The 115,343-nt window shown below is 63.0% G+C and carries 88 protein-coding genes, 8 tRNA genes, 1 rRNA gene, 1 pseudogene and 1 CRISPR repeat array (1 of these 99 running past the window's edge); of the genes and pseudogenes, 34 read left to right on the top strand and 64 right to left on the bottom strand.

Annotation, left to right across the window (positions count from 1 at the left end; genetic code table 11):
* From JDV76_RS10860 to JDV76_RS10845, 4 genes are all read right to left on the bottom strand, one after another.
* On the bottom strand, window positions 1-275 hold the 5' portion of the coding sequence (locus JDV76_RS10860) for a DUF4233 domain-containing protein (protein ID WP_198736912.1). It extends 163 nt beyond the left edge of the window; only the first 275 of its 438 coding nucleotides appear in the window; its start codon is at window positions 273-275; the stop codon falls past the left edge of the window.
* Window positions 272-1,846, bottom strand: coding sequence for a bifunctional tetrahydrofolate synthase/dihydrofolate synthase (folC, locus tag JDV76_RS10855; RefSeq protein WP_198736911.1), 1,575 nt, complete (start codon window positions 1,844-1,846; stop codon window positions 272-274). Before folC ends, JDV76_RS10860 begins: the two co-directional genes overlap by 4 nt.
* 2 nt (window positions 1,847-1,848) lie before the next feature.
* Window positions 1,849-4,572, bottom strand: coding sequence for a valine--tRNA ligase (locus tag JDV76_RS10850; RefSeq protein ID WP_198736910.1), 2,724 nt, complete (start codon window positions 4,570-4,572; stop codon window positions 1,849-1,851).
* A gap of 101 nt (window positions 4,573-4,673) precedes the next feature.
* Entirely contained in the window at window positions 4,674-5,648 is a 975-nt protein-coding gene (locus JDV76_RS10845; protein WP_198736909.1) for a malate dehydrogenase, read from the bottom strand.
* A 549-nt stretch (window positions 5,649-6,197) separates the two neighbouring features.
* Here JDV76_RS10845 and JDV76_RS10840 point away from each other — a divergent pair.
* Window positions 6,198-6,935, top strand: a complete 738-nt coding sequence (locus JDV76_RS10840; protein WP_198736908.1) for a TetR/AcrR family transcriptional regulator — start codon at window positions 6,198-6,200, stop codon at window positions 6,933-6,935.
* Between the two features lie 79 nt (window positions 6,936-7,014).
* Here JDV76_RS10840 and clpX read toward each other — a convergent pair whose 3' ends face one another.
* The 6 genes from clpX to JDV76_RS10810 all read right to left on the bottom strand — a co-directional run bounded on the left by clpX (window position 7,015) and on the right by JDV76_RS10810 (window position 12,055).
* A complete protein-coding gene (clpX, locus tag JDV76_RS10835) occupies window positions 7,015-8,289 on the bottom strand; it encodes an ATP-dependent Clp protease ATP-binding subunit ClpX (RefSeq protein WP_198736907.1) in 1,275 nt (424 codons plus the stop codon).
* Between the two features lie 142 nt (window positions 8,290-8,431).
* Entirely contained in the window at window positions 8,432-9,064 is a 633-nt protein-coding gene (locus JDV76_RS10830) for an ATP-dependent Clp protease proteolytic subunit (RefSeq protein ID WP_198736906.1), read from the bottom strand.
* 37 nt (window positions 9,065-9,101) lie between these two features.
* Window positions 9,102-9,701 carry an ATP-dependent Clp protease proteolytic subunit gene (locus tag JDV76_RS10825; RefSeq protein WP_198736905.1) on the bottom strand — a complete coding sequence of 200 codons (600 nt, stop codon included), beginning with the start codon at window positions 9,699-9,701 and terminating at the stop codon, window positions 9,102-9,104.
* 263 nt (window positions 9,702-9,964) lie between these two features.
* On the bottom strand, window positions 9,965-11,329 hold the full coding sequence (tig, locus tag JDV76_RS10820; RefSeq protein WP_198736904.1) for a trigger factor: 1,365 nt from the start codon (window positions 11,327-11,329) through the stop codon (window positions 9,965-9,967).
* A gap of 104 nt (window positions 11,330-11,433) precedes the next feature.
* Window positions 11,434-11,507 (bottom strand) — tRNA-Pro (locus JDV76_RS10815).
* A gap of 473 nt (window positions 11,508-11,980) precedes the next feature.
* Window positions 11,981-12,055 (bottom strand) — tRNA-Gly (locus JDV76_RS10810).
* Between the two features lie 686 nt (window positions 12,056-12,741).
* Between JDV76_RS10810 and JDV76_RS10805 the strand changes: the two genes are divergently transcribed.
* Window positions 12,742-12,984, top strand: coding sequence for a helix-turn-helix transcriptional regulator (locus JDV76_RS10805; protein WP_198736903.1), 243 nt, complete (start codon window positions 12,742-12,744; stop codon window positions 12,982-12,984).
* Window positions 12,985-13,233: 249 nt separating this feature from the next.
* Window positions 13,234-14,025, top strand: coding sequence for a DUF1542 domain-containing protein (locus JDV76_RS10800; protein WP_198736902.1), 792 nt, complete (start codon window positions 13,234-13,236; stop codon window positions 14,023-14,025).
* A 96-nt stretch (window positions 14,026-14,121) separates the two neighbouring features.
* Here JDV76_RS10800 and JDV76_RS10795 read toward each other — a convergent pair whose 3' ends face one another.
* Window positions 14,122-14,595 carry a ribose-5-phosphate isomerase gene (locus tag JDV76_RS10795; protein ID WP_198736901.1) on the bottom strand — a complete coding sequence of 158 codons (474 nt, stop codon included), beginning with the start codon at window positions 14,593-14,595 and terminating at the stop codon, window positions 14,122-14,124.
* 192 nt (window positions 14,596-14,787) lie between these two features.
* Here JDV76_RS10795 and JDV76_RS10790 point away from each other — a divergent pair, with 192 nt between their 5' ends.
* Window positions 14,788-15,924, top strand: a complete 1,137-nt coding sequence (locus JDV76_RS10790) for a TIGR04053 family radical SAM/SPASM domain-containing protein (protein WP_198737022.1) — start codon at window positions 14,788-14,790, stop codon at window positions 15,922-15,924.
* Window positions 15,925-15,962: 38 nt separating this feature from the next.
* On the opposite strand, the gene JDV76_RS10785 is transcribed toward JDV76_RS10790, so the two are convergent.
* Window positions 15,963-16,607, bottom strand: coding sequence for a mycothiol-dependent nitroreductase Rv2466c family protein (locus tag JDV76_RS10785; protein WP_198736900.1), 645 nt, complete (start codon window positions 16,605-16,607; stop codon window positions 15,963-15,965).
* A gap of 323 nt (window positions 16,608-16,930) precedes the next feature.
* Here JDV76_RS10785 and pepN point away from each other — a divergent pair, with 323 nt between their 5' ends.
* Entirely contained in the window at window positions 16,931-19,552 is a 2,622-nt protein-coding gene (gene pepN / locus JDV76_RS10780) for an aminopeptidase N (protein WP_198736899.1), read from the top strand.
* 26 nt (window positions 19,553-19,578) lie between these two features.
* Window positions 19,579-21,516, top strand: a complete 1,938-nt coding sequence (locus JDV76_RS10775; RefSeq protein ID WP_198736898.1) for an FAD/NAD(P)-binding protein — start codon at window positions 19,579-19,581, stop codon at window positions 21,514-21,516.
* On the opposite strand, the gene JDV76_RS10770 is transcribed toward JDV76_RS10775, so the two are convergent.
* Window positions 21,513-22,229: an SDR family oxidoreductase gene (locus tag JDV76_RS10770; protein ID WP_198736897.1), complete on the bottom strand. Its 717-nt coding sequence runs from the start codon at window positions 22,227-22,229 to the stop codon at window positions 21,513-21,515. The two genes, JDV76_RS10775 and JDV76_RS10770, sit on opposite strands and share 4 nt — an antisense overlap.
* 47 nt (window positions 22,230-22,276) lie before the next feature.
* Here JDV76_RS10770 and JDV76_RS10765 point away from each other — a divergent pair, with 47 nt between their 5' ends.
* The gene (locus tag JDV76_RS10765; RefSeq protein ID WP_248140969.1) at window positions 22,277-23,242 is read left to right on the top strand and encodes a mechanosensitive ion channel family protein; all 966 of its coding nucleotides are present in this window, start codon (window positions 22,277-22,279) and stop codon (window positions 23,240-23,242) included.
* 1 nt (window position 23,243) lies between these two features.
* Window positions 23,244-23,642: a globin gene (locus JDV76_RS10760; protein ID WP_198736896.1), complete on the top strand. Its 399-nt coding sequence runs from the start codon at window positions 23,244-23,246 to the stop codon at window positions 23,640-23,642.
* Window positions 23,643-23,673: 31 nt separating this feature from the next.
* Here JDV76_RS10760 and JDV76_RS10755 read toward each other — a convergent pair whose 3' ends face one another.
* The 5 genes from JDV76_RS10755 to JDV76_RS10735 form a co-directional block, all read right to left on the bottom strand.
* Window positions 23,674-24,333 (bottom strand): DUF8185 domain-containing protein, encoded by a 660-nt coding sequence (locus JDV76_RS10755; RefSeq protein ID WP_198736895.1) that lies wholly within the window; start codon window positions 24,331-24,333, stop codon window positions 23,674-23,676.
* On the bottom strand, window positions 24,330-24,815 hold the full coding sequence (locus JDV76_RS10750; RefSeq protein WP_198736894.1) for an acyl-CoA thioesterase: 486 nt from the start codon (window positions 24,813-24,815) through the stop codon (window positions 24,330-24,332). The genes JDV76_RS10755 and JDV76_RS10750 overlap by 4 nt, the downstream gene beginning before the upstream one ends.
* 232 nt (window positions 24,816-25,047) lie before the next feature.
* Window positions 25,048-26,718, bottom strand: coding sequence for an energy-dependent translational throttle protein EttA (gene ettA, locus JDV76_RS10745; RefSeq protein ID WP_198736893.1), 1,671 nt, complete (start codon window positions 26,716-26,718; stop codon window positions 25,048-25,050).
* Window positions 26,719-26,844: 126 nt separating this feature from the next.
* The gene (locus JDV76_RS10740) at window positions 26,845-27,402 is read right to left on the bottom strand and encodes a single-stranded DNA-binding protein (protein ID WP_198736892.1); all 558 of its coding nucleotides are present in this window, start codon (window positions 27,400-27,402) and stop codon (window positions 26,845-26,847) included.
* Between the two features lie 144 nt (window positions 27,403-27,546).
* On the bottom strand, window positions 27,547-29,895 hold the full coding sequence (locus JDV76_RS10735) for a bifunctional copper resistance protein CopD/cytochrome c oxidase assembly protein (protein ID WP_198736891.1): 2,349 nt from the start codon (window positions 29,893-29,895) through the stop codon (window positions 27,547-27,549).
* Window positions 29,896-30,031: 136 nt separating this feature from the next.
* On the opposite strand from JDV76_RS10735, the gene JDV76_RS10730 reads away from it, so the two are divergent.
* The 5 genes from JDV76_RS10730 to JDV76_RS10710 all read left to right on the top strand — a co-directional run bounded on the left by JDV76_RS10730 (window position 30,032) and on the right by JDV76_RS10710 (window position 34,062).
* Window positions 30,032-30,105 (top strand) — tRNA-Arg (locus JDV76_RS10730).
* Window positions 30,106-31,138: 1,033 nt separating this feature from the next.
* Window positions 31,139-31,939, top strand: coding sequence for a mycolate reductase (cmrA, locus tag JDV76_RS10725; RefSeq protein ID WP_198736890.1), 801 nt, complete (start codon window positions 31,139-31,141; stop codon window positions 31,937-31,939).
* A gap of 3 nt (window positions 31,940-31,942) precedes the next feature.
* Complete coding sequence (gene orn, locus JDV76_RS10720) at window positions 31,943-32,599, top strand: oligoribonuclease (protein WP_336244259.1); 657 nt, start codon at window positions 31,943-31,945, stop codon at window positions 32,597-32,599.
* Window positions 32,600-32,669: 70 nt separating this feature from the next.
* A tRNA-His gene (locus JDV76_RS10715) sits at window positions 32,670-32,742 on the top strand.
* 141 nt (window positions 32,743-32,883) lie between these two features.
* Window positions 32,884-34,062 (top strand): FAD-dependent monooxygenase, encoded by a 1,179-nt coding sequence (locus JDV76_RS10710; RefSeq protein ID WP_198736889.1) that lies wholly within the window; start codon window positions 32,884-32,886, stop codon window positions 34,060-34,062.
* Window positions 34,063-34,843: 781 nt separating this feature from the next.
* Here the strand turns inward: JDV76_RS10710 and JDV76_RS10705 are convergent.
* The 6 genes from JDV76_RS10705 to JDV76_RS10680 form a co-directional block, all read right to left on the bottom strand.
* Window positions 34,844-35,404, bottom strand: coding sequence for a nicotinamidase (locus JDV76_RS10705; RefSeq protein ID WP_198736888.1), 561 nt, complete (start codon window positions 35,402-35,404; stop codon window positions 34,844-34,846).
* Between the two features lie 139 nt (window positions 35,405-35,543).
* On the bottom strand, window positions 35,544-36,008 hold the full coding sequence (ribH, locus tag JDV76_RS10700; RefSeq protein ID WP_198736887.1) for a 6,7-dimethyl-8-ribityllumazine synthase: 465 nt from the start codon (window positions 36,006-36,008) through the stop codon (window positions 35,544-35,546).
* Window positions 36,005-37,267, bottom strand: a complete 1,263-nt coding sequence (locus JDV76_RS10695; protein WP_198736886.1) for a bifunctional 3,4-dihydroxy-2-butanone-4-phosphate synthase/GTP cyclohydrolase II — start codon at window positions 37,265-37,267, stop codon at window positions 36,005-36,007. The genes ribH and JDV76_RS10695 overlap by 4 nt, the downstream gene beginning before the upstream one ends.
* Window positions 37,264-37,866 (bottom strand): riboflavin synthase, encoded by a 603-nt coding sequence (locus tag JDV76_RS10690; protein WP_198736885.1) that lies wholly within the window; start codon window positions 37,864-37,866, stop codon window positions 37,264-37,266. The genes JDV76_RS10695 and JDV76_RS10690 overlap by 4 nt, the downstream gene beginning before the upstream one ends.
* A 30-nt stretch (window positions 37,867-37,896) precedes the next feature.
* Window positions 37,897-38,949, bottom strand: a complete 1,053-nt coding sequence (gene ribD, locus JDV76_RS10685; RefSeq protein ID WP_198736884.1) for a bifunctional diaminohydroxyphosphoribosylaminopyrimidine deaminase/5-amino-6-(5-phosphoribosylamino)uracil reductase RibD — start codon at window positions 38,947-38,949, stop codon at window positions 37,897-37,899.
* A 171-nt stretch (window positions 38,950-39,120) separates the two neighbouring features.
* Window positions 39,121-39,196: transfer RNA gene (locus tag JDV76_RS10680), tRNA-Lys, on the bottom strand.
* 350 nt (window positions 39,197-39,546) lie between these two features.
* On the opposite strand from JDV76_RS10680, the gene JDV76_RS10675 reads away from it, so the two are divergent.
* Entirely contained in the window at window positions 39,547-40,758 is a 1,212-nt protein-coding gene (locus tag JDV76_RS10675) for a L,D-transpeptidase (protein ID WP_198736883.1), read from the top strand.
* A gap of 78 nt (window positions 40,759-40,836) precedes the next feature.
* Here JDV76_RS10675 and JDV76_RS10670 read toward each other — a convergent pair whose 3' ends face one another.
* Window positions 40,837-41,118 carry a DUF3618 domain-containing protein gene (locus JDV76_RS10670; RefSeq protein WP_198736882.1) on the bottom strand — a complete coding sequence of 94 codons (282 nt, stop codon included), beginning with the start codon at window positions 41,116-41,118 and terminating at the stop codon, window positions 40,837-40,839.
* Between the two features lie 110 nt (window positions 41,119-41,228).
* The gene (locus JDV76_RS12695; RefSeq protein ID WP_232959386.1) at window positions 41,229-41,408 is read right to left on the bottom strand and encodes a hypothetical protein; all 180 of its coding nucleotides are present in this window, start codon (window positions 41,406-41,408) and stop codon (window positions 41,229-41,231) included.
* Between JDV76_RS12695 and bcp the strand changes: the two genes are divergently transcribed.
* Both bcp and JDV76_RS10660 read left to right on the top strand, forming a co-directional pair.
* Window positions 41,341-41,790, top strand: coding sequence for a thioredoxin-dependent thiol peroxidase (gene bcp, locus JDV76_RS10665; protein ID WP_232959340.1), 450 nt, complete (start codon window positions 41,341-41,343; stop codon window positions 41,788-41,790). The two genes, JDV76_RS12695 and bcp, sit on opposite strands and share 68 nt — an antisense overlap.
* Before the next feature lie 13 nt (window positions 41,791-41,803).
* Window positions 41,804-42,469 (top strand): TetR/AcrR family transcriptional regulator, encoded by a 666-nt coding sequence (locus tag JDV76_RS10660; protein ID WP_198736880.1) that lies wholly within the window; start codon window positions 41,804-41,806, stop codon window positions 42,467-42,469.
* Window positions 42,470-45,303: 2,834 nt separating this feature from the next.
* Window positions 45,304-50,204: direct repeats of the CRISPR family, unit length 36 nt; unit sequence GCTGGGGTTCATTTCTCATTACCCCTGATATACTTC.
* A gap of 50 nt (window positions 50,205-50,254) precedes the next feature.
* On the opposite strand, the gene cas2 is transcribed toward JDV76_RS10660, so the two are convergent.
* From cas2 to JDV76_RS10630, 6 genes are all read right to left on the bottom strand, one after another.
* Window positions 50,255-50,584, bottom strand: coding sequence for a CRISPR-associated endonuclease Cas2 (gene cas2, locus JDV76_RS10655; RefSeq protein WP_198736879.1), 330 nt, complete (start codon window positions 50,582-50,584; stop codon window positions 50,255-50,257).
* On the bottom strand, window positions 50,565-51,494 hold the full coding sequence (gene cas1 / locus JDV76_RS10650) for a type II CRISPR-associated endonuclease Cas1 (protein WP_198736878.1): 930 nt from the start codon (window positions 51,492-51,494) through the stop codon (window positions 50,565-50,567). Before cas1 ends, cas2 begins: the two co-directional genes overlap by 20 nt.
* Window positions 51,495-51,497: 3 nt before the next feature.
* Window positions 51,498-54,779 carry a type II CRISPR RNA-guided endonuclease Cas9 gene (cas9, locus tag JDV76_RS10645; RefSeq protein WP_198737019.1) on the bottom strand — a complete coding sequence of 1,094 codons (3,282 nt, stop codon included), beginning with the start codon at window positions 54,777-54,779 and terminating at the stop codon, window positions 51,498-51,500.
* A gap of 215 nt (window positions 54,780-54,994) precedes the next feature.
* Entirely contained in the window at window positions 54,995-55,396 is a 402-nt protein-coding gene (gene acpS, locus JDV76_RS10640; RefSeq protein WP_198737018.1) for a holo-ACP synthase AcpS, read from the bottom strand.
* Between the two features lie 137 nt (window positions 55,397-55,533).
* Window positions 55,534-64,647, bottom strand: coding sequence for a type I polyketide synthase (locus JDV76_RS10635; protein WP_248140972.1), 9,114 nt, complete (start codon window positions 64,645-64,647; stop codon window positions 55,534-55,536).
* Between the two features lie 508 nt (window positions 64,648-65,155).
* Window positions 65,156-65,240, bottom strand: a tRNA-Leu gene (locus tag JDV76_RS10630).
* Between the two features lie 124 nt (window positions 65,241-65,364).
* On the opposite strand from JDV76_RS10630, the gene JDV76_RS10625 reads away from it, so the two are divergent.
* A complete protein-coding gene (locus JDV76_RS10625) occupies window positions 65,365-65,754 on the top strand; it encodes a hypothetical protein (protein WP_198736876.1) in 390 nt (129 codons plus the stop codon).
* A gap of 11 nt (window positions 65,755-65,765) precedes the next feature.
* Window positions 65,766-66,125 carry a DUF3817 domain-containing protein gene (locus JDV76_RS10620; protein WP_198736875.1) on the top strand — a complete coding sequence of 120 codons (360 nt, stop codon included), beginning with the start codon at window positions 65,766-65,768 and terminating at the stop codon, window positions 66,123-66,125.
* A 120-nt stretch (window positions 66,126-66,245) separates the two neighbouring features.
* Here JDV76_RS10620 and JDV76_RS10615 read toward each other — a convergent pair.
* Window positions 66,246-66,881, bottom strand: a pseudogene (locus JDV76_RS10615) (non-canonical purine NTP pyrophosphatase); the annotation flags it as partial.
* 6 nt (window positions 66,882-66,887) lie between these two features.
* Window positions 66,888-67,631: a ribonuclease PH gene (rph, locus tag JDV76_RS10610; protein ID WP_232959311.1), complete on the bottom strand. Its 744-nt coding sequence runs from the start codon at window positions 67,629-67,631 to the stop codon at window positions 66,888-66,890.
* A 353-nt stretch (window positions 67,632-67,984) separates the two neighbouring features.
* Between rph and JDV76_RS10605 the strand changes: the two genes are divergently transcribed.
* The 3 genes from JDV76_RS10605 to JDV76_RS12825 all read left to right on the top strand — a co-directional run bounded on the left by JDV76_RS10605 (window position 67,985) and on the right by JDV76_RS12825 (window position 70,258).
* Window positions 67,985-69,034, top strand: coding sequence for a zinc-dependent alcohol dehydrogenase family protein (locus JDV76_RS10605; RefSeq protein WP_198736873.1), 1,050 nt, complete (start codon window positions 67,985-67,987; stop codon window positions 69,032-69,034).
* A gap of 360 nt (window positions 69,035-69,394) precedes the next feature.
* Entirely contained in the window at window positions 69,395-70,039 is a 645-nt protein-coding gene (locus tag JDV76_RS10600) for a hypothetical protein (protein WP_198736872.1), read from the top strand.
* Window positions 70,040-70,132: 93 nt separating this feature from the next.
* On the top strand, window positions 70,133-70,258 hold the full coding sequence (locus JDV76_RS12825; protein ID WP_255520451.1) for a hypothetical protein: 126 nt from the start codon (window positions 70,133-70,135) through the stop codon (window positions 70,256-70,258).
* 351 nt (window positions 70,259-70,609) lie between these two features.
* Here the strand turns inward: JDV76_RS12825 and JDV76_RS10595 are convergent, their stop codons facing one another.
* The 6 genes from JDV76_RS10595 to clpS all read right to left on the bottom strand — a co-directional run bounded on the left by JDV76_RS10595 (window position 70,610) and on the right by clpS (window position 75,007).
* Window positions 70,610-71,377 carry an MBL fold metallo-hydrolase gene (locus JDV76_RS10595; protein ID WP_198736871.1) on the bottom strand — a complete coding sequence of 256 codons (768 nt, stop codon included), beginning with the start codon at window positions 71,375-71,377 and terminating at the stop codon, window positions 70,610-70,612.
* Window positions 71,378-71,450: 73 nt separating this feature from the next.
* Window positions 71,451-72,299: a glutamate racemase gene (murI, locus tag JDV76_RS10590; protein WP_248140974.1), complete on the bottom strand. Its 849-nt coding sequence runs from the start codon at window positions 72,297-72,299 to the stop codon at window positions 71,451-71,453.
* A gap of 213 nt (window positions 72,300-72,512) precedes the next feature.
* Window positions 72,513-73,424 (bottom strand): serine hydrolase, encoded by a 912-nt coding sequence (locus JDV76_RS10585; RefSeq protein ID WP_198736870.1) that lies wholly within the window; start codon window positions 73,422-73,424, stop codon window positions 72,513-72,515.
* Window positions 73,421-74,116, bottom strand: a complete 696-nt coding sequence (locus JDV76_RS12690) for a rhomboid family intramembrane serine protease (protein ID WP_198736869.1) — start codon at window positions 74,114-74,116, stop codon at window positions 73,421-73,423. Before JDV76_RS12690 ends, JDV76_RS10585 begins: the two co-directional genes overlap by 4 nt.
* A 43-nt stretch (window positions 74,117-74,159) precedes the next feature.
* A complete protein-coding gene (locus tag JDV76_RS10575; protein WP_198736868.1) occupies window positions 74,160-74,699 on the bottom strand; it encodes a DUF2017 domain-containing protein in 540 nt (179 codons plus the stop codon).
* A 14-nt stretch (window positions 74,700-74,713) separates the two neighbouring features.
* Entirely contained in the window at window positions 74,714-75,007 is a 294-nt protein-coding gene (gene clpS, locus JDV76_RS10570; RefSeq protein WP_198736867.1) for an ATP-dependent Clp protease adapter ClpS, read from the bottom strand.
* A 134-nt stretch (window positions 75,008-75,141) separates the two neighbouring features.
* Between clpS and JDV76_RS10565 the strand changes: the two genes are divergently transcribed.
* The 4 genes from JDV76_RS10565 to JDV76_RS10550 all read left to right on the top strand — a co-directional run bounded on the left by JDV76_RS10565 (window position 75,142) and on the right by JDV76_RS10550 (window position 80,727).
* Entirely contained in the window at window positions 75,142-76,464 is a 1,323-nt protein-coding gene (locus JDV76_RS10565; RefSeq protein ID WP_376993023.1) for a nicotinate phosphoribosyltransferase, read from the top strand.
* Window positions 76,465-76,732: 268 nt separating this feature from the next.
* Window positions 76,733-78,697: an ATP-dependent DNA helicase gene (locus JDV76_RS10560; protein WP_198736865.1), complete on the top strand. Its 1,965-nt coding sequence runs from the start codon at window positions 76,733-76,735 to the stop codon at window positions 78,695-78,697.
* Window positions 78,694-80,124, top strand: a complete 1,431-nt coding sequence (locus tag JDV76_RS10555) for an AMP-binding protein (protein ID WP_198736864.1) — start codon at window positions 78,694-78,696, stop codon at window positions 80,122-80,124. The genes JDV76_RS10560 and JDV76_RS10555 overlap by 4 nt, the downstream gene beginning before the upstream one ends.
* Before the next feature lie 48 nt (window positions 80,125-80,172).
* Window positions 80,173-80,727 (top strand): GNAT family N-acetyltransferase, encoded by a 555-nt coding sequence (locus JDV76_RS10550; RefSeq protein ID WP_198736863.1) that lies wholly within the window; start codon window positions 80,173-80,175, stop codon window positions 80,725-80,727.
* A gap of 44 nt (window positions 80,728-80,771) precedes the next feature.
* Here JDV76_RS10550 and JDV76_RS10545 read toward each other — a convergent pair whose 3' ends face one another.
* The 7 genes from JDV76_RS10545 to nrdF all read right to left on the bottom strand — a co-directional run bounded on the left by JDV76_RS10545 (window position 80,772) and on the right by nrdF (window position 89,241).
* Complete coding sequence (locus JDV76_RS10545) at window positions 80,772-81,014, bottom strand: helix-turn-helix transcriptional regulator (protein WP_198736862.1); 243 nt, start codon at window positions 81,012-81,014, stop codon at window positions 80,772-80,774.
* Window positions 81,015-81,016: 2 nt separating this feature from the next.
* Window positions 81,017-81,472, bottom strand: a complete 456-nt coding sequence (locus JDV76_RS10540) for a hypothetical protein (protein ID WP_198736861.1) — start codon at window positions 81,470-81,472, stop codon at window positions 81,017-81,019.
* 152 nt (window positions 81,473-81,624) lie between these two features.
* On the bottom strand, window positions 81,625-83,229 hold the full coding sequence (locus JDV76_RS10535) for a VWA domain-containing protein (RefSeq protein ID WP_198736860.1): 1,605 nt from the start codon (window positions 83,227-83,229) through the stop codon (window positions 81,625-81,627).
* A gap of 340 nt (window positions 83,230-83,569) precedes the next feature.
* Window positions 83,570-84,388, bottom strand: a complete 819-nt coding sequence (locus JDV76_RS10530; RefSeq protein WP_198736859.1) for a YwiC-like family protein — start codon at window positions 84,386-84,388, stop codon at window positions 83,570-83,572.
* A 252-nt stretch (window positions 84,389-84,640) separates the two neighbouring features.
* Window positions 84,641-85,936, bottom strand: a complete 1,296-nt coding sequence (serB, locus tag JDV76_RS10525) for a phosphoserine phosphatase SerB (protein ID WP_376993013.1) — start codon at window positions 85,934-85,936, stop codon at window positions 84,641-84,643.
* A 145-nt stretch (window positions 85,937-86,081) separates the two neighbouring features.
* A complete protein-coding gene (gene ctaD / locus JDV76_RS10520) occupies window positions 86,082-87,809 on the bottom strand; it encodes an aa3-type cytochrome oxidase subunit I (protein ID WP_198736857.1) in 1,728 nt (575 codons plus the stop codon).
* Between the two features lie 418 nt (window positions 87,810-88,227).
* A complete protein-coding gene (nrdF, locus tag JDV76_RS10515; RefSeq protein ID WP_198736856.1) occupies window positions 88,228-89,241 on the bottom strand; it encodes a class 1b ribonucleoside-diphosphate reductase subunit beta in 1,014 nt (337 codons plus the stop codon).
* Window positions 89,242-89,862: 621 nt separating this feature from the next.
* On the opposite strand from nrdF, the gene JDV76_RS10510 reads away from it, so the two are divergent.
* Window positions 89,863-90,366, top strand: coding sequence for a ferritin (locus JDV76_RS10510; protein ID WP_198737015.1), 504 nt, complete (start codon window positions 89,863-89,865; stop codon window positions 90,364-90,366).
* A gap of 86 nt (window positions 90,367-90,452) precedes the next feature.
* On the opposite strand, the gene JDV76_RS10505 is transcribed toward JDV76_RS10510, so the two are convergent.
* Together JDV76_RS10505 and JDV76_RS10500 are read right to left on the bottom strand one after the other, a co-directional pair.
* Complete coding sequence (locus JDV76_RS10505; protein ID WP_198737014.1) at window positions 90,453-90,950, bottom strand: gluconokinase; 498 nt, start codon at window positions 90,948-90,950, stop codon at window positions 90,453-90,455.
* 73 nt (window positions 90,951-91,023) lie between these two features.
* Window positions 91,024-92,424, bottom strand: coding sequence for a GntP family permease (locus JDV76_RS10500; protein WP_198736855.1), 1,401 nt, complete (start codon window positions 92,422-92,424; stop codon window positions 91,024-91,026).
* Window positions 92,425-92,775: 351 nt separating this feature from the next.
* Between JDV76_RS10500 and JDV76_RS10495 the strand changes: the two genes are divergently transcribed.
* Window positions 92,776-93,498 carry a FadR/GntR family transcriptional regulator gene (locus tag JDV76_RS10495; protein WP_198736854.1) on the top strand — a complete coding sequence of 241 codons (723 nt, stop codon included), beginning with the start codon at window positions 92,776-92,778 and terminating at the stop codon, window positions 93,496-93,498.
* A gap of 79 nt (window positions 93,499-93,577) precedes the next feature.
* Here the strand turns inward: JDV76_RS10495 and nrdE are convergent, their stop codons facing one another.
* The 4 genes from nrdE to ykgO form a co-directional block, all read right to left on the bottom strand.
* Complete coding sequence (gene nrdE / locus JDV76_RS10490; protein ID WP_198736853.1) at window positions 93,578-95,734, bottom strand: class 1b ribonucleoside-diphosphate reductase subunit alpha; 2,157 nt, start codon at window positions 95,732-95,734, stop codon at window positions 93,578-93,580.
* 68 nt (window positions 95,735-95,802) lie between these two features.
* Window positions 95,803-96,261 (bottom strand): class Ib ribonucleoside-diphosphate reductase assembly flavoprotein NrdI, encoded by a 459-nt coding sequence (gene nrdI / locus JDV76_RS10485; protein ID WP_198736852.1) that lies wholly within the window; start codon window positions 96,259-96,261, stop codon window positions 95,803-95,805.
* A 208-nt stretch (window positions 96,262-96,469) separates the two neighbouring features.
* Complete coding sequence (gene nrdH / locus JDV76_RS10480) at window positions 96,470-96,703, bottom strand: glutaredoxin-like protein NrdH (protein WP_198736851.1); 234 nt, start codon at window positions 96,701-96,703, stop codon at window positions 96,470-96,472.
* A gap of 456 nt (window positions 96,704-97,159) precedes the next feature.
* On the bottom strand, window positions 97,160-97,282 hold the full coding sequence (gene ykgO / locus JDV76_RS10475) for a type B 50S ribosomal protein L36 (RefSeq protein ID WP_012732041.1): 123 nt from the start codon (window positions 97,280-97,282) through the stop codon (window positions 97,160-97,162).
* A 256-nt stretch (window positions 97,283-97,538) separates the two neighbouring features.
* Here ykgO and nadE point away from each other — a divergent pair, with 256 nt between their 5' ends.
* Window positions 97,539-98,387, top strand: coding sequence for an ammonia-dependent NAD(+) synthetase (nadE, locus tag JDV76_RS10470; RefSeq protein ID WP_198736850.1), 849 nt, complete (start codon window positions 97,539-97,541; stop codon window positions 98,385-98,387).
* Between the two features lie 25 nt (window positions 98,388-98,412).
* Here nadE and JDV76_RS10465 read toward each other — a convergent pair whose 3' ends face one another.
* The 4 genes from JDV76_RS10465 to JDV76_RS10450 form a co-directional block, all read right to left on the bottom strand.
* Window positions 98,413-99,216: a fructosamine kinase family protein gene (locus tag JDV76_RS10465; protein ID WP_376993012.1), complete on the bottom strand. Its 804-nt coding sequence runs from the start codon at window positions 99,214-99,216 to the stop codon at window positions 98,413-98,415.
* Entirely contained in the window at window positions 99,179-99,601 is a 423-nt protein-coding gene (locus JDV76_RS10460; protein ID WP_198736849.1) for a pyridoxamine 5'-phosphate oxidase family protein, read from the bottom strand. Before JDV76_RS10460 ends, JDV76_RS10465 begins: the two co-directional genes overlap by 38 nt.
* 153 nt (window positions 99,602-99,754) lie before the next feature.
* Entirely contained in the window at window positions 99,755-100,762 is a 1,008-nt protein-coding gene (locus JDV76_RS10455; RefSeq protein ID WP_198736848.1) for an MDR family oxidoreductase, read from the bottom strand.
* A gap of 63 nt (window positions 100,763-100,825) precedes the next feature.
* Entirely contained in the window at window positions 100,826-102,238 is a 1,413-nt protein-coding gene (locus tag JDV76_RS10450) for an MFS transporter (RefSeq protein ID WP_198736847.1), read from the bottom strand.
* Window positions 102,239-102,397: 159 nt separating this feature from the next.
* Here JDV76_RS10450 and JDV76_RS10445 point away from each other — a divergent pair, with 159 nt between their 5' ends.
* Window positions 102,398-103,039, top strand: coding sequence for a TetR/AcrR family transcriptional regulator (locus JDV76_RS10445; RefSeq protein WP_198736846.1), 642 nt, complete (start codon window positions 102,398-102,400; stop codon window positions 103,037-103,039).
* A gap of 434 nt (window positions 103,040-103,473) precedes the next feature.
* Window positions 103,474-104,709, top strand: coding sequence for a hypothetical protein (locus JDV76_RS10440; protein ID WP_198736845.1), 1,236 nt, complete (start codon window positions 103,474-103,476; stop codon window positions 104,707-104,709).
* An 852-nt stretch (window positions 104,710-105,561) separates the two neighbouring features.
* Here the strand turns inward: JDV76_RS10440 and JDV76_RS10435 are convergent.
* From JDV76_RS10435 to pgm, 6 genes are all read right to left on the bottom strand, one after another.
* The gene (locus JDV76_RS10435) at window positions 105,562-105,714 is read right to left on the bottom strand and encodes a hypothetical protein (protein ID WP_198736844.1); all 153 of its coding nucleotides are present in this window, start codon (window positions 105,712-105,714) and stop codon (window positions 105,562-105,564) included.
* A gap of 288 nt (window positions 105,715-106,002) precedes the next feature.
* A tRNA-Ala gene (locus JDV76_RS10430) sits at window positions 106,003-106,075 on the bottom strand.
* 78 nt (window positions 106,076-106,153) lie between these two features.
* Window positions 106,154-106,226 (bottom strand) — tRNA-Ala (locus JDV76_RS10425).
* A gap of 126 nt (window positions 106,227-106,352) precedes the next feature.
* Window positions 106,353-107,114, bottom strand: coding sequence for a DsbA family protein (locus tag JDV76_RS10420; RefSeq protein ID WP_198736843.1), 762 nt, complete (start codon window positions 107,112-107,114; stop codon window positions 106,353-106,355).
* Between the two features lie 144 nt (window positions 107,115-107,258).
* A complete protein-coding gene (locus JDV76_RS10415; RefSeq protein WP_248140992.1) occupies window positions 107,259-107,702 on the bottom strand; it encodes a DoxX family protein in 444 nt (147 codons plus the stop codon).
* Between the two features lie 251 nt (window positions 107,703-107,953).
* A complete protein-coding gene (gene pgm, locus JDV76_RS10410) occupies window positions 107,954-109,612 on the bottom strand; it encodes a phosphoglucomutase (alpha-D-glucose-1,6-bisphosphate-dependent) (protein ID WP_198736842.1) in 1,659 nt (552 codons plus the stop codon).
* Between the two features lie 260 nt (window positions 109,613-109,872).
* Here pgm and JDV76_RS10405 point away from each other — a divergent pair, with 260 nt between their 5' ends.
* The 4 genes from JDV76_RS10405 (at window position 109,873) to JDV76_RS10390 (ending at window position 113,719) form a co-directional block, all read left to right on the top strand.
* Window positions 109,873-111,291, top strand: coding sequence for an alanine/glycine:cation symporter family protein (locus JDV76_RS10405; RefSeq protein ID WP_198736841.1), 1,419 nt, complete (start codon window positions 109,873-109,875; stop codon window positions 111,289-111,291).
* Window positions 111,292-111,554: 263 nt separating this feature from the next.
* Window positions 111,555-112,973 carry an alanine/glycine:cation symporter family protein gene (locus tag JDV76_RS10400; RefSeq protein ID WP_198736840.1) on the top strand — a complete coding sequence of 473 codons (1,419 nt, stop codon included), beginning with the start codon at window positions 111,555-111,557 and terminating at the stop codon, window positions 112,971-112,973.
* Between the two features lie 48 nt (window positions 112,974-113,021).
* Window positions 113,022-113,375, top strand: a complete 354-nt coding sequence (locus tag JDV76_RS10395; protein ID WP_198736839.1) for a fluoride efflux transporter family protein — start codon at window positions 113,022-113,024, stop codon at window positions 113,373-113,375.
* Window positions 113,372-113,719, top strand: coding sequence for a fluoride efflux transporter FluC (locus JDV76_RS10390; protein WP_198736838.1), 348 nt, complete (start codon window positions 113,372-113,374; stop codon window positions 113,717-113,719). Before JDV76_RS10395 ends, JDV76_RS10390 begins: the two co-directional genes overlap by 4 nt.
* 1,351 nt (window positions 113,720-115,070) lie before the next feature.
* Here the strand turns inward: JDV76_RS10390 and rrf are convergent.
* Window positions 115,071-115,187: ribosomal RNA gene (gene rrf / locus JDV76_RS10385) — 5S ribosomal RNA — on the bottom strand.
* Between the last annotated feature and the right edge of the window lie 156 nt (window positions 115,188-115,343).

The raw sequence follows: 115,343 nt of genomic DNA, 5'->3' as shown, positions 1-115,343 counted from the left end.
ACCGCCATCGCCCACGATCTCTTCTGCATGAACGCGACGAGGAACATGGCGACGCCGATGACCGTCACGTACACCCAGTTGACCGTGGTCCAGTGAGATCCGTTGTCCACCCGGGCGATGACTGTCAGGACGAGGAGCAGCGAGATCGACTCCATGACCAGCGTCCCCGCCATGACACCCCGCAGGCCCTTCATCGGGTCCTTAGCGGGGGCGTGCCCGGGGCCGAGGGGACCGTACTCGATCTCCTCCCCGTCCCGTTTCCTCTTATCCGTCATGACGGCTCCTTTCCGAACAGCGTGCGGGCCTCGCCGGCCGTGACGACGGATCCAGTGATCAGGACGCCGGAACCGGAGACCGCCTCGCCGGGGGCGTCGGTCTCCTCCGCGAGCGCCACGGCGGTCTCCACCGCGGCGGGCAGGGTCTCGTCGACGTGGACGCGCTCCTCGCCGAAGATCTCCCGCGCGTACTCCGCGAGTTCGTAGGCGTCGAGCGCACGGGGCGAGGTGGACTGTGTGCAGACGACCTCGCTCACATGTGGTTCCAGTTCGGTGAGAATACCCCGGGCGTCCTTGTCCCCGAAGCATCCGACAACCGCGATGAGCCGACGAAAGTCGAAGTCACGGTTCAGAGCCTCTCCGAGTGCCTTCGCCCCGTGCGGATTGTGGGTTGCGTCGATGAAGACCGTCGGTGTGGACCGGACCCGTTCCAGACGCCCGGGGGAGGAAACGGTGCCGAAACCCTCCCGGACCGTATCCCGGTCGAGTTGTCTCCCCGCCCTGGCCCCGAAAAAGGCCTCGACTGCGGCAAGGGCGCAGGCGGCGTTGCGTGCCTGGTGCGCCCCCGAGAGCGGCAGGAAGATGTCATCGTAGTCACCACCGAGTCCACGGAGAACGAGCTGTTGCCCACCGACGGCGACGGTGGATTCAACGACTCCGAATTCGATGCCCTCGCGGGCGACGGCCGCGTCGGTCTCCACGGCCCGCTCAAGTACGACCTTCAGCGCCTCGGGGTGCTGTTCCGCGACGATGGCGATGTTCTCCCGCGGGGAGAGAACGTCGTCCTCGTCGACAGTGCGGGGTTTGATGATGCCGGCCTTCTCACCGGCGATCTCGGTGAGGGTCTCTCCCAGGTAGTCGGTGTGGTCGAGGCCGATCGGGGTAATCACTGCAACCTCTGATTCGACGACGTTCGTGGCGTCCCAGGTGCCGCCCATGCCGGTCTCCACGACGGCGACGTCGACGGGTGCGTCGGCGAAGGCGGCGTAGGCCATCGCCGTGAGCACCTCGAACTTGCTCATCTGCGGGCCACCGTCACGTTTCGAGGCGGCGTCGACGATCTCGACGTACGGTTTGATCTCCCGCCACAGTTCGCAGTACTTCCGCGGGTGGATGGGTGCTCCGTCGACGGCGATGCGTTCGGTGACGAGCTGCAGGTGTGGGCTGGTGGTGCGCCCGGTCCGACGGTGGAAGGCGCGCAGCAGGGATTCGATCATCCGGACGACGGAGGTCTTGCCGTTCGTTCCGGCGACCTGGATCGAGGTGAAACTCCGCTCGGGGTTTCCGAGCAGGTCCATCAGTCGGGTCACCCGGTCGAGGGTCGGGTCGATCTTCGTCTCGGGCCACCGGAGATCCAGCTCCGCCTCGACCACAGCGAGATCCGCGAGGTCGTCGGGGGTGATGGTGGTGTCGGCCGGCGGGTTCGTCGGGGCGTGGACGTCGATGGGCAGGACGAGGCCCGCCTCGTCGACGCCGAGTGCTCCGGTCTGCGCCGCAGCGGCATCCGCCGGGGTGTCCCGGGGACTGGGTCCCTCGAAACCGGAGCCCGTGGGGTCGATGGTGTCCGACATGTCTAGCCGAGCTCCTTCAGTCGGAGGGTGATGCGTTCGACTTCCTCGGCGGCGATGCGCTGCCGCTCGCGGATCTTGTCCACGACGGCCTCGGGGGCCTTCGCCAGGAAGTTGTCGTTGCCGAGCTTCTTTCCGGTGGTCTCGAGTTCCTTCTGCGCGATCGCGAGATCCTTGTCGAGGCGCTTGCGCTCCGCTGCGACATCCACGGTCCCGGAGGTGTCGAGTTCCACGGTGATGGTGGCCTGTGACAGGCGGACCTCGAGGGATGCGGAGGGGGTGAACCCGGCTCCGGGTTCCTCGACCCGCACGAGGGAACGCACCGCGGGTGCCAGGGATTCGAGGTCGGCAGCCACGAAGTCGATGCGGGCCGGAACCTTCTGCGAGGGCTTGAGCCCCTGGTCGGAGCGGAAGCGGCGGATCTCGGTGATGAGCTTCTCGCCGTCCGCGATCCGACGTGCGGCGGTCTCGTCGACGGGCGCTCCGTCAGTCGTGTCGGCCGATGTCGGCCAGTCCGCGATGACGAGGGATTCGCCGTCGGTGAGGGCCTTCCAGAGAGTTTCCGTCACGAACGGGATCACGGGGTGCAGCAGGCGCAGGACGACGTCGAGGACGGTGCCGAGGACGAGCTGGGTGTGTCGTCCCCGGGCGACGTCCTCCGCGGAAGCCGCGTCGAAGTCACGGGGGATCTGGACCTTGGCGATCTCGAGGTACCAGTCGCACAGTTCACCCCAGGCGAACTGGTACAGGGCCTCGTTGGCCTTGGCGAACTGGTAGTCGTCCAGCTGCCGGTCCACGTCGGCGCGGACCTGCTCGAGGCGGTCGAGGATCCAGCGGTCGGCGTCGGTGAGTTCGGCTCGGGCTGGCAGCTCGCCGACCCGGGCACCGTTCATCAGAGCGAAGCGGGTGGCGTTGAACAGCTTGGTGGCGAAGTTCCTGGACGACTGGGCGGAGTCTTCGCCGATCGGCAGGTCGGTGCCCGGGTTCGCGCCCCGGGCGAGGGTGAACCGCAGGGCGTCGGCGCCAAAGCGCTCGACCCAGTCCATCGGGTCGATACCGTTGCCGAGGGACTTGCTCATCTTCCGGCCCCTCTCGTCGCGAACGAGGCCGTGAAGGAAGAGATCGGTGAACGGGATCTGGGGGCGTCCGCCGTCCGCGGTGCCGAGGTCACTGTCATCGAGGGTGGCGGCGAAGGTGGCGAACATCATCATCCGGGCAACCCAGAAGAAGAGGATGTCGTAGCCGGTGACCAGGACGGAAGTGGGATAGAACTTCTTCAGTTCCGGAGTGGCCTCCGGCCACCCCATCGTGGAGAACGGCCACAAGGCGGAGGAGAACCAGGTGTCGAGGACATCCGGGTCCTGGACGTAGCCCTCGGGCGCGGTCTCGTCAGGTCCGACGCAGACGACGTCACCGTCGGGGCCGTACCAGATCGGGATGCGGTGGCCCCACCACAGCTGGCGGGAGATGCACCAGTCGTGCATGTCGTCGACCCACGCAAAGTAGCGGGGCTCCTGGCTCGCCGGGTGGATTGTGGTGTCGTGCTCACGCACCGCGTCACCGGCCATCTCAGCGAGCTTGTCGACCTTGACGAACCACTGTTCGGACAGGCGTGGTTCAACCGGCTCGCCGGAGCGCTCCGAGTGTCCGACGGAGTGGACGTAGGGGCGTTTCTCAGCGACAATTCGGCCTTGCTCGGCGAGAGCCTCGCGGATCTTCACCCGCGCCTCGGCGCGGTCGAGTCCGTCGAACTCGGTGCCGGTCCCGGCGATGTGGCCGGTGTCGTCCATGACGTCGGGCATCGGCAGATCGTGGCGAAGGCCGAGCGCGTAGTCGTTCGGGTCGTGGGCCGGGGTGATCTTCACGGCGCCGGTACCGAACTCGGGGTCGACGTAGTCATCGGCGACGATGACAAGCTCCCGATCGGGGAGGAAGGGATGCGGCAGACGCTGCCCCACCAGATCCGCGTAACGCTCATCATCGGGGTGCACCGCGACCGCCACGTCACCGAGCATCGTCTCCACACGCGTGGTGGCGACGATGACGTGGGGTTCGGAATCATCGAGGGAACCGTAACGGATGGAGACCAGCTCACCCTCGACATCCTTGTAGACAACCTCGATGTCACTGACCGCGGTCTGCAGGACCGGCGACCAGTTGACGAGGCGGTGCGCCCGGTAGATCATGCCCCGGTCGTACAGGTTCTTGAAGATGGTCTGCACCGCGCGGGACAGCCCCTCGTCGAGGGTGAACCGCTCCTTGGACCAGTCGACCGAGTCACCGATGGCGCGCATCTGCGAACCGATGACCCCACCGTAGCGGGCCTTCCACTCCCAGACCTTGTCAACGAACTGCTCCCGGCCGTAGTCGTGGCGATCCTTGCCCTCGGCTTCCTTGAGATGGGCCTCCACCTTCGTCTGCGTCGCGATACCGGCGTGATCCATGCCGGGTAACCAGAGGACCTCGTAGCCCTGCATCCGCTTGCGGCGGGCGAGGGCATCCATCAACGTGTGGTCGAGGGCGTGACCCATGTGCAACTGCCCCGTGACATTCGGCGGTGGCAGAACGATGGAGAATCCCGGTTTCGGCGAATCGGCATCAGCGGTGAAGTAGCCGGCGTTCACCCAACCCCGGTACAGCTCAGCCTCGACCGTCTTCGGGTCCCAGCTCTTCGGCAGCTTGTCGGCGCGGTTGTCCTGGTTCTCATTCTGTGAAGTCACATCGCCCATCTTAGATGGTGCCTGTGACGACGCACCGAAGTAGGCCGAACGCCCCGCAGACCCGGCGAACCGGGTCCACGGGGCGTCGGTAAAACCGGCGGATCGGGAGATCAGAGCAGATCGGACACGGCGTCCCGCTCGCCGAGGAGTTCCTCGATGTTTGCGTCGATCCGGGCACGCTGGAAGTCGTTGATCTCGAGTCCGTCGATGATCTCCCAGGCGCCATTCCGGCTGACCGTCGGCAGACCGAAGAGCAGGCCCTCGGGTACACCGTAGGAGCCGTCCGACGGAACCGCTGCACTCGACCACTTGTCGGTGCCGTTGATCCAGTCGTGCATGTGGTCGACGGCGGCCGATGCCGCAGAGGCTGCGGAGGACTTGCCGCGGACCTCGATGATCTCGGCACCACGCTTGGCCACCCGCGGGATGAACTCGTCGACGTACCAGTCCCGGTCAACCAGGTCGGCGACCTTCTCGCCACCGACCGTGGCGTAGGTGATGTCCGGGAACTGGGTGGCGGAGTGATTACCCCAGATGACCACGTTCTCGAACTCGGTCGAGGACCGGTCGAGCTTGGTGGCCAGCTGACTCAGCGCGCGGTTGTGGTCCAGGCGCATCATCGCGTTGAACCGGTCCGCCGGGACATCCGGCGCGGCGGCCTTGGCGATCAGGGCGTTCGTGTTGGCGGGGTTGCCGACTACGAGGACGCGGACGTCATCGGCCGCGTGATCGTTAATGGCTTTGCCCTGGGGGCCGAAGATCTTGCCGTTCGCGGTAAGTAGGGCACTCCGCTCCTCCCCCTTGCCACGGGGCTTGGCGCCAACGAGGAAGGCCGCGGAGGCACCGTCGAAGGCCTCCGCTGCGTCATCCGTGATGCGAATGGTGCGCAGCAGCGGGAATGCGGAGTCCAGGAGCTCCATGGCAACACCCTCCGCGGCACCGAGAGCCGGAGTAATCTCCAGGAGGTTGAGTTCAACGGGGGTGTCCTTGCCGTAGACGTCGCCATTCGCGATCCTCCACAGCAGGGAGTAGGCGATCTGCCCGGCGGCGCCGGTGACGGTGATCTTCTTGGCATGAGTGGTCATAAGAGTAAATCATCCTCTTCTCGTCGTCGCTCCGTCACCGGGGTCTTCCGGAGGGAGCGCGGTTAAAGTCTGTGTAACGTCAGCCCACTGAAGGTCCACTCGGGCGCGCCGCCGGTAAGGACGGCGACACGGGCACACACGGCGGGAGGGCCATCGCACACCATCAAGGGTAACCCCGAAGCTGTTGTCGCGCCGTCGCTACACCGACCTCAATCCTGTGAAGGTGCCCACCCCGGATCCCTCCGGGAGGACACCTTCACATCCGGGCACCCCCACCCACCCGCGATCCCAACATCCGACCTGCGCTTTTAGGGGTCGCAGCAGAACACACCACCTTCGGAACGCGTTTTAAGGCACGATGAAATGTAGCAACCCCATTCGCCGCGTGCGCTTGCTCGGGTACGCCGGGTTCTCTCAGGACCGTGTCCGCATCCGGAAGTGGGGTGGAACCACGTCAACGGCGCGCTGACAACCGCGAACGTGACCGGCAGTCGGGCGCGCGTGCGCCGTGCCGTGGTGTACGCCACTTTTCTGGAAAGGACTACGGGAATGAACCGTCCCCCCGCTGACACCGAAACCTCCGGCACGACTGCGGAACAGGTCGTCGCCGTCGCGATGGAGAGCTTCGCCCGGAACGGATTCGAGGACACGCGGTTGGAGGCGATCGCACAGGAATCGGGAATGTCCAAGCGGATGATCCACTACCATTTTGGGGACAAGCGCAACCTTTACGTGCAAGCACTCCTCCGGGCGGTCACCCTCATCCGGCCCGATGCGAGCGAGATGGAGATGCCGTCGACCGTCCCCGTGGACGGCATCCGCAAAGTCGTCGAGGTCATCTGCCGGAGGATGTTCGCGGAGCCGTCCGCCGCCCGCCTGATTCTGCTGGAGAACCTGTTCGGCCACGCCGACGTGACCGCGACCTCACCCCTCGCCGACCAGTCAGCGGTGCTGCTCGCGCTGGACCGACTGCTCATGCTCGGCCAGGATGCGGGGGCCTTCCGCCCCGGCATCTCGGCCCTCGACATCTACACGATCATCTCTTCCCTGTGCGCGTTCCGCACCTCGAACCGAGATACCTACCTCAACCTTTACGACGTCGATCTCGCCGATGGCACGAATACTGCGGGGCTCGAGCGTCTCGCCGTCGATACCGTACTGTCTTTCCTCACCTCGAACATGTCCGGGGCGGGGACGATGAGTTACCTGGCCGTCGGCGCCCGGGAGTTCTCCGACGAACACGATTCCGGGACCGCCAGCATCTACGGCGAGACCGATACCGTCTAGACACGCACGCGGAGAGAGGGGCCGGGACCTACCCGATGGGTAAAAGTCCCGGTCCCTCTCTCCGTCCGTCCAGGTCAGCTCACGCGGTTTTTTCGCTGGGACCGGGGATGAGCTCGGGAGTGGCGGCACCCCGGGCGACATCCGCAGTGATGACGCACTCCGCAATGTCCTCGCGGTCCGGGAGTTCGTACATCACGGGGACTAGGATCTCCTCCATGATCGCCCGCAGGCCACGGGCCCCGGTCTTCCGCTCGAGCGCTAGTTCAGCGATAGCATCGAGGGCACCCTCGGTGAACGTCAACTGGACGCCGTCCATCTCGAACAGCCGCTCGTACTGGCGGACCAGTGAGTTCTTCGGCTCGGTGAGGACCTTGACTAGCGAGGCCCGGTCCAGATTCGTCACCGTGGCCACGACGGGGAGCCTGCCGATGAACTCCGGGATCAGACCGAACTTCACCAGGTCCTCGGGCCGGACCTCCCGGAAGATATCGACCGAATCATCCTCGTGGAGGGAGCGGACCTGCGCGCCGAAACCGAGGCTGCGTTTCCCGACCCGGTCCTGGATGACCTGTTCGAGTCCGGCGAACGCGCCGGCGACGATGAACAGGATGTTCGAGGTGTCGAGCTGGATGAACTCCTGGTTCGGGTGCTTGCGTCCGCCCTGCGGCGGGATGGACGCCGTGGTTCCCTCAAGGATCTTGAGCAGCGCCTGCTGCACGCCCTCCCCTGAGACGTCACGGGTGATGGAGGGGTTCTCCGACTTGCGGGAGATCTTGTCCACCTCGTCGATGTAAATAATGCCCCGCTGGGCCCGCTGGACATCGAAATCGGCTGCCTGCATCAGCTTCAGAAGAATGTTCTCCACATCCTCGCCGACGTAACCGGCTTCCGTGAGGGAGGTGGCATCCGCGATGGCGAAGGGCACATCGAGGAGCCGGGCGAGGGTTTGCGCAAGGTAGGTCTTGCCTGATCCGGTGGGTCCAAGCAGCAGGATGTTTGACTTGGCGAGTTCGATCTCGTCGTCCCGACCGGACGCGGTCCGGGATTCCTCTGCCCGGATCCGCTTGTAGTGGTTGTAGACCGCGACCGCGAGGATGCGCTTGGCGTCGTCCTGCCCCACGACGTAGGTGTCCAGGAACGCGGCGATCTCGGTGGGGCGGGGCAACCGACCGGCGGGGTCCTCGGTAGTTTCCGTGGCCTGCCCCATCTCCTCCTCAATGATCTCATTGCAGAGTTCGATGCACTCGTCACAGATGTAAACGCCGCCGCCTGCGATGAGCTTCTTCACCTGTTTCTGACTCTTCCCGCAGAAAGAACACTTGAGCAGGTCCGAGCTTTCTTGCATATGTGCCATGGTCTTCGGGTAGTCACTCGCATTCTTGAGCCGGGGTGCGCGGGGCGTCCGCGCACATTCAATCCGTCCGCCCCACTCTAGTACCCGGTCCCCGCCTTGTGGTCAGAGGCGCGGCCGGGCACCGTCACGAAAATGTGCGGTCCTAGAGCTGCCTCGACAACTTCCGATAGTCGAAGACCTGGTCAATCAGGCCGTACTCGACGGCCTCGGGGGCGGTCAGGATCTTGTCGCGGTCCGTGTCGATGCGGATCTGTTCCGCCGACCGGCCGGTGTGCTCGGCGAGGGTAGTCTCCATCAGGGTGCGCATCCGTTCGATCTCGCGGGCCTGGATCTCCAGATCGGAAACCTGGCCCTGGACACCACCGGTCGCGGGCTGGTGGATCAGGACACGGGCGTTCGGCAGCGCCGCGCGCTTGCCGGGTGAACCGGCCGCGAGCAGAACTGCCGCCGCGGAGGCCGCTTGTCCGAGGCAGACCGTCTGTACATCCGGTCGGACGTACTGCATGGTGTCGTAGATGGCCATCAGTGAGGTGAACGAACCACCCGGGGAGTTGATGTACATCGTGATGTCCCGGTCGGGGTCCTGCCCTTCGAGGACGAGAAGCTGCGCCATGATGTCGTTCGCCGAGGCGTCGTCCACCTGGGTACCGAGGAAGATGATGCGTTCCTCGAACAGCTTGTTGTAGGGATTGGATTCTTTCGCGCCGTAGGCCGAGTGCTCCACGAAGCTGGGCAGCACATAGCGGGCGGAGGGCATCTGCATTCCGTTGCTCATAACTCTGTTGTCTCCTGGATGTCCCGGTGGTGCCGGACTAGTTGGCGATGGAACCGTTGGCGGCGGTGATGACATGGTCGACGAAGCCGTATTCCTTCGCCTGCTCCGCGGTGAACCAGCGGTCACGATCCGAATCCTCGGTGATCTGCTCGACGGTCTGTCCCGTGTGCTCGGCGATGAGTTCAGCCATCTCGCGCTTCGTGTACGCGAACTGTTCGGCCTGGATCGCGATGTCGGCGGCGGTGCCCCCGACGCCTGCGGAGGGCTGGTGCATCATGATCCGTGCGTGCGGGAGGGCGTAGCGCTTCCCCTTCGTTCCCGCGGAGAGCAGGAACTGCCCCATCGACGCCGCGAGCCCCATACCGTAGGTGGCGATGTCACACGGTGCGTACTTCATCGTGTCGTAGATGGCCATGCCCGCGGTGACGGACCCGCCCGGGGAGTTGATGTAGAGCGAGATGTCGCGCGTCGGGTCCTCTGCGCTCAGGAGGAGGATCTGGGCACAGAGCTTGTTGGCGATCTCGTCATCCACCTGGCTCCCCAGGAAGATGATGCGCTCACGGAGCAGACGCTCGTAGACCGAGTCGCTCAGGTTGAGCCCGCTGGTGGGGGCCGCCATCCGGGTGGTGTCAGTCATGGGTTCCAAAACCTACCTTCTCGCCGCCCCGGAGGTGGCGTCGCGGTAAGTTCAGCGGCGCAACGGTCCGGGGTGGACATACTGTGTGGGGACGTTATCGGTTGTTTCCGTAATCGCAAGGGTACCGCCGCCTGGGAGGGTGGGCTGCTCTGTTCGCTGTCAGCTTTCCCGCGGCGGGATAGCGTGAATGCCCTCGGTTGGAAAAAGCCCGGCCACCGGATGTGGTCGGGCTCCTTCACCGGCAGCCTGCCGCCGGAACAGTGCTACTCGGCGGACGTATCGTCGGAATCCGTGGACTCCTCGACCTCTTCCTCACCGAAGTACACGGAGGGGTCGACCTTGTTGCCCTCGGAATCGGTGACCGAAACCTCGCAGATCGCGGCGGCGAGCGCCTTCCCGCGGCGGACGTCGCTGAAGAGGTTCCCGATCTGACCGGCCTGCTGCAGCTGCTGGATGAACTGGTTCGGGTCCATCCCGTAGCGCTGCGCGGTGAAGATGATGTGCTCGGTCATCTCCTCCTGGCTGACCTCCGGCTGGATCTTGTCGGCCAGCACATCGAGGAAGAGCTGGGTGCGGACGGCATTCTCGGCCTGTTCGCGGGCATCCTTGTCGAATTCCTCGCGTGAGCTGCCCTCGAGCTTCAGCCGCTCATTGAGCTTCTTCTCATCGCCACCGAACTGGCTGACGAGCTGCTGGACCTGGTTGTTTACCTGCTCGTCGACGATGGACTCCGGCAGAGGGAACTCGGCTTTCTCCAGAGCAGCCTTGAGCACCTCGTCGCGGATCTCGGCGGCCTGCTGCGCCTTGCCGCTCTCCTCGATGCTCTGGACGAGGGACTCGCGGAGTTCCTCGACGGTGTCGAACTCAGAGGCGAGCTGGGCAAACTCGTCGTCGACCTCGGGGAGCTCGCGCTCCTTGACGGAGCCCACGGTGACAGTGACGAGGGCTTCCTTGCCCTCATGCTCACCGGCGAGAAGCGTGGTGGTGAACTCGCGGGATTCACCAACCTCCATACCGACGAGGGTCTCGTCGAGCCCCTCGATGAGCTCACCGGATCCCACCTGGTGACTCAGGCCCTCGGTGGTGGCTTCCTCGATAGCCTCGCCATCAACGGTGGCGGAAAGATCGACGGTAACGAAGTCGTTCTCGGCGACCGCACGCTCAACGCTCTTCAGGGAACCGAAGCGCTCGCGCAGCTTCTGCAGCTCGGCGTCGACGGCCTCGTCATCCGTGGTCAGCGGAGCGACCTCGACCGAGATGTCGGAGAAGTCCGGGAGGGTGATCTCGGGACGGACATCGACCTCGGCGGTGAACTCGACGAGTTCCCCATCCTCGATACGGGTGACGTCGACGACCGGCTGACCGAGAACCTTGAGGTCGTTTTCCTCGACGGCAGCACCGTAACGGCTCGGCAGCATCTCGTTGACGACCTGCTCGAGCACGGGGCCGCGCCCAATACGGGCCTCGATCAGCTGACGCGGGGCCTTGCCCTTTCGGAAGCCCGGAATGGACACCTGCTGCGCCAGTGCCTTGTATGCCTGGTCAAACTCCGGCTTGAGGTCCTCGAAGGGAACCTCGACGGTGATCTTGACGCGGGTGTCATTCAGCTGCTCGACGGAACTCTTCACGAGTCACTCTCCTGGAATAATGTTTGTTTTGATTCGTCTAACGGGTCCTTCGCCACTACGGACCTCCGGCTACGATGCCGGAAGTCTCAAGGGGAAGATCCCTGTCGGGGCAACAGGATTTGAACCTGCGACCCCCTGCTCCCAAAGCAGGTGCGCTACCAAACTGCGCCATACCCCGTAGTCAATGAAGCGACACGACCCAGATCGGGCCGTTGCCAGTGCAGTCTACCGACTACCCCGCAACCGGGTTCAACAGGCCCCCATAACTCAGACCTTTTCCCCTCCTCAAGCCCACAAAAGCGATCCTCGTTGGGAGCGTTCCCCCGACTAGTCGAGTACATCGCGGACCCGCGAACGTCCCGTGGACCATCACCCCGATATTCCCGGCACTGCGCCGGTTGGCAGCACCCTGCGGCGCGGTGACCAGCGACACGAAACATCCTGGGATCCACCAGCGCCTGGGACGCCATGGGGGGCACACAGGCAGCCACTCTCTGGGCCAGGATTCAGAGCCCCTCCCCGGGCCCGGAATTCAGCAGACACCGTCCCCCGGGGTGAATCTCCGGACACCCGGCGGCGCATCCGGGCTCTACCTGTAGAAGAAAAAAGACGGTCCCACCGACTTCTTCGCCGGTGGGACCGTCTTATGTGTGGAGGGAACGACGGGAATCGAACCCGCGTCTTCAGCTTGGAAGGCTGAGGTATTAGCCACTATACGACGTTCCCAGCGCTGCTTTCCGAACACCTCTAAGCCAGTGTCCGAGCCGCAGTGAGACATAGTCTAACCCAAGTACCCGTGGATGAAAAATGCCCCGGTAGTGACCCGATGACCTCCCGCCGAACAGATTCAGACAGAACAGCTGCGGACAGATTCGGACAGACTCCACGCCATTAGACATTAGACTCCGTGGAAGCCGGAGATCCCTGACAGCGGCTGGGACACGTGGGAGATGGCAAGTCCACCGCGAACACCCTCTGAGGGCGCGAGTGAAGGATGCAGACCCCACACCCCCAGGGGGGGCGGGACAGCCGACAACGCTCAATCCGACCCACAAAAACCTTTGCCCGCATGTTTGAAGCCCTAATTTTCACCCCACACAGAAAAAGATACAAAGAAAAAGAGCTCTTGATCTTACACTTTTATTAGCAGCACATTTCCGACATATCGGGATAGCCTAACCTTCCATTTCTATAGATTTGCATTTGGAAACGGTTTCGGAGGTGTGCCCAACCCGCCATCTGCACTGATGGGACAGCGTGCCTCCGACGAAACCCGGCACCCACGTTTTGACGTGTATGAAATTTTGGTTTCACTGACGGGTTTTCCCCGCTAAAACAGCTACGACGACGAACATTCCCGAGGCCTCTTTTTTCTCAGGACTCCGTTAGTTACCTGCCGTATCGTGGCCGTCATGCAACCTAAGATTATTGACTCCGACTCCGGCAGAGAACTCTGGACGGCCATCGAGTGCGCCAAGTTCTCCGGCACCGCGCGCGGAACTTTCACCAGCTACGCGGGGCGCGGCCGCGCCCCGAAACCCGTCGCCAAGATGCACGGGTTAACCCTCTGGGACTCCCAGACCATTCACGAGTGGGTCGAGGAACGTAAGAACGGTCGCAAGTCGGCCAAGTCGCCCGAGAACTCCGAAGCTTAACCACCCGCACCGGTTCCGACCGATCTCGCATACGCCGGAACCGGTCCCCGTCCCCCGTAGTTCACACGCCGTGGCCTACGGGGTTTTCCTGTCTGAACCACCTAGACAGCGTCACGCAGCTCCGTCTCGGTTTGTCCCGGGAACCTCCGCCACCGGCCAGGCGTTATCTCTACAGAGCCAGATTCCGACCTGACCCGACGCACTCTGACTCCACCATTTTCCTCCCGCAGACGAAAGTTGCCGACGAACATGAACGCCCTGCTACTGATCGCCATCGTCATCGTCATCGCTGTGTTCCTGTTATCTAGGTACGGTTCCGGCGGACACCGCCGCTCGACCGCTTCCGAGCTGGATGACGCGGTGGCGGACGCCCGCCGGTGGATCGAACGACTCGGATCCCAGGTCCTCAGCTTGAGCGGCAGTGACACCGCATCGACACAGGCGCTGGCTGACGCCTCCGAGCGGTACAACGCCGCATCTGGCCAGATCAGCACCGCACAGACGATCCGGCAGGCTGAGCTCGCCCGCGAGTCCGCGCTCGAGGGGCTCCACTACGTGAATGCGGCCCGGGAGATCATGGGGATGCCCGCCGGTCCAGAGCTTCCCCTCCTCGAGGGACAGCGCCGCGCAGGCTCGGTGACCGAGCAGCGCACCATCGACCACGAGGGCAAGCAGATCACGGCGTCTCCCACGGCGTCACCAGAGACCCCGAACTACTATCCGGGCGGAATGGTCGCCGGTCGTCCCGTCCCCGCCGGCTGGTACTCCGAGCCGTGGTGGGCCGGCGCGCTACGCACTGGGATGTGGACCGCCGGCTCCGTGATGATGTTCTCCATGCTCTTCGGTGGCATGTCCGGGATCCACTACGGACCCCAAGAATTCGAGCAGGGCTACGGTGATACCGGGGCAGATGGAGTCGACGGATCCGCCGGTGACACCGGTCAGGGTCTCGGCGACGCAGATCCGGGTGCAGGCGGGGATGGCGGAGGCTTCTTCGGTGGCGACGGCGGCGGGATGGACTTCGGCGGCTTCGATTTCTGACACATAGAGATACGGCCAAGAATGGCGAGGACGCGGTCCCCGACCGGCGGAAGGTCGGGGACCGCTCCACTTCTGTGGGGGAGCTGATCAGGCGGATCAGGCCTCGGGCAGCGCTGGAGCGATGCCAGTCTTCTCGTAGTCGGCGAGAATGTCGATGCGGCGCTGGTGACGCTCGGCCTCGCTCCACTCCTGGTCGAGGAAGGCCTCGACGATCGCGAGGACCTCCTCCTTCGAGTGCATCCGACCACCGATCCCGATCAGCTGGGCGTTGTTGTGCTCACGGGCGAGTCGGGCGGTCTCTTCTGACCAGGCCAGGGCGCAGCGGGCACCCTTGACCTTGTTCGCGGCGATCTGCTCACCGTTGCCGGATCCCCCGAGGACGATGCCGAGTGAACCCGGATCGTTGACCGTACGGGAGGCTGCCTCGATGCAGAAAGCGGGGTAGTCGTCCTCGGCGTCGTAGGTGTGGGCGCCGCAGTCGATCACCTCGTGTCCGGCGTCGGTGAGATGTTGAACGATGACATTCTTCATTTCGAACCCTGCATGGTCCGCTCCAAGGTAAACGCGCATGGGGCCAGTGTAGCCCGGGAGAACGACGTAGAGGGACCACGCGGTGCGACGTCGGACCGGCGGACGTGAGATGTCACATAGCGCGCGTCAGGATGCTGCTTTTCGTTCCGACCGGGGCTAGCGTCATAGGAAGCGAACACCTGCCCGGAAGGAGCCCGCAGAACCGTGTCACACTCTCACCCCAGCGTCCGAATGATCCGCCACGATGTCGGTGCGAAGCCGTTCATCGTCATCTGGGAGGTGACCCGGGCTTGTCAGCTCGTATGCCGGCACTGCCGGGCGGACGCCCAGACCAGGGCTGATCCCCGGCAGCTCACCACGGAACAGGGCTTCGAGCTACTCGACCAGCTGGCGGCGTACGACCGCCCACACCCGCTCGTCGTCCTCACCGGTGGAGATCCCTTCGAGCGCGAGGACCTGGTCGACCTCGTCCGGTACGGCACCGAGCGTGGGCTGTCGATCTCCCTGTCACCGTCGGTCACCCCGAAGCTGACCCGGACCAGGTTGGCGGAATTGCGCGCGGCCGGCGGCAAAGCGATGTCGATGTCGCTTGACGGCGCGACAGCCGAAACCCACGACGCCTTCCGTGGGTTCCCGGGGACGTTCGACGCGACACTCGCGATGGCCCCGGAGATCCTGGACGTCGGTTTCCGGCTCCAGATCAACTCGACGCTCACGCGCTCAAACATCCACGAGGCACCGGCCCTGCTGAAGACCGTCATCGGGATGGGAGCGAAAATGTGGTACACATTCTTCCTGGTCCCGACCGGTCGAGGTGCTCGACTGAACTGCCTCGACCCGGATGAGCGGGAGGACGTACTCAACTGGTTGGCCGACGTATCGGACCGGATCGCGATCAAGACGACCGAGGCCCCGCAGTATCGCCGGGTGGTGCTACAGCGTAAGCGTGCCGACTCCCCCTACGCGGGCGGCGAGCTCTACCGCATGCTCACCGAGGAGACAACCCGGCTGCTCGGCGCCCATCCCGAGCATCCCCGCCGTCCGCGGCCACCGATGGCCGTGAACTCCGGCTCTGGGTTCGCTTTCGTCGACCACATCGGCGACGTCTATCCCTCGGGCTTCCTTCCCGTGCACTGCGGGAACGTCACCGAGATCCCCTTCTCCGAAATCTACTCACATTCGCCGGTATTCACCGCGCTCCGTGACCCGGACAACTGGCGTGGAAAGTGCAGCGTCTGTGAGTTCCACGGGGTGTGCGGCGGTTCCCGCTCCACGGCGTACGCGCTGACGCACGACTATCTAGCGTCGGATCCAACCTGCGCGTACATCCCGTCGGCGTGGGCACAGTCCCAGCGGGTGGGCGCCTGACGCCCACCATCCGCCGGCACCGTGCCCCCATCCCCGGATCAGTCGAACTCGGGGCGCTCCGTGCGAGACCGCTTGAGCTCGAAGAAGTGCGGGTAGCCGGCGAGTGCCACGGTACCGTCGAAGATCTTCCCGGCCTCCTCGCCACGAGGGATGCGGGTCAGCACGGGTCCGAAGAAGGCGGCTCCGGCGACTTCGAGGACCGGAGTACCGACATCGTTGCCGACGGCGTCCATGGCCTGTTGATGGAAGCCGCGCAGGGCGTCGTCCCAGTCCGTTCCCGTTCCACTGTCAGCCAGGGACTCATCAAGCCCGACCTCCGCGAGTGCCTCCCGCACGAGGGGCATCAACACGTCGGAGAGGTCCCCGTCGCCGGCGCGCTCCTTGAGCTCCGCTCCCCGCCCCTCGCTGTGGATCCTCGTCCCGAGTGCGGTGTAGAGCTCCCCGACCTTGTCGGGGTGCTCGGTGGCGATCCGGGCGAACACACGCGCCGGTGCCCACGTCGTCGTCATCATCCGCCGGTACTGCTCAGGAAGCTCGTCGCGCCCCTCGTTGAGGACGCCGAGGCTCATCGGGATCCAGGTGACGTCCACGTCGCGAACCTTCTCCACCTCGGTGATCCAACGGGACGTGATCCACGCGTACGGACAGGTGACATCAAACCAGAATTTCAGAGGCTGACTCATGGGTTTGTTTTCTTTCTCTGGGGTGCCTGTATACGGTCGCCCGGGGGGGCGCTGCACGGCGTGCAGGTCGTGCATCACCCAGGATATGTCCTTTTCCGGACCAGGCACTCCCTGCCTTCTCCCATGTCCGTATCCTGGGCACATAGTCGCCCGTATCCTGGGCATGTAGTACCGCTTCCCGGGTAGGGGGCACCCGAACAGGTGTCCTTCCTCCTCCCCCCGGTTCCAGCCGCGGTACGGGTGCACTTTTTTCGTTCCCACCTGATAGAGCGGTTCGTCGCAACGATTCCGCAGCAGTCCACACAGACAGGAGTTCGGGTTACGTGACCTCGACCAATCTCACCCACGCAGAAGCCCAGACGCGGTCATCGATGCTCTGCGTCGACAACTACGGGATCATCCTCGATCTGACCGGAGGAGAAACAGAGTTCTCCTCCGTCACCACCGTCGATTTCACCGTGTCCACCGCCGGCGACACCTTCATCGACTTGCGGGCAGCCCGGGTGTCCGAGGTCCTGCTGGACGGTGGGGACATCACAGCCGACGCCGTCACGCTCGGTGACAATGGCTACGACGAGGACGCCGGCATCACTCTGAAGGGGTTGAAGCCCGGCGCGCACTCCCTGCGGATCACGGCGGACTGTCGCTATTCGCGGACCGGGCAGGGCCTGCACCGCTTCGTTGATCCCGCGGACAACGAAGTGTACATGTACACCCAGTTCGAGACCGCAGACGCCAAGCGGATGTTCGCGTGCTTCGATCAGCCGGATCTCAAGGCCACCTACGATCTCACGATCACGACGCCGATCGGCTGGCGGGTCATCTCCAACGCGGACCAGACCGTGACGGAGAGCCCGGACGGGACGGCCACCCATGTCTCCCGCATCGACTACCGGCTGTCGACCTACCTCGTCGCGATCTGTGTCGGCCCGTACCACGAGGTGCGCAACGAGTGGACCGGTGAGCTCACCCACCACCCGGAGACCCCCGCGGACCAGCCGCACGAGCTGACCGTGCCGATGGGCATCTACTGCCGGAGGTCCGTCGCGGACAGCCTCGACGCGGAGCGCCTGTTCACCGAGACGAAGCAGGGCTTCGACTTTTACCACGCGAACTTCGGCATGGCCTACCCGTTCCACAAGTACGACCAGGTCTTCGTGCCCGAGTTCAACATGGGTGCGATGGAGAACGCCGGTTGCGTCACCCACCGCGACGAGTACGTGTTCACCTCGAAGGTGAACCGGTACCGCTACGAGCGCCGCTGCGACACCATCCTCCACGAGCTGGCGCACATGTGGTTCGGCGATCTGGTGACGATGCGCTGGTGGGATGATCTGTGGCTGAACGAGTCCTTCGCTACCTGGTCCGCCGCGATCAGCCAGGCCGAGGCCACGGAGTACGACTCCGCGTGGGTGACGTTCGCGAACATTGAGAAGTCCTGGGCCTACAGCCAGGACCAGCTGCCGTCGACGCACCCGATCACCACGGATGCGAGCGACATCGAGACGGTGGAACAGAACTTCGATGGCATCACCTACGCCAAGGGCGCGAGTGTGTTGAAGCAGCTCGCCGCCTACGTCGGCCGGGAGGAGTTTTTCGCCGGTGTCCGCCGGCACTTCGCCACGCACGCCTACGGCAACGCAACCTTCGACGATCTGCTCCGGGCCCTCGAGGAGGCCTCGGGCCGTGACCTGTCCGACTGGGCAAATCAGTGGCTCAAGACCACGGGCGTAAACACCCTCGCCGCCGAGTTCGAGGTGTCGGGCGACAGGTACATCTCCTTCGGGATCCGCCAGCACGGTGCGGAGCCGGGCGCTGGGGAGCTACGTGACCACCGCGTGGCCGTGGGCCTGTACTCACTCTCCGACGGGATGGTGCGTCGTGTGAAGCGTATCGAGCTGGACGTCTCGGGCGAATTCACGGAGATCCCTGATCTCGTCGGCACCGAGCGCGCCGATCTCGTCCTGGTCAACGACGACGATCTGACCTACTGCCTGACCCATCTCGACGCCGATTCCCTGGATTTCGTGCTGCACAACATCGACCGCATCAAGGATCCGATGCCGCGCACGTTGTGTTGGTCGGCGACGTGGGAGATGGTCCGCGACGGGCGGATGCGGGCCCGTGACTTCATCAATCTCGTGGCCCGGGGCTCTTCCGCGGAGACGGAGATCGCAGTCCTCGAGCGGATCCTCACCCAGGCGTCGAGTGCCCTGGCGAACTACGCCGACCCGACCTGGGCAGAGGAGACCGGAAAGACACTGCTCGCGGACGCCCTTCTCGACGGTGCCCGGAAGGCTGAGCCGGGTTCGGACGCCCAGCTGACGTTCTTGCAGGTGCTGTCCCGCCGGAAACTGGGCGCGGACACGGCCGAGCAGATCGATTTATTCACGCAGATCCGCGACGGGGTCTCCCCCATCGACGGCGTCGAGGTCGACAACGACCTACGGTGGCGGGCGCTGGCCGCGCTCATCGCCGCCGGGGAGATCGAGGATCCGGAGGCCGCGATCGAGGCGGAGCTCGCCCGCGACGGTTCCTCCGACAGCCGGAAGTGGGCATGGGCCGCGCACGCCGCGGTGAACACCCCGGAGCGGAAGAAGGAGATCTTTGCCGAAGTCACCGATCCCGGGTCCGAATTGTCGAACCTGGCGATCCGGCACAAGATCGAGGGACTGACCTGGTCCGGGTCCGCGCCGAACCTCCAGCAATTCAACGAAGCCTACTTTGAGCTGGCTCCCGGCTTCTGGCGCGATGCCACCCCTGAGATGGCGCTGGCCGCACTCAACGGGCTTTACCCGTCGTGGGACATCACCGAGGAGGGCGTCGCCCGTGCCGGCGTGTTCCTCGACGGTGAGCACCCCGCGGGCCTCAAGCGCGTCGTCGCCGAGGGCCGGGACCGTGTCGAGCGGGCATTGCGCAACCGGGCGGTCGACGCCGGCGAGTGACCGGACTGCTGGACTAGCCTGACTGTGTGACTTTCCCGAATCCCGGTACCACGCAGTCAATCGCGATCATCGGCGCCGGGCCGCGCGGCACGTCGGTGCTGGAGCGGCTCGGCGCCGCCGTCCAGGCCATTCCGGATCAGGGACCACTGACGGTGCACCTCATCGACGACTCCCAGCACGGCTCCGGAGAGATCTGGCGCACCGACCAACCCAGCGAGCTGTGTATGAATACCCTCGCCGGGGCGGTGACCATGTTCACCGAACCTGGTTCCACCGTTTCCGCCCCGGTGTTCCGGGGCCCGACGCTCTATGAGTGGATTCAGTTGCTGCGCGGGGAGAAACCTGACGAAGCCGGGATCGATGCCCCGGTGGCCGAGATGTTCCGTATGTACCGCCCGGCCCCGGCGGTGGCGATCGCCTTCTCCGATGAACTCCGGGCGACCCGGCCGGAGTCGAACCCGAGCCGTCGCCTCTACGGTGCGTACCTGCGGTGGTTCCTCGACGTGACCAGGCGCAGGCTACCGCCCTCCATCACGCTTCACCACCACCGCAGCCGCGCAGTGGCACTCGCCGCGGCAGCCGACGGAACCGACGAGATCACCCTCGCGGACGGCTCCGTGATCAGGGCGGGTGCGACGGTAATCGCCCCCGGCTGGCAGCTCTCACTACCGGAAAACGCCGAACAATTAGATGCCTCGGACGACCTGACGTGGATCAGGCCCGGGAATCCCGCTGACCAGCCGCTCGACCGGGTTGAACCGGGCGCCACTGTGCTGGTCCGGGGTCTGGGTATGGGGTTCTTCGATGCGATGATCCTCCTCACCGCGGGCCGCGGCGGACGATTCGTGGATGACCCCGCGGCGCGCTCCAGGCTGCGGTACCTCCCCTCCGGCCGCGAACCACGGATCGTCGCGGCATCGGGTCGTGGCTACCCGTTGTTCCCGAAATCCGAGTACCACACGCTGCCACCCCGGATGCCGCACCGCAGGCTGCGGGAGGTCGTCCGGGAGCTCTCCCCGGGTGACACACCGATCGATTTCGGGGAGCAGGTGTGGCCCGCCGTCGCCCGGGACGCCCACGAGGCGTACTACCGTGCGCTGCACCGGGTCCACCGTGACCTGGCCATGGATCCGGCGGAACTCGTCGGGCTCATTGACCACACCCCGGTAGCGGACATTCCCCGGGCACTGGTGGGCCGGATCCCGGCACACCCCGTCTTCGACCCCGTGGCCGAGGCCGACCCGCTGGCCGCCCGCGGAATCATCGGACCACTGTCCCCCGAGGAGTTCACCACCGCCGTCGCGGACGGCCTGACGGCGGACATCACCCACGCCGCAGCTGGCCGGGATAGCGCGCGGAAGGAGGGCCTGTGGTCGATCGCGTCGGCACGCAAGACCGTCTCAGTCCTCGGGGCTAACGGCCGCTACACGCCGGACTCCCGGCGCGGCCGCTACGCCTGGATGATGGCGCTGGGCAGGCTGGCGGGTTCCGGTCCCCCGGCCTTCCGCACGCGGGAACTCCTCGCCCTCATCGACGCCGGCGTCGTCTCCTTCCTCGGGGCGCACCCCACCGTCGGGGTAACCGACGGTGGGTACCGGATGCACTCCCCCACCACGGACCGCGCGGCCACCGCGCGGACGCTGCTCGATGCCCGCCTCCCGGCACCCGATGTGCGCACCACTGCCGAACCACTCATGCGGGATCTGCTGCAGCGGGGCCGGATCCGGGTGTTCCGCCTGTCCGACGGTTCGACGACACCCTCCCCCGAGGTCGATCCGGTGACGCAGCGGGTGATCACCGCCGACGGGGCCCCGGATCCGCGGCTCCACCTCATCGGGATCCCCACCCACGCGCAGATGCCAGACACCATGATCAGCCCGATGCCGGGCACCGATGCGACGCTACTGCAGACGACCGACGCCGCCGCCGTGCACGCCCTGGCTGCGGTGTCCGCGCGGGTCTAGCGGTCGGCCAGCTCGATGCGGGGCCGGACCGCGATATCGGTGAGCTGCGTGGTCGGCCCCGCGGTGACGGCGAGGCGGACCGCAGCGGCTACCTCCGCGGGCTCGATGTAGTGCTCGGGAGTGTAGGTTCCACCCGCAGACTCGACGATGCCCCGCAGCATTGGGGTGTCCGTCGGCCCCGGGGCGATGCTGCTGACGCGCACCCCGGCGCCCGCTTCCTCCTTGCGGAGGCTGTCCGCCAGACCGCGCAGCGCGTGCTTGGTGGCGGTGTACAACGTCGTTCCCGGGTGGGCACCGTGGCCCGCCCCAGAGTTGATGAACACCACGGTTCCCTCGGCCGCCCGCAGCGCCGGCAGCAGCCGGCGGGTGAGTTCCGCGGGCACCACGACGTTCAGGTCGAGCATGCTCCGCCACTGCTCCGGGGTGGCCTGCTCCACCGAGAACCGGTGCCCGACCGCCGCGGCGTGCACCACGACGTCGACGCGGGGCAGCTCCAGGATCTCCCGCAAGCCGGCGCCCGGTTCGATGTCGAGGAGTTCCGAGACGAGGTCGCAGCGCAGCGCGCGCACATGGTCGAGCGCATCGAGTTCCGTCAACGCGGCGGCATCGCGCCCGAGGGCGAGGATGTCGAAGTCGGGCGCGAGGCTGTCGACGACGGCGCGCCCGATGCCGCCGGTCGCGCCGGTGATGACTGCTACAGGTCGGTTTCTCATGGGCCCCACCCTAGTTCCCGGTGCTGCACGCGGTAGGTTCATTAGACGTGAAGGACACGTTGCGCGATATATTCCAGGACAGGCACGGGCTAAACACCGAGGGGCTGGTCGAGATGGCCGTCGCGGTGGGTGTGATCCTCGTCGTGGCCATCAGTATCCAGTGGGCATTGATCATCCTCATCAGGCGGGTCTCCCGGCACGCGATCGAACGCGGGCCCGGCCACTCGCTGTTCGGTGAGTCGGTGGACCTCGTTCCCGAGGGAACGCGTGACCGGGAACGCCGGGAGGCCAGGATCACGACACTGTCGGCCGTGGCGCGTTCCGCCGTCGCGATCTTCGTGTGGACCTGGGCGGGGCTCGCGATCCTCTCCGAACTGGGCGTGCAGGTCGGGCCCCTGGTCGCGTCCGCCGGCGTCGCGGGTGTCGCCCTGGGCTTCGGCGCGCAGTCGCTGGTGAAGGACTTCCTCTCCGGGATCTTCATGCTCATCGAGGACCAGTACGGCGTCGGGGACTCCATCGACGTCGGGGATGCGGTCGGCACGGTCGAGGGCGTCTCCCTGCGGCTGACCACCATCCGCGACGTTGACGGCACCCTGTGGTTCGTCCGCAACGGACTGATCCAGCGGGTCGGTAACTCCACCAAGGGACACGCCGTCGCACGGATTGACGTTCCGGTCGGACTATCGAACGACGTCGAAGAAGCGAAGAAGGCCATCGGGGACGCCGCCCGCGCTGCGGCCGCGGATGAGGGTCTGAAGGACTCCATCCTCAGCGAGCCCGAAGTCGACGGGGTGCACGCGCTGGCGGTGGATCACCTGCTCATCCGGGTCCGGGTAAAAGTCGTCGCCGGTACTCAGTGGGCCACGCGCCGAGAGCTTCTCGGCCGGATCATCACCGACCTGCAAAGACAGGGAATCTCGGTGCCCTACCCCAACGGCATTGGCATCAGCGCCGAGCCGTCTACCACCGCCGGAACCGCGGGCCCGACAGGCCCCACAGTGAAGGAGAACTGACATGGCGGAGAACCAGCCGACCAGCTTCTACGAGGCCGTCGGAGGCGAGGCGACTTTCTCGACGATCGTGCACCGTTTCTACATGCACGTGCGCGACGACGATCTCATCGGGCCGATGTATCCGCACGATGACTGGGAGGGGGCCGAGGCGCGCCTCAAGTGGTTTCTCGCCCAGTACTGGGGCGGCCCGCAGACCTTCAGCGAGAACCGGGGCCATCCCCGGCTCCGGATGCGACACCACCCGTTCTCGATCGGCGTCGCGGAGCGGGACCGCTGGCTGGAGATGATGGCCGCCGCCATCGACACCGTCGACGAGGAGACACTGCCCGCCCCGTACCGCGCGGCACTGTGGGAACACATGGTGCGCGTCGCGGACATGCTGGTCAACCGGTTCGACTGAGCCCCGGCCCGGCGGACACTGCGGTGCCGGATCAGAGCTGGAGTACCGACTGGCGGGTGTTTCGGTAGACGCTACCAAAGGGCGCGTCCACGCGGACCCAGGTTCCCGACGTGGAGACCCGCAGATGACGCGGGATGGACTCCGGGGCCGCGGCACCCGGGATCAGTCCCAGGGAGGTGCAGGTAAACACCATGCGCATCGTTATCTCCGCGGCACCGGCGTCTCCGGAGGAGTCCGCGCCCGCACTGTCGGATGCGGTGACGGTGAGCACCGTCTGGTCGAGCAGGGATTGCGGTGGTCCGAGCGGCCCGGAGAACTGGCGGGCGAGTGCCTGCCCCTGGTCCGCGAGCTGCCGCACGACCGTCACCGGGAGGGTGTCGAGAAGGGCGAAACCGATTGCCGGAGGAAGTGCCCCGGGCCACGCGACGTCACAGGCCGGACCGATCTCGGTGCGCCCCTCGGTGAGGGCGTCCCGGAGGTCCGCGGCCCTCACGACAGCTCCGTCCCGCCCAGCGGTGCCCTCGACCCGGCGGGCGGCGATCACGTCGAACGGGGTGGTGACGAACACGTCGACGGTGCCGTCTGTGTACTGCCGGAAGCGGGCGGAGGCGTCCGCGTCGATGCCGGTGGCCCGTGACAGCAGCGCCCGTAATCCCCCAGCACCGGCGGTGACGGTGAGCGTCTCGGTCACTCGGGTTCCGCCTCCTCCTGCGTCACACTGGCCTCGCCTGTGACGTCGGTGCCAGCCGCGCGGCTGAGCACCTTGAGTTCGTTGGCGGTGATGGCCCGCGGGGTGGAGGTTTTGAGGTCGACGGCGATCTGGACGCACTCGATGATGCAGGCCACGGTGCCGTGCCGGTCGATGATGGACTGGCTCGTGGTGAAGGACGTCCGTCCGACCCGGGTCACCCGGGTCTCAACGACGACGGTGGAGGTGTCCGGGAGGATCGGGCTCATGTAGCTGGCGTCCAACCTGCGGATGAACACGGCGGGAACCTCGTGGCCCCGGCCGATGAACTCCTCGAGCGCGAAAATGTTCCTGGCCTCCTGGGCCAGCTCGATGTAGGCGGCGTTGTTGAGGTGGCCGAAGCGGTCGAAGTCGGACCACCGGACGTGCACCTCTGCGGTATGGACGGGGGTATTGCCGGTGTTGCGGTCACTGCTGTTGGCCATGTGTTCGGGGATCCTTCCGTGCGGTTGGGGTCGCGGACCGTCGGGCTCCCGGCCCGACTAGCGGCCTCTGGGACACCAATCTATACCTGCCGAGGGATCGACACGACGATTTCATTTCAACATCAAAAGCATACTGAACGCCTCCGGCCCCGCACGGTCGGGGGTGTGCCCGATCGTGCGGGGCCGGAGGAGCGAAGCAACGCCGTCGGGCGGCGTCACTGCACCGTGTGCATCAACGGGTGAGCTTGCGGTGCGTCACGCGCGACGGGCGGGCAGCCTCGGCACCGAGGCGCTCAACCTTGTTCTTCTCATACTCCTCGAAGTTGCCCTCGAACCAGAACCACTGTCCCTCGGCGACGTTGCCCTCCCACGCGAGGATGTGGGTACAGGTGCGGTCCAGGAACCAGCGGTCGTGGGAAATGACCACGGCGCAGCCGGGGAACTGCACAAGCGCGTTCTCCAGGGAGGACAGCGTCTCGACATCGAGGTCGTTGGTCGGTTCGTCGAGCAGAATCAGGTTTCCGCCCTGCTTCAGGGTGAGCGCCAGATTCAGGCGGTTCCGCTCACCACCGGAGAGTACCTTCGCCGGCTTCTGCTGATCCGGTCCCTTGAAACCGAACGCCGACAGGTAGGCGCGGGAGGGCATTTCGTTCTGTCCGACGACGATGTGGTCCAGGCCGTCAGAGACGACCTCCCACACCGTCTTCTCACCGTCGATATTCTCGCGGTTCTGGTCAACGTAGGACAACTGCACGGTCTGTCCGACGATGACCTCGCCGGAGTCCGGTTCCTCCAACCCGACGATCGTCTTGAACAGCGTGGACTTACCGACACCGTTCGGACCGATGACACCGACGATGCCGTTGCGGGGCAGCGTGAACGAGAGATCCTTGATCAGGACACGCCCGTCGAAGCCCTTGGTCAGGTTCTTCGCCTCGACGACCTGACTACCCAGGCGCGGCGGGGTCGGGATCTGGATCTCCTCGAAGTCGAGCTTCTTGTACTTCTCCGCCTCGGTGGCCATCTCCTCGTAGCGCGCGAGACGGGCCTTGTTCTTGGCCTGCCGTGCTTTCGCACCGGAACGGACCCAGGCCAGCTCCTCCTTGAGGCGCTTCTGCAGCTTCTGGTCCTTCTTACCGGCGACCTCAAGGCGCTTGGCCTTGGTCTCCAGGTAGGTGGAATAGTTGCCCTCGTAGGGGTACAGCTTGCCGCGATCGACCTCACAGATCCACTGGGCGACATGATCCAGGAAATACCGGTCGTGGGTGACGGCGAGAACGGCGCCGGGGTACTTGGCCAGGTGCTGCTCCAGCCAGAGCACACTCTCAGCGTCGAGGTGGTTGGTGGGCTCGTCGAGGAGCAGCAAGTCCGGTTCAGACAACAGCAGCTTCGCCAGCGCGACACGACGTCGCTCACCCCCGGAGAGGTGGGTGACGGGTTCATCACCGGGCGGGCAGCGCAGGGCGTCGAGTGCCTGATCGATCTTGGAGTCGATCTCCCAGGCATCAGCGGCATCCAGATCCTCCTGTAGCTTGCCGAACTCCTCCATCAGCTCATCGGTGTAATCGGTGGCCATCTGCTCCGCAACCGCCTCATAGCGCTGCTTCTTCTCGAAGATCTCGCCGAGCCCTTCCTCGACGTTCTCCCGGACGGTCTTCTCCTCGTTCAGCGGCGGCTCCTGCAGCAGAATGCCGACGGTGGAGCCCGGATCGATAAATGCCTCACCGTTCGACGGCTGGTCGAGTCCCGCCATGATCTTCAGAATCGATGACTTGCCGGCACCGTTCGGGCCGACGACGCCGATCTTGGCGCCGGGGTAGAAGGCCATGGTGACGTTATCAAGAATGACTTTGTCCCCGTGTGCTTTACGCACGCTCTTCATCGTGTAGATGAACTCGCCCATGTTTGTCCCTTAGTGCTTTCTACTAGATTGCGGTCCTGCCCCACGAGGTTACCCCACGGGCCCCGGAGACCCCGAGGAACACGGGCTTCCACCGACGTCGTCGAACCCGGGTACGGAAGCCACCTGTCAGAACGGGGGATCCGCTTCGGCGTCCCCACCGGCGCCTGCCCCGACGAGCCGTCTGCCGGCCTTGGGATGTGAATCGCCTTCATCACCACCGCCGCGGGGAGTCGACCCACCTTCGGATGGCTCGACGCAGTGCGTGGGAACGCATCCCGAGGTCACCCATCCTCCAGCCAACGGCTCGGCGACGATCTCGCCCCCGGGCGCCGCCGCCGTGGTGAGGTAGCGATTCAGATCCGGGCCGATGTGGCTGGCCTTCACGACGATCCGGGACCGGTTCGTCTCCGTGTCCGCATCGGTCCACGTTTCCAGGATCACGGTCCCGACGACGAGGACGCTCATCCCCTTGCGGAGGCACCGACGCGCATGCTCAGCCAATCTGCCCCAGCACTGCACCTCGATCCAGAGCGTGTCGTAGTCGATCCAGGTCCCCTCCTTCTCGCCGGGACGCCGTCGGTTGGCGCAGAGCCGGAACTTGGTAACCCCATTGCGCTCATTCACGCCGTGGTAGGTGGGGTCCGCCCCGATGTTTCCGGTGAGGGTGAAACTGTGCTGGGCCATGTGGGTGGCTCCTTTCGGGAGTGTCTGCCGTGTCAGGTACACCGACACCCTCACACCGACCCCGCACGCTTCACCGGACCGAAACCCGGTCACTGTGTACAGAAACTGCCCGCACGCGGTTACCCACAGACCCAGGCACGCGCCCTAGCGGTCGTCACCCGACCGCTTCCGGCTGCCCGACGTACTGATGTCCCGTTCGTAGTACTCATCGAAGTAGTTCTCCCCGGCGTTCACCTTGGCGAGCATCTCGTTGTACGCGGTCATATCCTCATCATCGGTGGCATCCGCGCGGCGGTCGTAAATCCGCATCTCACGGCGATCATGCCGCCACCACTCCAAGAGGACCGCCCCGAAAATGATCAACAGCGGGAACTGGCCAGAGGCCCACGCGATACCGCCACCGACATTCTGGTCCTTCAACAGGTCAATCTCCCAGGGCAGGCCGAGTGTGGAATAGAAGTCGTACGCGAGCACGGTCTGCATCTGCATCAGCGTCACGCCGAAGAACATGTGGAACGGCAGGGAGAAGAACAACCACGCCCCCTTGCCCATCGGGCTGCGTTGCACCGGAACCGGGTCGACCCCGATCAGCTCCCAGTAGTACATGAAGCCTGACCACAGGAACACCACGTTCATCGTGAGGTGCCCGGCATGCTCGGTCACCGCGACGTCGTAAAGCGGGGTCAGGTAGAGAATGTAGAACAGGACGACGAACTGGATCGTATTCACCGCAGGATGGGTGAGGAACCGGACCGCCGGATTGTCGATGGCGACGAGCAGCCACTCCCGCGGCCCCGGCTCGTCCGGACCGCCGGGTTCGAGGGCCGCCAGGAACAGGGTGAACGGGCCCCCCAGCACCCAGAACACCGGAACCCCCATCGTGAGGATCATGTGCCCGATCATGTGCATCGAGAACGTCGCCGGCATGTTCAGCCCGATACCCGAGCACATCGTGAGCACCAACATCAGGTTTCCGAGTTGGAACCAGACGGTGCGGATGACGGGCCAGTCCATGCCCCGTTGGTGCAGGCGGTACACCGCCCAGGCGTATCCGACCGCGAGGATCACACCGAGCGAACCGAAGACGATGTCGAAACGCCACATCGTCCACACGTTCCACAGGGTCGGCTCCTCGAAGAGCTTGTAGCCGAGCTGGATGTCCATCGTATTCAAGTCCGCCGACCGCGGCGGTGGAGGCGGCGTCCGCCCGAGAGAGACGGCAACGCCGGTAATCGCCGCCATCACGAGAACCTCCACCGCGGCAACCCGACGGAACAGCGAATGGTTCGAGGGGTCCCGCCTGATCGCCGGAAGCGTGGCTTTCCGGTGGACATAGCCGAAGAGAGCAAGGACCACCACGCCGACGGTCTTCGCCGTAATGAGCCAGCCGTATCCGGTGGTCAACCAGTCCGACCACTGGATCCGGATCGCCGCGTTGATGAGCCCGGACACGGTCATCACTGCAACGGCGAGCAGAGCGATCACCGAGTAGCGCGCCACCGCGAGATCCATTCGGGTTCCCCGCCGACGACCGTGCGCGATGAGCGCCATCAGACCCCCGACCCACAGCGTCATGAACAGCAGATGCCACAGGTAGGAGTTGGTTCCGTAGTCATGATCACCACCGGTGGCGGAGTGGCCCTCAAGTCCGAGTGGAACCACCATGCAGATCGAGCCCAGTAGAAGGAACGGCTGCATCATCCAGCGGCTGGACAAGAACCCGACCACTGCAGTGGACAACGCGATCACAGCCACCGCCAGCCACGCCAGGGAGGTTGAAACCTGGCTGACCGCAATCGCCCAGTTCCCGGGTCGTAGTGCCGTGGACAGCGGCTCTCCCGACACATCCGAGAGATACATCGGGATCAGGAGCAGTGCGATCATCCCGACGCACGCCGCAGCGACCGTTCCGGTACGGGCGGCGATCGACCCGTCAACACCGAGCCGTGCCGCGTAGAGGTTGTCCCGGGTCACCCGGTCGGCATCCGACTCCGCAGCCATCTCCTCATCAACATCCGGGACATCATCGACGATGTTCCGGGTGGTATCCCCCACCCCATCGAGGCGCCGGAGGTGTCGTTGTCCGGAGGCATCCTCCGCCGCGCGGATCTCCCGGATCTCACCGGTGGACAGGGGGCGGGTGACGGGTGACGTGAGGAATGAACTGAACAGGAACGAACCGACCGACAGGGAGATAAGCATCACCGCCGCCGCCCGGAGCAACGGAAGACCTGCGGTCGTGGCGGGACCGGGATCAGGGATGCCCAGAGCGGCCAGAGACTCCCCCAGGAACCCCCACGAAATGACCGCGCCCACCACTCCGGCGGTCAGGAAGAAAAGAAGATATAGTCCGGCCGATCCGCGGACCCGCCGCCCAGATCCACGATGCTCCCGGGAAACACTGCTGTCCGAACCAGGGGAAACCGGGGCCACCGCGGTATCGGCTGCGGCGTCGGAGGCTCCGTTCGGGGAACTGTCGGGTTGTGCATCCATGGCTACAGCGTATCGCTGTCCAGGCACTCCCCCTAGCCGTGCACACAACCACGGGGGTTTGGTACCCCGGCCCCCCGGTGAGGTAAAGTCACGCAGCGGAAGCCCCCGGATAACACCCCGTTCCGATGGGCTCCACGCCTCCGTAGCTCAGTGGATTAGAGCATCCGGCTTCTATCCGGCTGGTCGCAGGTTCGAATCCTGCCGGGGGCACCGTTCGGGACAACCCAGGAACCACCGCATGCGGTTCCTGGGTTGTCTGTTTTCCACTCAGCGACACACCACACCTGATTGCGCCTGATGGCGCACCGTTTCGCGGACGAACACCACCCACCAAAGGGGGTTACTCCGTGGTTCACACGGCGCCACCCCCTTGTCGTGTATCGGCTACCCCCGCTCCGTCATCCCGACGGGCAAAGCCCGCAAACAGCGGATACTACTCGGCGGTGAAGATGATGATGCTCTTGGCACTGCCCAGGGGACACATGCGAAGAGGAACCCGAAGAAACCAACGGCGCCGACAGCTTCGCCGCCACCGTTGATGAAGTCTCCGGGCCTGTACCGCGGTCACCGGCGGCGCAGGCCCAAGGAACCACTCCGAGTGGCGCCGTCCGTGTCACCCCTACTGCTGGAACCGTGCTTGCCCTCCAAAGAATCGGTATCGCAGAACGAATCAGCATTCCCGGCGCCGTCACCGTTTCCCCAACTGTGCGCAGCTCCACGGGAACCCGCGGGACTCCGACAGTTAGAGACAACCTCGCGGACGTTGTCGTAGCTGCCGTCGTCCGTGGGCTCTACACCGAACCGCCGATCCTGAGGAGCCGAATGACGCTCCATCTTCCTGACCAATCGAACCCTCGATCTAGACACCTGTTCGTGCTTCGGTGGCACTGGCGGGAACGGTCATCACCACCGGCATCACCATGGCGGCGACGAGAACAAGGAACCTATTTCAGACACTCATGGAAGAAACCCCTAGCTGTTCCCCTCCGACTTGATCGCGTTTCAGCAACAACGTGGCCAAATCGACGAACAACAGACCTCCTATACAGCTCCACGGGTGCTCCGCCAGTGTTTCAGTCATTTCTTTCTTATCGCACACAAATGCAGGTTTTACCCCAGCCTGGCCGACGGCTGCAGGTTTGCCCCTGACCTTCCGCGGGATCACCACCACTGTGGTCTGTAGGTACGATAAACCGAGTCAACCCGTTTTCGTTTCGCGCAGTCCTCCCCCGAAGGAGCCCCCATGGCTTTACCCTCCCCCCGAAAAGACGCCCGAGCCCTCGTCACCGGGGCGAGTCAGGGTATCGGAATGGCGATGGCACGAGACCTGGCGAGACTCGGGCACAACCTCATTCTCGTCGCCAGACGGGAGGACGTGCTTCGTACATTCGCCGACGAACTCGAAACCACCCATCGGGTCACCGTCGATGTCCGCCCCTGCGATCTCGCAGACCCCGAAGCCCGCAAGACCTTAATCGACGAAATCACGGATCTCGAGATCGACATCATCATCAACTCAGCAGGCATCGCCAGTTTCGGCGCGTTCATGGATCAGGACTGGACGTACGAAACCACCCAGTTCCAGTTGAATGCGGCAGCGGTCTTTGAGCTGACCCGGGCTGTTCTACCGGGCATGCTCGAGCGCAAGAGCGGCGCCATCTGCAACGTCGGCTCAGCCGCCGGCAACATGCCAATCCCAAACAACGCAACCTATGTGTTCACCAAGGCCGGCGTCAACGCTTTCACCGAGGCACTCCACTACGAGCTGCGGGGCACCGGAGTCACCTGCACCCTCCTCGCCCCCGGCCCGGTCCGGGATGCGGTGATCGACGAAGCCGACAAGTCCATCGTCGACAAGGTCGTCCCCGATTTCCTCTGGACCACCTACGAGTCATGCTCTCGGGAAACCCTCCGGGCGATGTCCGGCAATAGGCGGCGGGTTGTCCCGGGCCCCTTGGGGAAGGCCATGGACCGCATCAGCGCCGTCATGCCGACGGCCATCAGCGCCCCTATCATGGGGTCGTTCTACAAGAAGATGGGTTAAACAGTGAACAACAGCGGCAACACAGATCTGGGCACCGTCCCGGCGAAGAACGATCGCCTCGTCTGGATCGACCTTGAGATGACCGGTCTGGATCCGGAAAAGCACGTGATTGTTGAGGTCGCTGCGGTCGTCACCGATGCGAACCTCAACATCATCGGCGAAGGAATCGACCTCGTGGTTCACGCCACGGAAGAGGAACTGTCACAAATGGACGGCTACGTGTCCGAAATGCACCGGGCGTCGGGCCTCACCGACGAGATTCGGGCGTCGACAGTCAGCCTCAAGGAATCCGAAAATGCAGTACTCGAACTGATCGCAACCCACTGCGATCCCGAACACCCCGCGCCCCTGGCCGGTAATTCCATCGCCACCGACCGCGCTTTCATCAGGGCACACATGCCGCTTCTCGACGCCGCACTGCACTACCGCATGGTCGATGTCTCATCAATCAAGGAACTAGCCCGCCGCTGGTACCCACGGGTCTACTACCGACAGCCAGAAAAGGGGATGTCCCACCGTGCCCTCGCGGACATCACCGAGTCAATCCGCGAGCTCGACTACTATCGGCGAGCTATCTTCGTAGCGCAACCAGGCCCGGACACGGACGATACCCACGCCGCTGCCGACGCATCCATCCGCGCCTTCGCCCCATTTTTGTAAAACGCCGACCCTGGGTTAAGATATCCCTCGCTGCTCACGGTTAGGGAAACCGACAGTGCGTTCAGCAATGGTGGCTGTAGTTCAGCTGGTAGAGCACCAGGTTGTGATCCTGGGTGTCGCGGGTTCGAGTCCCGTCAGCCACCCCCAAGTAGAAGAGGCCCCCGGCTTAGCCGGGGGCCTCTTCCGTGTTGTAGCACTGCTAAAAATCTGTACACTTCGGAACGTCCACACAATGGACCCGTCAGTCACGGATGGTTGGTCAAGCCCCCAGGAATGGAGCGGTAGTGAGAATTGGGATCGTCGGTGCCGGTATCGGGGGATTGTGCGCTGCGGTGGGGCTCCAGGCCAGCGGCCATGCGGTCACGGTCTGTGAACGGCGACTCACCTCCGCTTCCAGTGGGACTGGCCTAACCCTATTCACCAACTCATTGACTGCCCTAGACTCACTCGGAATCGGTGAACAGGTCCGGGCGATCAGTACCGCCAGTCGGCCTAAAACATCGAGCATCCGGATACCGGATGGGCGCTATCTCGTCTCAATGAACACAGCTACAACTCCTCGACTTGCAGCGCTTCACCGCGCCGACCTCCACCAACTGCTTGCTCAGGCGCTTCTCCCCGGAACCATACGGCACGGAGTGACCGCGGAGGTCGATACCGAAGGTCGTCCGACACTCACCGTAGATTCCGACCAGGAGACCTTCGATCTCGTCATCGCCGCAGACGGTATCCACAGCAACGCCAGGTGCCGGTGGCAGCTGGACCACGGGTTACGCCACGCCGGGTACAGTGCACTGCGTGCTGTGACACACCTTAAACGTTCCGCCGTAGACCATCTCAGTGAAACCCTGGGCCGTGGCGCCCGGTTCGGCATCATACCGCTCACTGGTGACCGGGTCTACTGGTACGCCACGGTCTCAACGGGTATCACCGCCGGTCACGATGGCTTTCTCGACCAGTTCAGGAACTGGCACGATCCCATTCCCGCCATCCTCTCGAACACCGACCCTGAAACGGTGCTACACCATGAGATTCACGATCTGACCGCACTCCCCCGGACATTCATGCGTGGACGGGGTGTTCTCCTGGGCGATGCGGCGCACGCCATGACACCCGACATCGGGCAGGGCGCTGGACAAGCCATTGAAGATGCTGCCACTCTCACGGCTCTCCTTCACCGACTCCCGGATCCCACGGACCCGCTTTTCCCCGCAGCCCTAGATCAGGCCCTCCGACATTACAGCGAGTGCAGAAGGCCCCGGGTACGTCACATATGGAAACAATCGCGGAGAACAGGATTCATAAACCAGAGTGCCAACCCGGTGACCGCCCGCCTCCGCAACGCCGCCTACGCCGTAGCGCCTTCAAAAGTCGTCCAGAAAACGATCAACGGTCTTACTCGATGGGAGTTACCGGCTACGGAGTCGCTGGCCAGGAACGGACGCAAGCCCTCCGGTAGGTAGGCTCCCGACTCTCGGACGGTTATCCACATCACTTCCGAGGACAGGTCTCAGGGGAATTACTCGGCGTTGTCTTAGATGCCCTACGGAAGTAGCCCCGAGGCAACTGGCGAATGCCACAATAGGGAACCACACAGCCAGGCAACGCGGAAAACCAATAGCTCGTGGGATTAGCCCTCACGATCCAGACACCATGCTGCGGGCAGATGCAGATTCCAGTCGGTGTTGAGGACTCGTCGGGGTTTTCCGCCGGCGTAATGGGGTGTGATGGGGTTTGTGGTGATTCTCTGGCCTGCCGTTGTTTCTCATTACCCCTGATAGTTTGAAAAGAACATCCCCGCGCAGGCGGGGACAACAGCTTGATCATCGTCAGCCGAGATCAACCTTCGGGACCATCCCCGCGCAGGCGGGGACAACCATTGTGTAACTTGGCGACAGTATCGAAGGCGAGGACCATCCCCGCGCAGGCGGGGACAACGCTTTTTTACCAGCGGAAACAGTGGTCCGGGTGCCAGTTTACCTTCACTTGGGTTTTCTCGTTCCCCGCATCCGGTTTCTCCGCCACCCTGATTGTGGGTGTCTCGTTGACATCGGCGCATGTAATCGCCCTGGAGAGATGAAGGCTCGGCGCAGGCTCTGGTTCGAGGACATCATGTTCCAGACCGGCCAGTTCCTCAGCACCATGTTCCAGGCCGCAAGAATGCGCGTGTGCCGTGGTCGTCCCGGTTTCTCGGGTTCCCCACTGATACGGGTCCGGTGTCGTCCCGTCTCAGGTGGTGCGGCACTACACGATCTCGGCTCCGGCGTTTTTCATGTCGGTGAGTGCTTGCGCTTCGGTGTCGGGGTGTACGGGTGAGCAGAGGTCGGTGAGTACCCGCACGGTAAAGCCCTCTTTGAGGGCGTCGAGGACGGTGGCTTTGACGCAGTAGTCGGTGGCTATACCGGTGATGTCGAGGTCTGTGATTCCTTTGTCGCGGAGCCACTCGGCCATGGTGGTGATGTCGTCGGTGGCGGCGTGTCCTTCGAAGCCGGAGTACGCGGCGGTGTATTCGCCTTTCCGGAAGATCTGGTGCAGGGTTTCTTCGTCGATGGCGGGGTGGAAGTCGGCTCCTCCGGTTCCGACGACGCAGTGCACGGGCCAGGAGTCGATGTAGTCGGGGTTGTCGGAGAAGTGTGTTCCGGGGTCGATGTGCCAGTCCTGCGTTGCGACGATCGCGTCGTATCCGTTGTCGGGGTCCCGTTGGAGGCGGGCGATCTGTTCGGCGACGATGTTTCCGCGCTCTGTTCCCAGGGCCCCTCCGGGGCAGAAGTCGTTTTGGACGTCGACGATGACGAGTGCGCGCATGCTGTTGTCTCGCTTTCGGGTGGGCCTGGTTGCCTGTGATTCCCAGTGTAGGTCGGTTGCGTCGGCATGCATGGTGCCGTTCCCGCGGGTGGGCGGCGGCGTGTCCCTATGCTTGTGTAACTGACATTTTGGGGTGTCGTCAGATTTTTCGTAGGAGGTCGGCGGTGTGGATCGCGGCGATCATTGCGTCGCGGCCTTTGTTTTCGGTTGCGCCTTCCACGCCTGAGCGGGCGATCGCTTGTGCGTGGGTGTCGCAGGTGAGGACGCCGTTGCCGATGGGTGTGCCGGTGTCGAGGGTGATGCGGGTGAGGCCTGCGGTGACGGCGTCGCAGACGTAGTCGAAGTGGGGTGTCCCGCCGCGGATGACGCATCCGAGGGCGACGACGGCGTCCACTTTGGTGGCGAGGGACTGGGCGACCACGGGTATTTCCAGGGCGCCGACGACGACGTATGCGCGGGCGGTCGCCCCGGTTTCAGCGGCGGCTGCCAGTGCTTCTTCCTGGAGTTTGCCCGTGATGTCTTCGTTCCAGCGGGAGGTGACGATGGCTACGGTGAGTCCTGTCCCGTCCGGGACGCCGATTTCGGGTAGTCCTGCTCCACTCATTGTTTCTCCTTGTCGGGTTGGGCTGTGCGGTTGATGTAGGTGTCGAGCCAGGGCAGTTCGTGGCCCATGCGGTCGCGTTTGGTCTGCAGGTATTTCGCGTTGTCGTCGGTGACGTCGACGGGTACGGGGATTCGGCGGGCGAGTCGGAGTCCGTAGCCGCCGAGTCCGCTGCGTTTGGTGGGGTTGTTGGTCAGCAGGGCCATCGAGCGGACGCCGAGGTCCCGCAGGATCTGGGCGCCGGTGCCGTAGTCGCGGGCGTCGGTGGGGAGGCCGAGGGCGAGGTTGGCGTCGACGGTGTCGGCTCCGGAGTCCTGGAGTTGGTAGGCCTCGAGTTTGTGCAGCAGTCCGATGCCGCGTCCTTCGTGTCCCCGCATGTAGAGCAGGATGCCGCGGCCGGCTTCCTGGATCATCCGCATGGAGGTGTGGAGTTGTTGTCCGCAGTCGCAGCGCCGGGAGCCGAAGACGTCTCCGGTGAGGCATTCGGAGTGGACGCGGATGAGGACGTCTTCTCCCCCGTTGTCGTCGATGTTCCCGGTGACCAGGGCGACGTGTTCGATTCCGTCGATGAGGCTGCGGTATCCGTGGGCCGTGAATTCGCCGAATTCGGTGGGCATCCGGGTGACGGCGACTTTCTCGACGAGGATTTCGTTGCGGCGCCGGTATTCGATCAACTGCTCGATGGAGATCAGTGCGAGGTCGTGGTTGTCGCAGAATTCCCGTAGTTCGGGGGTCCGTGCCATGCCGGTCGGGTCTTTTTCGGATACGACTTCGCAGAGCACACCGGCGGGGTGTAGCCCGGCGAGTCGGGCGAGGTCCACTGCGGCTTCGGTGTGTCCGGCGCGGGTGAGTACTCCCCCATCGCGTGCGCGGAGGGGGACGACGTGGCCGGGTCGGGTGAAGTCTGCTCTGGTGGTGTCGGGGTCCGCTAATCGACGGATGGTGCGTGCGCGGTCGGTGGCGGAGATCCCGGTGGTTCCGGTCGCGGCGTCCACGGTGACGGTGTAGGCGGTGCCGCGGGCGTCTTCGTTTCGGGCGACCATGGGTGGTAGTCCGAGGCGGTCACAGTCGGGTCCGGTGAGTGCGGCGCAGACGTAGCCGGAGGAGTAGCGGACCATGAAGGCCAGTAGTTCCGGGGTTGCGCGGTCGGCGGCGAAGATGATGTCGCCTTCGTTCTCCCGGTCTTCATCGTCCACAACGACGACTGCTTTACCCGCGCGAATATCCGAGATAGCGCGTTCAACGGTGTCGAATCCGGTCATTGTTTCGGTTCCTCACAGCGGATCAGCTTCTCGACGTATTTGGCCAGCACGTCGACCTCCAGGTTGACGATGGCACCGGGGGTGAGCCTGCCGAGGATGGTGCCGTCCAGGGTGGTGGGGATGAGGCTGACCTCGAAATAGTCTTCGCCGACGGCGGAGACGGTGAGGGAGGTGCCGTCGACGGCGATGGAGCCTTTCTCCACCACGTAGCGAGCGATCTGTGCAGGCAGGGAGATGCGGACAACCTCCCAGCGTTCGCCGGGTGTGCGGCTGAGGAGTTCGCCGGTGGCGTCGACGTGTCCCTGGACGATGTGCCCGCCGAGGCGGCCGGTGACGGCGAGCGCGCGTTCGAGATTGACGGTATCGCCGGGTTCGAGGGATCCGAGTGAGGAACGGCGGAGAGTTTCCGGCATGACGTCGGCGCTGAATCCGTTGCCGTTGAGTTGTGCGACGGTCAGGCACACTCCGTTGACGGCGATGGAGTCGCCTTCAGCAGCATCGTTGACAACGTCCGTGCATCTGACTGAGAGCCGGATGACATCGCCGTCGGGCGTAATTCCCGCGATGTGGCCGAGCTCCTCGATGATCCCTGTAAACATGGTCACCAGCGTAACCCCGCCGCGCTTGGATCAGTCGTCTGCCCCTCGTACGGCCCGGATCAGCACGTCATCGCCCAGACGGTCTACCCGGATGGTCCGGAAGCGGGTGATCTCCGCGATGGTGTTCTCCACGCCGGTGTCAACGGTCGTGGTTCCCGCCCCGAGCACGGCTGGTGCGATGTAGGACTCGATGGCGTCAACCAGGTCCGCACGGAGGAATGCACCGGCGAGTCGCGGCCCGCCCTCGATGAGCACGTCCATGATTCCGCGTTCCGTGAGAGCGGCGACAACCTCCGTGAGGTCTCTGGTCGGCAGGTGAAGAAAACGTTTTCCACCTGCGCGGATCGCGGCGTCCTGCGGTACGTCACTGCGCCCGACGACGACGCGGAGCGGCTGGTTTCCGAGCGGTGTGCCGTCGGCGCCGCGAGCGGTCAGGCGGGGATCATCGGTGTGGACGGTGCCGGTGCCGACGATGATCGCGTCGCGCCGCGAGCGATCAACGTGCACCCGCCGCCGGGCCGCTGGGCCGGTAATCCACTGCGAGGTACCGTCGGTGGCGGCCGCGCGGCCGTCGACGGTCGCCGCCGTCTTCAGCGTGATGTGGGGGCGCCCCGTGGCCTGTACATGCAGCCAGGGCCGGAGCGCCGCGTTCGCCGTAGCTTCGGCGAGAAGTCCACGGGTGACGTCCAGACCCCGCGACGCTAGCCAGTCCGCACCGCCCGCAGCGATGGGGTTCGGGTCGGCGACCGCGAAGGTCAGCGCTGTGACACCGGCCTGGACGAGGGCGCCGGTACACGGCGGTGTCCGTCCCTGATGGTGGCACGGTTCGAGGGTGACCACGGCGTGCCCACCGCTGGCCCAGTCGCCGGCGGCGGCGAGCGCCTGCGCCTCCGCATGGGGGCCGCCAGCGGGCTCGGTGGCTGCAACCGCACGGGGTACCCCCGCGGTGTCGAGGATCACGCAGCCCACGGGCGGGTTGGGCCGGGTGGTACCACGAGCCCGCTCGGCCGCGTCGCCCGCGATGCGCATCGCGTGCTCCACAGAGATGGGGTGGTCTGGCAGCAGGTCGGTGAAGAGTGGCATGATGAGACTGCCTTCCTGCGGTGATTTCTCACCGCACAGTGCCGTGTCAGTGAATGCGACGCCTGCGTCCCTGGGGACACTGCCAGGCACCCATCGACGACCCGTTCGGGTGACCACGGTCAGGGGTAAAAAGAAAGCAGGCCGGAGGTTTTATTCTCCAGCCTGCTTAAATGGTGCGCCATCAGGGACTCGAACCCCGAACCCGCTGATTAAGAGTCAGCTGCTCTGCCAATTGAGCTAATGGCGCTTGCCGTTCCTCGAGGGAGTAAGACCCCCTCGGCAACGAAAGGAATATTACAAGTGGTCGGTATGATTGTAAAATCGCCTGTTCAGGAACCACTTCTACATATCGGGCCCGGTTCCTGCTGTCGCTGATCCCCCAGGGAAATGACCATGCCCCCTCCGACCACAAATGGGGATAGTCTGCGAGGTCAAGACTTGGAAACAGTCGGCGCGGAAGTCCCCACTCATTACCCCGCCCGAACGTAAACTGGAAGCACGATAACCCTGCGGACATCACCACAGGTCGAACGATGCGCACACTCGCTTTGACCCGACCGATATGCCACGCAGAGACGTAAACTAATATGGAGAACAATGACCTTCGGACAGCACGCGCCACGGGCCGGGATACTTCCCAGCTTTCTAACTGCCGTCGCCGTCGCCGGACTTCTCGCCGGTTGCACGATTGACAGTGGAAACAACACCACCGGGAACAAATCCAGTAGTCCAACGGATGCGACAACCACACCTGCAGAACCCCTGAAACCCGCAGTGAGCATCCCCGACGGTTCCACAGACGTCAATCCGAGGGAACCGGTCACCGTCAAAGCGCTCGAGGGAACCCTGGAGAAGGTCGTGATGACCAACCAGGATGGCTACGAGGTCGAGGCGATACTCTCCGATGACGGCACAACCTGGGAGACCTCCGAGGTTCTGGGCTACTACCGCACGTACACGATCACCGCCACCGGATCCAACGGGACGGAGCGCACGACCACGTTCAGCACCCCACAACCTGCGCAGACCGCGTCGGTGGCTCTGGCACCGCTTGAGGGATCCACGGTCGGAATCGGGCAGACCATCGCGTTCCGCTTCGGCATGAACGTCCCGGACAGACAGGCCGCCGAAGACGCCATCGAGATCACGACCAATCCCCCGGTGGAGGGCGCCTTCTACTGGCTGAATAACCATGAGGTGCGGTGGCGGCCGGAGGAATTCTGGGGCCCAGGTACAGAGGTCACAGTCAAGGCCGACATCTACGGCAAAGACCTCGGCGGCGGAATCTGGGGAGACTCGGACAATGCCACGAATTTCACGATCGGTGATTCGGTTATCGCGTACGCCGACGACAACACGAAACAACTGAAGGTGACCAAGAACGGTGAGGTCCTCAGATCCATTCCGATCTCCATGGGATCACCCCGTTTCCCCACCCCGAACGGCACCTACATCATCGGCGATCAGTTCCCCGACCTCGTGATGGATTCCTCCACATACGGCACGCCGGTGGATCATCCCGACGGCTATCGCACGAACGTGAAGTACGCGACGCAGATGAGCTACTCCGGCATCTATGTTCACGCCGCCCCCTGGTCCGTATGGGCCCAGGGGAGCCAGAACGTGTCCCATGGGTGCTTGAACGTGTCGACGGACAATGCACAGTGGTTCCAGAACACCGTCAAGCGTGGCGATGTCGTGATCGTCAGCAACACGCAGGGCGCTCCCCTGTCCGGCTGGGACGGTCTTGGCGACTGGAACATCCCCTGGGAAACCTGGAAAGCCGGAAACACCGACGAGAATCAGTAGGCACTCCACCGTTGAATAAGGTGGGGCCACCCCGAGAACCGGGGTGGCCCCACCTTATTCACATATCCAGGCGAGATTCTAGGAGAGACGCTCGGAGAGCATGCGCTGAAGCTCCTTGAGGTCGCTGCTCCGCTTCCGGGAGCGGTAGACCCCGAAAGCCACAGCGAGGACAACGGCACCGGCGACGCCGGCGAGGATCTTCTGAACCTTCGGATCATTCAGCTTGTCGGTCGCGGAACGCTTAGCGTCACCCACGATGTTCTCCGGACGGCTGCGCTCGGCGAGCTGGTCCAGAGTGGATGCGAACTGCCGACGGGTGCGGTCCAGCTCGCGCTGGATGTCTTCGATGTCACGTGCCACGGATGAACTCCCGGTTTAAATTGTGGTGGTCAGACTTACGATGCCTCCAACGGTAGTTCATGGGAGGGGTGAAGCGCACCTGGGCCACCAGGAATCGCCAACTGACTGTGTCAGTGCACAAGGACGAATCCCGTCTCAACGCCCTCATCAGCGCCGGGTAAGGTGAGATTCATGCCTGTGCCCTCATCATCCCCCGCACGTACGTCATCCACTCCCCGACGGTTGAAACCCGGTGATCCGGCACCGGCGCTCACGCTTCCGGACCACAGCGGGACGATGGTCTCACTCAAGGATTTCCTCGGGCAACGAGTACTCGTCTATTTCTACCCGAAGGCGGGAACCCCGGGGTGTACGAAGGAGGCGTGTGATTTCCGGGATAATCTGTCCGATTTCTCCCACGCCGGGATCACCGTTCTTGGCGTCTCCCCCGACTCCCCCGACAGTCTCGCCGCGTTCCGGGAGGATGAGGGCCTGACGTTCACTCTCCTCTCCGACGAGTCGAAGGAGACGATGGCGGAGTGGGGCGCGTGGGGAGAAAAGAAGAACTACGGTCGTATCGTGCAGGGGGTCATCCGCTCCACGATCATCATTGACACTGACGGCACGGTAGAATCCGCGCAATACAACGTTCGCGCCACCGGCCACGTCGCCCGAGTCCTCCGGGATCTGTGATCGGACTATCCCGATGACACCTCGTGCCTCCACTCCGCCGAACGACCAGAACTCCACGGAGATACTCGTTCCTCGTCGACGCCCCGCACAGCAGCGTTCACGCGACAGGTTCGATCGCATCCTCACTGCGGCGCGGAGCGTTCTCGTGGATGTCGGGTTCGAGTCCTTTACCTTCGATGAGGTTGCGCGCCGCGCCGAGGTGCCCATCGGTACGCTCTACCAATTCTTCGCCAACAAGTATGTCCTCATCTGCGAACTAGACCGCCAGGACACTGCCGGAGTCGTCGCCGAGTTGGACACCTTCGCGCATCAGGTTCCCGCGCTCCAGTGGCCCGAGTTCCTTGATGAGTTCATCGAGCATGTGTCGAAACTCTGGCACGATGACCCCTCCCGCAGGGCGGTGTGGCACGCCATCCAGTCAACACCAGCGACCCGCGCCACTGCAGCGGCCACTGAGTCCGAGGTCCTCGACATCATCGCCGAAGCCATGCGCCCATTGGCGAGCCATGCAAGTGATGAACAGCGCCGCGAACTCGCCGCGATCCTCGTCCACACAGCCAGCTCACTACTGAACTTCGCCGTCCGCGACCCCGGTATCGAAGACAGTCGCTTCGACTACACCGTACGAGAAATCAAGCGGATGCTGGTGGCGTACCTGTTCTCGGTGGCGCAGGGTTAACACTAAGCACAGACCCACAAACCGACGACTTTCGGGAGGGCGAGCTCACCGCTGCCCAACAGGAGCTGGCTTATCCGCTTACATTGGGCGAAACCCGGATGAAACGTGATCCTTAAAGAAGCGCGGCAAGAATCAAACCTGCGGCAACCATCTCTACGATCGACACCAGGACTTCTCCAATCCTCAGTAGAGACCGTTTCATACCACGCTCACGCTCCTGTCTTTAGGTTTGGGCACGAACTACCCGATCGCACCCAGAAGCGAGCTTATAAAATTAACCCTTGTAACGCCATTTATTCGGATCTCTCGGGCAGATGCGGAGATCCACCATAGCTGGAAGGTTACCCGACAGAAAGGCATGGGAAACATCAACTGCCGTTACAGACACCGGCAAAGAACCGGACTGCTATGCGGGTAGCAGTCCCGCCGCCACTACGACGGCCCTGTTCATGACCATTTCGGACTCGATAGGCGACAAACAGCCCAGACAGGCCTGGTGGCATCGGAGGTGATAGGCCCACTCGACCCGACCCATCCCCCCGAACCACGCGATAACAGGTGAGAACACGCCAGAAACTCCCGGCTGAAGAAAATTGATACCTCTACACTGTAAACAACGTCGCCACAGATCACGACGGCGTTGTCGAGCATCTGGACGGCCAGCTGCGACTTCATCCTCGGGTCGATTGAGTACCCCACGATCCGCCACGAATGAACATCCCTTGATCACACAGAGACAGAACTTGCCCTCGACGGTCATGCACCTGGTGATGTCGGTCAACCACAGCTCGATCAGCTGTACCCACAGCGAACACACGCCCGGGGCCGGACCATACTCACCACCTACAACACAGAGAGCATCTGTGCACTGGCGGGGCCAGACCTGCAAGCCTTGTACTCCGTCTAGGCTACCCAGACACGCTGAACCAACCACTGCTCGACACAATCCGGCCACGCGATTCGGTCCGACATCGCCTCACCGTTGTCACAGGCCCCGTCGGCAGGCAAGGAGCCGGCGCCCGAACCCAGAGGTCGTCCCGGTGGGCATCGAACAACACATTCGTGCACTACGCCCCCACCACTTCGCTCAGGGGTAATGGAGCTTGGCCAGCCACCGGTAGCAGGGCTAGCCGGGGAGTTTGAGCACCCGAGACCTCCGCCGTCGCAGGGATCCCTGCAGTGGCGAGCCCACTCACGAGCCGGGAATCTATTCCCGGCGGGTTCGCCTGTGACAGACATCCCACCGCCCGACGTTAAACCTAGTTGTCCTGCTCGAGCAACAGGATACGCGGCCAGGCTTCACGCAGCTCGGCCGTGTCGGTCCGAGCCTGTCAGGGATTGGTGCGCTCGCCGATACCGATACGACACATCCACTTCTGCAGTGTCCTCGGGTAAACACCGAAGTCTCTAGTGTTTTACCCGATCATCACTCCGAGCTCGTGGTTCCTCGCCACGCACAAAACATCGTCACAGAAACTCACTCGAGCCAGGCTTAGACACAGCAACATCCTCCCGGCCCCACCCCCACGAGCAGGCCAGACCAGATGCCACCTACCCCTACAGCAGTCCCAACTAGCACCATGAACAGCCAACCCCATGAATGTACTGCCCACCGATGAGCTTTAACACGTCTCCACGGCAGTGGTGCACCGATCACACAAGCCTTCTCCCCGGACCATGCTGCACAAGTCGATCCACCACGTTGACATCAAAGACTTCAACCGACCCCGATTGGATCTTAGATAAGTCAAGCAAGCTGCTCCCCCACACACGTTACAATAGGAACCAGCTCGCCAAAGCAAGGAAACGAGGTCTAACGCAACGACCTTCCACTGAAAAACAGACCTGCCGCCACGCTTCTTAATCCCACCCGTAAAGAAGCTCGCCAAGAGCGAGATTACCACCAATAGCCACCCAGCAGCCCTTTACCGGGCAGCATGCCGCGCCCCTTCAGTAGTTAATTCATCAGGTCATATCATCTGAACGAGTACAGAGATACCACATAGGCACCCTCTTCGGGCGCTTTTGGAGCACCCCCAAGTTCGTATCAAACCCCTTTTCCATCCAAGGCGATACCAACGCAAAGACAATACCCCCTCCGTCAGCGATTCTGAAGCAATTAGCTGACAGCATTAAAACTTCACACGCGACAAACCGTCAGACCCCAGAGAGACTGATGTTCGATGAATTTTAACGAAACAAACACTCACCACTAGTCCATACCTAACCCAGACCGCCACACATCGGACCAGTGAACACAGCGCCCCACTACCACAAGACCGCGGACACACCATACGAGCAGATAATGGATCAGGGATCTTACAAATAGGGGGAACCGATTGAAAACCCACGAGTTTCAGGTATGACGCGATGACACGGTGACGTGAAGCATGGCACACGCAGACGTTAGGCGCTTGCCGACTCCAAAATCATAACCTTCACCGAATACATCCATGGTTCTTCCAGTAACTGCAGCCGCGACCATCACGTGAATCAAGTAAAGCCCTCCGGCGGACTATCCGGCTACATACACTTCAACTAACCAATGTCACAACTTTCACCACCCCAGACAACCGCCCATGCTTAACTTATGCAGTTAATCCCTATTATCCTTACACAGAAGACAGACCCTTGAAAAAGCACATAATAATGACACAACCCCCTTAACGATTTAACATGAATTACAACCATTAAAGGGATAATTTCCCACTAGATAAAGCAATAGGAACAACCAATCGAAAACTATAATTACGCCCATTTAGGACACCACGGACCAAAAGTTGACCCAATTTCAAACGTTCTTTATAATGGTAAACGAAGCGTAAAGCCTTGTAGCTGGGGTTCATTTCTCGCTAACCCTGATGCGCTTCACGAAATGAACCCCCGAGACCTATGCCTCCGGGGTTCATTTCTCATTACCCCTGATATACTTCACGCCGTAGTCTGCGGTGATGTCGTAGTGCTGGGGTTCATTTCTCATTACCCCTGATATACTTCCTATGGGGATGTGGGGTTTGCGGCGAACAGCTGGGGTTCATTTCTCATTACCCCTGATATACTTCACCCAGGCGGAACGGTGCGATTCTACCGGCTGGGGTTCATTTCTCATTACCCCTGATATACTTCCAACAGGGCACGGATGCTGACGATCCTCGCTGGGGTTCATTTCTCATTACCCCTGATATACTTCCCGACTCGCGGCGCTTCTGCTGCTCACGGCTGGGGTTCATTTCTCATTACCCCTGATATACTTCACCGGTGTGATGGAGGAAGGCACGAGCAGCTGGGGTTCATTTCTCATTACCCCTGATATACTTCACGTCACGGCGGAAATCACCGTGGATTTGCTGGGGTTCATTTCTCATTACCCCTGATATACTTCTACGACGAGGACACCGAGGACTACACCCGCTGGGGTTCATTTCTCATTACCCCTGATATACTTCACTGGCGTATCACCGTGAGCGATGGAAGGCTGGGGTTCATTTCTCATTACCCCTGATATACTTCTCGCCACCTATGTATCTAACGTGACGCTGCTGGGGTTCATTTCTCATTACCCCTGATATACTTCATGCCAGCTCGTGATCGTCCCCATCCCGGCTGGGGTTCATTTCTCATTACCCCTGATATACTTCCGGTGCCGTCGCCAAGTCTGCGTAGAGCGCTGGGGTTCATTTCTCATTACCCCTGATATACTTCGATCGAGAAGTGCTTCGTGTCACGACGTGCTGGGGTTCATTTCTCATTACCCCTGATATACTTCCGAATCAGGATGTAATCGCATCGGAATCGCTGGGGTTCATTTCTCATTACCCCTGATATACTTCCGGCGAACATGTGGTGTGAAATCATGTGGCTGGGGTTCATTTCTCATTACCCCTGATATACTTCACCGCTATCGCGGTCAGGCTGAGAGGGAGCTGGGGTTCATTTCTCATTACCCCTGATATACTTCCCGGTCGGGAGTGTGAGCCCTTCGTCCAGCTGGGGTTCATTTCTCATTACCCCTGATATACTTCCGGTCAGGTATCCGACCGCCTGCCATCCGCTGGGGTTCATTTCTCATTACCCCTGATATACTTCCAGGACGGCGGAAAGGAACCCAAGATGAGCTGGGGTTCATTTCTCATTACCCCTGATATACTTCGGAGAATGGGCAACTGACTGACGTGGATGCTGGGGTTCATTTCTCATTACCCCTGATATACTTCAGCTAGGAGAGTTCGCGCGCGTGCTTGGGCTGGGGTTCATTTCTCATTACCCCTGATATACTTCACGCACCACCTTGAAACCGGGGTAGGTTGCTGGGGTTCATTTCTCATTACCCCTGATATACTTCTCCGTGCTCGTCATGTTCGTGCACGTAGGCTGGGGTTCATTTCTCATTACCCCTGATATACTTCCCCTCAATCAGTCCGTGACTGGCTTTAGGCTGGGGTTCATTTCTCATTACCCCTGATATACTTCAAAACACATGACACACAGACTGAGGGTGGCTGGGGTTCATTTCTCATTACCCCTGATATACTTCGCGCACATCGCCGCACGCTCACCGTTAGGCTGGGGTTCATTTCTCATTACCCCTGATATACTTCCACGACGATTCGCAGGTCACGCTGGTATGCTGGGGTTCATTTCTCATTACCCCTGATATACTTCCGCCAGCTCATTGATTATGCACTGCTCCGCTGGGGTTCATTTCTCATTACCCCTGATATACTTCTCGACGTTCGTCAGGCCGGAGGCCGGTGGCTGGGGTTCATTTCTCATTACCCCTGATATACTTCCCAGATGGGGGTGTTCACCTACAACCACGCTGGGGTTCATTTCTCATTACCCCTGATATACTTCGTCAAACAGGACAGCGCATGGCTAACCGGCTGGGGTTCATTTCTCATTACCCCTGATATACTTCAAAGCCATGCTGGACGGCGAATCTCTGCGCTGGGGTTCATTTCTCATTACCCCTGATATACTTCTAAACGGAGAAGAAGGCGAAGCCCTCGGGCTGGGGTTCATTTCTCATTACCCCTGATATACTTCTCGCGGATGTGCACGCTCGGCGGCGTCGGCTGGGGTTCATTTCTCATTACCCCTGATATACTTCTAATCGTGCTCATCAACTGACACGTACGGCTGGGGTTCATTTCTCATTACCCCTGATATACTTCGCGCGGGCCCTCGTCACCCCGCGCACTAGCTGGGGTTCATTTCTCATTACCCCTGATATACTTCCCCGGCACTGGCCCGGCGTCCCGAACTAGCTGGGGTTCATTTCTCATTACCCCTGATATACTTCCAGTGGAAACAGCTACTTAACCGACCGCGCTGGGGTTCATTTCTCATTACCCCTGATATACTTCCCCAAACGCATCCTTTGCCGTTTGCCATGCTGGGGTTCATTTCTCATTACCCCTGATATACTTCATGGTACATACAGTCCCGCTAGTGGTACGCTGGGGTTCATTTCTCATTACCCCTGATATACTTCTCTGCCCACAACAAGGCGCAGCCGCCATGCTGGGGTTCATTTCTCATTACCCCTGATATACTTCACATCACGGCGGAAATCACCGTGGAGATGCTGGGGTTCATTTCTCATTACCCCTGATATACTTCAGCTAGGAGAGTTCGCGCGCGTGCTTGGGCTGGGGTTCATTTCTCATTACCCCTGATATACTTCCGCACCCCCCAGCGTCGTCGTTATCACAGCTGGGGTTCATTTCTCATTACCCCTGATATACTTCTGAAGCATGCGCGGAGTTCGTGCGCGACGCTGGGGTTCATTTCTCATTACCCCTGATATACTTCATCCCCGGGGCGAAAAATGCGCTAGTCAGCTGGGGTTCATTTCTCATTACCCCTGATATACTTCTCGACACCTACAACGGTGGCCGAATCATGCTGGGGTTCATTTCTCATTACCCCTGATATACTTCTGGCGCGTGAGCGCGCGACCACCGCGCGGCTGGGGTTCATTTCTCATTACCCCTGATATACTTCGACCCGCCTGTGGAGGCGGATCACATGGGCTGGGGTTCATTTCTCATTACCCCTGATATACTTCTCGCCGCTGAACTGGTCTGGCCTGTAGCGCTGGGGTTCATTTCTCATTACCCCTGATATACTTCACTGGCGTATCACCGTGAGCGATGGAAGGCTGGGGTTCATTTCTCATTACCCCTGATATACTTCAGGGGATGCTCCACCCGAAGCTCGCAGCGCTGGGGTTCATTTCTCATTACCCCTGATATACTTCCCACCCCTGTGGCCTTCAGCGACGACGGGCTGGGGTTCATTTCTCATTACCCCTGATATACTTCGTCCTGATCAACAATGATCGCTTTGGGAGCTGGGGTTCATTTCTCATTACCCCTGATATACTTCGATGACGCTGCCGTGGCCCGGTGACCCGGCTGGGGTTCATTTCTCATTACCCCTGATATACTTCATCGGCCGCTGGTACCCCACCCGGCGTGGCTGGGGTTCATTTCTCATTACCCCTGATATACTTCAGTCACGGTCGATCCGGTGAAACGCGGAGCTGGGGTTCATTTCTCATTACCCCTGATATACTTCTCGAACGAAACGGACTAGTCACCCCCGAGCTGGGGTTCATTTCTCATTACCCCTGATATACTTCCTACCCACGTCCACCGCTTACATTGGAGGCTGGGGTTCATTTCTCATTACCCCTGATATACTTCCGGCAAACTCAACTGCACGTATTGAGATGCTGGGGTTCATTTCTCATTACCCCTGATATACTTCCGGTAGTAGACACCATCCTCACCAGCAGGCTGGGGTTCATTTCTCATTACCCCTGATATACTTCGAAACCGCATGTATACCGTGCAATACGGGCTGGGGTTCATTTCTCATTACCCCTGATATACTTCCCACGCGGTGCCGATGTTGCCGGTCCGGGCTGGGGTTCATTTCTCATTACCCCTGATATACTTCGCCGCGCCGCGCAAGGGCTTAAGACGCAGCTGGGGTTCATTTCTCATTACCCCTGATATACTTCAGCGAAGATGACGACACCGTCTCCGACAGCTGGGGTTCATTTCTCATTACCCCTGATATACTTCGGAAGGCAGACGGGCCGCCTGCAGCATCGCTGGGGTTCATTTCTCATTACCCCTGATATACTTCCAGGACTATCGCGACACCGCGGCGCGGCGCTGGGGTTCATTTCTCATTACCCCTGATATACTTCCCCTTCCAGGGTAATCGAGTCAAGCATTGCTGGGGTTCATTTCTCATTACCCCTGATATACTTCATGAAGTTGTTGCACACATGAATGGCAGGCTGGGGTTCATTTCTCATTACCCCTGATATACTTCTTCTGACCCAACTCGTGCAGCGGGGGTTGCTGGGGTTCATTTCTCATTACCCCTGATATACTTCACGACCTTTTACGCTGATGAGGCGCGGGGCTGGGGTTCATTTCTCATTACCCCTGATATACTTCGCCGAAGAGTCGATGTTGACCGAGTGGGGCTGGGGTTCATTTCTCATTACCCCTGATATACTTCGCAACGATCAACGATGAGGGCCGTCGGAGCTGGGGTTCATTTCTCATTACCCCTGATATACTTCATTCGAGCGGGGTCCATCGGGATCAATGGCTGGGGTTCATTTCTCATTACCCCTGATATACTTCCCGCCGTGGGGGGAGTGGACGGTGACGGTGCTGGGGTTCATTTCTCATTACCCCTGATATACTTCGGTGCGCCCAAAAAATGTTGTATGACCTGCATGTTTAGCGGGCCGGTAGGCTAGAAAATCGTGAGCTGTGAGGGCTGATCTTCCTGTTTTTCAGGCACAGCACTCGAAAAACGGATAGCTCTGGACCACTGCTTGTCCGTGATGGACACGACCCGTACATCACCTCCTGGCGGTAGCGCCGCTTTAACTGCAGTCACGATCTGCTTTAACCGAGCAGCTAGAGGAAGATACTGCACGTACACACTGAGCTGCGCCATGCAAAAACCCAGGTCAAGTAGCTCATTGCGGAAGCGGGTCGCGGCTGATCGTTGTGCCTTCGTCTTGACCGGTAAATCGAACATCACCAGACACCACACCGGCTCACTCCCTTTCGCGGGCATTCAACTCACCCCACCACACAGGCACCTCGAGTGTTTTCCGATCTGCCTCAACATACAACCCGTATTCTTGACAGAAAGCCGTGAGCACAGTCGGGATCGTCTCCCCGGTACCATCAAAAACACCGGTTACAGCTGCCACCAATCCCCGCTTCACATCAGGATCATCCATCCCGCCTCCATACTGGCTGTAGTGAGTCAGGACGTACGCATCAACCGCTGGCCTAAAAGGCTCAATGAGATCATCGACGAGTGCATACGGATTATCACGACCACGATGAAAAACAGCCAGCGTCCCAACAAGCCCTGCAGACACCACTGCCCGTATCCCGTAGCCCCGAAGGATCGTGTACGCATAGTCAAGGCAACTGTTCAATCCCTCAACCCCCGAGCCGGGAAATCTTCTGAATCCTATCTCATACTGTGAGACCGCATTCCAGTATTTTCTAGCAGCGACTGCTTCAACGTTATTCGGGTCTCCTGATTTTACCGTTTTAGCCAGTTCCTGAAGGTCCTCCGAAGCTGAGTGAGACACGCTTTTGATCGTGGCCGCCTGCCCGCTGATCTTTGCTCTGATGATCCGCCCCCACGCATTCTTCCTGCGCGGAAGTGTCAGCTCCGCCTGTGCACGTTGCCGGGCGCCGATTCTAGTGTGATCACGCCACGGGGCAGCACCCGCAATGGGTATCCCACTCCAGTTGCAGACAAGAAGAGGAACATCATATTCACTCAGTTTGGTCAGCACTGCACCGGAGACCGAGGCATGGTTTCCAATGAGAACTACAGCGATCTGGGTAAGGGGAACCGTGACGTGTTCAGAAATCCCGTCCCTCTTGACGAGCAATTGTCCACGCCGATACACGATGCTCCCCTTGAACTCCGTGAAATCGAGAACACGCCACCCCGGGTTCACCGGCTACGCTCCTGCCAACCATGTCACAGGGAGATGCGCGGGACTCTCCATCCGTGGGCGACCCAGTGCATCTCTGCGGATAACCACCACCGCTCCCCTTTCGAAGAACTTGTTGACTGCCGGTCGCCAGCCTGGCCTATCCACTGTTTTACACAGTCCCTCCGATGCGTTCTCGCTGAGGCCCTCACCGCTGAGCTGTAGTGGACGCAATCGCAGCTTTGAATCCGAGTAGAATCCATCCAACCGCCACCTGGAGATAATCCCTACCTCTTCTTGTGCTTGCGCCAGGTGTCCTGTGTTGAAGGGATCTGTCTTGACCAACAGCTCGTCATCGATAACCAGCCATCCGAGGTACTCTGCGGTTCCTGCGTCGAGCGCCTGCCTCAATTTAGGCTCGGTATATCTGCGGGTGATGGTTTGCGGAGGAAGCTCCACGGAGAACAGATCCTGCTCACGGAACTTCTGTAGGTCAATTGTGTAGACCCTCATCATGCCGTAGGCCATTTTTTTTCCTGCCGGGTAACGGTAGATGCGGGCATGGTGGAATGACGAGCCGAGTTCTGCGAATCCTCCTCTTACCGCCAGTGATGCGGCACCGATCGGAAATACGGTGATCGTGTCATCACTGTTCAAATGATTACCGTGGATACGAATTGTCCGGTCAGGATCTTCCGGTAACCCTTCCTTCGGATCAAAATCAGGATGCCTTGTGAGTGCACACCACAGGGCCTCACTCGAGGCTCTATCGATATCCTGGACGGATATCGCATCACCAACCTTAAGCTCCTTGAGTGGGCGGATTGTGTCCTCATGAACCGCACCATTGCCCAAACGAAGTCGGAGGTTTGACATCACGACAATCCGGTCCTCGTTGAGCGCTTCTTGGAGCAATCCAGCAAGCACCTTCATTTTCCTTCTCCACGTGGAGAACTGAATCTGATGGTGTGCGTCCGAACCTGTGAATTCCTTCCACTGAGGCGCGGAGCGACACAGCTCCTGGCTGAAACGAACATTTTCTCGCTGTGCCAAGACCTCCGCAACGGTTGCGGACATGAGCGCCACAACTGCGGCATCCACAGCGTGATGGCGGCGGTCAAGCCGGGTTTTTCCCGTTCCTCCAATGAACTCAAGTCGTTTCGATATCCCCGACGCCTTACGCGCAGCCGCAGTCAGTGAACCACGGTAGACCCGTACCTTCGGGCTATCCCCGTCCTCATTTTGGAGGTGCTGCCAGATACGTGCTCGGAGTTCATTGGCCATCCACGCAACGGATTCGATGGAACGATTGTCCAGTTCCTCGTCCACGGTTGCTCGTTCAAGGCGTTTGCAGACCTCCGCCGTGAACTCTTTGAACTCTCTGGGACGCATACCGGGATCGGTGATCCAGTGTCGGGTACGTTCCTTCGCTTCAGCAACACTCACACCTTCACGGTCGCACCGTTCAGCCCATACAGCAAATGGAATATTGCTTTTCGACCGATTGCAACGGCCGCATACCGCCACGAGATTCGCGCGGATATTCGTGGATCCGGCTCCCGCCCTGGGAACGATATGATCCATCTCGCAGTTATCATACCTGATCGACTGCCCACAATACGCGCACTGTCCGTTTTGGCGTTGCACGGACTGATAGCGCCACAAATCTGCCCGCCGTGTACGGCTGGCTTCGATTCCGAGTTTCTGCTGCATCTCCGCAAACAACTGTTCGTTGCGTTTTGTTCGGCGCTGAATGTCGCGGTCCAGTTCGCGGCTCTTGGATTCGCTGATGAACGCGTCCCTGACATGCTCGATATTCACGCTTTCGGGTATTCCCCAGGTATCTATCGCAGATTCAAGCCACCGGGCTACCGTTTTGAGTACGCGGTCAACGGCTGGGTTCCCGACGGGTTCACCGATCCGCGGTGCCGGTGGTTTCCAGTCAGGGTTGACACCAAACGCGCGCCGTCGCGCCTCGTAGAGATCCACCCCCTCATCAAGCATCACGCGGGTGATTCGACGAAGTGTGTCCTCCGAGTATGCTGCGCGCCCCATGGGAAGATGCAGCTTATCCAGCTTCTCCTGCTCCGCATCATCGAGATTGGCGAAGAACTCCTGGACTACGGCGCCTTCGGGAGAGTCGAAGTCGTCCATTTCACCGTTGGCGAGTGCCTTGAGCATCGCTGCACGGTGTGTATCGTCAGCTTCCTTCCACCAGTTCGCGAGGGTTTTCACCGAACAGGTGAGGAGCTGTCGGTTCGTGTCGTGCACGGGAGGTCGGGCGCCCGCGCGTTCCCCGTCATCCGTCATCGTTGCTGTGCCGAGGAGCCTGCCTCGGTCGATTCCTAGAATCTCAGCGATACTGTTCCAGTCGGGCTCCACCTTGGGCTTCAGGTTCAGGAGATGGTCATTGATGAGATTCCGTTCTTCGAGTGTGAGAAGCCTCTTCCCGTCCTCTGTACGAATCCGAAGGTTACCGATGAGCGCAGCGATCCGATACCTCTGAAATGCATCCGACGCCTTCAGGGCACGACGTTTCCCGGGCTGTAGCGGATCTTTTCCGACCCGCCCCGACGCAGATCCCTTCGGAGATTCCGCGACAAAAACTTTCTCAATGATCTCCCTGGTCAATGCGGGTTCAATCCCCTGCTTAGCGCAGATCTCCCGGATCTCCCTGGCGTGATCAGACTGCTGCAGCCGGGCGGAGAGTAGGCCGCCTTCACCACGTAACTTGTGTTGTCCGAAGCTCGTGGCCGCAACCATCTGTCCGACGGTCGCAGTTTCCGGGATCGTTATTCCGGTTGTCTTCGAGATCGTCGTGCGAATCTCGTTGAATGCTTCACTCGGTGATACATCCGCCATGAGGGATGACACCTTCGTGTAGGGGTTACGCCATCCTCGGTGGCGGGCAATGTGACGTAGCGCGATGGATAGTTTTTCCCCGCGTTCAGCCGAATTCTCAATCCGGCTCACCACGAGTTCCGCACGTACCCGCCACGGTAAATATGGATCCTCGTAGGACTCCATCTCGTTGACGGGCCAACCCTGCTTTTCCAGGAAGTTGTCCAGCTGAACGAGGCGCCGGCGCCGGCGCCGGAAGAGCCTCCGGGTCCGTCTGGCCACACCGGAGACGGCCAGCCTTGTCTGCGCGGATTTGATGCTATCTGGATCGAGTCCTGAATCGTGGATGTGCGAGACAGAACTCAACAGTTCTGTCGGTGTCCCCTCCTCATCAACTGCTACTGCGGTCATCCCGACCGAGTAGGACCCAACATCAATTCCGACAAGATAGCGGTGCTTTTCAGACATGCAGATGCCCTTCCTTGAGAGGTAATGAGAAAAGGCCAATGAACATCGCTGTTCATTGGCCTTGAGAGCTAATAGCTCGGAGCATTCAACGTCAGAAACGAGCTGACGCTTACTGAGGTTCATTTCTCGTTTCCTAGTATAGGTGACACGCATAGATTTGAACAGGGTTCTCCGCGTTTTACTCCATACCGGGGGTATCACTACCCCACCCCCACCTACCCAACCCAACACACTGCCGTGGCGTAATCCCCGTCGTGGCTGATGGACAGGCTCACCCGTACATCACCCAAGCTGAGGTTCACAGTCCGGGCCACCTCACCGTGGAGCGCGAGCGTAACCCTTCCCCACCTGTCGGGTCGGACCTCGATCTCCTGCCAGTTCACTTTCTCGGGGTGGATGACGGGCGACTGTCCGTAGAGCGCGGTGGACCAGGCTTTGATGAATGCTTCTTTGGCGGCCCAGCGCCCGGCGAGGTGTTCGGCGCGCAGGTGGGCGGGTTTGCGGCCTGCGATACGCTTCTCCGTGGTGGTGAAGACGTCTGCGAAGGTGCTGCCCGGGGTGCCCAGTTGTTCGGCGAAGCCGGGGATGTGAACGAGGTCGATTCCGGTGGTGGGCAGGAGCGGTGCAGGCATGTACCCCAGCCTACCGGCCGCGGCAGGGTGCGTGGAGGTGGTGCGACGTGACAGAACCGCCGCCCCACCTGTGTGAACGGGTGGGGCGGCGGCTGTCTTTTTTGGTCAGGCGCGCGACACCGTTAAATCTCGGTCCCGGTGCGCAGGACGCCGTCGACGAGTCGGGCATCATCGTCCAGTAGGACGCTCGCCTCGCGTTCCTTGGCCGCTGCGCCGGTGGCTCCGAGGTTGCGGTCGGTGGGGCGGGTGAACAGGGCGGGGCCGCCGTAGATTCCGCTTAGGATGCGGCGCAGGCCGGCTTCTTCGCGGGCGGTGGCCCGTGCGGTCCAGGATGCGACGGCATCGTCACCTTGTGCGGTGCGCAGCGCCTCGACGAAGGCGCCCGGGTGGACGATGGCGACCAGTGCGGAGACGTGGCCGAATCCGAGGGAGGTGACCAGTCCGGCCTTCGGGGGTCGTGCAGCCAGGTTCAGGGGGCTGCGCAGCCACACGAGGTGATTGTGCTTCGCCAGGACCGGGTCAACGCAGTCGAGGGCCCGGTTGGCGGGCAGGACACCGCTGCGGAGGACCTGGGTGAGCCCGATCATCTGGAAGGCCGCGGCTCCGCCCTTGGCGTGGCCGGTGAGCGACTTCTGGGAGATGACGTAGAGGGGATTTCCGTCGGCGCGGCCGATGGATGCGGCGATCCGCTCGTGCAGGTCGGACTCGTTGGGGTCGTTCGCGGTGGTGGAGGTGTCGTGCTTGGAGATGACGGCGATCTCGTCGGCGGTGACCCCGACCGATTCGAGGGCCTTGGCCAGTCGGGAGTTGATGCCTCCGCGGGCCGCGGACAGGGCGCCGAGGCCCGGCGCCGGGATGGAGGTGTGCGCACCGTCTGCGAAGGATTCGGCGAAGGCGATCACACCGTGCACGGGGAGGCCGAGTTCGGCGGCGACGCTCGCGCGGGCGAGCAGCAGCGTTCCGCCGCCCGCGGAGGAGACGAATCCGCCGCGGCGTCGGTCGTTGGCGCGGGAGAAGTACTTCTCCTCGATGCCCTTTCCGGCCATCTCGGCGGAGTCGGCGGTGGCCGCCATGTCGCCGAAGCCGGTGATGCCCTCGACGGAGAGATCGTCGAAGCCACCGGCGACGACGACGTCGGCCTTGCCGAGCTTGATCTTGTCCACGCCTTCCTCGACGGACACTGCGGCGGTGGCGCAGGCTGCGACGGGGTGGATCATCTGCCCGTAGCCGCCGACGTAGCTCTGCATGACGTGCGCGGCAACGACGTTGGGCAGTGCCTCTTGGAGGATGTCGTTGGCGCGGGGCTCGGCGAGCAGGCGGTCGATGTAGAGGGAACGCATCGATTCGACGCCGCCCATGCCGGTGCCCTGGGTGGAGGACACGCGGGCGGGGTGCACGGCGCGCATGAGTTCGGCAGGGGTGAATCCGGAGGACAGGAACGCGTCGACGGTGCAGACGATGTTCCAGAGTGCGACGCGGTCGAGGTTGTCGGCCATGTCGGCGGGGATGCCCCACACAGTCGGGTCGAAGCCTTCGGGGATCTGGCCGCCGACGAAGCGGGTCATTGCCATGCGGCGCGGGACGCGGACGGCGGACCCGGCGTGGCGGGTGACGTTCCACTCGCCGCTCTCCTCGTCGAGCCAGGCGCTGGTGTTGTCCGGTTCGGAGTCGACGAAGCTGCGGGCGGCGTCGGCGTCGGAGACGCTGAAGGTCATGTCCTGGTCGAGGTAGACGGTGGTCAGCTCGGGGGCGAGGTTGTCGACCATGTCGAAGTCGTCGTGGTAGCGGCGCACACCGACGCGTGCCAGGACCTCGTCGTGAAAGCGGTCGTAGATGTCCTCTTCGGCGATTTCGGTGCCCTCGGCGTCGTACCAGCCGGGGGTGGGGTCGGCGTCCCAGGTGATTAGTCCCATGGACCAGGCGAGTTCGATGACTCCGGCGGCGGTGAGGTCGCCGCTGACCTCGGCGTCGAAACGCGTGCGCGCGGAGCCGTAGGGGCCGAGCTCGCCGGTGCCGACGATGACGACCATGTCGTCGAGGTCGGTGGTGACCTGCCCGGTGAAGTCCGGGGTGGTCTGCCGGATGCGGCGGTACGGGGTGGGCAGAGCGGTGAGTTCGCGTGTGTCGACGTCCGTCTTCTCAGCGTCGGCTGCGGCGGCGTCGCGGGCTGCGGTGCGTCCGAGTTCGGCCAGATCCAGGTCTGCTTCACCGAGTCCGCCGGTGAAGTCGACGGTGACGGGTGACTTGGCGGCGGTGGTGCGCACGTCGGTGGTGATCTGGGTGAGCAGTTCGGTGGCGATCTCCTCGGTGGAGTAGGTGCGCACACCGGCTGCTTCAACGGCGTCGACGAGGGGGTCGTTGCCGCCCATCAGTCCGGTGCCCCGGACCCAGCCGATCAGGGCGTGAACGAGGGAGGTGCGCTCGCCCCACACGGGTTCGGCGTTCCAGCGGGTGACCAAGGCGTCGAGTGCTGCCTTGGATTCGCCGTAGGCGCCGTCGCCACCGAAGCGGCCCCGGTTCGGGGAACCCGGCAGGACGATGTGCATGCGGCGGCCGACCTGGATGTCGGTGCCGATGGCGGACAGTCCGGAGATGAGCCTTTCGACGGACCAGAGAAGCAGGCGCATCTCGTTCTCGGCGCGGGGGCCCGCGTCGTCGAGGCTGCCCATGACGCGCGGTGCGGCGAAGGGGAACAGCAGCGTCGGAACGAGTGCCTTCTTGGTGACCTTCTTCTCGCCGTTGACGGTGGCGGTCTGCTCGGAACTGATCCACTCGATCACGGATTCGAGGTCGGCGTAGGAGGTGAGGTTCGCGGGCACGATCCACAGGGCGGCACCGCCACGGGCATTGTCGCGGTAGAGGCGCTTGTAGAACTCGAGGCGGTCGTGGTTGAGCGAGGACGTGGTGGCGACGACTGTCGCTCCACCGGCGAGCAGCTTGGCGATGATCGCGGCGGCGATGGAGTTCGGTGATCCACCGGTGACCACGGCAACATCATCGGTGTACTCGCCGGGGCGGGTGTCGCGTGCCTGGTCCGCGAGGCGGCGCAGCGTGGCGGCGGTTGTCTCGTCGGCCCTGGTGGCGAGGTGCGTGGCGAGGTCGGCGACGGCGCTGCCGGTCCCTGTGACATCGAGTTTTTCGGCGTCAAGCTCCCCGGCGGCGACGCGGATGATGTCCTCGCGGGCGGAGGCCCACCGGTCATCAATGAGCACGGTGCGCTCAGCCTCGAAGGTCTCCGAGACGAGACGCGGCCAGTCTGAGCCGAGTTCCTTACTGACGAGCTCGAAGAAGCTCTGGTCCGCTTCGGCGGCGGAGAGGTTCGCGGTGCGCGGGGTGTGGTTGAGCCCGAGCTGCGCGAGGATGGTGCGGGCGGTCGCGGCGAGCACACCGGCCTTGCCGGTGACCTGCTCCGCGAACTCGCCGAGCGCGGCGGAGTCGACGACCCCACCACCGGCGCCACCGGCGGTCGGCAGACCCACGGAGATACCGTGGGCGGCGGCGACCTGCTGGACGGCGGCGTCGATAAGGGCGTCGAGTTCACCGGCGTTCGACGGTGCGGCGGGACTCAGGGTGGCGAGGTCGCCGCCGCGCAGGGAGGCGCCCTCGCGGGAGCCGGTGACCACGGCTGCGGTGACGTGGTCGGCCCAGCCCTGGCCGAGCTGCCAGGTTCCGGTGACGCGCTCCGCGACATAGCCGGGGCGTTTTCCGGTGGGTCCGGTGATGCGGCGCAGGGCATCGGTGATCGCGTCGGACAGCACGGGGCCGAAGGCGGTGTAGCCCTTGGCCATGCGGGAGACGGTGTTCTTCAGGTCGGCGATCTCCGCGTCGGCGGCGCCGTCGATGGCGCCGAGCCCGAACTCGACGCCGAGATCGAGCAGGAGCTGGTTGCGGCGGGAGGATACGCCGTCGACGAGGGTTTCGATGGAGTCGGTGACGCCCATCTGCTCGGGACGAACCTTCGTCCACAGGGCGATGAGTAGTGCGGTGGCGTCCTCTGGGCCGTAGGCGATGTCATCGGGGCGGGGGCCGCCTGCCGGGGCGACGGGTGCGGCCGGTTCCACGGCGGCGGGCACCGCCGCGGACTCGGGTGCATCCGGTCCTGCGGTGGCACCATTGTCCGGAGTTTCTTCGTCGGTGACCTCGCGGACGATCTCGTCGGTGGCGAACACGACACTGCGGTCGCGCTCGATGTTGAGGACCTCGATGTCGCAGTGCGCGTACTGCGGGAGGCGCAGTGACTGGCCCATCATGTTCGCGATGGTCGGGGCGGAGCCCACCCCGACCTCGACGAAGCGCTCCACGCCGAGTCCACCGTGGGCGGTGTCGCGCAGGACGAGGTCCTGGGTCTCGATCCACCGGACCGGGGAGGCGAACTGCCAGGCGAGGAGTTCGACGAGGATGGTGCGGGCGAGTTTCTGCTCGTTCGCGGCCGCAGCGTCGAAGTCGGTGAGGATCTCGGCGAGCAGCGGCGAGTCCACGACCTCGGTCATGGATTCGACGAAGTCACGGGTCAGCTCGAACGGACGGGCCACGAGGTTCGGGATGTAGCGGCCGACGAGGACGTCGAGGTCCAGTTCCTGCGGCAGCAGGGAGTTGAGGTGGTCGCGGAAGTCGCCGACTCCGTCGCGCAGGACGGAGGAGTGGAAGGGCACGTCGATACCGGGGATGAGGATGAACGCGCGCTGGCCGGGGGCCGCCTGCTCCGCGGCGGCGCCGAGGGCCTTCAGGCCGGTGACGGTGCCGGCGACGGCGTACTGCAGCCCGGCGAGGTTGTAGTTGACGATCTCGAGGAACTCGCCGGATTCCTCGGCGATGCGGGCGACGAAGTCGGCGACGTTGTCGGCGGTGAGCCCCATCTTGTTGGGGCGCAGCGCGGCGAGCGCGTAGTTGGAGTTGCCGTTCTCGTCGCGGTCGACGAGACGGTGCATGGTGAGTCCACGCCGGTAGACGATCTCGACGACGGATTCCAGGGTCAGCGCCCGGGCGTAGGCGGCGAGCGCGTTGTATTCACCGACGGAGTGCCCGGCGAAGAAGGCCCGCTGGTTCAGGGCGTTGGCCTCCCGCATCTCGGCGACCTGGGCGACGCCGAGGGTGGCCATGGCGACCTGGGTGAACTGTGTCAGGAACAGCACACCGTCGGGGTGGTGGAAGCGTTCCCCGTCGACGATGACCTCGGTGGGGTTGTTGCGCACGATTTCCAGGACGGAGAAGCCCAACTTGGTGCGGGTGTGGGCATCCGCACGGTCCCAGACCTCCTTCGCCGCGGCGGAGGACAGGTAGGCGTCCATGCCCATGCCCTGGGACTGGATGCCCTGGCCGGGGAAGGCGTAGAAGGTTGTCGGTGCGGCCATGACGGCAGTGGCGACGAGGACGGGGTTTCCGCCAACGGTGGCGGTGACGCTGCGGACCTCGCCGCAGCCCGGTCGGTTGTCGATGCCGGTGCGTTCGACGGTGAACTCGATCGTGGAGCCGGGCAGGACCGGGGCGAGCATCGTGGCGGTGTACTCGACGACGCGGCCCGGCGCGGTGGTGGTGTTGTCGTCGGAGAAACCGGCGGCGGCGATGAGTTCGCCGATGGCGGAGGTCCACATGCCGTGGACGATGACGCCGGGTAGGCCGGCGAGTCCCGCTGCGGTCGGTGAGACGTGAATGGGGTTGCGGTCGCCGGAGACCACGGCGAAGGGCCGGAGGTCCTTCGGGGCGGCGACGGTGGCGATCGCGCGGAAGGAACGCGGGGTGTCAACGACGCTCGGCAGGACCGAGGTGTTGGTGTTCGCGGTTGCCTTGCCGTTGCGGCCGCGGATGGCGAAGCGCTCGGACAGGGTGCCTAGGGCCTCGCCGTCGGCGGTGATCCGGGCGCGGACGACGACGACGCGCCCGATGTCCGTATCGGTGACCTCGTCGGCGGTGGCGGTGACGTCGAGCTGCACGGCCTTGTCGGCGGTGGGGGCGGGTAGTTCGCGGTCGAGTTTGAGGTGGTGCTCGAGATGTACCAGGGACAGCATGCCCTCGACGACGGAGGCTGAGTCGGTGCCGGGGATGACCGCGGAACGCACGGCGGCGAACACGGCGGGCCAGGCGCGGCCGACGAGGACGTCGGGGGCGGTGCCTGCCGGGGTGAGGGTGTCGGGCAGGTAGCCGGTGGTCACGCCCTGATAGTCGGCCATGTGGCCGAGGTCGAGGGTGGTGGACCAGTGCGCGGTGTGTCCGTCGAGCTGGGCGAGGGTGCCGCCGGCTGCGACGCGGGTGAGTTCACCCATTGCGTCCTCGGCGTCGGCCTGAGTGACCTGCGGGACGGAGCCGGGGACGGCGGCGGCGGGCAGGGTGAAGCGGATGGTGAGGTCCGTGGTGGTACCGGCGGCGGTGGATCCGGCGAGCGGGACAGTGAGCACCGCGTGGGTGTCGTCCTGCTCGGTGAGGGTGGACCCGGTCGCGGTATGCGTGGCGGAGCGGCCATCGGCCGCGAGTTCCCAGGTGTCCGGAGCACCGAGGCGGGCGATGAGGGACGCGGCGTGGCGACCGGCCCAGTAGGTGCCCGAGGCGGCGAGAACACGCGGCACGGGGGCGGTGTCGACGGTGGCGGGGGCCTCGGTTGCAGTGTCCCCGACGCGTTCGATGGTGGCGGCGTTGAAGCGTGCCAGCAGGTCTGCGACGGGCTCGTTCATGCGGGTGATGCCCGCGACAGCCGCCGGACCGGGGATGACGCACACCTGGTCGGCGTCGTAACGCTCGTCCTGGGCCTGCCACAGGGAGTCGGAACGCCACCAGCGGCGCACGTTCTCGTCGATGACGGGCACGAAGTTGACGGGTTTACCCGGGGTGCGGCACAGCCCGAGGAACCAGACAACGTCCGCCGGGTGCAGCAGCTCGGTCACGGCGTCGGGGTAGGCCTCGACGAGCTTCTCGACGGCGCGTTGCGGTGCGTCGTTCTCGTCGAGGTCAACGATGGGCGTGAAGGTGCCGTGATCGGTGTCGGTGAGGCGCGCCTCGGCGCGGCCGAGCATCTGCTCGAAGCGGGTGAACCAGGTGATGTCGGTCCACTGCCCCTGGTACGGGCCGGACAGTTCGAGGTAGCGCTGCAGCCAGGTGCGGTAGGTCATATCGGTGAGGTCACCGAAGTAGGGCTTGCAGGTGCGTCCGATGGCGTCGATGATCTCATCACGGCGGGCGGCAACCGCCTCGGCGTCACCGGCGACCTCGTCGAGGAGGCGCCCCGCCTTCGCGGCGGAGTTGTCGATCTCGTGGATGTCCGCGCCGAGCTGACTGCGGCCGGAGGCCATCCCGCCTGCGGCATGCCCGGCACCGACCCAGTCGTCGATACCCGCAGTGTCGACGAGAAGCTGCTTGACGGACTCGGAGGTCTTCGCCTCTTTCGTCGCCATCGCGGCGGTACCGACGAGAATGCCGTCGACAGGCATGGCGGGCAGGCCGTGCACAGTGGCCCAGTCGCCCGTGATGTAGTCGGCCGCGCGCTCCGGCGTACCGATGCCACCGCCGACGCAGAGCACCACGTTCGGGTGGCGGCGGATGTCGCCGTAAGTGGCGATCAGCAGATCGTCGAGATCCTCCCAGGAATGGTGCCCCCCGGCCTTGCCGCCCTCCACCTGGATGATGACGGGGACATCCGGGACGGCGGCCGCGACGTCGAGGCACTTGCGGATGTGCTTGACCGCGCCGGGCTTGAAGCACACCCAGGGGATGTTCGCCTCGCGCAGCTCATGCACGAGCTCGACGGCGTCATCGTGGTCGGGCATCCCTGCCGTGACGACGACACCGTTGATCGGGGCACCGTTCGCACGGGCACGCTGCACCAGGCGCTTGCCGCCGATCTGCATCTTCCACAGGTACGGATCGAGGAACATGGAGTTGAACTGGGCGTTGACACCCGGTTCGAGGAGGTCGGTGAGCTTCGCGATGTTCGCTTCAAGGATCGCAGGCGTGACCTGCCCACCGCCGGCCATCTCCGCCCAGTTGCCGGCGTTCGCGGCCGCCGCGACGATCTCCGGGTCCACGGTCGTGGGAGTCATACCGGCGAGCAGCATGGGCGAGTAGCCGGTGAGCTCGGTGAAGCGGGTGACCAGGATGTCGTTGCCGTCCGCGTCGTGGGCAATGCGTGGGGCGAACTCACTGAAGTCCGCCGGAGGCTCCATCGGCAGGCCCGGATCAAACAGTCGCGACTGTCCCGCCTCATCGTGGACGGCCAGGACACCGACGCCACGGCCGGTGACTATCTGCCGGGTGAGACCGGCGACACCGCCGTCGGGCCCGACCTCGAAGATCCAGCGGGCGTCGGCTTCGGCCGCGCCGGTGACCTCGGCGACCCAGTCGACGGGGTTGACCATGACATCGGCGGCGACCTCGCGGGCCAGGTCGGTGTCGATGCCGCAGGCCGCCGCCCACTCGACGACTTGCTCCACACCGGGGGTGAAGGCGGGATGGTGGAACCCGGTCTGCACCTTCAGGGCCGTGAAGGTGGGCGCGAACGGCTTGCCGCCGCGTTCCTTGTTCTCGATCGCCTTCGCGTCACGTTCAGCGAACGTCTGCAGCAGTTCCTGCACTGCAGTAACGTCTGCGGGCCGACCGATAGCCACGAAGGCGTCAACACCGTTGCGGAGGCCGATGACCGGGCGCAGCTGTTCATCGACGTCGCCACAGGTCGCGGCAATCGCCTTGGCCAGTTGTTCCCGGGTGACGCCCTGAATCAGGAGCATCGGGTAGCTCTCGCCCTGCTGGATGAGCCCGGTCATCCTGCCGGTCCGGGTCATGGCGGCGCCGATGAGCTCGGCGACGGCGAGGAGCTCCGCAGCCCGGGAGACGTCCTTCATCAGGTGCACGCCGAGCACACCCTGGGAATGTCCGATGACCGCCGTGGCGCGCTCGATGTCGAGCCCCTGCGATTCGAGGGCGTCCAGAACCGCGAGCTGCGCCGTGAAGATGCCCGGAACGCTCACCGCGGCCTGCGCGGTATCGAAGGTGGGGGTCTCCTCGGCGTTCGCCCACGCAACCGGGTCAAACCCGTGGGGACGGGCACCGACGAGGGCGTCGGACACCGGTGCGAGAATACCCGCGGCCTGTTCCACGATTCCGGAGACGTTCGAGCCCGCACCCGCAGCGAGGGAGGCACGCAGTGTGCTCAACCAGTCGAAACCCTGACCGGAGAAGCTCAGTGCGAAACTCTGCTCCCCGAGGTTGTCTATGAGTCGGTCGCTGCCGAAGGTGTGCTGGTGCTCAGTCACGTAGAAACTCTCCTGTTTTTGCATGTTAGTGAGCGGCCCGGGAGCCGCTAGTTTTGCCCAGGCAAATGTGCCACAAAATCATGAGGAAAGCGTCATCTTTTGCCAACATCTCCCCAGTCGCTCATCTCCAGCCCCTGATCAAACCGCCGAAAACCGTAGTTGAGCGGGGGAAACTGTTTCGCACCCGCAATAGGAGGTCACACCCCCACAAAGGGGTGATTGTGTCAGGTTATTCGCGCCTGCCCCGACGCATCCCCGGCCCCAGCCCAGGAGATCCCCGACGCCGCTGGCCGGACCATGCACCGTTCCCGGCGCGGGAAGGAAGGACCCCGCATACCCCTCTCCCACAATGGATTCCCCGCCGGGGCTCCGGTCCCCGTCCACCTCGATGCCGATCAGCGTGCCAGTCTGCGCCAACCAGACGTCGTAACTGTGGGAGGTTTCAGTATTCGTACGCACCGGAAAAATGAAAACCCCTCCCGACGAGATTGGTCGGAGGGGTTGTACCTGGTGCGCCCGGGGAGACTTGAACTCCCACGTCATAAGACACTGGAACCTAAATCCAGCGCGTCTGCCACTTCCGCCACGGGCGCCTGCGTGTGCTGAACACACGCTGCGCGTCATCCTACAATCAACGACGCCAACGTTCCGAATCTGGTCCCCTCCGGGTGGCTACCCACGTATCCCAGTGAGGTATCGTCGACAAGTGTGAACGACATGGACAAGCCAAGGAACCAGGCACGCCCCCGCGTGCACTTCTTCCGGCTCCTGCTCCTCGCCGTCGCGGTTCTGACCACCCTTTTCCTGGCCTGGTGGCAGTGGACCCGGTTCCAGTCCGGATCGGGCTCCTTCCAGAACCTCGGGTACGCCCTCCAATGGCCGGCCTTCGGTGCATTCTTCGTCTACGCCTACTGGAAAATCGGCGAGTACGAACGAGAAGTCCAGGAGACGGGCCAGGCTCCCGCTGAACGGGAGAAGGCCGAGCGTGAGGCCCGCGGGGAGATGACGGAGATCGACGAAAATTTCCTCCCTCCCCGACCTTCGATCGACATCGAGACGTTCAACACCCTCAACACGCCCCGTCGCCGCCGCGACACCACCGAGTGAAAGAGGACCCCGTGACTGCACCCTCCACCGACACAAGCCAACCGAACGGCCGCCAGGACAGAATCCGGACAGCCCTCCGGATCTTCGTGGTCACCGCCTGGGTGACCGGTATCTGGCTCCTGATCCTCACCGGACGCATGATCCTCGACTACATCTTCCACGTCGACATGCCGAGCTGGGCCACCATCATCGGCCAGCTGCACGGACTGTTCTACATGTGCTACCTGATGGCGACGATGAACCTCGGAATCAAGGCCCGGTGGGAACCGGTGCGGTGGTTGACCACAGCGCTGGCCGGCACGATCCCCTTCATGTCCTTCTGGATGGAGCGCCAACGCCGCCGTGAGGTCACAACGGCGTTCGATCTCTGAGCCTCAGCTGTCGCAGGAACGACCCTCGGCAGCTCCGCACTCTGTCCCCTCCGCCTCATCGCCGGTGTCCACCGCGATGAGGCGCCCTTCGTCGGTACCCACGGCGGTGCCTTCGAGTTCGGACCGGTGAGCGAGCTCCGCGAGAGCGGGAACCAGGGCAGCGAGCGCCTTCCCTCGGTGCGACAGCGCGTCCTTCTCCTCGGGAGACAGTTCAGCGGAGGATCGGGGCCGCTCATCGGTGTCCGCCACGCGCTCATCCTCTTCTGCGGGTATGAACAGAGGATCGTAACCGAAGCCGTTCTCCCCGACCGGGGTCCGGACGAGTCGGCCCGACCAGGTCCCCTTCTCCACCCACTCCTCACCGTCCGGAGTGACTAGGGCGCAGACTGAGACGAACGCCGCCTTCCTGCGTTTCAGCGGTACCTCCGCCATCTGCGCGAGGAGCAGTTCGTTGTTGGCCGCGTCATCCCCGTGCCTGCCGCACCACCTCGCAGAGAGTACCCCGGGCATACCGCCGAGTTCCTCGACCGCGAGCCCGGAATCATCGGCCAGGGTGGTGATACCGGTGGCCGCGACGCCTGCACGAGCCTTGATCAGGGCATTGTCGGCGAACGTTCGCCCATCCTCGACCGGTTCCGGATATCCGAGTAGATCCTCGGATGAAAGCAGTTCGATCCCCTGAATACCTGCAGCGTCCAGGACTCGACGGAGTTCCTTCAGCTTCTTGGGGTTGTGCGATGCGACGTGGACAAGCACCGGCGCTCAGCCTTTCAGAGGTTCTGCGAGAGCGGTCTTCTGGGCAGCGATGAGCTGACGGCAGCCCACCTCCGCGGAATCCAGCATCGCGTTCAGCTGCTCCCGGGAGAAGGTGCCTGCCTCGCCGGTCCCCTGCACCTCAACAAAATTGCCCGATTCCGTCATGACGACATTCAGGTCGACCTCGGCACGGGAGTCTTCCTCATAGGGGAGATCGAGGCAGACACGACCGTCGATGATACCGACAGAGACCGCGGCGACCGGAGGAAGCAACGGATTTCCGGTGAGCACACCCCGTTCGCTCAGCGCTGCGACGGCATCGGCAAGCGCCACGTAGGCACCGGTGATCGCGGCCGTGCGGGTACCACCATCCGCCTGAAGTACGTCACAGTCCAGTGCGATGGTGTTCTCCCCTAGCTGAGAGAGGTCGATGGCGGCACGCAAGGAGCGACCCACCAGCCGGGAAATCTCATGGGTCCGTCCCTTCACCTTGCCTCGCATCGACTCTCTCGGCATCCGGTCGTGAGTTGCCGCCGGAAGCATCGAATACTCCGCGGTCAACCATCCTTCCCCGGAACCAACCTTGAACCGCGGGATTCGCTCCTCGACGGAAGCCGTACACATAACCCGGGTGTTGCCGAACTCAACCAGGACACTGCCTGCGGGATTGGTGGTGAAACCTCGGGTGATGGACACGGGACGCATCTCGTCGAGGGAACGACCATCTGCGCGGATGAAAGTAGAAGTCATGTCCGACAGAATACCCGGAGACACTACCGTCGCCGCGCCGTCACACGGACGAGATCCGCACAGAACCGACTCAGCTGACGCACCCGGTTCCGGCAAGCGGCGCACAGGAGGGATACAGACCGATCATCTCTGGCACGGCCTCGTCGTCCCTGAACCGTTTCGGCGACACCTACAACCCGAAGACTGTACCACCCCCGACGTACCCTCAAGATCAAAATAAGTTCCCTAGTGTTCCTTTAAAAGCAACATGAATCTATCCCCTGATACAGGGTGGAGAATTGCGCTAAGCTCGTTCCATAGGCTCGCCCAAACCCCACATAAGTGCAAACCAATCTCATTAAGGAGAGTTCACCATGAAGGCCCTCGTCTACCACGGTCCCGGCCAGAAGTCTTGGGAGGAAGTTCCGGATCCCACGATCCAGGACCCAACCGACGTCATCTGCAAGATCGACGCCACCACCATCTGCGGCACCGACCTCCACATCCTCAAGGGAGACGTTCCTGCAGTCACCGACGGCCGAATTCTCGGACACGAAGCCGTCGGAACGATCACCGAGGTCGGCGCAGCAGTAACCGATCTCAAGGTCGGCGATCGAGTCATCATCCCGGCAATCACCTCCTGCGGCAAGTGCACCTTCTGCAAGGTCGGAAACCACTCCCACTGTCAGTCCGTCGGTGGAATCGGCTGGATTCTCGGCCACCTCATCGATGGAACCCAGGCCGAATACTGCCGGGTTCCCTTCGCCGAGACCTCCCTGTACCGGGTACCGGAAGGCCTATCCGATGAGCAGGTCCTCTTCCTCACCGACGCCCTTCCAACCGGCTTCGAGGTGGGTGTCCTCAACGGCAACACAAAACCAGGCGACACCATCGCCGTCGTGGGCGCCGGACCTGTCGGACTCTCTGCGGTCATGACCGCGAGCCTCGCCGGTGCCGGCCGCGTCATCATCATCGACATGGATGAGAACCGGATGGACACCGCGATCGAGTTCGGTGCAACCGACAAAATCAACGCCGGGGATCCCGACGCGATCGAAAAGATCAAGGCGCTTACCCATGATGGGCTGGGCGTGGATGTCGCCATCGAAGCCGTTGGCATCCCCCCGACCTTCGAAACCTGCCTGAAGATCGTTCGCCCCCACGGCAGCGTCGCCAACGTAGGTGTTCACGGCAAATCCGTCGAACTCCCGCTCCAGGACCTGTGGATCTCCAGCATCAACATTTCCATGGGTCTCATCGACGGTTATTCCATCGACCGGCTATTGCGCATGGTGGCATCAGGAAAGCTCCCCGCGGAGAAGATGGCCACCCACCACTTCACGATGGATGACTTCATCGAGGCCTATGACCTCTTCGCTAACGCCGCCGAGCACAAGGCCGTGAAACTCGTGATCACGCCCTAATCACCACTGTGGAACTGTTCAACTGTTCAACACCATTCCGCGCAACGGTGACACCCCAGTAGGCAACAGAACGTTCACTCCCGACGGTCGCCCTGGGGTGTCACCGCGTCACACACCTGTGACGCTTCAGCGCCGCCGCAGCCGTAAACCTCCCACCACAGCCCCAGCGAGCACGAGAGCACCGATCACAAGTGATGCCGCCCAGGTCGTCCCAGAACCAGACTTCCTTTCGCCTTCAGCGGAAGTCTGTTGAATACCGACCCGTGTCTCGGTGGCTTCCGTCGTGGACACATTCCCGGATCGTGCAGCACTATCCCGCACCGCATCCGCACTGTCGCGACCTTTCCACTGCCGTTCCGCGTGGGCATACCCCTCGTGGTCGTGGCCATGGCCGTGATCGTGCCCATGGTCATGCCCACCGTGATCATGGCCGTGATCATGCCCAGCATGATCGTGCCCACCGTGCCCGTGGTCATGGTCATGCCCGTGATCATGCCCGTGCCCACCATGGTCGTGCCCGTGGTCATGGTCATGCCCGTGATCATGTCCGTGCCCGTAATCATGGCCGTGATCATGCCCAGCATGATCGTGCCCACCGTGCCCGTGGTCATGCCCACCGTGATCATGGTCGTGCCCGTGGTCATGGTCATGCCCGTGATCATGTCCGTGCCCGTGGTCATGCCCACCGTGATCATGCCCGTGGTCATGGTCGTGCCCGTGGTCATGCCCACCGTGATCATGTCCGTGCCCACCATGGTCGTGCCCGTGGTCATGCCCGTGGTCATGCCCGTGGTCATGGTCGTGCCCGTGGTCGTGGTCGTGCCCGTGCCCGTGATCGTGCCCATGGTCATGGTCATGCCCGTGGTCATGGTCGTGCCCGTGATCATGTCCGTGCCCGTGATCGTGCCCATGGTCATGGTCATGCCCGTGGTCATGGTCGTGCCCATTCCCGCCACCGGCACTCGAACCTGGATGCTTCGAGCTGAACCACCCACCTGCCGATGACCCGATCAGATCAGAGATCGAAGAACTTGAGGCTTTTCCACCATCATCTGGCGCCCCCGCTACCGAATCGCTGGAACCCGTGGTCCGATCATCATGCCCATGGTCGTGGCCGTGGTCGTGTCCGTGTCCATCATGGTCGTGGCCGTGGTGTTCGCCATGGCTGTGATCGTGGTCGTGATGATGATTCTCCGATGCACGGCCACCGTCTTCTTTTACTGAAGGGCTCGTGGGTTCAGTGGATCCATTTTCCGTGTTCGCTAGACGCTCTGCAGTATCTCCCTTAGGGAGCTCCTCAGCGTTGACGATGGCGGGCGACATCACGGCAAGTGGTAGCGCGGATGCGAAGGCGATTGCCAGTACCCGGTTCCTCAGGTGCATGAACAACTCCAGAGTTAATAGACAACAATTCTCAACAAAGTTATCCCGGCTGGAGGCAAATGGGTATGTTTTTCATTAGTGGGGGTGGTTGACACCCCCCTGACACAGAAGAAACCCTGTTCAACAGGGTTTCAGAGAGCATCTAGCACCGCATCGGTAGACAGTCGGACATCCACACACAGCAACACAGGCTTAAACGGACAGCGCCATCCCAGCCCTCCCCAAGAGAATTTCACCGTCAAACTCGGTCCGGGCGGCTGCAACTGTCGCATCCTGATCAACCCACGGCGGAATGTGGACTAGAACGAGAGCCCGAACACCCGCAAGCCGCGCCGCACGCCCAGCCTCCTGCCCGGATAGATGCATGGCTTCCGGCTTCCCCTGAGACTCATCCCCCCAGGTCGCCTCGCACAGGAAGACGTCGGCCCCCCGCGCCAACTCAATCAGATTCTCGCACCAGCCGGTGTCCCCGGAATACGCCAGTACACGGCCCGTCGCAGGCTCCTCCACTCGAAGCCCGTACGCCTCAATGGGGTGGACGACGGAATACGGGGTCACCGTGAAGTCAGCGACAATCTGTGCCTCTCCGTGCCGCCACGGAACGAAAGCAAAAGAATCCGACATGTCGTCCACCTCGCCCTCAATGTCGGATGAGAGGCGCCCCATCCGGGTTGGGAGGTCAATAGGACCGCAGCACAGGTTGCGCGCGGGAGCAGCTGAGGCCGGGTGATAGCGACGCCAGACCATCAGGGAGGGAAAGTCCATGCAGTGGTCCGCGTGCAGGTGAGAGAACATCACGTGGGCGTCCGCAGGATCCTGCACCTCCTGTAACGCCGCGAGAGTGCCGGGGCCGAAGTCCATGATCACCGCTGGGCCACGGGTCCCGCGCAGAAGGTACCCGGAAGCGGGCCCCTTGGGCGCTCCCAAGCTTCCGGTACACCCGAGGATGGTCAACTTCATAGGAATCACTGTGCCATGACTCGGGGCCACATGGGTACCTCTCAGCATGAAATTGTGTCGTATCCGGCGTGGATTACAGTCCGTCCAGGTGACTAACATGGGTCACATCCGGCCCCAGAAAACGACCTGCGAGCTGCGTGAACAGGCGCGGATCGCCGGTGGACTCGAAGGTCCGGGTCGGCGTTCCCGACTCCGAGAGGAGATCCATCTGACTGAGGGTCCGCAGCACATCCTTGGCGGTTTCCTCGGCTGACGACACCAACGTCACGTGTTCTCCCATGGCCAGCTGAATGACTCCACTCAGCAGGGGATAATGAGTGCAACCCAGGACGAGGGTGTCGACCCCCGCTGCCTGCAGTGGTTCGACGTAGGCCTGCGCGACGCCGAGGATCTGCCGCCCCGAGGTGATCCCCCGTTCCACGAAGTCCACGAAGCTCGGGCAGGCGGTGGCGAAGCACTCGACGGCCGGGGAAGCCGCGAACAGTTCCTGGTAGGCCCCGGAACTGATCGTCCCCACCGTGCCGATGACCCCGACCCGACCGTTTCGGGTCGTCGAGACCGCACGTCTCACGGCGGGCAGGATCACACCGATGACCGGGATCTCGTAGCGTTCGCGTGCGTCACGGAGGAACGCCGAGGTGGCGGTGTTGCAGGCGATGACAATCATCTTGCAGCCCCGACGTACCAGTTCATCCGCGACCACCATCGAGTGTTCCCGGACGCGACGGATGGGCAACGGCCCGTACGGGCCGTTGCCGGTGTCCCCGATGTAGATCATCGACTCATTCGGGAGCTGATCGACGATGGTCCGGGCGACGGTCAGTCCACCGACGCCGGAATCGAAGATCCCGATCGGAGAATCCGCCGTTGGAGGATTCTCGGCACGGACAATCTCATCTGCTGGGGTTTCCGGGGTACTCACGTCACCGATCCTATCCGCCCGCCTGCGGCGTGGATCAGTGTTTTCGCCGGGACACGGAAAAGAACACCGTGATCGGGATCGCCCCGTCAAATGCCGCCCCCTCCGCCTCAGGGGCGCCGGCGACGCAAGCGGATAGGCCCGTCGCCCCCGCGGTCATCATCCACGGAGCCCACAACCATTCTTGACCCGCGTTCCCGGTGGCCGGGCCTGTGGTCATCCGAGTTCTTTCCCGGCAGGTTCCGGGATACACTCCGCGGCCTCCGTGAACACACCTGCGTCGATCTCCGTCTCCAGCGTGAGAGCCATCCGGTCGAGCATCTTCCGACCGGTGTCGTAGGCGCCGTCCTCCGGCTGCACCGCCAACGCGATGCCGACCTCCCCACCCGGGGTCTGCAAGACACCGAACTGCCGGACCATGTAGTCGCCGGCCTCGTCGGGACCCCATCCGCCCTTGAACGGGAGGTCCGGTATCCGTCCGAGTCCGTAGGACTGCGCATCGGCAACGTGATTCATTGCAGTCAGTACAGCACCCGCCCCCGGGATGCAGGTCATCTGCTGGGCGAACCGTGCCTGATCCGTCAGCGCCCAGTCGGTCTGTCCCGCGGCGGAGAACCCGGGCCGGGTGACCTCGGGCGGAACGGTAGTGTCGTCCCCGGCTTTGCGGAGGATCTGTTCGGTAGCTGCCGCAGCATCCGCCCCGCCACCGAGGGAGGACCACAGAGTGTCCAGAGCGGCGTTGTCACTCACGGTGATCGCCCGGTCGACGGTCTCCGTGGTCGCGGTACCGCGGTACAGGACCGCCATGGACACCGGGACCTTCACCGTGGACCATGCGGGACCGACGGCGATTTCTCCCGATTCCACGACGGAGTGGCCGTCGGCGAGGGCAACTCCCACCTGACCGTCGGTGGCCGCGGCGGCGGCGATCTCATCCGCCACGCGTTGCAATTCCGGGGACTCGGGCGAGGGAGTCCGCGACGTCGATCCACCAACCCACGCCGAGGCACCTGTCGATGTCGTCTGAGAGGGCGGATCGTCGTCCACGGCCCCATCCCGGTCCCCGGTGGGAATCGTGCACGCGGACAGGATCGACGCGCACAGGATCACCCCTGTCAGTTTCTTCATGAGAGTCCACCTCTTGTGCGCGGTGCGCGCCGAACCGGATCGTCGGATGTGATGGTGGCGCCGGCGATCACTCCTCCGACCGCGCCGAACAGGTGCCCCTGCCAGGACAGTCCCGTCTGCGGCAGGAAACCGTAGACCATGCCGGAGAACGAGAAAAGGAGAATGCCGCCGACGATGATCTGGCCGAGGGAACGGTTGTAGAAGCCGCGCACCATGAGATAGCTCATCCATCCGTACACCAGCCCGGACGCGCCGATGTGGTTCGTTCCCACTCCCCCCAGCAACCAGGTTCCTAGGCCTCCAACGACCATACAGATCACGGTGACCTCGAAAAATGTTCTCCGTCCCGAGAGCCCGATGATGAAGACGGCAGCCACCCCGACTGAGGTGTTACCCATGATGTGCGCGAAACCGAGGTGCAGGAACGGTGCACTGACGATCGTGGGAAGGAACGCAGGGTCCAGCGGATGGATGCCGAAGGAGTTGAGGTAACCACCGCTGAGGATGTTGAGCAGGAATACCCCCCAGATCGTGATCACCCAGCCGAGGGTGAGGCGTACCGCCGTGCTGAGCCGCGCCCGCCCGGAAGCCAGTAGCGAGGGCGCAGGTGGGGCTGTGGCGGGGAGTCCCCAGGGGAATGTCCCGCCTGAATCGGGGACGTGGAACGCAGAACGGTCGGGGTACTGGGGCACGTTATTTTCCTCATCGTTCGTGGGCCGCCCGGTTGCGGCCGGGTCACCCCATCAGGGCGGCAAGCAGAGAATCCTGGTTGAACGCCAACCACTCCACAAGCGCGGCGCGTTCCTCCTCCGCGGCTTCCCCGTTGACCTCCCCGGAAGCGACGTACAGGCGGATGTCGTTCAGACCGGCGAGCCAGGCGTTGACCTCGGCTTCGGGCACCACGACGGCGACATTGCCGTCGGGGCCGAGCGCTTCGCTGATCACCTGGAGATTCTCGAGTTTGCCCCGGCAAATATCGTTCTCGTGGAGGCTCCGCAGCAGGGCATTGTCCCCCTCGTACTCCTCGTCACCGGCACGTTCGAAATCGGGCAGGAGCCGACGCAGTGCCGGATCCTCGGGAGCCTCCTTGTGCCCGCTGGGCATCCCGGTGAGCTCCGCGAGTTCGTCCTTCGGGGCGGACTGAGCCCTCCGGATCAGCGCCTCCGCCACGGTGGCAGCAAGGTCACCGAGGACCTCCCGCTCCATCGGTTCGAACGTGGCGGTGAATCTGGCCCGACCTCGGATCAGGCCTTTTCTGCGTTTCCAGGGTTCCATTCCTCGTGCCTCCCCTAACCAGCCTGTTGCATCGTCGCCCAGAGCCCGGCGGTGTGCAGCTTCTTCACGTCCGCCTCGACCTTGTCCTTCTCCCCCGACGAGACGACGGCCTTCCCCTCAGTGTGGACCTGCATCATCAGTTCTGTGGCACGTTTGCGGTCATATCCGAGGACGGTCTCGAACACGTAGGTGACGTAACTCATGAGATTGACCGGGTCATCCCAGACGATGCACATCCAGGGCAGGTTCTCACTCGTGAGGACCTCGACGTTCTCCGTCTCTACAGGTACTGGTGTGGGCGAACTCATGTCCACAAGACTATCCGTTTCCGTTCGGACGTGCGGGACCGCCGCAGTGTCGGCGGCGGCTCCTGTTCCCGTGGTAAGGCGCCGGTACTGTCGGTGCCCGAAACGATGGGACTACAGTGGAGTGGGTGAACCACATCACCCCGGAATCAACAGACAACCGCCGTTCCAGCGCCCTGCTGACGGACATGTACGAACTAACTATGCTGCAGGCGTCGCTGCGTGACGGTACTGCGGACCGAGAGTGCGCCTTCGAAGTCTTCGCCCGCAGACTCCCCAACGAACGCCGCTACGGCGTCGTCGCCGGTACCGAACGCGTCCTCCGCGCGGTGCAGGATTTCGTGTTCACCGAAGACCAGCTCGCGTCGCTGGATTTCCTCGACGACCGTACGCTAAACTACCTGCGCAACTACCGTTTCTCGGGCCAGATCGACGGCTATCGCGAGGGCGAGCTCTACTTCCCGTACTCCCCGATCCTCACGGTCCGCGGCACCTTCGCCGAGTGTGTTCTCCTGGAGACTGTTGTCCTCTCCATCATGAACGCCGACTCCGCCGTGGCATCCGCCGCAGCCAGGATGGTCACGGCGGCGAACGGTCGGAAGATCATCGAGATGGGATCCCGCCGGACCCATGAGTACGCCGCTGTGGCCTCCTCCCGCGCGGCGTATCTCGCGGGCTTCGACTCCACTTCAAACCTCGAAGCCGCACACCGTTACGGGATCCCAGCCGGTGGTACCGCCGCGCACTCCTGGACGCTCCTCCACGTCAACGAGGACGGGAGCCCGAATGAGGAAGCCGCGTTCCAGGCCCAGATCGATTCCCTCGGTGTGGCGACCACCCTCCTGGTTGATACCTACGACATCACCCACGGCGTCGAGACCGCGGTGAGGGTCGGCGGGCCTAACCTCGGGGCGGTCCGGATCGACTCCGGCGACCTCGGTATGCTGACCCGGCAGGTACGTCGCCAGCTGGACTCTCTGGGCAACCACAACACCAAGATCGTCGTCTCCTCTGACCTCGATGAATTCGCCATCGCCGGACTGTCCGGCGATCCTGTGGACATCTACGGTGTCGGCACCTCCGTCGTCACCGGCTCCGGCGCCCCGACGGCGGGCATGGTGTACAAGTTGGTCGAGGTCGACGGCAAGCCCGTCGCCAAGCGCTCGCGCAACAAGGCCAGCCGTGGCGGCGCAAAGCGGGCGTTGCGCACGCACCGTGACACGGGGACCGCGGTCGAGGAGATCGTCCTGCCGATCGGCGCCAAAACCCCTGACGTGGGGACGCTGACCGCCCGGGAACTGACTATCCCGATGGTGCGGGACGGTAGACCCGTGGACGGACTGCCCACCCTGAACGAGTCCCGGGAGTACCTGGCCGCGCAACTGGTCACCCTCCCGTGGGAGGGTCTCGCACTGTCCCGTGACGAGCCGGCGCTCAGCGCCCGCTTCGTCGGGTTCTGACCCTCTCGCAGTCATAGCCCGAGAGTACGGCCCCGGAATACCTCAGCGTTCCGGGGCCGTACTCTCGTCCAACCGCTGCGGTACCTCCGTCCGCGCCTCCTGCACCAACCCAGGGGTGCCGTCGACCGAGACCGTACGATGAACTCCGTCTCTTGGTCGACCGGCGGTTAGACTGCAGGACAGCCCATTCCACGCAGTCGCAATCAGCCCGGTTCCCGGCCGCTAAGGAATGCCCCTCTGACTCCTCAAACCCCTGCGGGAAGGATCCATGCCCGAAACTGCCCTCTCGCCCGATACCGTTCATCTTCTCGACGCTGCGGTGGCCGCTATCGGTGGAATCACGCGCCCCGGCCAGGTCGCGATGCTGAAGGCAGTGACGAAGGCGATGCGCGAGGAGCGGCACCTTGCGGTGCAGGCGGGCACGGGCACGGGGAAGTCGCTGGCGTATCTCATCCCGGCACTGGCGCACGCGCAGGCAACGGGAACCACGGTGGTTGTGTCGACGGCGACGATCGCCCTCCAACGTCAGTTGGTGGAGCGTGATCTCCCCCGCCTGGCGGATGCGCTGGAACCCGTGATAGGCAGGCGCCCGACCTTCGCGATCCTGAAGGGTCGATCAAACTACCTGTGTCTGAACAAGATCAGCCGGCCTGAGGCCTCGGAGGAGGCGTTGATCGACGAAGCGGACCTGTCCTGGATGGGCCGGCACATCGTGCGCCTCAATGAATGGGCGCAGGAGACGGAGAGCGGCGACCGTGATTCCCTCGACCCCGGTGTCCCGGACCTGGCGTGGAAGCAGGTCAGTGTCACGGCGCGGGAGTGCCTGGGGGCGAGCCGCTGCCCGCACGGGGAGAATTGCTTCGCGGAGGCCGCCCGTTCTGAGGCTCAGGATGTGGACGTGGTGGTGACCAACCACGCGCTGCTCGCCATCGATGCTCTGTCGGAGGGCACGATCCTTCCGGAGCATGAGGTGGTGGTCATCGACGAGGCCCACGAGCTGGACGGCCGGATCACGGCGGTGGCGACAGCGGAGATCTCCGGCCCGGCGTTGACACTGCTGGCCAAGCGTGCGGGGAAGCTCGGCGCGGAGGGTCGCGAGGAGAAGGTGACCGACCTGGCCGGGGACTGGGAGAAACTCGTCAGGGCCCTTCCCGAGGGCAGGTGGAATGTGATTGATCCTTCAGCGACATCACTGCTCACAGCGCTACGCGATGCCCTGTGGTCACTGCGCCAGTCCATCGCGCGCAGCCCCGACGGGGAGGTCTCCAACGATCCGGCGACGGCTGCGGAACGGCAGTCCGTGGCAACAACCCTGCAGGAGATCCACGATTCGATCGTCCGTATCCTGGAGGTCTTCGCGATCGATGATCCGACGAAGCAGCAGGACGTGGTGTGGCTGAACCGGGATGATCGGCGGGGCGACACCCTGCGGGTCGCGCCGCTCTCTGTCGCAGGACTGCTGGCCTCGCGGCTGTTCGCGGAACAGACGGTGGTCCTGACCTCCGCCACACTGACCCTCGGCGGGCGCTTCGACGCCATGGCTGCAGCGTGGGGGCTCGCGCGTGGCTCCTATGACAGCCTTGATGCCGGCACCCCGTTCAACCCGGCGAAGGCCGGGATCCTCTACACGGCGCGCAACCTGCCGGATCCGGGCCGGGATGGTCTTCCGGATCAGACGCTCGACGAGATCGCCGCTCTGATCACCGCAGCGGGCGGGCGGACACTGGGGTTGTTCTCCTCCCGGCGCGCCGCGGAGCAAGCGGCGCAGGCGATGCGGATGCGGCTACCGTTCGACATCCTCTGCCAGGGTGACGATGGCACGGGGGCTCTGGTGGAGCGCTTCGCGAAGAGCGAGAACACCTGCTTGTTCGGCACGTTGTCCCTGTGGCAGGGCGTCGATGTCCCGGGCCGGACTTGTTCGCTCGTCATCATCGACCGGATCCCCTTCCCGCGCCCCGATGATCCGCTGCTGCAGGCACGGAAGGACGCTGCGGACGCGGATGGGCGGAACGGATTCATGGAGGTCGCCGCGAGTCACGCCGCGTTGCTCATGGCGCAGGGCGCGGGGCGGCTGCTGCGCCGTACCGATGACCGCGGTGTCGTCGCCGTCCTTGACAACCGCCTGGTCACCCGCCGCTACGGTTCTTTCCTCATCAACTCGATGCCCCCGTTCTGGCGGACCACCGATCCCACGGTCGTGCGCGGTGCCCTCGAAAGGCTGGTTTCCCGGTGATCTACCCCGCGTGTTCCCTACCCGAGCTCCTGTTCACTGGCTCTCTCCCGAGCACCCCGGCGATCACGGACCTGCAGCGCACTGTGACGTACCGGCAGCTCGCCGGGGAGGTGTCCCGTGCCGCCGGCGCACTCGTCGACCGTGGCGTCCGCGCAGGCGACCGTGTCGCGGTGCAGCTGCCCAACGGGATCGATTTCGCGGTCGCGTTCCACGCGGTGCTGTCGGTCGGTGCGACGGTGGTGCCGATCGGGATGCAGGTCACGGCGGAGGACCTGGAGTGGCAGGTCCAGCGCGCAGGTGGCGTTCTGCTCATCGACGCCGGTGTCGTTCAGGAACTACGTGCGGCACGGGCCACAGCGATCCGGCCCCGCCCCGTGGACCCGGATTCCGTGGCGGTGCTGCCCTTCACCTCGGGGACGACGGCGACCCCGAAGGCGATTCAACTGACGCACCGGAACATCGTGTCGAACACGATGCAGTTCTCCCGGGTGTTGCCGTTGGATGCGGGTGAGGCGTGTATGTCCGTGCTGCCGTTCACCCACGCCTACGGCATGACTTCTCTGCTCAATGCCCCGCTACACCTGCGCGGACACATCATCGCCGAGCCATTTGAGGCACAGCGGTTCCTGCGCGGGCACGGTGAACATGGCGTGGTGCTCTGCTTCATCGCACCGCCGCTGGGGCGGCTGCTGGCCCACCACCCGCTCGCCGCGGAGACCGATTTCTCGGCGCTGCGCACCGTCATCAATGGTGCCGCCGCCCTCGATCCGATTCTCGCGCGGAACATCGGTAGCCGTACCGGGGCGCGCGTGATCCAGGGATACGGGCTGACCGAGGCATCCCCGGTAACCCATCTCGCCATCGACCCGGACTGTCCTCCCGACACTATCGGTCGCCCACTCCCGGACACGCTGGACCGGATCGTCGATCCGGAGTCGGGCCGGGATGTCGCCCCCGGCGACGCCGGGGAATTGTGGGTTCGAGGCCCGCAGGTCATGGCCGGTTATCTGGATGATCCGGAGCGAACCGCCGAGCGGTTCCGGGACGGTTGGTTACGCACCGGTGATTGGGCGGAACGTGACGGAACCGGCGGTATCCGACTCATCGACCGGATCAGCGACGTCATCAATTCCCGGGGATTCCAGGTCTCTCCCTCCAAGTTGGAGCGCATCGTCACTGCGCTCCCCGGAGTCGCGGACTGCGTGGTCGCCCGCGGGTTCACGGTTGATGGCGACGAGTGCCCCGTCGCCTTCGTGTCCGCAGCGGAGGGAGTGCACCTGGATCGGGAGACGATCCTGTCCGACGTCGCAGCACGAACAGCACCCTACGAACGCATCCGTGTCGTGGAACTCGTGGACAGTGTTCCGCGAACAGCGGCAGGTAAGGTACAGCGGCACTTGCTGCCCACGATCCACCTCGACACGTGAGTGCTGTTTCCCGGGCGCGCCTCTGTGCAGGTGGATAAGCTGGTGGGCATGAGCGAGATGACCTGGCCAGTTCCCCTGGAAACCCTGACCGATGGTGTGGTCCGCCTGCGTCAACCCTGCGACGGCGACATCCCCGATGTGTACGCGACCGCCGTTGATCCGCTGTCGGTCAACTTCACCTCCGTCCCGGAGAAGTACACCCGCGCCATGGCTGCGGATTACCTCCGTGAATGCGCGGGGAACCCGGACTTGGCGTTCTGGGCAATCGAACTCACCGGTGATCCCGGGCACTACGCCGGAAATATCGCACTCCGTCTCGTCGATCCTGTGGTCGGTACGGTCGCCGTGAGTTACGCGACTGCGCCGTGGGCACGCGGTCGACGGATCATGCCCCGCGCGCTGGAGCTCGTCGTCGACCATGCACTGGCCCACGGTGTTCACCGCATCGAGCTGCACACCTTCGTCGACAATGTCCGGTCTCGATCCGTTGCCGAACGCTGTGGTTTCACGTTCGAGGGCGTTCAGCGGCAAGCTGCGCTCCACCGGGACCGGTACGTGGACACCGCGCACTATTCACTGCTGGACACTGACCGATCCACCTGATTGCCACGATCTTTCCCGGCGGCAATAGGAGCGGACCGAGCCGGTCAGCCGCTGACGGGGTGACAGGGAGCCGTTGAGCGGGCCGGATTTTCCCGGCCTTCGGGCGTGAAGATGTCCTCTATCCGCACCCCGAACAGGTCCGCAAGTGCGAAGGCGAGTGGGAGCGAGGGGTCGTATTTTCCGCGTTCGATCGCGTTGACCGTCTGTCGGGATACCCCCAGCAGGTCCCCGAGTCGGGCCTGGCTCAGGCCCGCGGTTCTGCGCCGTTCCGGTAGGTTGTTCCGCATCGTCAGTTGTTCCACCTCGACCAGAGGCCGAGCCGGAGGTTCAGCGCGACGGCCGCGATGGCCCAGGCTGTCGCGTAGACCGGCCAGACGAACATGTAGGTGATGTCGGGCGCACCGAGGAACACCTGTGCGCACCCGTAGCTGAAGGTGGTCGCGGAACCACCCGCGAAGGCGATCGCCAACGCTCTGAGTGTGATGCTGAACTCGAACTCGTCCTGGTCGGCGCACATGGCCGTCGCCCCGCCGAGAACAAGCACCACGCCTGTGACGATGAGGATGAACGCGAGTTCCCGGGCGAACGGCGCGGAGCCGCCGACGACGGCGATCGCGAGCAGCAGGAACACGAAGTATCCGACCATCGACACGGCGAAGGTGCGCTGTCCCCGCCGGAGCTGGTTCCACCGTCTCTGTGACGGGTGAGCTCGGGCCCCATCGCGGTCATCGCGGTACGCGTTCATCGTTCCTCGGTATCTTCTCTCGGCCCAGAGGCGCCAGGGCAACCATCAGCGATTGTGTCGACGTCCGCTGACGCTAGCCCCGGACCCCGAAGCTGTCAAGTGGGCTTGACACTCGGTCCCGGTGTCCGGGACTGCCCTGAGACCCGGAACGATCAGCTACACCCGCGCATGTGGAGCGCTTCGCCGCGGAAGCCCGCGGGGTCGGAAGCGGGGGCGGACGTGACGAACAGGTTGTAAATCACCGCGTTGTCCGGCATCGGTCGGGCCTCTGTCTGCCCCTCGACTCTCAGCTGGAACACGATCGACCGGCCCCGGCTGTCGGTGCTCCACACATTGTATTCACCGGGCCCGTTAATCCTGTTCGGTTCCTGCCAGCCTTGCAGGTCCGGATACGCAGCACGCAGCTCACCGGCAGTGTCCCCGATGCCGATACCTCGGTCGGTCATCCACTCCCCGGGACGGGGGAACCGGGTGGTCACCACGGGCACGGTCATGATCTCCCCCTCCCGTGCAATGAGCCCGACGTCCGGAGATCCCGGGAGCACGCCTTCCCATTGGTAGCACTTCCCGGCCCCGGAGTAGTCCGGACGAGCCTTGGTCCGCGAAACCCCCGGGCCGTCCAGTGCGCTCGCGCTCTCCCCCAGCTTCAGGGGCCCGTAGCCGTCGAAACTGACCACCATCTTCCCTTGGGCCGCAGGAGCCTTCTCAACCGGCGGTGTGCAGGCGCACAGTTCGATCACGGTGATCGTCCCGGTTGTACCGCTGTCATCGCCCGTGAACGTGATCTTCCAGTACAAACCGTCACTGGCGGAGTACCAGACCAGCCACGAATCACCCTGGATACGCTCCTTCGCTACCGGATCGCCGAACAGTTCAGTGGCACGGCGGAGCGGACTTCCCGCACCGAGGCCGTCGACCGTCACCGAATCCCCGAGGGGAACGATCGCGACCAGCATGCCCTCGTCGTTGAAGTACCAGCGGCAGTCCCGCCAGACGATCACCACCCGATCCCCCTCGGAGGACCCCTCCGACAACGTGGGGAAGTCGGCGTGTGCCGCCCGGGCCTCGACAATGGACGCCCCGAGTCCGATCCCGTAGACACCCGAATCACTCAACCGCTCACGCAGCGTCGCCGCCGACCGCGCAGCGGACAACCTCGTGATCAATTGGGCAATGTTGTCCGCGGTAACGAACGTTCCCCCGCCAGCCTCCGCGATCTCCACCAACTGCCGATTACTGGTCTTCAGCCCCACGGTGTTCACCGTCACCTCAGGATGATTCCTCCTGATGCTGCGGGCGGCCTCGGCCGGATCACCGGCCCCGCAGGTATCCTCCCCGTCCGACAGCAACACGATCGTCGCCTCACCGGCATCAGGAAGCTGCTGCTCCGCCTGCTCAAGAGCCAGTTTCAGCGGTGTGTACCCCAGTGCATCCACACCCACGATCACGTCCCGCGCTGCATCCCGCTGCCCGGTACCCAACGGAAAATGGGTCGTGACGTCGGCACAGGCCTTCGCCAGCCCCTCTGCGGACGCATCCCCGACACTATCCGGCACGGTGTCGCCGAAGGTGATCAGCGACAGCGGGGTGTCCTCCTCCAAGACGTCGAGCAACGCGAGAGAAGCCTGTTCCGCCGCGTTCAGTCGCGTCGACCCACCGGCATCATCGTTGAGCATGCTGCTCGAGGCATCGTAGATCAGAATGACGGGTGCTCCGGCACCCTCTGCGGTCTCTCCGGGAACCACTGTGGAGGACACACCGGGACTTGTGGTCTCGGTGGGGCCGGAGGGCCCACCACAACCACTGATCAACGGAACCGGTAGAACCAGGGCGCACGTCAAAGCAGCCAAGCGTACAGAGAACATGAAGATGTCCACCTCCGGGATCAGGGCACCACAGCCAGGACAACCGGCTCAACGACCGGCTCCACCATCAGCGGACGATGATTCGCACGCAAAACAGCAGGGGTTCGGTACCTCTACTAATTTTACGGCTCTCACCAGCCTAAACAACCCCTCAATTCCCAGGGCCCACCCCTTGACAGGCGGTCGAGCAAGTCGGGCGAGCCAGCACACACACCACCGCGAAATGCAGCTACTAAGCCACCGGAGGAATCAGAGCCGCGACGAGAACGAGAACGGTCACGGCCATCTCCCCGAACCCGATGGTGCGCGGACGCCACGGTGTACCGCGGCGTTCAGCATGCCAGGGCATCCACCAGGCGCGCAGGGCGACCACCAAGAAGGCCGGAACCGCGAGGAAAGTCACCAGTCCCGCCACGGCGAACACGGCCACCGCCACGGCGGCTACCAGGTGATAAGCGACGGAACCAATGAACCAGGCCCGGTCTCCGCGTTTCCGGATCAGTGTTTTCACGTAGGGAATGGTGCCGCAGAAGTACAGGGCGATCACCACGGTGGACACCCACAGGCGCGTCGTCATCGGGTCACCGGCGGCCCACGCGGTGACCGGAATCATCGCGCAACTCGCGAGCACGGTGGACTCCCCGGAGGCGAGGGACCGGGGGCGCCTGTTCCACGCCTCCCAGATCGCGACAGCGACGAGGGGTCCGAAGACCAGCGCGAAGATGAGGATCGTCGGCCGCATGGCGACGACCACCGCCGAGGCGATCACGCAGATGATGCCGTAGGTCACGAGCGGCGCGACATAGCGCTGTTTACGGGGCCCGCGGGCCTTCATCCAGAGACCGGCGGCGAAGAAGGCGAAGTAGCCGACGAACCAGGCCACGGCGAGCGGGACGTGGATCAGTGCGGGACGGGCGACGCTGATCCCCACCACCAGCGGGATGATCACCATCACCCACGCGCCGTGCTGGTCCGGTATCCAGCCGGCGTTGCCGCCCTTCTTCCTCTTGGGCTTCGCCTTCGTTTCGGTGTGTGCGGAAGACTGGGTCATTTCTGACGGTGTCCTTTCGGCTGTCGGATGACGTCGCGGTTCCCCGTTTCCCGGGATCCGCGGCGCTGCCCATACCGTCGGCCGAACTGAACCCGGCACGAAAAAGAGGGTGTCATCTCCCTGATCGTCCTCCGGAGCGCGGAGGCCTGACTACAGCGTCGACCACAGGCGCATGCCGACGCGGATACGGTCCCCGGCCGGGGACCTGTTGCCCATGGTATCCGGTGAGGCTTCCCTCATCCAGCCTGCCGGTCAGTGCAGCGGCACCCGCCGCAGCGAACCGTCGGACAGCCCGGCCTCATCGATCTCCTCCCGGGAGATACCCATGATGTGCAGGACCTCGTCGAGGAACGGATGGTTAACGGCCGCATCAGCGACCTCACGGAGCGCGGGCTTCGCGTTGAATGCGATGCCGAGGCCCGCGGCGGACAGCATGTCGATGTCGTTGGCCCCGTCCCCGACGGCGACGGTCTGATGCATACCGAGGCCCGAATCAGCGGCGAACTCCGCGAGGAACTCGGCCTTCGCCGCGCGGTCGACGACCTTTCCGATGACGCGGCCCGTGAGCTTGCCGTCCTCGATCTCGAGGGTGTTGGCCCGGACGTAGTCGAGTTCGAGGTCCGCCGCGAGCCCCTCGAGCACCTGGATGAAGCCACCGGATACGACCGCCGTCTTATATCCCATGCGCTGCAAGGTACGGATGGTCGTGCGGGCGCCCGGGGTCAGGACAATGTCGCGGGCAACATCGTCGATGACGGAGGCATCCAACCCGGCCAGGACGGCGACGCGTTCACGCAGGGATTCCTCAAAATCGATCTCTCCGCGCATAGCGCGGGCCGTTACTTCGGCGACCTCCTTCTCCTTGCCCGCGTGTGCCGCGAGCATCTCGATGACCTCGCCGGTGATGAGAGTGGAGTCGCAGTCGAAGCAGATGAGGTTCTTCGCGTAGCGGACGAGACCCGCACGTTCGATCGCAATGTCGACACCGATCTCCTGGGTCAGGGTGGCGAGCGCTTTGCGCAGGGCGACACCGCCGCCGGGCTTCGGGTCAGCGACCGTGACCTTGAGTTCCAGACCGGTGACCGGGTAATCCGCGATTCCCCGGATCGTGTCGATGTTCGCCCCATAGTCGGCGAGGGTTTGACCGATTCGGGAGATGTGCTCCGCGGTGACCGGGTTACCGAGAACGACGACGGCGTGCGTCGACAGGGCGCGGGTAGATCGCAGTGAATCCTGCACCTCGACGGTGACGGTCTGTCCGTAGGAACGGAGCGTCCCCGAGAGCCCCTCGGTGAGGGTCTCCAGATCCTCCGGGCCACATCCCACGAAAGCGGCGAGGTTCAGCCGCCCCCGGAAGAGCGACTGTTCGACGTCGAGAACCTGGACTCTGTGGGCGGCCAACACGCGGAAGAACGCCGCGGAAACCCCCTGGCGGTCGCGGCCGACGACGGTCACGACGGCCGGAACGGATCCGGGCGGAAGGGTAACGGTGATGTCCTGGACGGCGGGGGCAACGGTACGGGCAGCGGTTTTGGTTGTCTGGCTCACGAGCCCATTGTTCCATGCCATCTGACCCCAGACAGACATCACCCCCGCAGGAACCTGGGCTCCTGTGGGGGTGATGGTGCGTATGTCATTCGGTGGTCAGACCTCTTTCGGTAGGTCCGTCTGACCGCGTCGTACCGGGGTCGACCTACCTGGTCTTCTCCAGTACCGGGGAGTCACCCGCCGGGCGCCCGACGTGCGCCTCGGCGCGCATGCGCTCAACCATGTGCGGGTAGTGCAGCTCGAACGCGGGGCGCTCGGACCGGATACGCGGCAGCGAGGTGAAATTGTGGCGCGGGGGCGGGCAGCTGGTTGCCCACTCGAGGGAGTTTCCGTAGCCCCAGGGATCATCGACGGTGACGATCTCACCGTAGCGCCAGGACTTGAACACGTTCCAGATGAACGGGATCACGGACAGACCGAGGATGAATGCGAACACCGTGGAGATCTGGTTGTAGATGGTGAAGCCGTCGCTCTCGAGGTAGTCGGCGTACCGACGCGGCATACCCATGTTGCCCACCCAGTGCTGGATGAGGAAGGTGCCGTGGAAGCCGATGAACGTCAGCCAGAAATGGATCTTGCCGAGACGTTCGTTGAGCATCCGGCCCGTCATCTTCGGGAACCAGAAGTACACACCAGCGTAGGACGCGAACACGATCGTGCCGAACAACGTGTAGTGGAAGTGGGCGACGACGAAGTAGGTGTCCGAGATGTGGAAGTCCAGCGGCGGTGAAGCGAGCATGATGCCCGTCAGCCCACCGAAGAGGAAGGTGACCAGGAAGCCGAAGGCGAAGATCATCGGGGTTTCCCAGGTCAGGTGTCCACGCCACATCGTGCCCAGCCAGTTGAAGAACTTCACGCCGGTGGGAACCGAGATGAGGAACGTCATGAAGGAGAAGAACGGCAGCAGGACAGCTCCGGTGACGAACATGTGGTGCGCCCAGACCGCCATGGATAGAGCGGCGATGGACAGTGTCGCGAAGACGAGGCCGGCGTAACCGAAGACTGGCTTGCGGGAGAACACCGGGACCACCTCGGAAATGATTCCGAAGAACGGCAACGCCAGGACGTAGACCTCCGGGTGACCGAAGAACCAGAAGAGGTGCTGCCAGAGAATGGCTCCGCCGTTGGCCGGATCATAGATATGGCCTCCGAGCTTACGGTCGTAGAGGACTCCGAGGGCGGCAGCGGTCAGCATCGGGAAGATCATCAGCGCCAGGATGGACGTGACGAAGATGGTCCAGGTGAAGACCGGAAGGCGGAACATGGTCATACCGGGTGCGCGGAGGCACAGGATGGTCGTAATCATGTTGACGGCAGAGAGAATAGTGCCGACGCCACCGGCGCCGACGCCGACGATCCACATGTCCGCTCCGACACCGGGCGTATGCGCGGCATCGGACAGCGGCGAGTACATCGTCCAGCCGAAGTCAGCGGCACCACCGGGGGTCGCGAAACCGGACAGCATGATGATTCCGCCGCCGGTGGTCAGCCAGAAGCCGAAAGAGTTGAGGCGCGGGAACGCCACGTCGGGCGCGCCGATCTGGAGAGGCATAACGAAGTTGGCGAATCCCCAGACGACCGGGGTTCCGTACAGCAGCAGCATCACTGTGCCATGCATGGTGAACAGCTGGTTGAACTGCTCGTTGGAGAAGATCTGCATTCCGGGATAGAACAGCTCTGCACGAATGAGCAGGGCCATGAATCCACCGAGGAAGAAGAAGCTGAAGGACATCATGATGTACATGACGCCGAGGAGCTTGTGGTCCGTGGTGGTGAGCATCAACCAGGCAAGACTGCCCTTTCGACCGGTTCCCTTCGGAGCCGGTCGTGATGGAGCGACAACCTGGTCGCTCCGTTTCTCTACAGCGGTCATTTGGTTCCTCCTGACTACGCAGTAGCCCTGATCAGCCAGGGCCACCCATGTTTCACGCTGACTTGATAGTAAAGGATCGCTTCGGGCGGTTCCAGCCGCGCGAGGAGCGCTATGTCCCAGCACACACCGGTTTTATGTCGCCCGCTCAACACTCCTTTCAGCGTCGTTGCCGGTGGGTGGCGTGGAGGCTCGGGAAATCGGAATCAGTCTGTGACTTCTGACACCTTTGTGGCAGGTGTGATAATCCTGCACTTTACCTCTGATTGGAGGTGGTTTTTCACCCCCGCCCGGGTTAGAGCTAAAGGTGTAGACGCCACTCCAGGGACAAAAGCTCCCCCCCTCAAAGAGCACCACCCGACACGACACAGAAGACCCCGCCACGGTTTGTGCCCGTGACGGGGTGGCTTCGGCGAACGTATCAGAAGTCCCAGTCGTCATCTTCCGTCGACTCTGCCTTACCTATGACATAGGAGGAACCTGAACCCGAGAAGAAGTCGTGGTTCTCATCGGCGTTCGGGGAGAGCGCCGAGAGGATGGCAGGCGAGACGCGGCACTCATCCGCGGGGAAGAGCGCCTCATACCCGAGATTGTTGAGGGCCTTGTTGGCGTTGTACCGGAGGAAGCGTTTGACATCCTCGGTCCACCCGAGATCATCGTAAAGGTCCTCGGTGTAGCCGATCTCGTTGTCGTAGAGATCATAGAGCAGATCGAACGTGTACTCCTTCAGCTCATCCCGCTCCACCTGGGTGAGCTGCTCCTGCCCCTTCTGGTACTTGTACCCGATGTAGTAGCCGTGCACGGCCTCGTCCCGGATGATCAACCGGATCACGTCTGCAGTGTTGGTGAGCTTCGCGTGGCTCGACCAGTACATCGGGAGATAGAACCCGGAGTAGAAGAGGAAGGATTCGAGAAGCGTCGAGGCAACCTTCCGTTTCAGAGGATTGTCGCCCTCGTAGTAGGAGAGGATGATTCGGGCCTTCTTCTGCAGCGCCTCGTTTTCCTCGGACCACCGGAAGGCGTCGTTGATCTCCTGGGTCGACGCCAGGGTCATAAAGATAGAGGAATAACTCTTGGCGTGGACCGACTCCATGAACGCGATGTTCGTGTATACGGCCTCTTCATGCGGGGTGAGCGCATCCGGAATCAGCGAAACCGCACCGACCGTGCCCTGGATCGTGTCCAGCATGGTCAATCCGGTGAACACCCGCATGGTGGTCTGCTGCTCAAGCGCGGTGAGCGTGTTCCAGCTCTTGATGTCGTTGGACAGCGGTACTTTCTCGGGTAGCCAGAAGTTGCCCACCAACCGGTCCCAGACCTCGAGGTCCTTGTCATCAGGGATCGTGTTCCAGTTGATCGCAGCTATCGGACAGGGGCGGGCCTCGGGATGCTTCTCTCGGTGCGCCGGGGTTGAGGGGGGACAGTCCTGGGCCATGTGCATTCCTTTACTGACGGATCTTCTTCTCTGCCGATGTGACGCGGGGATGTCGCACCGCATCAGCAACCGGGGGGCTGCTCGCAGTAGCGGCACACCAACATTTCAGTGGCGCGACGCCCGCGATACCGGCTCCGGGTCGACCATACCGCTTCAGCGGACTCCGGTGGGTGGACACCAGCAGCCGACTCCGCCACAGTTCAGCGGAATGACCGCACGCTTCCCCGATCACGACAAACTCCTCCCCTTCTCCACAACCAGAAAATGTGATTTGCAACACCCAGGGTGCCCTGACCTGCATGTTTCACGCCCTCACAGCCCCGATGCGCGAAAAGCCGGAATGGCCCACGTAAAATATCCCCGACCACCAACAGTTCTCGGCGCCAGAACCGCTACGCCAAGACATCTAACACCCCCGCCACGCTGGCCATTTATACAGTTGGCGAAGTGATGAATATCTCTCACAGACCCCCCGAGTTAGGGCCCTGAAACGGCCATCATCAGACTGGAATCTAGTCCCAAAAACGTCGCCATACTAAGCCATACCAAACCCCAAAAAACCTAGTTAAGCTGGGCTTTACTTACATGCGCAGCCCAAGGAAGTGACTTACCATGAGAAACATGAAAATCAACACGAAGCTTGAAACGGAAATGAACAAACAGGTCACCGCTGAGCTGGAGGCCGCAATGACCTACCTGCAGCTGTCCTACCTCCTCGACAGCCTCGGGCTGACCGGCATGCGGGACTGGATGAAGGCCCAGTCCGAAGAGGAGTTGGGGCACGCACAGCGCTTCGCCGACCACATGCTCGCTCGTGACTGCGTACCGGCCGTCGGTGTCATCAGTGCGCCCGACCTGAAGATCAATTCCGCAGCCGATGCATTCGAGGCTGCGCTGAAGCACGAGCAGAAGGTCTCCGGAATGATCCGCGACCTCACCCGGCTCGCCGCGGAAGAGGGCGATCTCGACTCTCGCCCGCTGCTGGACTCCTTCCTCGCGGAGCAGGTCGAGGAAGAAGCCACCTGCAAGGAGATCCTCGACCGCTTGCGACTCGCCGGCGACGACGGATCCGGCGTCCTCCGCATCGACGCCGAACTGGGCGAGCGCGACAGCGATACCCTCTGACCTTCCTGTCCGGGTGACGTGAAGAACCGGGCGTCGGCCACCACAATGGTTGCCGACGCCCGGTTTTCTTCATCTCCGTTCCGCTCTTACGTCCCGGGGGCCCGGTGCCGTCCTGTCGCGCGGCAAATGACGGCGACGACATCCTGGACCGGCGCGGAGTTGTCGATGGTGATGCCCAGCTCCCCTGCGGCGAGCGGTTCAAGGGCCTCTAGCTGCGAATCCAGCAATGCCGCGGTCATGAAGTGTCCCGTCCGCGCATCCAGGCGGCGCTTCGTGAGGCCTGGGTCCGTGGCGAGATGGACGAACCAGACGACGCCCTCGGCGTCCTCGAGGATCTTCCGGTAGGACCGCCGGAGAGCGGAGCATGCGATGACGGTCCCCGTCCCAGCGAGAGCACGGGAGGTCATCCAGTTCTGGACCGCTAGAAGCCACGGACGGCGGTCTTCGTCGCTGAGCGGTTGCCCGGACGTCATTTTCCGGATGTTCGCAACCGAGTGGAAGTCATCGGCGTCGACCATCTCGAGGCCACATGTGTCCGCATATGCACGAGCCACAGTGCTCTTCCCGCATCCCGACACCCCCATCACAACCACGTGGTCCGGCGGGCGGTTGCCCGTCCTCCCCACTGTCCCGGATGTGTTCGACACCGGGTCGCTCCTAAGCAAGGTGCCCTCCGAGCAGATACACGGCCACCGCACAGCCGAATCCGATCACGGCGATCAGAGTCTGATTGACCGTCCAGGTCCGCAGTGTCGTCGCGGGATCCATTCCCATCAGCCGACCGACCAGCCAGAATCCCGAATCATTGACGTGTGAGGCCGCAACGGAGCCGGCTGCGGTCGCGAGGACGATTGCAGCAAGCTGCACCCCGGTCAGGTCGGCCGCGGCGACCGCGGGCGCCATGAGTGCCGCCGCCGTCGTCAATGCGACCGTCGCGGAACCCTGGGCCACCCGGAGGGCTACCGCCGCGAGGAACACCGCAAGGATCAACGGGACCCCGAGATCCCCGAGTGCCTCCGCGAGTGCATCCCCGATACCGGTGGCACGGAGGACACCACCGAACATGCCACCGGCGCCAGTGACGAGGATAACCGAGGCCACGGGGGCAAGCGCCCCATCGAACGCGCGCTCCACGGCCTCCCGCTCCATCCCCCGCAGGACACCCAGGATGACCGCGGCCACGAGCGTGGTGAGCAACAACGCAACCGGTGTGGAGCCGAGGAACCGGAACGTCTGAACCCATGCAGCGCCAGGCTCGACCCAGCCTTCGGTGCCCGCCATGTCCAGACCGGTATTCCCGAAGATGAGAAGGAGCGGTAGTACCAGGATCGCGAGCACCGTAGCCGTCCCGGCTGGTTTGCCGGGTAGCTCGCTATCGCCGATCTCCGGGCCTCCGGCTAGGAGGGAGGGAACTGCGAGCGGAAACCGCCGACCACAGTGGACGCCCCACCTGTAGCCGGAGAAGTACCAGACGGGGAATACGATGAGGAGCCCGATGAGCAGCACCAGTCCGAGATCCGCGCTGTACAGTTCCGCGGCCGCTATCGGGCCGGGGTGTGGGGGCAGGAAAACATGCATGACGCTGAAGGCGCCAGCCGCGGGGATCCCGTACCGCAAGACAGGCTCCCCCAGTCGACGGGCGACCGCGAACACGACGGGAAGCATGACGATCAGCCCGGCGTCGAAGAAGATCGGGAAGCCCATGATGAGGGATGCGATGCCGAGGGCGAGGGGTGCACGGTTGTCGCCGAAGGTCCCGGTCAGTGACTCAGCCAGACTGCGGGCACCACCGGATATCTCGACAAGGCGCCCCAGCATCGCTCCCAGTCCGACGAGGAGCGCAACACCGGCGAGCGTTCGCCCGAAGCCCTCGGTCATGGTAGGCAGGACAGCGGCCACCGGGAGCCCCGCGGCGAGCGCAGTTCCCGCTGAAACGAGAACCAGCACCAGAAAAGCGTGCATCTTCAGCCTGATCACCAGAAAGAGGATCACCGCGATCGCCCCCACCGCGATTCCTAGGAGGGGCGCGGTGCCCATCGTCTGCTGCCAGGTATCCATCCGGATTCTCCATCCTCGCCGTGCCTGTCGAGCATGTCACATATGGCGGTACTTCTGACGCATGTCTCGCTCAATTGTCCGGTGTTCGGGACACTACACCGAATTTAATAGCACCTTTTGCTCTAGCTGCCCATTTCCGGGGTTATAAAAATAGCGCATGTCCAGCATGAGTCCACGACCTTCCCCCATTGGGGGCCACCCGAGATGCGGCGACCACAGCTCTAACCTGTGAGGCAGTTATGCTGATGCACACATTCCTGACACCGGAGCCCAATAATCGCCCAATGCAAATAGCGGCGCGATACGGCTGTCCGGGCAACCGCCGTCCACAGAAGCAGAGTATTTCCCACAATGACCACACGCACCCAGACTCGTCCACCATTGCTGGACAGCGTCCTTGACCAGCTCGGATCCGAAATCGTCAGTGGCCAGCTGGCCCCGGGAGAGACCTTCACTCTGCAGGACATATGCAAACGCTTCACCATCTCTCGGACCGTCGCACGAGAGACGATGCGGGCACTGGAGCACCTTCACCTAGTGTCCTCCTCGAGGCGCATCGGCCTCACCGTCCAGGCACCGTCCGAGTGGGAGGTGTTCGACAGCAACGTCATCCGCTGGCGCCTCGAATCCCCCACTGAACGGACCGGGCAGCTCGTCTCCCTCACCAGTCTGCGTGAGGCAGTCGAACCGATCGCGGCCAGGTCGATGGCACTCTCAGGAACCCCCACCGAACGGGCACGGCTCCGGGAACTCGCCGCCACCTTACGCAGACTCGGCCACGAGGGGCGCGGGGCCACCGCCGAGTTCCTGGACGCCGACATCGAGTTCCACACACTGCTGCTCACCGCGTCCCGGAACGAAATGTTCGCTGCACTGGCGACGACGGTCGCCACGGTACTCGCCGGACGCACCGATCTCGGCCTGCAACCGGAGTACCCCAACGATGACGCCATGGACATGCACGAGGCTCTCGCGGACGCTATTCTCCACGGCGACCCGGCGGAAGCGGAGCGACAGGCCCGTGCGCTGGTGACCGAGGTGGGCACCGCCCTGGCGCTGCGTAAGGAAGCCTGACCCGAAAGCCCCACACCAGAAGAGCTCCCCACCGGATGGTCCCGGTGGGGAGCTCTTCATTTCCATGATTCGGACAGAATCAGAGCATGCAGCTCACACAGCCCTCAACCTCGGTACCGATGAGCGCGGTCTGGCGGAGACGGATGTAGTAGATGGTCTTGATCCCCTTGCGCCACGCGTAAATCTGGGCGCGGTTGATCTCACGGGTGGTGGCCGTGTCCTTGAAGAACAGTGTCAGGGAGAGTCCCTGGTCCACGTAGCGAGTGGCGACCGCGTAGGTGTCGATGATCTTCTCGTAGCCGATCTCGTACGCATCCGCGTAGTACTCGAGGTTGTCGTTGGTCATGTACGGAGCCGGGTAGTAGACGCGACCGATCTTGCCTTCCTTCCGGATCTCGATCCGGGAAGCGATCGGGTGGATCGACGACGTCGAGTTGTTGATGTACGAGATGGAGCCCGTCGGGGGAACGGCCTGTAGGTAGCGGTTATACATCCCGTATTCGGCGATGTCTGCCTTGAGCTGCGCCCACTCCTCCGCGGTCGGAGTGTGGATTGATGATGCGGCAAACAGCTCCTTCACCCGGTCGGTCTTCGGCTCGAACTCCGCCGGATCGTACCGGTCAAAGAAGCTGCCATCGGCATAGTCGGAATCGCTGAACCCTTCGAACGTCTCGCCGCGTTCGCGGGCAATCGCCATCGAGGCGCGGAGACACTCGTACATGACGGCCGCGAAGTAGGCGTTGGTGAAGTCGAGACCCTCCTCCGAGCCGTAGTGGATCCGCTCTCGGCCGAAGTAACCGTGCAGGTTCATCTGGCCGAGGCCGATGGCGTGGGCAGCGTCGTTGCCCTTGCGGATCGACGGAACCGAGTCGATGGAGGTCTGCTCACTGACCGCGGTCAAGCCCCGGATCGCGGTCTGGATCGTGCCGGAGAAGTCCGGGGAATCCATGGCCTTGGCGATGTTCATGGAACCGAGGTTGCAGGAGATGTCCTCACCGATGTGCTCGTAGGTGAGGTCTTCATTGTAGGTCGACGCGGTCGAGACCTGCAGGATCTCGGAGCAGAGGTTGGACAGTGTGATCCGGCCCCTGATGGGGTTGGCCCGGTTCACGGTGTCTTCGAACATGATGTACGGGTAGCCGGACTCGAACTGGATCTCCGCCAGTGTCTGGAAGAACGCGCGCGCGTTGATCTTGGTCTTCCGGATGCGGGGATCCTCGACCATCTCTGCGTAGTGCTCGGTGACGGAGATATCCGCGAAAGGCTTGCCGTACACCCGCTCGACGTCGTAGGGCGAGAACAGGTACATGTCGTCGTTGTTCTTCGCGAGCTTGAAGGTGATGTCGGGGATCACGACTCCGAGGGAGAGGGTCTTGATGCGGATCTTCTCATCAGCATTCTCTCGCTTGGTGTCCAGGAACTTCAGGATGTCCGGGTGGTGCGCGTTGAGGTAGACGGCACCCGCTCCCTGCCGAGCACCCAGCTGGTTGGCGTAGGAGAAGGAATCCTCGAGCAGCTTCATGACGGGTATGACACCGGAGGACTGGTTCTGGATTTTCTTGATCGGCGCGCCGGCCTCACGGAGATTGGACAACAGCAGCGCCACGCCACCGCCGCGCTTCGACAGCTGCAGTGCGGAGTTGATGGCGCGGCCGATGGATTCCATGTTGTCCTCGATACGCAGGAGGAAACAGCTCACGGGCTCACCGCGCTGTGCCTTACCTGAGTTGAGGAAGGTAGGGGTCGCGGGCTGAAAGCGACCGGTCATGATCTCATCGACGAGCCGGCTGGCGAGACTCTTGTCTCCCGCGGCGAGGGTCAACGCGACCATGCACACGCGGTCCTCGTAACGCTCCAGGTAACGACTGCCGTCGAAGGTCTTCAGGGTGTAGGACGTGTAGTACTTGTAGGCGCCTAGGAACGTCTGGAACCGAAACTTGTGGGCGTACGCCTGCTTGAACAGCGTCTTGATGAACTCGAAGTCGTACTGTTCCACGACCTCGGACTCGTAGTAGTCGTTCTCGAGGAGGTAGCGGAACTTCTCCTCAAGGTCGTGAAAGAACACGGTGTTCAGGTTCACGTGCTGCAGGAAGAACTGGTTCGCGGCCTCACGGTCCTTGTCGAACTGGATCTTGCCCTCGTCGTCATAGAGGTTGAGGAGGGCGTTGAGGGCATGATAATCGAGCTTGTCCGACTTTTGTACGGGTTCAGCCACGGTTTTTCCGATCTCTGACATGTTTCTCCTGGTTTTCCGCGTCTGCGGCGGGTTGTTGGGGTAAACGGCGAAAAGAATAGGGGTTGTCCTCAACCTGGCGGAGCCGCAATCTGCCGTGCCGTGTCGGGCAGGAGACCGAGTTCCGTGGCATGTGCATCGAGTCCGTGACGGAGGATGGCGACATCCTCGGGTGTTCCCATGAGCTCGAAGCGGTAGACGAAGGGGACACCGCATTTGGCGGAGATGACGTCCCCCGCGCGCGCGAAATCAGCACCGAAGTTGGTGTTGCCACTGGCAACAACCGCACGGAGCAGCTCGCGGTTATGCCGGTTGTTGAGGAAACGGATGACCTGGGAGGGAACCGGACGCGACTCGTGGCCGGCGACGGAAGCTCCCCCACCGTAGGTCGGACAGATGAGCACGTACGGCTCATCGACGACCAGTGGCGGTTCCGTGCGCCGGAGCGGGATACGGGCACTGGGTAGGCCCAGATGTCCGACAAATCGGTGGGTGTTCTCTGTTGCGGATGAGAAGTAGACGACAAGCATCGTCGATGCACACTCCCTTTCCGGTGCTGGTGACTGTGAGCTTCGTCCGCCCCGGCGGAGTCACCGCCGCCGGGGGCCGGGGTTTGTTGTGCCGGTTGGCGCGTCTGTACGGGGTGGAGACAATGCGAAAGCCGCGCAGTGGGGCGGTTGTAGCTGCCCTCCGCGCGGCCTCTGTTCCTCGCTCACATTCCGCGTGACCGCATGACTCTCAGGCGACCTGTGCAGCCAAGCCACGGATGCGTTCCGGGCGAAAGCCGGACCAGTGCTCACCATCGACCTCGACAACCGGAGCATGCAGGTAGCCGAGTGCCATCACGTAGTCACGGGCATCATCGTCGAGGCTGATGTCGACCAGTTCGTATTCGAGACCAGCACGGTCCAGGGCCTTCTTGGTGGCGGTGCACTGCACACATGCGGGCTTGCTGTAAACGGTGATGGCCATGAGTGGAATTCCTTGTGTGTTCGAGGCTTATTCGTCTGCGTCCGAGCGGTGGATCACGCTGCCGTTGGGCGACTGTCTGATGTCTCCTCCGGGTGCCCGACGGCGACGCATCGGGTCAACCGGTGACAGAAACGAACACTATACTTTGTGGTCAGCATCGGCAAGTGACACATCATGTAGTAGTTATTGCCATTGAATTCCCAGCAAACCTCCACCCGGGGGCACAACATCTGCCCTCAATGCGTCACATGGAATTACACGCTTGTCGGTCTCCCCCACCAGGCACAGGACATTTCCCCTGCTCGCCCCACAACCAACCGATCGGCCGTTATTGAAACGTTATAATTTCGCCTCCCCCCGTACGCACCCTCCTCCATCCCGCACACCGGAAGAGCCGGGCAGGTGCCTGAATTACTCCAGCCACCTGCCCGGCTCTTCCGGGAATTACGCTTCGAATTAACCCTGACGGGCTTTGAAACGCGGATCCTTCTTGTTGATCACGAACACCTTGCCGTGACGACGCACGACCTGGGCGCCCGGCTTGTTTTTCAGCGACCGAAGTGACTTGCGGACCTTCATCGGGCGCTCCTTTCTCTCATGCGCGTGGACCGGCGGAAAGCCGGTTTGTCTGCTTCTCTGGCGGGTTCCGGTCCCGACACCGACTCAATACTGATTCGTACTGCTTCCTGGCGACGCGGTGGGACGGCCTTGCCATGACACGAGGACTCATCCTATCGGAAGGCACCCCGCGGGACAAACCACGGACGAATAAACCCCCGATAGATCGTTCAACCCAGGCGCACGGCCCGGGTCTGGCTCACTAGACTGGGCGCCCATGAACTCTGAACAGCAACATACCCGAGATTCCATCGTCGCCGCCCTGCACACAAAACCTGAGATCACCCCTTCAGCGGAGATCGAGGAACGAATCACTTTCCTCGCCGATTATCTCCGTACCACCGGACTATCCTGCTACGTCCTCGGGATCTCTGGCGGCCAGGATTCGACCCTCGCCGGTCGACTCGCACAGCTCGCGGTCGAACGTCTCCGGGGCGCGGGGGTGGACGCCACCTTCTACGCCGTCCGACTCCCCTACGGCGTCCAGGTGGATGAGAACGACGCACAGATCGCACTGGAGTTCATCCGCCCCGACCACGTACTCACCGTCAACATCGCAGACACCGTCGACGCCCTCGATACCACAGTGTCCACGGCCCTCGGCACCCCGGAGCTCGGAGACTTCAACAGGGGAAACGCCAAAGCGCGAGTCCGGATGCTCGCGCAGTACGCCATCGCCGGGGAGAAGGGGGGCCTGGTGATCGGCACCGATCACGCCGCAGAGAACGTCACCGGTTTCTTCACCAAGTTCGGGGACGGCGCGGCGGACATCCTCCCCCTGTTCGGACTATCGAAACGCCAGGGCGCGGCGCTCCTCGAGGAACTGGGAGCCCCGAGCTCGACCTGGACAAAGGTACCCACCGCGGACCTGGAGGACAACCGCCCGGCACTCCCCGACGAGGAGGCCCTCGGGATCACCTACCGGCAGATCGACGACTACGTCGAGGGTGCCGGTGACGTCGACGTCCCAGATGCCGCCGTCCGGCGTCTTGAGCACCTGTGGCGGATCGGCAGGCACAAACGCACGCTCCCGGTGACGCCGCAGGACACGTGGTGGCGGGAGTGATCCGCCGCCGCTAACCGGCAGCCAGTCAATCGCCGAGCACGCGGAGGGTCCCCTCAGCCGCCCTGCGCAGTTCCGGCCCGTAGGCGGATCCGTGGGTCTGGGCATGCACCGCGAGCGGGTGCAGCTGGTGGATCGGGGTGGAGCTGTCGAAGTCCGGGGCAGCACCGGACTCCTCGATATAACCCCGCCGGATCTCCCCAAGGTACGGGGCCCCGAACAATGCGAGCATCGCCAGATCGGTCTCCGGGTGCCCACCGTGGGCGGCCGGGTCGATGAATACCGGGCCGTCGGTACTGAAGAGCAGGTTTCCGGCCCACAGATCACCGTGGATCCGGGCCGGGTTCACCTCCCATCGGTGACCACGGAGCGCAACGCACGCCCGATCAACCAGGTCGAGGGTCGCCGTCTCGATGTTCCCCTTCCTGTGCGCCTCACGGGCGAACGGAAGAACCCGCTGTTCGGTATAGAACATCACCCAATCATCGGTCGGCTCACAGCGCTGCGGAATGGACCCAATGTAATTCGTGCCGGTCCAGGTCTCACCGCCCGGCGCGGGCGGGCACCCGAACGCCTCGGCGCCGGCGGCATGAATGCGCGCCAATTCACGCCCGGCCCGGTACGCGGCCTCCGGGGTTGCGGGCGCAGACTCGACGAGCCGGGTAGTGATCGTCGCGCCGTCGGTGCCGAGAACATCGACGACGCAGGGGCTGGCTTCACGCAGCCACCGGAGTCCGGCGGCTTCCGCGCCGGCGGCATCCGCCGAGGGGGCGTGTTTGGTGAAGCCCACCGGGTCAGTAACGTTCGGGCTCGTCACCGAGGGCGAATTCACGACCGTTGATCTCCCGAGGGGTGATGCGGACGTAGTTGTACTTCAGGGTGGGCAGCCACGGCTTGAGCGGCAGAGTATCCGCGTGCTGGACCTCCGCGTTGGTCTTCAGCAGTTCGCCGTCTCCCTTGACCACGACGGACCAGGCACGCCCGTCGACAACCTCGTCGGCCTCGAAGAGGACGTCGTGGTTGAGTTCGATCGTGAACAGCTTGGAACCCTCCGCGGTGCGGAAGTAGATTTGTCCGTCGTCGATCACGAAGTTCACGGGGAAGATGTCCATGTCATCGGAACGGCGGACGACGACCCGACCGAGATGAACGCGCCGCAGACGTTCGGCGCACTCTTCATCGTTCAGGACTGTGATGACGTCATCGTTATTTTCCATGTCCCCATTGTTCCATCGAAACAGCCCGCTGGGGTGAGAAGTACCTGTGACAATCGCCCCAACCGGGGGTGTGAACCCGGTCCGAGCTGCCGATGCCGCCCGTTCCGGTGGTAAAACAGGAGGTCACGATGCGCCCGAATGGGGGCGTGCTGGTCAAGCTCTGACGTCGATGACAGTGCGTCCGGCCAGCTTACCGTTCAGTAGGTCCTCGCCCGCCTGCACCACGGATGAGAGGGGCCGGACAGTAGTGATGTGGTCCAGTGCCGTCTGGTCGAGATGGTCGGACAACAGCTTCCAGGCCCGTTCCCTGAGTTCGATCGGCGCATCCACCGAGTTGATCCCGAGGAGCTTCACCGCCCGCAGGATGAACGGCATAACGGTCCCGGGGAGATCTGCACCGTGGGCCAGGCCGCAGGCGGTGACCACACCGCCCCAACGGACCTGTGCGAGTGCATTGACCAGTGTGTGCGACCCCGCAGTATCGATCACCCCGGCGTAACGCTCGGACTGCAGCGGGCGACCAGGCTCCGCGAGCTCGGCCCTATCGATAATCTCCGTTGCTCCAAGTTCCCGCAGCATGTCGGAATGTTCCGCCACCCGCCCAGTCGCGGCGACAATGTCGAAGCCGAGGCTCGATAGCAGAAGGATCGCCGTGGCACCCACGCCGCCCGTCGCCCCAGTGACCAGGATCGAACCGTCCTGCGGGCTGATACCCGCACCGGCCAGCGCGTCGACGGAGAGTGCCGCGGTGAATCCCGCGGTGCCGATCGCCGCAGCCCTCAGGGTGCTGATGTTCTCCGGGATGTGCACCGTCGAAGCGGCGTCAATCCGCAGTTTTCCGGTGTATCCACCGGCGCGGGTCTCCCCCAGTCCTGCGCCGTTGACGACGACGCGGTCCTCGGGTGCGAACTTGTCCGAGTCACTGTCGATGACGGTTCCGCAGGCGTCGATGCCCGGCACCAGTGGCAGGGTCCGGGCGACCCCTTTTGTTCCGCGGAGAGCAAGTGCGTCCTTGTAGTTGAGGCTGGAGTAGGTGACATCGATGAGGAGGTCGCCGTCCCCGTACACGGTGTCATCCTCCGTGATCATCCGGGAGGTGATGACGGTGCCGTCCGGATTGTCGGGGTCGATGCAGCGGTCAACGACGATGGTGTGGGTCATTCCCCCAGTCTAAGCCGCACATCCAGACCGCGCCGCCCGGACCACCGCCTCGGACGCGTCTGATTAATCCTCGGGCTGGACCAGTACCCACGCCACCACGGCACCCACCAGCGCCATACCGCACACGAAGATGTAGATCCTGCCGGTAGCCGCACCGAGCCCCGCCAGCACACTCATGTGGGGACCCGCCAGGACACCCGTGAACACCGTGCCGAGAACCACGGTGCCCACGGACGCCCCGATCGGGAAGAAACTGTTGAGTAGCCCAGTCGCCATCCCCACCTGGCTGATCGGCACCGACCGCGTCGCGACATTCATCAGTGGCGTGTTGACCAGGGCATTGCCCGTACCCCAGACAATGGTCGCCGGAATCAGCCACGGCGGGTCATGCAGCGCGGTCACCTGCCACACGAACAGCACCGAGGCCGCAGCTATCAGCACCCCGCCGACTGCCAAAACGCCACCGGCTGGATACCTCCCCTGGAGTTTACCTGCCGCGATGGACCCCACCATGGCGCTGGCGCCGAGCGGGAAGAGCAGGAATCCGGTCTGCAGCGGCGTGTATCCGTGACCCTGTTGCAGGTAGAGCATGAAGTAGACCACAGCTCCACCGCTGATGAACCTGTTGATCACCGCACTCAGGGAGATACCGAGGAACGTGCGGTGGGTGAGCAGCCGGAGGTCGAGGACCGGGGCGGCACACTTCAGTTCCCGGAGGGTAAACAGCGCCAGCAGAACGACGGATGCACCGAGCAGCGCGACCACCGTGTCGTGAGTCCAGCCGTGTTCCTGCGCGCGGGTGACCCCGTAGTTCAAGGCGAGGAGAGCACCCGCGAGAAGGCCCGACCCGACCAGATCGAAGGGGTTGGGGTCTCGCTCCCGGTCATGGTCTGCGGGCAGGTAGCGGACGGCAACCAACACGGTGAGCACACCAAGCGGAAGGTTGATCAGGAACATGGAACGCCAGCTGAACGCGTCGACGAGCAGTCCCCCGATCACCGGCGAGAGTACCGCAGAGATCCCGACCGCCCCACTCCAGATGGCAATGGCCATCGTTCTACGCTCCCCGTCGAAGCACCGGGCCATCAACGGCATCGCGTTCGCGAACATGACGGAGGCCGCGACGCCCTGGGCGGCGCGGAAACCGATGAGCGCCGCCATCGACGGGGCGACACCGCAGGCAACGGAGGCGGCGGTGAACGCGATGATCCCCGTCATGAACATCCGCTTGCTGCCGAGCCGGTCACTCAGCGCCCCGGCGGGTTGGATGAGCGCACCGAACGCCAGCGAGTAGGCCACGACGATCCACTGCATCCTACTGAGGGAGGCGTCGGTGAGATCTTCGGCGATCGCCGGAAGGCCGACCGCCACGATCATCATGTCCGCGACCATGAGTGATGAGGCCAGCACCACCGCGGTCAGCGTCCACTTTTCAGCGGCGGTGTACCGGACCTTCTCCGTCTGTTCCTGCGTCATCTCTTTCCCCGTTCTGCTGGGCGTTCCTGTCGACACCACTGCCCACAGGGTAAGGTAAGCACTACCTATTTGCAATAGGCTGTTTCAAATTATTCGGCACCTTTTGACGAAGGTAGAATCGGAGCCACGACACCCCGCGGGGACGCAGTGAGGAGTTCCATGGGCACCAGAGGTCCCGGCAGACCAGCGCAGCTCAACCGGGCAGACATCGAACGCGCCGTACTCACTCTCGGATTCAACGACGCGACAACCACGGCGATCGCCCGACACCTCGGGGTCGACCAGTCCTCGCTCTACCGGCACATCAGTTCCCGCCGTGAACTCCTCCGGAGCGCCGTGGACAGGGTGATCGCGGAACATCCCCGCGAGTTCGCCCACACCACGTGGCGCGAGTATCTGACTGGCGTCGCCGAGATGACCTGGTCGCTTCTCGTCAGTCATCCGGGCATGGCGGCCACCCTCTACACCCTCGAGGACACTCCCCCACGGAGCATCACCGAACTCACCGAGGAATCAACCCAGGTTCTGCACCGAACATACAGCTGGGCGATCCCCGACGCACTGGTCGTCCTCGACACACTGACGGACCTGACGGCGGACACCGTCAACCGCACCGAACGACTACTGTCCACCGCCCCGGAGGCCGGCACCGAGCGGGCGACCCGCGACCTGCTGGACCGGTCACGACTGTCCCCGGAGCTCACCGATGCGCTGGCACAGATCCTCGATGCAGGACTGGAGCAGTGGTGGCGACGTAAGGTCAACCTGCTTCTCGACGGCGCGGAACGACTCGCACCCTGACCTCGGGTAGACCACTGGAAATGCCACCAAGAACTGAGAACTACCACACCCGACGGCAGAGTGTTTTCTGTGCATCCACAAGGAATGGAGCTAGGAGGACTCAGCCCGAGCACGTGAGCGCTACTGGAACAACCGAGTACCACGTGGGCACAGGCGGAACGGGGGTGGCGATCACATACGCGCCGGTTCGGGAGCCCCAACCGGGGTCAGAATGGACTCAACGAGGCGATCCCGAGCACCGCTCATGAAGTGAGGAAGGTGGCATCCTCCGAACTGCTCGGAATGAAGACCACAGCACCACTGCAGTTGCGAAGTACTTTCGATTTCAATCGTCGGACCGAGAGGCAAGAGTGCACTGACGGAGGACTACAGCTCCGGCCGGGAAAGCGCTGAACCGGCGGGAATTATCTACGTTCCCTGCTACCGTTCTCAGCATGACAGACCAGCCACCCATGACCCCCTACGGGTCAGCACGCGATCTCCCTTCGGTCATGGAGCTGGAGCAGCAGATACAAGCGTCAAGGCTGTTGGGATTCCTACTGCCACGGAACCAACGTAAGGAAATCAAGCGGTTGCACGACGAGCAACGGCGGATCACCGATACCGTTGACGCTTTCTACGCTTTGCTTGGCCCTCGCAACTGGGTTTTCACCGGAGACCTCCAACTCGACGACATTCAAGCAGCTATTGCCACTGCGGATCCCAATGAAGCTGAACAGCGTCTCGTGGAGTACTACCAATCAGATGATCGAATATTGTTCCCGCTCCGTCAGCTCAACCGGTTCGCGGAGATGCGGCCACGCATGCCCCTGCTACAGAAGGCTCTGATTGACTACGAAGCGGGCCGCTACTACAGCACCGTGCTTGTCCTGCTTTCAGTTATGGATGGCTTCGTCAATGAATTGAACACCGCACACCGCAAAGGACTGCATGCGCGCGCACCCGAGGACATGGTGGCTTGGGATAGCGTCGTTGGCCACCATCTTGGTCTGGGCCATGCCCACCAGTCATTCATCAAGAGCTACTTCAAGACTGATACGAGCGAAACAACCGAGCTCGCTCGCAACGGAATCATGCACAGGACACTGGTGAACTACGACAATGTGATCGTGGCGACGAAGGCCTGGAATCGCTTGTTCGCAATCGCTGACTGGGCTGATTCTCGAAAGATACAAGCCGTGCCGGTAGAGCGCCCATCGACATTTCGCGAGGTGTTGTCGCGTTGTCACGAGATGCGGGTAAACAAGATCAGGCTTGAACAGTGGAAGCCTCACGTGCACGACAAGAGCTCGTTTGCCGAAGATCCTTCCGAAGTGGTGACCATATGCACCGATTTTCTAGAACGCTGGAGGAAATGCCAATGGGGACCGTTAGGCCAGCACTTCATTCAGTTCGGGAGCACACAACGACCCTTAGGCGAGCTCGCGGAAGAAGCGAAAGATCTCTACCGGCAGTTCACACTCGAAGAGTGGGACATTCTACGCGTGCGCCACGTGGGAGCAGCTGTCGCGCACGCTGACGTGAAAGTCACAGTCAACTCGGAGCCTCATCAGGCTGATCTACGCTGGGTACGAATCGATGAGACCGGCGAAGTCGTGATGGAGTGGAAGCCGGGCCGCTGGTCACTGTCTCCGTACGGACCCACCATCTTCCTCAAACCAGAACCCTAACACTTGCACGATACTGTGCTGCCAGGCCCCCTCGGCAGCGTGGTCCCTCTTCACCCAAAGCCTCAGCGCCTTCGCGAGTAGACCCAGAAGAGTCCGAACCGATCATCTGTCACGGAACTCCTAGCACAGAGACCGAAAATGAAAACGCATCAGACAAGACCATCCCCACCCTTCGGACTTGTTGTCGGCTTAGACGGTCGATGGCTTGGGCATGTGAGCTGCTGTGATGTCTGCCATGGCCCGAATTCAATCGGGGGCCAACGCCTCAAACGATCGTGCCTGCGACCTCAGCGGTAAGTACGTTCAATCCACTAGAAGACCGCTGTCCTGAGCTGGGCCGAAGTACCCCACGTCTACCAGGTGAGAGCATTTTCTGGTGATAGCGCAAAAAAGCTCTCCATTGCAGTGTTGTCGCCGACAGCACCGACTCTACCTAGTGAACCAATCATTCCGAGGGATCAAATCGCACTAGAGGATCTCCGCAAACGAAACCGGGAACCACGATCGGGATGGGTAGTGCAGCCACCAACAGTTCCACCACGCCAATCCAATTACTGCTACATCCGGACGATATTCCACCGGGGAGCCGATGCAATCCACAACCCTGATGGAATAATAGACACCCCTTTACCACGCACCCGGAGATCTTGCCTTCTCCGGTGGGGTGGTCCGCTGATGTTGGTCAGCTGAAACACGTCATGACGCGGAGCGGTGAAGAGACGCTCTACCTTGTCGTCATGTTCTGGTAGTGCAGGTCTCGTGGACGTTTCTGGTTTCCTTCGAAGGGTCGTCGAGGAAATCGTGCTATCACGGCCCACTCGCCACACTGCCACCATAATCTGCGGCGCCAAGTCATATGTGAACGCCTCTCGCTACAATCTCGCAGCCGAACGCCTCAAACTCGTCCAAGCCCACTACGCCGACGCGATCCCCCTCAACCTCCTCAGAAACGAATAAGGCCGCATTCGCGTCATCCTCGACCAGATCACCACACTGCTCGACCACCTCACCGGCACCTACGCAGGCGCCCAAACCGGACTTGCCCAGCTCACCGGACTCCCGGTCGACCTTGACGATCTCTACAGCTAGTGAGAACTATCCGAATGGCAGATCCCCAACCGGCCCTGTTCACCCGTGTCACTATCGACGACGACGAAACCGCCACCTGTACGGCCTGACGACCCCACAACCAGCGCCCTCCCCCATACCAGCATCGACGCTCTGACCGATGCCACCGCAGAAACAGAAGCTGCCCCGCCATATGGCGGGGCAGCTTCTGTTTTTCATCTGAAGTGGAGCTAAGGGGACTCGAACCCCTGACCCCCACACTGCCAGTGTGGTGCGCTACCAGCTGCGCCATAGCCCCTCATATGAAATTTCTGCGTCCACGGACCGGAGTCCGGAACTGTGAGCCGACCGATCCGTGGATCATCCCGGTTCACAGTGGAGCTAAGGGGACTCGAACCCCTGACCCCCACACTGCCAGTGTGGTGCGCTACCAGCTGCGCCATAGCCCCTCATTGAGACTCCCCCAATCTACACGGAGGGCCCTACGGCGAACAAATCGCCTGTTCCCGGTGTCCGGAACGAAGATGTGGGAGGCTCCATCCACGAGCCTCCCACTTACTTTCCGAATCGGGATATCACTTGGTGACCGTGTCGACCCAGTTCTTCAGGTCAACGTCCTTGCCGTCACGCACGATACGCGGGGAGGAGACCGTACCGGTCTGTTCCTTGAGCTTCTCGGCGTTCGCGGAGGCGATCTTCTGGAACTCGGCGTGTCCCTCGCCCGCACGGATGGTGCCGGCGAGTTCCTCGTCGGCCCCGAGTCGCGTTGCCGCGTCGGCGAACGTGACGTAGTTCCACTTGTCGAAGATCTTCCGCTGGTTCTCCAGCAGGGCCTTCCGGTAATTCCAGTACAGTTTGGCGTCGCCGCTGTCGGCGACGATCATCGCGGCGGTTCCCGCCATCGTGGAGTGCCCTTCGTCGCCGCCGGCGACGAAGTCCAGGGGATGGATGTTGACGACCAGCTTGCCCGCGGTCACGGCTTCCTTCATCTCATCGTCGGTGGCTTCGGCGAGCTCCGAGCAGTGGGGGCAGGAGTAGTCCTCATAGAGGTCCACTACCGGAGTGTCGCCGTTCGCGGAATCCGCGGACAGTGTGATGTAACCGTCGTGTTGTTTAACGTTGAAGTCCACCGCTTCGGTGTCCCCCGGTTTGATCTCCACGGCCTCGGTCTCCACCGCGTCGGTTCCGGTGGTGGAGGTTGCACTCGTCGCCGACTTCTCGCCGTCGCTCGAGGTGATGATGTAGCCGATCACGATGGCCGCGACAACCAGCACAGCCGCCAGCGCCCAGAGGAAACCATGCCCCTTTTCATTCGGGGACTTGATCTTCGTACTCACGTTCTTTGAACCCTTACGGTCGAAGTGGATGTTCAGTGCACACGGCGGGAGACCGGTGCACCCGGGCGGATCTCCCCGCAATCCTGGCCGTGGGGAGCCCCGTGGGGAGCGTCGCAACACTCCCCGATCAAGCAGCCTAGTCGCTCAACCACGGAGCGCGAATCGCCGGAACGGCCACCGGAACACCACCCAGGCCAAGATCAGGAAGGCGATGTCCCGGAGGATCTCCGAAAGATAGGACCACCAGGTAACGCCCTCAGCTGCGCCACCGCCACCGAAGCAACCGCAGTCGATGGACAGGCCGCGGGCCCAGGCCGAGCCGATACCGGCGATGAATAAAAGGAACAGCACCAGAGAGATGAAGGCGCTGAACCGGAGGAAGAGCCCGATGAGCAGGAACACCCCGAGGATCAGCTCACCGATCGGCAGCACAACCGCGATGAGATCCGCGGTGTCGTCGCTGAACAGTTCATAGGAACGGACGGCGAGCCGGGTGGCCATGGGTTCCGAGAGCTTCTGCCAGCCGCTGTAGAGCCACACAACCGCGAGCGCCAGCCGCGCGAGGGCCGACACCACGTCGAGAGTGATCGATCGGCTGTCGTACTTGGCCGGAACGAATTCGGGCTTCGCCGCCTCGACATGTGCCGCAGGATTCATCGACGTCTTCTTCATATTGTTGGTCACACCCAATAACACTAGCGCAACCAGCGCGTCCCGCGCCGGGTTCGAGGGAACGCGATCTCAATTCTCCGGGCCCCGCACGTCGCCCGGGCACGACACGACCGGAGTTCGGAGGCACATCCCTTCCTCCGTTCCCCGATCGCACCGGCGGATGGGAATCAGTCGCCCAGGACCCCTGCGACCAGCTCCTGCGCCTGCGCCTGGACCTCCTTCAGATGATCCGCGCCGCGGAAGGACTCCGCGTAGATCTTGTACTTGTCCTCGGTTCCGGAGGGGCGCGCCGCGAACCATGCGGAATCCGTGGTCACCTTCAGACCGCCGATCGGTGCGCCGTTGCCCGGTGCCTCCGTGAGTTTCGCGGTGATGGCCTCTCCGGCGAGTTCCGTGGCCGTGACATCCTCCGGCGACAGCTTCTTCAAAACAGCCTTCTGTTGACGGTTCGCCGGGGCATCGGTGCGGGCGTAGACGGGACTGCCGAACTTCTGCTCCAACTCGGCGTACCGCTCGGACGGCGTCTTCCCCGTGGCCGCGGTGATCTCACTGGCCAGGAGGTCGAGGATGATGCCGTCCTTGTCCGTCGACCAGACCGAGCCATCGCGACGCAGGAAGGAGGCCCCGGCAGATTCCTCGCCACCGAACCCGATTGTTCCGTCGATAAGGCCGGGGACGAACCACTTGAAGCCAACCGGCACCTCGACGAGGGTCCGTCCGAGATCGGCGACGACACGGTCGACCATCGAAGAAGACACGAGTGTCTTGCCGACGTTGATCCGCTGGTCCCAGTTGTGGCGACGACGGAAAAGATAGTCGATCGCGACCGCGAGATAGTGGTTCGGGTTCATCAAGCCCGCATCCGGGGTGACGATACCGTGCCGGTCGGCGTCGGCGTCGTTTCCGGTCGCCAGGTCGAAGTCACCACGACCGGCGACGAGTGAGGCCATGGAGTTCGCGCTCGAGCAGTCCATCCGGATCTTGCCGTCGGTGTCCAGCGTCATGAACCGCCAGGTCGCGTCGACCCGCGGGTTGACGACGGTCAGGTTGAGACCGTGTGCATCCGCGATCGCCCCCCAGTAGTCCACCGCGGCGCCACCCATGGGGTCGGCACCGATGGTCAACCCTGAATCCCGGATGACGTCCATGTCGACGACGTTGGGGAGATCAGCGATGTAGGTGTCCAGATAGTTGTGTCGGCCACAACGCTTGTCGAGGACACCGGATACCGGCGTGCGCTTCACCCCGTCGAGTCCCGTACGGAGAAGCTCGTTCGCGCGGGCCGCAATCCAGTCGGTGGCGTCGGTGTCCGCTGGTCCACCATTCGGCGGGTTGTACTTGAATCCGCCGTCCCGGGGCGGGTTGTGCGACGGAGTGATGATAATTCCGTCAGCCCGGCGGGGATCCGTCCCCGTCACACCACCATCGAGCCGGGCATTGTGTGCGAGGATCGCGTGCGAGACGGCCGGAGTCGGTGTGTACCGCCCGCGGTCGTCGACCAGCACCGAAATGTCGTTGGCGAGAAGAACCTCCAGCGCGGACACCATCGCGGGTTCGGATAGCGCATGGGGATCGCGGCCGATGTACACGGGCCCCCCAATCTTCTCCCGCCTGCGGTAGTCGACGATCGCCTGCGTCGTCGCGAGGATGTGGTTTTCATTGAACGCGGTATCCAGGGAAGAACCCCTGTGCCCGGATGTCCCGAAGGCAACCTGCTGGTCAGGGTCCTCCACATCCGGGATGCGGGTGTAGTACGCGGTGACGACCTCCGCGATGTCGATGAGGTCACTGTCAAGGGCGGGTTGGCCTGCGCGGTCGTGTGCCATGTCTGTGGAGGCTCCTTCTTGTTCGACGGGTTGCCGGGCGGATGCATCGGGTATTGCGCTGACGACACCCGTCCGCGGACTCACCCCCAATCTTCCCCCGATTTTGTCCGGCGCGCAGGGGATCACCCCCAGGATTCTCGCCCCCTCACGATATATCGGACATAGCCGGGAGCACCCGGCGGAGCCGGGGGTGTCCACGGGGGGCGGCAATCCAGGAAAACCCTGTGCCTGACTGAAGGGAACCTGTAATTTTCTACAGTATGTCCACGCTGAATGATCTGCTCGCCACCCTGTCCGGCATCATCTGGGGCCCATTCCTGCTCATACCGTTACTCCTCGGAACCGGTCTGTACCTCACGATCCGGCTCCGTGGACTGCAGTTCCGCGCCCTGTTCCTCGGCCTGCGTCACGGCTTCGTCGATGCCAACGACAAAGAGGGCGAGGGCGACATCTCCAACTATCAGGCGCTGACGACCGCCCTGGCAGCGACCGTCGGTGTCGGCAACATCGTCGGTGTCGCCACCGCACTCGCGGTCGGTGGACCAGGCGCACTGTTCTGGATGTGGATGACCGGACTCGTCGGCATGGCTTCCAAGTACACGGAGGCCTATCTCGGTGTTCGCTTCCGCGTCACTGATTCGAAGGGCAACCAGTCCGGCGGACCGCAGTACTACCTGAAACGCGGCATCAAGGGCCCACTGGGCCGCTGGTTGGCCCTGTTCTTCGCGGTTCTCACCCCCATTGCGGCGCTCGGCATCGGAAACCTCACCCAGGCCAATGCGGTAGCAGCCGGTATGGAGGACACATTCGGCGTGGACCCGTGGGTGTCTGGTGTCCTGATGTTCGTGTGCACCGGCACCGTTCTCCTCGGAGGTATCCGAGCCATCGGCACCATCACTTCCGCCTTCGTGCCGCTCATGATCATCCTCTACATCGGTGGCTCCCTCGTCGTCCTTTTCCGAAACGCCGCAGGCATACCCGCCGCATTCGGACTGATCTTCACCGACGCATTCACGGGAACCGCCGCCGTGGGAGGGTTCACCGGTTCCGCCATCATTCTCGTCCTCCAGATGGGCGTCGCACGAGGCATCTTCTCCAACGAATCCGGTATCGGTACCGGAGCAATCGCGGCAGCCGCAGCAAAGACCTCTCACCCGACCCGCCAGGGACTCGTCTCCATGACCCAGACGTTCATCGACACCATCGTCGTCGTCACTTTCACCGGCCTCACGATCATCACCACCGGAGCATGGGACCTAGGCAAGGAACACGCCAACATCATGACCGCAGAGGCATTCTCCCGCGGACTCCCCGGACAATGGGGCGGGACCATCGTCTCCATGTCCATCGTATTCTTCGCCTTCTCCACGATCCTCGGCTGGTACTACTACGGGGAACGCTGCCTGCAGTCACTCTTCGGAACCCGATCAACCGTCCCCTACAGGATGCTCGCGACCGTCTGCGTATTCATCGGCGCAATTTCCGAACTCACCCCGATCTGGACCTTCTCCGACGTCGCCAACGGCCTGATGGCGCTGCCCAACCTCATCGGACTGCTGATACTGTCGGGCCTCGTCGTCAAGGAAACCAACGCCTACCTGAAGTTCGATCCGGACCTCCGCAAGTCCCCCGAAGAATGCCAGGAATTCCTCGTCCGCCAGGGCATGGACTGGAAGTAGCCTTCAGCCACTGGCACATCAGGAAGTGGACGGCTCCGCGTCCAGCACCGGGTGATGGAGCTGTTACCACGAGCGGGGGTAGCAGATAATCTGCCCCCGCTCCTCCTGTCAGAGTACCGAACAGGGGGCCGAAAACACCGCATCACCCGTGACAACGCAGTAATCCGCTCTTGTTCCGCTGACGCCACGTGGACGGCGAAAGGGGGTGCAGAAATCCTGAAGTCTCTCGGTCTAATACCTATCACACGGTAGGTTAGACCGTCATGACCAGCTTAAACGAGTTTCTGACCGCTCTGGACAGGATCGTCTGGGGGCCATTCCTCCTACTGCCGCTGCTCCTCGGAACCGGCGCGTTCCTCACCTTTCGGCTCCGTGGCATCCAGTTCCGTACCCTGGGCCGTGCCCTCCGACATGCATTCCTGGATAAGGAAGAAGACGAGGGAAAGGGCGACATCTCAAAGTATGAGGCCCTCACCACCGCCCTGGCCGCCACTGTCGGAGTCGGCAACATCGTCGGCGTCGCCACCGCCATGTCCATCGGGGGCCCCGGAGCACTCTTCTGGATGTGGATGACGGGTCTGCTCGGCATGGCGTCGAAGTATGCCGAGGCCTTCCTGGGATCCCTCCACCGAGAAACGGATACCAACGGTAAACAGGCCGGCGGACCGCAGTACTACCTCAGAAAAACGATCAAGGGGCCGATGGGCGGATATCTCGCGACATTCTTCGCGATCTCCACGGCCATCGCGGCCTTCGGAATCGGCAACATGACCCAGTCCAACGCCGTCGCTGCAGGAATGCAGGATTCGTTCGGCATCCCGCCGTGGGTCTCCGGAGTAGTGATGTTCCTCATCGTGGGAATCGTGCTGTTCTTCGGTATCGAGGCAATCGGCAAGGTCACCTCGGCATTCGTTCCTCTCATGATCGTCGTCTACATCGCGGCCTCCACCTGGGTGCTGCTCGCCAACATCGGTGAGATCCCCGCCGCATTCGTGCTCATCATCACGGACGCCTTCACCGGAACCGCCGCCACCGGCGGCTTTGCCGGAGCGGGTATCATTATGGCGATGCGGATGGGCGTCGCCCGGGGCCTTTTCTCCAACGAATCAGGAATGGGTAGCGGAGCTATCCCCGCTGCAGCCGCGAAGACCCTCCATCCTGTCCGCCAGGGCCTCGTCTCCATGACTCAGACGTTCATCGACACGCTCGTGGTGATCACCTTCACCGGCCTCGTGCTGATAGTGACCGGAGTGTGGAACCACGGGGAGAACGCCGCCAACCTGATGACCGCGGAGGCCTTCGGCTCCGGGCTACCCGGTAACTTCGGTGATGAACTCGTGAGTATCTCCATCATCTTCTTCGCCTTCTCCACGATCCTCGGCTGGTCCTATTACGGTGAACGCTGCCTGATGAGTGTCTTCGGCCCCCGTTCCTCGATGTGGTATCGGCTCGCTTTCACCGTCGCGGTCTTCATCGGCGCCGTGACCGAGCTGACCACCGTGTGGACATTCTCCGACCTCGCCAACGGAATGATGGTTCTCCCGAACATCATCGGCCTGATCCTCGTCTCCGGCTACGTCGCCCGCGAAACCCGGGCGTACCTCAGATTCGATCCCCAAATTCGGGCGTCGGCCGCCGATATCGAAAAGTTCATGGCGCGCCGCGGCATGGAATGGAGCTGACCGCCAGGCACAGCACAATGCGGAGAAACGCATATAGACTCTGTACCCATGATGCCAACCGTCATGGTGGCCACTGGAGCCGCGCTCGGCGCTACCCTCCGGTGGTTAGTCATTGTCGCGCTCGGCCCGGGGATGTTCCCACTGATCGTCGTGAATGCCCTGGGTTCCTTCATGATGGGGTGGCGGAAACCGGGCCCGTTCCTGGGAGCCGGACTGCTCGGCGGATTCACCAGCTTCTCAACATTCGCGGTAATCCTCACCAAAGCGGACCCACCACTCGCCGTGCTTTACCTCGCCGCGACGCTCGTGAGCTGCGTTGGGGGATGGCTGTTGGGTGACGCGCTCACCCGGCGAACATCGAACAACTGCGGAACGTCCATCCACGATGAGGTCACCCAATGACACCCATTTCTCTGCTGCTCGTTGCCGTGGGTGCGGCATTCGGTGGAATCGGCAGGTACTGGTGTGCCCGTCTCCTGCCCGAACTCTGGGGCACTCTGGTGGCCAACACGACCGCGTGTTTCCTCCTCGGGGTCCTCGCCTCCGAGGAGTTGTCGACGATGCACCCTTCCCTGGTTCTCATGGCCGGTGCTGGATTCAGTGGCGCGTTATCGACGTGGTCGACATTGGCGAAGGAGATCGGTCAGTTGATCAGGAACGGTTCATGGCGCACCGCCACCGTATATTGCACAGCGACGACGATGTGCGGTATCTCGGCCGTGTTTCTGGGCGGGTGGACGTTCTAGCGAGTCCCCTCTTATGTGGCTGGGTTCGCAAACTGTAGGAGGCACCTAGTGTGTCTCGTAGCGTCCGGTGTTGGTATATCCCGAGATCGTATTCGTAGCCCTCAGGTAGGCCGGTGTCAAGGGGAGTGCGTTGGTGGGGGATCTCGGGGTGGTGGTACATGTCGGGGCGGGGACGGCGGTATGGGTTTTACGTTCAATGTCCAGCGTTCTCGCGGGTAACAGACCCGATGACGTGAACGTGTTGCGGGTGCTTGTTTCTTGTGGGTCCGGTCTATTCTCCGGGATTCTTGCCCCCTACCCCGATATTTCCCAATGTCTGCTGTTTTTCGGCGATCTCGACACTACGGGTCCTGCCCCGCGGGTCGGAAGTGACTAAGCCCCAGTCCGGGTTGATCCGCTCCGCGCACGCCCCGCACCTATGATGGCCCCACCCCGCCCCTGGGGTGACGCGGAACAGTGCGGCGACTCGTTCAGGTTCCCACCACTCGAGTGCCTCCCCTGCCGAGACGTCACGCACAGTCCGTGGTCTGTCATTTCCCACCGCGGTCGCGGGGTTGCTTTCAGCGTTGATGCTGGTGGATTTCTTTCTTCCGTCAAGGTTGTTTGAGCAGTCACTGTCCATTCGGTAGGTGCGTGGCGTTCGTGTGACTGCGCACGTTGCTCCTCGATGCTGAAAAGCCGGTCAGCGTTGACGAGGGTCACCGTGTTCTTCGATGGCGTCATCACAGGTACCGCTAAACCCGCATGAACAACCGTTTGCGCAGTGTGTTGCCCCAGATCCGTCCTGCGTCCGAGTGTCTTGGTTGGGGTCCTATCGTCCGTGCGTGCTTGCCTTCCTGATCCACGACGTCCGGTCCAGCACGCTGGCCGCTGCTGGATTCTAAGGTGTGCTCCACGAGGCGCACATAGCCCGGTTTCAGAAGACCTCGAAGCCCTGGCCGGTGCCCGGCCGAGGGGGCATCAAGACCGCCTTCATCATCGTTTTGCCCGTCGGCGAGTGCTCCGACGGTGTTGACGCAGCCTGCGTGGTCACCTACACCGGTAGTGCCCTAACAGACCCGCGCGATGTTCTAGTCAGTATGGGTGGTCTCGACCTACTGTCTGTCACCGAGCATCGAGCAATGCACGACCAGTGTAGAAAAGCGGACAGAAAGCAAGATAACGCGGGAGATCAGTGAAATCGGCGCTTCAGGCGAAAACTCCGTACGCGGGAACGCCGCCCCTAGAGCGGCAATAAACAACCACCCCGCCTTTTGGTGGTGAATATGACAAAACACCGGCCCCCGGGGGGTCGACATTCCTGTCAACCACCCAAAGGCCGGTGCCCCAATCCATACTCATGAAGTTGTAGTATCGGCGGTGTCCTACTCTCCCACACGCTCCCGCATGCAGTACCATCGGCGCTGGAGGGCTTAGCTTCCGGGTTCGGAAAGGGACCGGGCGTTTCCCCACCGCTAAAACCACCGACACATCTCAAACAATGTCACACACAAAACACAAAACTGTTTCGTGCTGGTGTTGGTGCCAGACACTGGCTAGTGGACGCGAGCAACAGATCAAATGTTTCTGTGCAGGTGTTGTTTTGTTTCGGTCAATTAGTACCGGTCACCTCCACACATTACTA

The sequence above is a fragment of the Corynebacterium marambiense genome (assembly GCF_016342275.1).
Taxonomy (GTDB): Bacteria; Actinomycetota; Actinomycetes; order Mycobacteriales; family Mycobacteriaceae; genus Corynebacterium; species Corynebacterium marambiense.
The sequence above is the reverse complement of the archived record's forward strand: the minus strand, read 5'-3'. Positions and strand labels throughout refer to the sequence as shown.

Coding starts and splice junctions, on each gene's coding strand:
- folC (WP_198736911.1), bottom strand. CDS start 1,846: ATGTCGGACACCATCGACCCCACGGGCTCCGGTTTCGAGGGACCCAGT.
- JDV76_RS10850 (WP_198736910.1), bottom strand. CDS start 4,572: ATGGGCGATGTGACTTCACAGAATGAGAACCAGGACAACCGCGCCGAC.
- JDV76_RS10845 (WP_198736909.1), bottom strand. CDS start 5,648: ATGACCACTCATGCCAAGAAGATCACCGTCACCGGCGCCGCCGGGCAG.
- JDV76_RS10840 (WP_198736908.1), top strand. CDS start 6,198: ATGAACCGTCCCCCCGCTGACACCGAAACCTCCGGCACGACTGCGGAA.
- clpX (WP_198736907.1), bottom strand. CDS start 8,289: ATGGCACATATGCAAGAAAGCTCGGACCTGCTCAAGTGTTCTTTCTGC.
- JDV76_RS10830 (WP_198736906.1), bottom strand. CDS start 9,064: ATGAGCAACGGAATGCAGATGCCCTCCGCCCGCTATGTGCTGCCCAGC.
- JDV76_RS10825 (WP_198736905.1), bottom strand. CDS start 9,701: ATGACTGACACCACCCGGATGGCGGCCCCCACCAGCGGGCTCAACCTG.
- JDV76_RS10805 (WP_198736903.1), top strand. CDS start 12,742: ATGCAACCTAAGATTATTGACTCCGACTCCGGCAGAGAACTCTGGACG.
- JDV76_RS10800 (WP_198736902.1), top strand. CDS start 13,234: ATGAACGCCCTGCTACTGATCGCCATCGTCATCGTCATCGCTGTGTTC.
- JDV76_RS10795 (WP_198736901.1), bottom strand. CDS start 14,595: ATGCGCGTTTACCTTGGAGCGGACCATGCAGGGTTCGAAATGAAGAAT.
- JDV76_RS10790 (WP_198737022.1), top strand. CDS start 14,788: ATGATCCGCCACGATGTCGGTGCGAAGCCGTTCATCGTCATCTGGGAG.
- JDV76_RS10785 (WP_198736900.1), bottom strand. CDS start 16,607: ATGAGTCAGCCTCTGAAATTCTGGTTTGATGTCACCTGTCCGTACGCG.
- JDV76_RS10770 (WP_198736897.1), bottom strand. CDS start 22,229: ATGAGAAACCGACCTGTAGCAGTCATCACCGGCGCGACCGGCGGCATC.
- JDV76_RS10760 (WP_198736896.1), top strand. CDS start 23,244: ATGGCGGAGAACCAGCCGACCAGCTTCTACGAGGCCGTCGGAGGCGAG.
- JDV76_RS10750 (WP_198736894.1), bottom strand. CDS start 24,815: ATGGCCAACAGCAGTGACCGCAACACCGGCAATACCCCCGTCCATACC.
- ettA (WP_198736893.1), bottom strand. CDS start 26,718: ATGGGCGAGTTCATCTACACGATGAAGAGCGTGCGTAAAGCACACGGG.
- JDV76_RS10740 (WP_198736892.1), bottom strand. CDS start 27,402: ATGGCCCAGCACAGTTTCACCCTCACCGGAAACATCGGGGCGGACCCC.
- JDV76_RS10735 (WP_198736891.1), bottom strand. CDS start 29,895: ATGGATGCACAACCCGACAGTTCCCCGAACGGAGCCTCCGACGCCGCA.
- cmrA (WP_198736890.1), top strand. CDS start 31,139: ATGGCTTTACCCTCCCCCCGAAAAGACGCCCGAGCCCTCGTCACCGGG.
- JDV76_RS10705 (WP_198736888.1), bottom strand. CDS start 35,404: ATGCGCGCACTCGTCATCGTCGACGTCCAAAACGACTTCTGCCCCGGA.
- ribH (WP_198736887.1), bottom strand. CDS start 36,008: ATGAGTGGAGCAGGACTACCCGAAATCGGCGTCCCGGACGGGACAGGA.
- JDV76_RS10695 (WP_198736886.1), bottom strand. CDS start 37,267: ATGACCGGATTCGACACCGTTGAACGCGCTATCTCGGATATTCGCGCG.
- JDV76_RS10690 (WP_198736885.1), bottom strand. CDS start 37,866: ATGTTTACAGGGATCATCGAGGAGCTCGGCCACATCGCGGGAATTACG.
- ribD (WP_198736884.1), bottom strand. CDS start 38,949: ATGCCACTCTTCACCGACCTGCTGCCAGACCACCCCATCTCTGTGGAG.
- JDV76_RS10675 (WP_198736883.1), top strand. CDS start 39,547: ATGACCTTCGGACAGCACGCGCCACGGGCCGGGATACTTCCCAGCTTT.
- JDV76_RS10660 (WP_198736880.1), top strand. CDS start 41,804: ATGACACCTCGTGCCTCCACTCCGCCGAACGACCAGAACTCCACGGAG.
- cas2 (WP_198736879.1), bottom strand. CDS start 50,584: ATGCCCGCGAAAGGGAGTGAGCCGGTGTGGTGTCTGGTGATGTTCGAT.
- cas9 (WP_198737019.1), bottom strand. CDS start 54,779: ATGTCTGAAAAGCACCGCTATCTTGTCGGAATTGATGTTGGGTCCTAC.
- JDV76_RS10625 (WP_198736876.1), top strand. CDS start 65,365: ATGGACAAGCCAAGGAACCAGGCACGCCCCCGCGTGCACTTCTTCCGG.
- rph (WP_232959311.1), bottom strand. CDS start 67,631: ATGACTTCTACTTTCATCCGCGCAGATGGTCGTTCCCTCGACGAGATG.
- JDV76_RS10605 (WP_198736873.1), top strand. CDS start 67,985: ATGAAGGCCCTCGTCTACCACGGTCCCGGCCAGAAGTCTTGGGAGGAA.
- JDV76_RS12825 (WP_255520451.1), top strand. CDS start 70,133: ATGCCCATGGTCGTGGCCGTGGTCGTGTCCGTGTCCATCATGGTCGTG.
- JDV76_RS10595 (WP_198736871.1), bottom strand. CDS start 71,377: ATGAAGTTGACCATCCTCGGGTGTACCGGAAGCTTGGGAGCGCCCAAG.
- JDV76_RS10585 (WP_198736870.1), bottom strand. CDS start 73,424: ATGAAGAAACTGACAGGGGTGATCCTGTGCGCGTCGATCCTGTCCGCG.
- JDV76_RS10575 (WP_198736868.1), bottom strand. CDS start 74,699: ATGGAACCCTGGAAACGCAGAAAAGGCCTGATCCGAGGTCGGGCCAGA.
- clpS (WP_198736867.1), bottom strand. CDS start 75,007: ATGAGTTCGCCCACACCAGTACCTGTAGAGACGGAGAACGTCGAGGTC.
- JDV76_RS10560 (WP_198736865.1), top strand. CDS start 76,733: ATGCCCGAAACTGCCCTCTCGCCCGATACCGTTCATCTTCTCGACGCT.
- JDV76_RS10550 (WP_198736863.1), top strand. CDS start 80,173: ATGAGCGAGATGACCTGGCCAGTTCCCCTGGAAACCCTGACCGATGGT.
- JDV76_RS10545 (WP_198736862.1), bottom strand. CDS start 81,014: ATGCGGAACAACCTACCGGAACGGCGCAGAACCGCGGGCCTGAGCCAG.
- JDV76_RS10540 (WP_198736861.1), bottom strand. CDS start 81,472: ATGAACGCGTACCGCGATGACCGCGATGGGGCCCGAGCTCACCCGTCA.
- JDV76_RS10530 (WP_198736859.1), bottom strand. CDS start 84,388: ATGACCCAGTCTTCCGCACACACCGAAACGAAGGCGAAGCCCAAGAGG.
- ctaD (WP_198736857.1), bottom strand. CDS start 87,809: ATGACCGCTGTAGAGAAACGGAGCGACCAGGTTGTCGCTCCATCACGA.
- nrdF (WP_198736856.1), bottom strand. CDS start 89,241: ATGGCCCAGGACTGTCCCCCCTCAACCCCGGCGCACCGAGAGAAGCAT.
- JDV76_RS10510 (WP_198737015.1), top strand. CDS start 89,863: ATGAAAATCAACACGAAGCTTGAAACGGAAATGAACAAACAGGTCACC.
- JDV76_RS10505 (WP_198737014.1), bottom strand. CDS start 90,950: ATGGGGGTGTCGGGATGCGGGAAGAGCACTGTGGCTCGTGCATATGCG.
- JDV76_RS10500 (WP_198736855.1), bottom strand. CDS start 92,424: ATGGATACCTGGCAGCAGACGATGGGCACCGCGCCCCTCCTAGGAATC.
- JDV76_RS10495 (WP_198736854.1), top strand. CDS start 92,776: ATGACCACACGCACCCAGACTCGTCCACCATTGCTGGACAGCGTCCTT.
- nrdE (WP_198736853.1), bottom strand. CDS start 95,734: ATGTCAGAGATCGGAAAAACCGTGGCTGAACCCGTACAAAAGTCGGAC.
- nrdI (WP_198736852.1), bottom strand. CDS start 96,261: ATGCTTGTCGTCTACTTCTCATCCGCAACAGAGAACACCCACCGATTT.
- nrdH (WP_198736851.1), bottom strand. CDS start 96,703: ATGGCCATCACCGTTTACAGCAAGCCCGCATGTGTGCAGTGCACCGCC.
- ykgO (WP_012732041.1), bottom strand. CDS start 97,282: ATGAAGGTCCGCAAGTCACTTCGGTCGCTGAAAAACAAGCCGGGCGCC.
- nadE (WP_198736850.1), top strand. CDS start 97,539: ATGAACTCTGAACAGCAACATACCCGAGATTCCATCGTCGCCGCCCTG.
- JDV76_RS10460 (WP_198736849.1), bottom strand. CDS start 99,601: ATGGAAAATAACGATGACGTCATCACAGTCCTGAACGATGAAGAGTGC.
- JDV76_RS10455 (WP_198736848.1), bottom strand. CDS start 100,762: ATGACCCACACCATCGTCGTTGACCGCTGCATCGACCCCGACAATCCG.
- JDV76_RS10450 (WP_198736847.1), bottom strand. CDS start 102,238: ATGACGCAGGAACAGACGGAGAAGGTCCGGTACACCGCCGCTGAAAAG.
- JDV76_RS10445 (WP_198736846.1), top strand. CDS start 102,398: ATGGGCACCAGAGGTCCCGGCAGACCAGCGCAGCTCAACCGGGCAGAC.
- JDV76_RS10440 (WP_198736845.1), top strand. CDS start 103,474: ATGACAGACCAGCCACCCATGACCCCCTACGGGTCAGCACGCGATCTC.
- pgm (WP_198736842.1), bottom strand. CDS start 109,612: ATGGCACACGACCGCGCAGGCCAACCCGCCCTTGACAGTGACCTCATC.
- JDV76_RS10405 (WP_198736841.1), top strand. CDS start 109,873: ATGTCCACGCTGAATGATCTGCTCGCCACCCTGTCCGGCATCATCTGG.
- JDV76_RS10400 (WP_198736840.1), top strand. CDS start 111,555: ATGACCAGCTTAAACGAGTTTCTGACCGCTCTGGACAGGATCGTCTGG.
- JDV76_RS10395 (WP_198736839.1), top strand. CDS start 113,022: ATGATGCCAACCGTCATGGTGGCCACTGGAGCCGCGCTCGGCGCTACC.
- JDV76_RS10390 (WP_198736838.1), top strand. CDS start 113,372: ATGACACCCATTTCTCTGCTGCTCGTTGCCGTGGGTGCGGCATTCGGT.